Annotated in this window: 93 protein-coding genes, 2 rRNA genes and 4 pseudogenes; 30 read left to right on the plus strand and 69 right to left on the minus strand. The window is 73.9% G+C overall.

The features are described from left to right. Positions 1–122: 122 nt before the first annotated feature. The gene (locus tag RM844_RS26265) at positions 123–944 is read right to left on the minus strand and encodes an SGNH/GDSL hydrolase family protein (protein ID WP_311669879.1); all 822 of its coding nucleotides are present in this window, start codon (positions 942–944) and stop codon (positions 123–125) included. 422 nt (positions 945–1,366) lie between these two features. On the opposite strand from RM844_RS26265, the gene RM844_RS26270 reads away from it, so the two are divergent. After that, entirely contained in the window at positions 1,367–3,160 is a 1,794-nt protein-coding gene (locus tag RM844_RS26270; protein WP_311669880.1) for a BCCT family transporter, read from the plus strand. 72 nt (positions 3,161–3,232) lie between these two features. Here the strand turns inward: RM844_RS26270 and RM844_RS26275 are convergent, their stop codons facing one another. Further along, positions 3,233–4,885, minus strand: a complete 1,653-nt coding sequence (locus RM844_RS26275) for an FAD-binding dehydrogenase (protein ID WP_311669881.1) — start codon at positions 4,883–4,885, stop codon at positions 3,233–3,235. 147 nt (positions 4,886–5,032) lie between these two features. On the opposite strand from RM844_RS26275, the gene RM844_RS26280 reads away from it, so the two are divergent. From RM844_RS26280 to RM844_RS26305, 6 genes are all read left to right on the plus strand, one after another. Beyond that, a complete protein-coding gene (locus RM844_RS26280) occupies positions 5,033–5,419 on the plus strand; it encodes a YidH family protein (RefSeq protein WP_311669966.1) in 387 nt (128 codons plus the stop codon). Further along, the gene (locus RM844_RS26285; RefSeq protein ID WP_311669882.1) at positions 5,407–5,748 is read left to right on the plus strand and encodes a DUF202 domain-containing protein; all 342 of its coding nucleotides are present in this window, start codon (positions 5,407–5,409) and stop codon (positions 5,746–5,748) included. The genes RM844_RS26280 and RM844_RS26285 overlap by 13 nt, the downstream gene beginning before the upstream one ends. Positions 5,749–5,793: 45 nt before the next feature. Beyond that, a complete protein-coding gene (locus tag RM844_RS26290; protein WP_311669883.1) occupies positions 5,794–6,255 on the plus strand; it encodes a MaoC family dehydratase in 462 nt (153 codons plus the stop codon). Between the two features lie 299 nt (positions 6,256–6,554). Next, entirely contained in the window at positions 6,555–7,862 is a 1,308-nt protein-coding gene (locus RM844_RS26295; protein ID WP_311669884.1) for a tetratricopeptide repeat protein, read from the plus strand. Positions 7,863–7,930: 68 nt separating this feature from the next. After that, a complete protein-coding gene (hmgA, locus tag RM844_RS26300; RefSeq protein ID WP_311669885.1) occupies positions 7,931–9,262 on the plus strand; it encodes a homogentisate 1,2-dioxygenase in 1,332 nt (443 codons plus the stop codon). Between the two features lie 47 nt (positions 9,263–9,309). Continuing rightward, positions 9,310–10,158 (plus strand): GntR family transcriptional regulator, encoded by an 849-nt coding sequence (locus RM844_RS26305; protein WP_311669886.1) that lies wholly within the window; start codon positions 9,310–9,312, stop codon positions 10,156–10,158. Between the two features lie 265 nt (positions 10,159–10,423). Here RM844_RS26305 and RM844_RS26310 read toward each other — a convergent pair whose 3' ends face one another. Then, the gene (locus tag RM844_RS26310) at positions 10,424–10,693 is read right to left on the minus strand and encodes a hypothetical protein (RefSeq protein WP_311669887.1); all 270 of its coding nucleotides are present in this window, start codon (positions 10,691–10,693) and stop codon (positions 10,424–10,426) included. 462 nt (positions 10,694–11,155) lie between these two features. Further along, positions 11,156–11,434: a cupin domain-containing protein gene (locus RM844_RS26315; RefSeq protein WP_311669888.1), complete on the minus strand. Its 279-nt coding sequence runs from the start codon at positions 11,432–11,434 to the stop codon at positions 11,156–11,158. Positions 11,435–12,326: 892 nt separating this feature from the next. On the opposite strand from RM844_RS26315, the gene RM844_RS26320 reads away from it, so the two are divergent. Together RM844_RS26320 and RM844_RS26325 are read left to right on the plus strand one after the other, a co-directional pair. Beyond that, a complete protein-coding gene (locus RM844_RS26320) occupies positions 12,327–17,420 on the plus strand; it encodes a hypothetical protein (RefSeq protein ID WP_311669889.1) in 5,094 nt (1,697 codons plus the stop codon). A gap of 101 nt (positions 17,421–17,521) precedes the next feature. Further along, positions 17,522–18,841, plus strand: coding sequence for a hypothetical protein (locus RM844_RS26325; protein ID WP_311669890.1), 1,320 nt, complete (start codon positions 17,522–17,524; stop codon positions 18,839–18,841). 64 nt (positions 18,842–18,905) lie between these two features. On the opposite strand, the gene RM844_RS26330 is transcribed toward RM844_RS26325, so the two are convergent. Further along, positions 18,906–19,814: a hypothetical protein gene (locus RM844_RS26330; RefSeq protein ID WP_311669891.1), complete on the minus strand. Its 909-nt coding sequence runs from the start codon at positions 19,812–19,814 to the stop codon at positions 18,906–18,908. 265 nt (positions 19,815–20,079) lie between these two features. Here RM844_RS26330 and RM844_RS26335 point away from each other — a divergent pair, with 265 nt between their 5' ends. Then, positions 20,080–22,950: an ABC transporter substrate-binding protein gene (locus tag RM844_RS26335; RefSeq protein ID WP_311669892.1), complete on the plus strand. Its 2,871-nt coding sequence runs from the start codon at positions 20,080–20,082 to the stop codon at positions 22,948–22,950. A gap of 33 nt (positions 22,951–22,983) precedes the next feature. Here the strand turns inward: RM844_RS26335 and RM844_RS26340 are convergent, their stop codons facing one another. The 3 genes from RM844_RS26340 to RM844_RS26350 all read right to left on the minus strand — a co-directional run bounded on the left by RM844_RS26340 (position 22,984) and on the right by RM844_RS26350 (position 25,891). Further along, positions 22,984–24,030, minus strand: coding sequence for an NAD(P)-dependent alcohol dehydrogenase (locus RM844_RS26340; RefSeq protein ID WP_311669893.1), 1,047 nt, complete (start codon positions 24,028–24,030; stop codon positions 22,984–22,986). A 106-nt stretch (positions 24,031–24,136) separates the two neighbouring features. Beyond that, positions 24,137–25,063: a helix-turn-helix domain-containing protein gene (locus tag RM844_RS26345; RefSeq protein ID WP_311669894.1), complete on the minus strand. Its 927-nt coding sequence runs from the start codon at positions 25,061–25,063 to the stop codon at positions 24,137–24,139. A 228-nt stretch (positions 25,064–25,291) separates the two neighbouring features. Then, on the minus strand, positions 25,292–25,891 hold the full coding sequence (locus RM844_RS26350) for a hypothetical protein (protein WP_311669895.1): 600 nt from the start codon (positions 25,889–25,891) through the stop codon (positions 25,292–25,294). A gap of 619 nt (positions 25,892–26,510) precedes the next feature. Between RM844_RS26350 and RM844_RS26355 the strand changes: the two genes are divergently transcribed. Continuing rightward, a complete protein-coding gene (locus RM844_RS26355) occupies positions 26,511–28,070 on the plus strand; it encodes a pectate lyase family protein (RefSeq protein WP_311669896.1) in 1,560 nt (519 codons plus the stop codon). Here RM844_RS26355 and RM844_RS26360 read toward each other — a convergent pair. The 3 genes and pseudogenes from RM844_RS26360 to RM844_RS26370 form a co-directional block, all read right to left on the minus strand. Beyond that, a complete protein-coding gene (locus RM844_RS26360) occupies positions 28,067–28,240 on the minus strand; it encodes a DUF6191 domain-containing protein (protein ID WP_311669897.1) in 174 nt (57 codons plus the stop codon). The genes RM844_RS26355 and RM844_RS26360 overlap by 4 nt on opposite strands. A 135-nt stretch (positions 28,241–28,375) precedes the next feature. Continuing rightward, a complete protein-coding gene (locus tag RM844_RS26365; protein ID WP_311669898.1) occupies positions 28,376–29,158 on the minus strand; it encodes an SDR family NAD(P)-dependent oxidoreductase in 783 nt (260 codons plus the stop codon). 346 nt (positions 29,159–29,504) lie between these two features. Beyond that, a pseudogene (locus RM844_RS26370) lies at positions 29,505–29,669 on the minus strand (pirin family protein); the annotation flags it as partial. A gap of 106 nt (positions 29,670–29,775) precedes the next feature. On the opposite strand from RM844_RS26370, the gene RM844_RS26375 reads away from it, so the two are divergent. Both RM844_RS26375 and RM844_RS26380 read left to right on the plus strand, forming a co-directional pair. Then, positions 29,776–30,354, plus strand: coding sequence for a TetR/AcrR family transcriptional regulator (locus RM844_RS26375; protein ID WP_311669899.1), 579 nt, complete (start codon positions 29,776–29,778; stop codon positions 30,352–30,354). A gap of 133 nt (positions 30,355–30,487) precedes the next feature. Next, positions 30,488–31,369: an alpha/beta fold hydrolase gene (locus tag RM844_RS26380; RefSeq protein WP_311669900.1), complete on the plus strand. Its 882-nt coding sequence runs from the start codon at positions 30,488–30,490 to the stop codon at positions 31,367–31,369. Between the two features lie 229 nt (positions 31,370–31,598). Here the strand turns inward: RM844_RS26380 and RM844_RS26385 are convergent. The 3 genes and pseudogenes from RM844_RS26385 to RM844_RS26395 all read right to left on the minus strand — a co-directional run. After that, positions 31,599–31,892: pseudogene (locus tag RM844_RS26385) on the minus strand (ISAzo13 family transposase); the annotation flags it as partial. A gap of 102 nt (positions 31,893–31,994) precedes the next feature. Next, positions 31,995–32,963, minus strand: coding sequence for a pirin family protein (locus RM844_RS26390; protein WP_311669901.1), 969 nt, complete (start codon positions 32,961–32,963; stop codon positions 31,995–31,997). Between the two features lie 37 nt (positions 32,964–33,000). Next, positions 33,001–34,302 (minus strand): helix-turn-helix domain-containing protein, encoded by a 1,302-nt coding sequence (locus RM844_RS26395; protein ID WP_311669902.1) that lies wholly within the window; start codon positions 34,300–34,302, stop codon positions 33,001–33,003. 367 nt (positions 34,303–34,669) lie between these two features. Between RM844_RS26395 and RM844_RS26400 the strand changes: the two genes are divergently transcribed. From RM844_RS26400 to RM844_RS26410, 3 genes are all read left to right on the plus strand, one after another. Continuing rightward, on the plus strand, positions 34,670–35,332 hold the full coding sequence (locus RM844_RS26400; RefSeq protein WP_311669903.1) for a hypothetical protein: 663 nt from the start codon (positions 34,670–34,672) through the stop codon (positions 35,330–35,332). Between the two features lie 275 nt (positions 35,333–35,607). Then, on the plus strand, positions 35,608–36,687 hold the full coding sequence (locus tag RM844_RS26405; protein WP_311669904.1) for a LacI family DNA-binding transcriptional regulator: 1,080 nt from the start codon (positions 35,608–35,610) through the stop codon (positions 36,685–36,687). Between the two features lie 55 nt (positions 36,688–36,742). Then, positions 36,743–38,422 (plus strand): glycoside hydrolase family 13 protein, encoded by a 1,680-nt coding sequence (locus tag RM844_RS26410; RefSeq protein ID WP_311669905.1) that lies wholly within the window; start codon positions 36,743–36,745, stop codon positions 38,420–38,422. Positions 38,423–38,611: 189 nt separating this feature from the next. On the opposite strand, the gene RM844_RS26415 is transcribed toward RM844_RS26410, so the two are convergent. The 3 genes from RM844_RS26415 to RM844_RS26425 all read right to left on the minus strand — a co-directional run bounded on the left by RM844_RS26415 (position 38,612) and on the right by RM844_RS26425 (position 41,957). Continuing rightward, positions 38,612–38,983: a GntR family transcriptional regulator gene (locus tag RM844_RS26415; protein ID WP_311669967.1), complete on the minus strand. Its 372-nt coding sequence runs from the start codon at positions 38,981–38,983 to the stop codon at positions 38,612–38,614. A 113-nt stretch (positions 38,984–39,096) separates the two neighbouring features. Further along, positions 39,097–40,413, minus strand: a complete 1,317-nt coding sequence (locus tag RM844_RS26420; RefSeq protein ID WP_311669906.1) for a lysine N(6)-hydroxylase/L-ornithine N(5)-oxygenase family protein — start codon at positions 40,411–40,413, stop codon at positions 39,097–39,099. After that, positions 40,410–41,957: a pyridoxal phosphate-dependent decarboxylase family protein gene (locus tag RM844_RS26425; RefSeq protein ID WP_311669907.1), complete on the minus strand. Its 1,548-nt coding sequence runs from the start codon at positions 41,955–41,957 to the stop codon at positions 40,410–40,412. Before RM844_RS26425 ends, RM844_RS26420 begins: the two co-directional genes overlap by 4 nt. 280 nt (positions 41,958–42,237) lie before the next feature. Here RM844_RS26425 and RM844_RS26430 point away from each other — a divergent pair, with 280 nt between their 5' ends. Then, positions 42,238–42,870, plus strand: a complete 633-nt coding sequence (locus tag RM844_RS26430) for a pyridoxamine 5'-phosphate oxidase family protein (protein WP_311669908.1) — start codon at positions 42,238–42,240, stop codon at positions 42,868–42,870. A 48-nt stretch (positions 42,871–42,918) separates the two neighbouring features. On the opposite strand, the gene RM844_RS26435 is transcribed toward RM844_RS26430, so the two are convergent. From RM844_RS26435 to RM844_RS26445, 3 genes are all read right to left on the minus strand, one after another. Continuing rightward, complete coding sequence (locus RM844_RS26435) at positions 42,919–43,794, minus strand: esterase/lipase family protein (RefSeq protein WP_311669909.1); 876 nt, start codon at positions 43,792–43,794, stop codon at positions 42,919–42,921. Between the two features lie 114 nt (positions 43,795–43,908). Then, a complete protein-coding gene (locus RM844_RS26440) occupies positions 43,909–44,916 on the minus strand; it encodes a DNA polymerase Y family protein (protein ID WP_311669910.1) in 1,008 nt (335 codons plus the stop codon). Beyond that, on the minus strand, positions 44,913–48,395 hold the full coding sequence (locus tag RM844_RS26445) for a DNA polymerase III subunit alpha (protein WP_311669911.1): 3,483 nt from the start codon (positions 48,393–48,395) through the stop codon (positions 44,913–44,915). The genes RM844_RS26440 and RM844_RS26445 overlap by 4 nt, the downstream gene beginning before the upstream one ends. Before the next feature lie 271 nt (positions 48,396–48,666). Here RM844_RS26445 and RM844_RS26450 point away from each other — a divergent pair, with 271 nt between their 5' ends. Next, on the plus strand, positions 48,667–49,329 hold the full coding sequence (locus tag RM844_RS26450; protein WP_311669912.1) for an HAD family hydrolase: 663 nt from the start codon (positions 48,667–48,669) through the stop codon (positions 49,327–49,329). A 33-nt stretch (positions 49,330–49,362) separates the two neighbouring features. On the opposite strand, the gene RM844_RS26455 is transcribed toward RM844_RS26450, so the two are convergent. The 11 genes from RM844_RS26455 to RM844_RS26505 form a co-directional block, all read right to left on the minus strand. Then, positions 49,363–50,277, minus strand: coding sequence for a pentapeptide repeat-containing protein (locus RM844_RS26455; RefSeq protein ID WP_311669968.1), 915 nt, complete (start codon positions 50,275–50,277; stop codon positions 49,363–49,365). A gap of 113 nt (positions 50,278–50,390) precedes the next feature. Then, positions 50,391–51,230 (minus strand): alpha/beta fold hydrolase, encoded by an 840-nt coding sequence (locus RM844_RS26460; RefSeq protein WP_311669913.1) that lies wholly within the window; start codon positions 51,228–51,230, stop codon positions 50,391–50,393. Then, positions 51,227–51,895, minus strand: a complete 669-nt coding sequence (locus tag RM844_RS26465; protein ID WP_311669914.1) for an isochorismatase family protein — start codon at positions 51,893–51,895, stop codon at positions 51,227–51,229. Before RM844_RS26465 ends, RM844_RS26460 begins: the two co-directional genes overlap by 4 nt. After that, complete coding sequence (locus tag RM844_RS26470) at positions 51,892–52,647, minus strand: maleate cis-trans isomerase family protein (protein WP_311669915.1); 756 nt, start codon at positions 52,645–52,647, stop codon at positions 51,892–51,894. The genes RM844_RS26465 and RM844_RS26470 overlap by 4 nt, the downstream gene beginning before the upstream one ends. Next, positions 52,644–53,690, minus strand: coding sequence for a M29 family metallopeptidase (locus RM844_RS26475; protein ID WP_311669916.1), 1,047 nt, complete (start codon positions 53,688–53,690; stop codon positions 52,644–52,646). Before RM844_RS26475 ends, RM844_RS26470 begins: the two co-directional genes overlap by 4 nt. Positions 53,691–53,737: 47 nt before the next feature. Continuing rightward, the gene (locus tag RM844_RS26480; protein ID WP_311669917.1) at positions 53,738–54,547 is read right to left on the minus strand and encodes an ABC transporter permease; all 810 of its coding nucleotides are present in this window, start codon (positions 54,545–54,547) and stop codon (positions 53,738–53,740) included. Then, entirely contained in the window at positions 54,544–55,368 is an 825-nt protein-coding gene (locus tag RM844_RS26485) for an ABC transporter ATP-binding protein (RefSeq protein WP_311669918.1), read from the minus strand. Before RM844_RS26485 ends, RM844_RS26480 begins: the two co-directional genes overlap by 4 nt. Before the next feature lie 2 nt (positions 55,369–55,370). After that, complete coding sequence (locus RM844_RS26490) at positions 55,371–56,165, minus strand: ABC transporter permease (protein ID WP_311669919.1); 795 nt, start codon at positions 56,163–56,165, stop codon at positions 55,371–55,373. A 39-nt stretch (positions 56,166–56,204) separates the two neighbouring features. Continuing rightward, positions 56,205–57,233, minus strand: coding sequence for an ABC transporter substrate-binding protein (locus RM844_RS26495; protein ID WP_311669920.1), 1,029 nt, complete (start codon positions 57,231–57,233; stop codon positions 56,205–56,207). Positions 57,234–57,352: 119 nt separating this feature from the next. After that, on the minus strand, positions 57,353–58,543 hold the full coding sequence (locus RM844_RS26500) for a 4-hydroxybenzoate 3-monooxygenase (RefSeq protein ID WP_311669921.1): 1,191 nt from the start codon (positions 58,541–58,543) through the stop codon (positions 57,353–57,355). A 103-nt stretch (positions 58,544–58,646) separates the two neighbouring features. Further along, a complete protein-coding gene (locus RM844_RS26505; RefSeq protein ID WP_311669922.1) occupies positions 58,647–59,426 on the minus strand; it encodes a FadR/GntR family transcriptional regulator in 780 nt (259 codons plus the stop codon). Between the two features lie 321 nt (positions 59,427–59,747). Between RM844_RS26505 and RM844_RS26510 the strand changes: the two genes are divergently transcribed. After that, the gene (locus RM844_RS26510) at positions 59,748–61,058 is read left to right on the plus strand and encodes a serine/threonine-protein kinase (RefSeq protein WP_311669923.1); all 1,311 of its coding nucleotides are present in this window, start codon (positions 59,748–59,750) and stop codon (positions 61,056–61,058) included. Between the two features lie 27 nt (positions 61,059–61,085). Here the strand turns inward: RM844_RS26510 and RM844_RS26515 are convergent, their stop codons facing one another. Next, positions 61,086–61,985 (minus strand): LysR family transcriptional regulator, encoded by a 900-nt coding sequence (locus tag RM844_RS26515; protein WP_311669924.1) that lies wholly within the window; start codon positions 61,983–61,985, stop codon positions 61,086–61,088. Positions 61,986–62,169: 184 nt separating this feature from the next. Between RM844_RS26515 and RM844_RS26520 the strand changes: the two genes are divergently transcribed. After that, positions 62,170–63,456 (plus strand): pyridoxal phosphate-dependent aminotransferase, encoded by a 1,287-nt coding sequence (locus RM844_RS26520; protein ID WP_311669925.1) that lies wholly within the window; start codon positions 62,170–62,172, stop codon positions 63,454–63,456. Positions 63,457–63,830: 374 nt separating this feature from the next. Here RM844_RS26520 and RM844_RS26525 read toward each other — a convergent pair whose 3' ends face one another. The 6 genes from RM844_RS26525 to RM844_RS26550 form a co-directional block, all read right to left on the minus strand. Next, a complete protein-coding gene (locus tag RM844_RS26525) occupies positions 63,831–64,583 on the minus strand; it encodes an urease accessory protein UreD (RefSeq protein WP_311669926.1) in 753 nt (250 codons plus the stop codon). Continuing rightward, complete coding sequence (gene ureG, locus RM844_RS26530; protein WP_311669927.1) at positions 64,580–65,302, minus strand: urease accessory protein UreG; 723 nt, start codon at positions 65,300–65,302, stop codon at positions 64,580–64,582. The genes RM844_RS26525 and ureG overlap by 4 nt, the downstream gene beginning before the upstream one ends. 83 nt (positions 65,303–65,385) lie before the next feature. Beyond that, positions 65,386–66,081, minus strand: a complete 696-nt coding sequence (locus RM844_RS26535; protein WP_311669928.1) for an urease accessory protein UreF — start codon at positions 66,079–66,081, stop codon at positions 65,386–65,388. Between the two features lie 53 nt (positions 66,082–66,134). Next, on the minus strand, positions 66,135–67,868 hold the full coding sequence (locus tag RM844_RS26540) for an urease subunit alpha (RefSeq protein ID WP_311669929.1): 1,734 nt from the start codon (positions 67,866–67,868) through the stop codon (positions 66,135–66,137). Then, on the minus strand, positions 67,861–68,196 hold the full coding sequence (locus RM844_RS26545; RefSeq protein WP_311669930.1) for an urease subunit beta: 336 nt from the start codon (positions 68,194–68,196) through the stop codon (positions 67,861–67,863). Before RM844_RS26545 ends, RM844_RS26540 begins: the two co-directional genes overlap by 8 nt. Positions 68,197–68,359: 163 nt before the next feature. After that, positions 68,360–68,662: an urease subunit gamma gene (locus tag RM844_RS26550; RefSeq protein ID WP_311669931.1), complete on the minus strand. Its 303-nt coding sequence runs from the start codon at positions 68,660–68,662 to the stop codon at positions 68,360–68,362. A gap of 211 nt (positions 68,663–68,873) precedes the next feature. On the opposite strand from RM844_RS26550, the gene RM844_RS26555 reads away from it, so the two are divergent. Beyond that, complete coding sequence (locus tag RM844_RS26555) at positions 68,874–69,902, plus strand: aspartate-semialdehyde dehydrogenase (RefSeq protein ID WP_311669932.1); 1,029 nt, start codon at positions 68,874–68,876, stop codon at positions 69,900–69,902. A gap of 66 nt (positions 69,903–69,968) precedes the next feature. Here RM844_RS26555 and RM844_RS26560 read toward each other — a convergent pair whose 3' ends face one another. The 4 genes and pseudogenes from RM844_RS26560 to RM844_RS26575 all read right to left on the minus strand — a co-directional run bounded on the left by RM844_RS26560 (position 69,969) and on the right by RM844_RS26575 (position 74,143). Beyond that, positions 69,969–70,313: a chaplin gene (locus RM844_RS26560; protein ID WP_311669933.1), complete on the minus strand. Its 345-nt coding sequence runs from the start codon at positions 70,311–70,313 to the stop codon at positions 69,969–69,971. Between the two features lie 115 nt (positions 70,314–70,428). Then, positions 70,429–71,518, minus strand: a pseudogene (locus RM844_RS26565) (DUF5685 family protein). A gap of 160 nt (positions 71,519–71,678) precedes the next feature. After that, the gene (locus tag RM844_RS26570) at positions 71,679–72,761 is read right to left on the minus strand and encodes a S1 family peptidase (RefSeq protein WP_394814598.1); all 1,083 of its coding nucleotides are present in this window, start codon (positions 72,759–72,761) and stop codon (positions 71,679–71,681) included. Positions 72,762–73,231: 470 nt separating this feature from the next. Beyond that, entirely contained in the window at positions 73,232–74,143 is a 912-nt protein-coding gene (locus tag RM844_RS26575; protein WP_311669935.1) for a S1 family peptidase, read from the minus strand. Positions 74,144–74,507: 364 nt separating this feature from the next. Here RM844_RS26575 and RM844_RS26580 point away from each other — a divergent pair, with 364 nt between their 5' ends. Further along, positions 74,508–74,951 (plus strand): cell division protein SepF, encoded by a 444-nt coding sequence (locus tag RM844_RS26580; RefSeq protein WP_311669936.1) that lies wholly within the window; start codon positions 74,508–74,510, stop codon positions 74,949–74,951. A 67-nt stretch (positions 74,952–75,018) separates the two neighbouring features. Here the strand turns inward: RM844_RS26580 and RM844_RS26585 are convergent, their stop codons facing one another. Both RM844_RS26585 and RM844_RS26590 read right to left on the minus strand, forming a co-directional pair. Beyond that, positions 75,019–76,203, minus strand: coding sequence for an acyl-CoA dehydrogenase family protein (locus RM844_RS26585; RefSeq protein WP_311669937.1), 1,185 nt, complete (start codon positions 76,201–76,203; stop codon positions 75,019–75,021). A gap of 42 nt (positions 76,204–76,245) precedes the next feature. Next, the gene (locus RM844_RS26590) at positions 76,246–77,829 is read right to left on the minus strand and encodes an MFS transporter (RefSeq protein WP_311669938.1); all 1,584 of its coding nucleotides are present in this window, start codon (positions 77,827–77,829) and stop codon (positions 76,246–76,248) included. 338 nt (positions 77,830–78,167) lie between these two features. Between RM844_RS26590 and RM844_RS26595 the strand changes: the two genes are divergently transcribed. Then, positions 78,168–79,121 carry a phosphatase PAP2 family protein gene (locus RM844_RS26595; RefSeq protein ID WP_311669939.1) on the plus strand — a complete coding sequence of 318 codons (954 nt, stop codon included), beginning with the start codon at positions 78,168–78,170 and terminating at the stop codon, positions 79,119–79,121. Between the two features lie 21 nt (positions 79,122–79,142). Here RM844_RS26595 and RM844_RS26600 read toward each other — a convergent pair whose 3' ends face one another. Next, on the minus strand, positions 79,143–79,358 hold the full coding sequence (locus RM844_RS26600; protein ID WP_311669940.1) for an I78 family peptidase inhibitor: 216 nt from the start codon (positions 79,356–79,358) through the stop codon (positions 79,143–79,145). Between the two features lie 430 nt (positions 79,359–79,788). On the opposite strand from RM844_RS26600, the gene RM844_RS26605 reads away from it, so the two are divergent. Continuing rightward, entirely contained in the window at positions 79,789–80,574 is a 786-nt protein-coding gene (locus RM844_RS26605) for a hypothetical protein (RefSeq protein WP_311669941.1), read from the plus strand. Positions 80,575–80,771: 197 nt separating this feature from the next. Then, positions 80,772–81,026, plus strand: a complete 255-nt coding sequence (locus RM844_RS26610) for a hypothetical protein (RefSeq protein ID WP_311669942.1) — start codon at positions 80,772–80,774, stop codon at positions 81,024–81,026. A 33-nt stretch (positions 81,027–81,059) separates the two neighbouring features. On the opposite strand, the gene der is transcribed toward RM844_RS26610, so the two are convergent. From der to RM844_RS26675, 13 genes are all read right to left on the minus strand, one after another. Continuing rightward, positions 81,060–82,550, minus strand: a complete 1,491-nt coding sequence (der, locus tag RM844_RS26615) for a ribosome biogenesis GTPase Der (protein ID WP_311669943.1) — start codon at positions 82,548–82,550, stop codon at positions 81,060–81,062. 73 nt (positions 82,551–82,623) lie between these two features. After that, positions 82,624–83,268: a lysophospholipid acyltransferase family protein gene (locus tag RM844_RS26620; protein WP_311669944.1), complete on the minus strand. Its 645-nt coding sequence runs from the start codon at positions 83,266–83,268 to the stop codon at positions 82,624–82,626. Further along, on the minus strand, positions 83,265–83,972 hold the full coding sequence (gene cmk, locus RM844_RS26625) for a (d)CMP kinase (protein WP_311669945.1): 708 nt from the start codon (positions 83,970–83,972) through the stop codon (positions 83,265–83,267). The genes RM844_RS26620 and cmk overlap by 4 nt, the downstream gene beginning before the upstream one ends. A gap of 161 nt (positions 83,973–84,133) precedes the next feature. Continuing rightward, positions 84,134–85,219 carry a prephenate dehydrogenase gene (locus tag RM844_RS26630; RefSeq protein WP_311669946.1) on the minus strand — a complete coding sequence of 362 codons (1,086 nt, stop codon included), beginning with the start codon at positions 85,217–85,219 and terminating at the stop codon, positions 84,134–84,136. 95 nt (positions 85,220–85,314) lie between these two features. Beyond that, complete coding sequence (locus RM844_RS26635) at positions 85,315–86,496, minus strand: pseudouridine synthase (protein WP_311669947.1); 1,182 nt, start codon at positions 86,494–86,496, stop codon at positions 85,315–85,317. After that, positions 86,496–87,179, minus strand: a complete 684-nt coding sequence (gene scpB / locus RM844_RS26640) for an SMC-Scp complex subunit ScpB (protein ID WP_311669948.1) — start codon at positions 87,177–87,179, stop codon at positions 86,496–86,498. The genes RM844_RS26635 and scpB overlap by 1 nt, the downstream gene beginning before the upstream one ends. After that, a complete protein-coding gene (locus RM844_RS33635) occupies positions 87,176–88,453 on the minus strand; it encodes a segregation and condensation protein A (RefSeq protein WP_394814599.1) in 1,278 nt (425 codons plus the stop codon). The genes scpB and RM844_RS33635 overlap by 4 nt, the downstream gene beginning before the upstream one ends. Before the next feature lie 160 nt (positions 88,454–88,613). Continuing rightward, entirely contained in the window at positions 88,614–89,192 is a 579-nt protein-coding gene (locus tag RM844_RS26650) for a single stranded DNA-binding domain-containing protein (RefSeq protein WP_311669949.1), read from the minus strand. Continuing rightward, a complete protein-coding gene (locus tag RM844_RS26655) occupies positions 89,177–90,211 on the minus strand; it encodes a ParA family protein (protein ID WP_311669950.1) in 1,035 nt (344 codons plus the stop codon). The genes RM844_RS26650 and RM844_RS26655 overlap by 16 nt, the downstream gene beginning before the upstream one ends. Before the next feature lie 491 nt (positions 90,212–90,702). Beyond that, the gene (gene ald, locus RM844_RS26660) at positions 90,703–91,815 is read right to left on the minus strand and encodes an alanine dehydrogenase (protein WP_311669951.1); all 1,113 of its coding nucleotides are present in this window, start codon (positions 91,813–91,815) and stop codon (positions 90,703–90,705) included. Positions 91,816–91,898: 83 nt separating this feature from the next. Next, on the minus strand, positions 91,899–94,061 hold the full coding sequence (locus RM844_RS26665) for a tetratricopeptide repeat protein (RefSeq protein ID WP_449657334.1): 2,163 nt from the start codon (positions 94,059–94,061) through the stop codon (positions 91,899–91,901). Between the two features lie 55 nt (positions 94,062–94,116). Beyond that, positions 94,117–94,761 (minus strand): NUDIX hydrolase, encoded by a 645-nt coding sequence (locus RM844_RS26670; protein ID WP_311669953.1) that lies wholly within the window; start codon positions 94,759–94,761, stop codon positions 94,117–94,119. A 5-nt stretch (positions 94,762–94,766) separates the two neighbouring features. Continuing rightward, positions 94,767–96,458 carry a CTP synthase gene (locus RM844_RS26675; protein ID WP_311669954.1) on the minus strand — a complete coding sequence of 564 codons (1,692 nt, stop codon included), beginning with the start codon at positions 96,456–96,458 and terminating at the stop codon, positions 94,767–94,769. Between the two features lie 341 nt (positions 96,459–96,799). Here RM844_RS26675 and RM844_RS26680 point away from each other — a divergent pair, with 341 nt between their 5' ends. Beyond that, a complete protein-coding gene (locus tag RM844_RS26680; RefSeq protein WP_311669955.1) occupies positions 96,800–98,605 on the plus strand; it encodes a glycoside hydrolase family 15 protein in 1,806 nt (601 codons plus the stop codon). 46 nt (positions 98,606–98,651) lie between these two features. On the opposite strand, the gene RM844_RS26685 is transcribed toward RM844_RS26680, so the two are convergent. Beyond that, the gene (locus tag RM844_RS26685; RefSeq protein WP_311669956.1) at positions 98,652–99,587 is read right to left on the minus strand and encodes a glycoside hydrolase family 16 protein; all 936 of its coding nucleotides are present in this window, start codon (positions 99,585–99,587) and stop codon (positions 98,652–98,654) included. Positions 99,588–99,778: 191 nt separating this feature from the next. Here RM844_RS26685 and RM844_RS26690 point away from each other — a divergent pair, with 191 nt between their 5' ends. Beyond that, entirely contained in the window at positions 99,779–100,801 is a 1,023-nt protein-coding gene (locus RM844_RS26690) for a LacI family DNA-binding transcriptional regulator (protein WP_394814600.1), read from the plus strand. Positions 100,802–100,897: 96 nt separating this feature from the next. On the opposite strand, the gene RM844_RS26695 is transcribed toward RM844_RS26690, so the two are convergent. The 6 genes from RM844_RS26695 to RM844_RS26720 form a co-directional block, all read right to left on the minus strand. Further along, positions 100,898–102,034 (minus strand): glycosyltransferase family 4 protein, encoded by a 1,137-nt coding sequence (locus RM844_RS26695; RefSeq protein WP_311669958.1) that lies wholly within the window; start codon positions 102,032–102,034, stop codon positions 100,898–100,900. Between the two features lie 226 nt (positions 102,035–102,260). After that, entirely contained in the window at positions 102,261–104,048 is a 1,788-nt protein-coding gene (gene recN, locus RM844_RS26700; RefSeq protein ID WP_311669959.1) for a DNA repair protein RecN, read from the minus strand. Positions 104,049–104,089: 41 nt separating this feature from the next. Beyond that, entirely contained in the window at positions 104,090–105,004 is a 915-nt protein-coding gene (locus RM844_RS26705) for an NAD kinase (RefSeq protein WP_311669960.1), read from the minus strand. Then, the gene (locus RM844_RS26710; protein WP_311669961.1) at positions 105,001–105,822 is read right to left on the minus strand and encodes a TlyA family RNA methyltransferase; all 822 of its coding nucleotides are present in this window, start codon (positions 105,820–105,822) and stop codon (positions 105,001–105,003) included. The genes RM844_RS26705 and RM844_RS26710 overlap by 4 nt, the downstream gene beginning before the upstream one ends. A gap of 8 nt (positions 105,823–105,830) precedes the next feature. Beyond that, complete coding sequence (locus tag RM844_RS26715) at positions 105,831–106,151, minus strand: hypothetical protein (protein ID WP_311669962.1); 321 nt, start codon at positions 106,149–106,151, stop codon at positions 105,831–105,833. Between the two features lie 348 nt (positions 106,152–106,499). Continuing rightward, positions 106,500–107,552, minus strand: coding sequence for an HAD hydrolase-like protein (locus RM844_RS26720; protein ID WP_311669963.1), 1,053 nt, complete (start codon positions 107,550–107,552; stop codon positions 106,500–106,502). A gap of 43 nt (positions 107,553–107,595) precedes the next feature. On the opposite strand from RM844_RS26720, the gene RM844_RS26725 reads away from it, so the two are divergent. The 3 genes from RM844_RS26725 to RM844_RS26735 are packed head-to-tail and all read left to right on the plus strand — an operon-like array spanning position 107,596 to position 111,340. Then, positions 107,596–108,906 carry a DUF1015 domain-containing protein gene (locus RM844_RS26725; RefSeq protein WP_311669964.1) on the plus strand — a complete coding sequence of 437 codons (1,311 nt, stop codon included), beginning with the start codon at positions 107,596–107,598 and terminating at the stop codon, positions 108,904–108,906. 44 nt (positions 108,907–108,950) lie between these two features. Beyond that, positions 108,951–109,535, plus strand: coding sequence for a GNAT family N-acetyltransferase (locus RM844_RS26730; RefSeq protein WP_311669969.1), 585 nt, complete (start codon positions 108,951–108,953; stop codon positions 109,533–109,535). Beyond that, positions 109,532–111,340 (plus strand): IucA/IucC family protein, encoded by a 1,809-nt coding sequence (locus tag RM844_RS26735; RefSeq protein WP_311669965.1) that lies wholly within the window; start codon positions 109,532–109,534, stop codon positions 111,338–111,340. The genes RM844_RS26730 and RM844_RS26735 overlap by 4 nt, the downstream gene beginning before the upstream one ends. Here RM844_RS26735 and RM844_RS33770 read toward each other — a convergent pair. From RM844_RS33770 to RM844_RS26755, 4 genes and pseudogenes are all read right to left on the minus strand, one after another. Beyond that, complete coding sequence (locus tag RM844_RS33770; protein ID WP_311669970.1) at positions 111,322–112,023, minus strand: hypothetical protein; 702 nt, start codon at positions 112,021–112,023, stop codon at positions 111,322–111,324. The genes RM844_RS26735 and RM844_RS33770 overlap by 19 nt on opposite strands. Before the next feature lie 126 nt (positions 112,024–112,149). Beyond that, positions 112,150–112,707, minus strand: a pseudogene (locus RM844_RS33775) (DEAD/DEAH box helicase); the annotation flags it as partial. Positions 112,708–113,264: 557 nt separating this feature from the next. Next, positions 113,265–113,381, minus strand: a 5S ribosomal RNA gene (rrf, locus tag RM844_RS26750). Between the two features lie 103 nt (positions 113,382–113,484). Next, positions 113,485–113,589 (minus strand): 23S ribosomal RNA (locus RM844_RS26755); the annotation flags it as partial.

A 113,589-nucleotide genomic window follows, 5' to 3' on the forward strand; every position in this document is an offset into this window, starting at 1 on the left:
CCCCCCGGGGCCGGCGGGGGGGGGGGGGTCCGCCGGCCGACGCCTCGCCCGCGGGCCGCGCGGCCCGGGTCAGGCGCTGGCGCGCGGCCCGGGGGGCCGCCCGCCAGCGGGGAGTTGGGCGGTCAGGCGGCCCCGGCCCGCGCGCTGGTCAGCGCGTTGGCGGAGAGCACGGGGTAGTAGCCGCCCGAGTGGCCCAGGGCGGTCGGGTGGTACGCCGCCCAGACCGGCAGTGCCAGGTCGTGCAGCCAGTTGTCGCCCGAGCACAGCTCGTGCCCGTCGAAGGCGGCGGCCACGTCGCCGTAGGTGAAGCCGTGCGCCGCGGCCCGGGCCCTGATCACGGAGTTGAGCTGGTCGGCCGCCTGGTTGATGGCGGTCCGCTTGGTCTGGCTCAGCCCGAGGCAGATGCCGGACGGCTCGGTGTAGAAGCGCGGGTAGCCCAGCACCACGACGTCCGCGTTGGGGGCCCGGCTCTTGATGGCGTTGTACACGCTGTCCAGCCGGGCCGGCAGGGTGCTGCTGACGAACGAGCGGGCCGTGGCGACCCGGTTCAGGCAGGTGGTGTCGGAGCCGAGCACACAGGTCGTCATGACGTTGGCGAACCCGGCGTCGTTGCCACCGATGGTGATGCTCACCAGGCCGGTCGACGAGCTGAGCGAGTTGACCTGAGAGCCGGTCACGTCGCTGGTCACCGCGCCGGAACAGGCCACGAAGGTGAAGGAGGAGGGGTTGTTGGCCTCGGCCCAGAGGGAGGGGTAGGCGTTGTTGCTCCGGTGGCAGTCACCACTGGAGTCGATGTAGTCGCCCGCTCCGTTCCCCGAGGAGTACGAGTCCCCGAGGGCCACGTAGGCGGGCGCGGCGGCCTGGGCCGAGCCGGCGTTCATCAGGGCCAGTACGCAGCCGAGGACGAGCGCGACGACGAGGGACAGGCGTCTGGTCAATCTCACGGAACCTCCATGGGGGGTCGCTGTGGCACTGTTTGTACCAAGCAACGCGCGTTGATGGAAGTGCCCATGTCAAAAAGACCCGACATCGGTCAGGCTCTTCACCCGGGCGACCACCCCGGGCCGACGCTCGATCAACTCCGCTTCACCCCCGCCCTTCACGCCCCGTCAACCGCCGACCGGCGTCCGCGCCGCCGCGACGCCCGGCAGCCTCGTGTCGCGCCCCTCAGGGGCTTTGTCAGACCCAGCGGCTACCGTTTGCGTCCATGGAGTCACCTACCGTCACCCGCCGCAGGTATCGGGTCGGTAACCATCGCGCATGCCGACGGCGAGCCCGGGTAGCCGCCCCCGCGTACCCGACCGCTCCCCTCGGCCAGGGCCATCTCTGACCAGGGAAAACAACGAACACAGATAGGTGGAATCGCGTGCCAGGCGATAAGAACTCACCGACAGGGGCAGCGCCCCCGCGGGCGGCGTTCGCGAAGCCACGGACCGACACCGTGGTCTTCGGCGTGTCCGCGGCGGCCACTCTCGCCTTTGTCATCTGGGGCGCCGTCGCCACCGACTCACTGGCCGACGTGTCCAGTGACGCGTTGAACAGCATCATCGAGAACGCCGGTTGGGGCTTCGTCCTCGCCGCCTCCGGGTTCGTGGTCTTCGCCCTCTGGCTGGCGGCCAGCCGCTACGGCCGGATCACCCTCGGCAAGGAGGGTGAGGGGCCGGAGTTCAGGACCGTGTCCTGGGTCGCCATGATGTTCAGCGCCGGCATGGGCATCGGGCTGATGTTCTGGGGCGTCGCCGAGCCGGTGAGCCACTACCAGACGCCGCCCCCCGGCACCTCCCCCGACGACTCCGGGGAGGCCATGGCGACCTCGCTCGCCACCACGCTCTTCCACTGGACGCTGCACCCCTGGGCGATCTACGCGGTCGTCGGCCTCGCCATCGCCTACAGCTCCTACCGCCGCGGCCGGCGCCAGACCATCAGCGCCGTCTTCACGCCGCTGATCGGCGAGCGCCGGGCCAACGGCGGTGTCGGCAAGGTCATCGACATCCTCGCCATCGTGGCCACCCTCTTCGGCTCGGCCGCCTCGCTCGGCCTCGGCGCGCTCCAGATCGGCAGCGGCATAGAGGAACTGGAGTGGATGACGGACGTCGGCACCGGTCTGCTGGTGGCGATCATCGCCTTCCTGACCGCGGCCTTCGTGCTCTCCGCCGTCTCCGGCGTGGCCAAGGGCATCCAGTGGCTGTCCAACATCAACATGGTGCTGGCCGGCGTGCTGGCGCTGTTCGTCTTCCTGGCCGGCCCGACCGTCCTGATCCTGGACCTGCTGCCGACCTCGGTCGGCTCCTTCATCGACCAGCTGCCGCAGATGGCGGCCAGGACCGAGGCCAGCGGCGGGGAGGGCGTCGACAGCTGGCTCTCCGGCTGGACGATCTTCTACTGGGCCTGGTGGATCTCCTGGACGCCGTTCGTCGGCATGTTCATCGCCCGGATCAGCCGGGGCCGCACCATCCGCCAGTTCGTCGGCGGCGTGATCCTGGTGCCCAGCGCGGTCAGCCTCGCCTGGTTCGCCATCTTCGGCGGCACCGGCATGCGGCAACAGGAGGGCGGCGTCGACGTGGCCGGCGAGGCCACCACCGAGGGCCAGCTGTTCACGGTGCTCGCCGAGTACCCGATGGCCACCGTCACCTCGCTGCTGGTGATGATCCTGGTCGGCATCTTCTTCGTCTCAGGCGCCGACGCGGCCTCCATCGTGATGGGCACGCTCTCGCAGCGGGGCTCGCAGGAGCCGCACCGGCTGGTGGTCATCTTCTGGGGCGCGCTCACCGGTGCGGTGGCCGCCGTCATGCTGCTGGTGGGCAGCGGGGACGACGACGGCCAGAGCGCCGCGCTCGACGGCCTGCAGAACCTCACGATCCTCGCCGCGGTGCCCTTCGCCCTGGTGATGGTGGGGCTCTGCTTCGCGCTGATGAAGGACCTGCGGCGGGACTCCCTGGTGCTGCGGGAGCGCAAGGGCGAGGAGGTCGTGGAGATGGCCGTGATCGCCGGCAGCGAGAAGTACGCCGGTGACTTCGAGATCCGGATCGGCCCCGGCACGGCGGAGAACGGCGGGGTGGTCACCGCCGGCGTGCCGGTCACGCCGGCCAACGCCGAGGGGGACACGGCCGATCCGGGCGAGCCCGGGTCCGCGGGGGACACCGGTACGCCCAGGACGTAGCCCGCGCCCGCGCGGCACGACCTGACATGGTCGCGGGCCCGGCGCACCCACCGGTGCGCCGGGCCCGGCCGGTCAGAGCGCCCGGGCCGCCGCCCGGCCGGCGGTCCGCCCGGAGAAGAGGCAGCCGCCGAGGAAGGTCCCCTCAAGCGAGCGGTAGCCGTGCATCCCGCCGCCGCCGAAGCCGGCGGCCTCGCCCGCCGCGTAGACCCCCGGCAGCGGCTCGCCGCCCTCGGTGAGCACCCGCCCCGCGAGGTCCGTCTCCAGCCCGCCGAGCGTCTTGCGGGTGAGGATGTTCAGCCGCACCGCGATCAGCGGCCCGGCCTTGGGGTCCAGCAGCCGGTGTGGGGAGGCGATCCGGATCAGCCGGTCCCCCAGGTAGCCACGCGCCCCCCGGATCGCGGTGATCTGCAGGTCCTTGGTGAAGCGGTTGCCGATCTCCCTATCCCGGGCCTCCAACTGCCGCCGGAGCACCGCCTCCTCGATCAGCTTCTCGCCGGTGATCGCGTTCATCCCCCGGACCAGCGCGCCCAGTTCGTGCTCGACCACGAAGTCGGGGCCACGTTCCAGGAAGGCCCGCACCGGGGCCGGCGCGCCCGGGCGGGCCCGGCCGACGACCTGCCGCACGCTCTTCCCGGTGAGGTCGGGGTTCTGCTCCGAGCCGGAGAGGGCGAACTCCTTCTCCACGATCTTCTGGGTGAGCACGAACCAGCTGTGGTCGTGCCCGGTGCCCCGCAGGTGCTCCAAGGTGCCCAGGGTGTCGAAGCCGGGGAAGAGCGGCACCGGCAGGCGGCGGCCGGTCGCGTCCAGCCAGAGCGAGGAGGGTCCGGGGAGGATGCGGATGCCGTGCCGGTCCCAGATCGGGTCCCAGTTGGCGATGCCCTCGGTGTAGTGCCACATCCGGTCGCGGTTGATCAGCCGGGCGCCGGCCCGCTCGGCGATGCCGAGCAGCAGCCCGTCCACGTGCGCCGGCACCCCGCTGAGCAGCCGCTCGGGCGGGGTGCCCAGCCGCTGGGGCCAGGCCGCCCGGACCAGCTCCGGGTTACCGCCGATGCCGCCCGAGGTGATGAGCACGGCCTGGGCGCGCAGCTCGAAGGCGCCGACCACCTCCCGGTTGCTGGCCACCCCCCGGCGTGCGGTGTCCTCGGCGAGCACCTCACCGGTCACGGTGTCCACGGTGCCGCCGGTGCGGGCCAGTCCGCTGACCCGGTGCCGGAACCTCAGCTCCACCAGGCCCCGTTCGACGGCGGCGCGGACCCGGCGGGAGAACGGCGCCACCACGCCGGGGCCGGTCCCCCAGGTGATGTGGAAGCGGGGCACCGAGTTGCCGTGGCCGGCCGCGTCGTAGCCGCCGCGCTCGGCCCAGCCCACCGCGGGGAAGAACCTGATCCCCTGGTCGCGCAGCCAGGAGCGCTTCTCCCCCGCGGCGAAGTCCACGTACGCCTCGGCCCAGCGGCGCGGCCAGTGGTCCTCACGCCGGTCGAAGCCGGCGGTGCCCAGCCAGTCCTGCCAGGCCAGTTCGTGGCTGTCGCGGACCCGCAGCCGGCGCTGCTCGGGGGAGTTCACCAGGAAGAGACCGCCGAAGGACCAGTGCGCCTGACCGCCCAGCGAGGTCTCGGGTTCCTGGTCCAGCAGGATCACCTTGCGGCCGGCGTCGGCCAGTTCCGCGGTGGCCACCAGGCCGGCGAGCCCGGCGCCGATCACGATCACGTCGGCGTCATATGCCATGCCCAGGTTCCTCCCGATCGACCGATAGCGATCCTCAACGGGTCCGCGACGGTCGTCAACCGCGCTGACCACACCAACCCGGCCGCGGCGCCGACCGGCTCCGGGTCACCGCCCCGCCCGAACAACTCCCCTAGGGTCGCTCCCATGATGGGACGAGTGCGAGAGGCCGTGCGCTGGTGGTTCTCCCCGCGGCTGATGCGGAACGAGGGGCCGACCCCCGACTACCGGTACTCGCTCGCCAACGAGCGCACCTTCCTGGCCTGGCTGCGCACCTCGCTGGCGCTGCTGGCCGGCGGCATCGCGGTGCAGCAGTTCCTCACCGAACTGCCCTGGGCGCCGCGCATGGTGCTGGCCCTGCTGCTGGTCCTGGGCGGGGCGTTCTGCGCGGTCCGGGCGATCCACCACTGGGTGCGCACCGAGCGGGCGATACGGCGCGGCGAGGACCTGCCGCTGAGCCGCTTCCCCGCCGCGCTCTCGGTGGGCACGGTGCTGCTGGCGCTGCTGCTGGTCGGAGCGCTGCTGTGGCCGCGGTAGGCCGGGCCGGGCCGGTCGAGCCCGGCGGGCAGGCGGAACGCACCCAGCTGGCGTGGCGGCGGACCACGCTGGCCTTCGCGCTGGCCCTGGCGCTGGCCGCGCGCGGGTTGCTGTGGGCGGACTCCGGGGTGGCGGTCGCGGGGGGCGCGGTGGCGGCCGGCGCGCTGCTGGGGGGCGGCTTCCTGGCGCTGGCCCAGCGGCGGATGGCGGCGCTGGCCGCCGACCCCCGGGCGGAGTTGGGCGCCGGGACGGCACTGCTGGCCGCCGCCGTGGTGGCGCTGCTGGCGGTGGCGGCCGGAGTGTCGCTGGTGGGGGCGTCAACCGGCTGACGTTCCGCCCTCCCGCCGTAGGCTACCCGCGAGTATCCTGGTCCGATGGCTGAACCACGGATCTTTGGCTCGCCCGCCGCGTTGGCCGGCGCGGTGGGTGAACGGCTGGGCCCGGGCGACTGGCTGGTGGTCGACCAGCGCCGGGTCGACCAGTTCGCCGAGGCGACCGGCGACCACCAGTGGATCCACATCGATCCGGAGCGGGCGGCGGCCGGCCCGTTCGGCGGCACGATCGCGCACGGCTACCTGACCCTGGCCCTGCTGCCGGTGCTGGTCCCCCGGCTGCTGCGGGTGGACGGGGTGCGGATGGCGCTCAACTACGGGCTGAACCGGGTCAGGTTCCCCGCGCCGCTGCTGGTGGACTCCCGGGTCAGGGCCACGGGCGAGATCCGCGACGTGGCGTCGGTGCCGGACGGTTGGCAGCTGACGCTGGCGATCACGGTCGAGCGGGAGGGCGGCGCGAAGCCGGCCTGCGTCGCGGAGACCGTCACCCGCTATCTCGGCTGAGCGGCACGGCGGTGGCCGGGGGACGGCGGGCCGGTCCGCCGCACGGCCGGGACACCGGACGGGCGGGGAGCGGCCGGCGGGTTCGGGCCGCCGGGCGGCTGAGGCGGACGGACGACGGTGGCATAGGCGTTCGGGTCATTCATGCCCATACGGTCAACCACACCGTCGCCATACGCCACTTGAGCCTGACCAAATGCCCCAAAAGCAACTCGATAGTGTGATCAGGGTGCAAGGTGTCCGCGCGTCATGCCTCCATGCGCCCTGGCAACCCGCGCCCCCGGCGTGAGACCACTGGAGGCATGAAGAAGCGGCAGGTGCCGAACCACCGACTGCGTGCCCTGCTGACCGAGGCGGGCTGGACCCAGGAGGCGCTGGCGCGGTCCGTGAACATCCTCGGAGCCGAGATCGGTGCCACCCTCCGCTACGACCGGACGGCCGTGGCGCACTGGCTGTCCGGGACGCAGCCGCGCCATCCGGTGCCCCAACTCGCCGCCGAGGCACTGTCCCGGCGGATCGGCCGGGCCGTCACCCCCGAGGCCGCCGGGTTCGTGGACACCGCCAGCGAGGGCCCGCCGATCGACCCGGTCACCGGCTTCACCGCGCTCTGCCGCTCGGACGCCGACGCCACCCGCCGGGTGCCGCTGCACCAGCGCCCCTACCGGGTGGCGGACGCCGTGGTGCCGAGCCCACCGCCGGGCCCGGCCAGGTACCGCGCGTTGGGGCAGCGCGCCGAGGAGACCAAGGCCCTGCACGACGCGGTGGAGTTCTTCGCCAGCTCCATCGACGCGCACGGCGGGCGCCACGCCCGCAGCGCGCTCTCCGCCTACCTCGCGGACGACGTGGCACCGCTGCTCAGCGCCCGGCGGTCGCCCCGGATGCGGGCCGAACTACTGGTGTTGGCCAGCCGGTTGGCGTTCCTGCTGGCCCGGATGTACGAGGACGGGCTGCTGCACGGCGTGGCCCAGCGGTACTACAACTACGCCCAGCGGCTGGCCGGCGAGTCCGGCGACCGCACCGCCTGGAGCGTGGTGCTGCGGGCGATGAGCGCCCAGGCCGAGCGGCTGGGCCACCTGCCGTCGGCGCTGCAGCTCGCCGAGGCGGCACAGCAGGGCGCCCGGGTCGCGCCGCCGGCCCACCAGGTCTACGTCCAGGCGCAGTTGGCGGTGGTGTTGGCGCGCAGCGGGGAGCGCAGGGAGTCCCTGGCGGTGCTTGTCCGGGCGGAGCGGTCCGCGGAGCAGGCCGCGGCGGCCGGTTCGCCGTTCGACAGTTACCCGCAGGCGGCGCTGCACTTCCAGACGGCGGCGGTGCTGGAGGCGTTGGGCGACCTGCCGGGCGCGCTGGGGGCGCTGCGCAGGTCGGCGGTCGAGCGCGCGCCAGCGGATCTGCGGGGCCGGGCGCTCACCCAGGCCCGGTTCGGTCAACTGCTGTTGCGGGCCGGCCGGTTGGACGAGGCGTGCGCGGCCTGGAGCGGATTCCTCGACAGCCGGGAGCGGCTGCGCTCGGGCGACGCCGAGCAGGCCGTCCGCGACATGCGGCAGGCCCTGCACCCGCACCGACACCGGCGGCAGACGGCTGAGTTGTTAGGCCGCACTCCGCAGGGTCGTTGACTTGCGGGAGCGGCGTTCCTACCGTCAATTCCTAAGCATCAGCAGAGGAATGGCGGCGGGAGAGTGTGATGAACACCGAAGAGGTGACCGGGGCGGCCGGGGCCACGCCGCGCGAGCTGTCCGGGTTCGGGAACGAGCACAGCAGCGAGGCGGTGCCGGGCGCGCTGCCCGTGGGGCGCAACTCCCCCCAGCGCGCGCCCCTGGGACTGTACGCGGAGCAGCTCAGCGGCACCGCGTTCACCGAGCCACGCGCCCAGAACCGACGGTCCTGGCTGTACCGGCTGCGCCCCTCGGCGGCGCACCCCGCCTTCCACCGGATCGGCAACGGCTCCCTGCGCGGCGCCCCGTTCGAGGAGACCGAGCCGGACCCGAACCGGATGCGCTGGGACCCGCTGCCCGAGCCGCCGCCCGGCACCGACTTCGTCGCCGGCCTGTGGACCCTGGGCGGCAACGGCGACGCCCGCCTGCGCAGCGGGCTGGCCATCCACCTCTTCCACGCCAACTCCCCCATGATCGACCGGGTGTTCGGCGACTCGGACGGCGAGCTGCTGCTGGTGCCCGAGCGCGGGGTGCTCCGGCTGTGCACCGAGTTCGGCGTGCTGGAGGCCGGGCCGGGGCAGGTGGCGCTGATCCCGCGGGGGGTGCGGTTCCGGGTGGAGCTGCCGGCCGGACCGGCCCGGGGGTACGTCTGCGAGAACCACGGGCAGCCGTTCACCCTCCCCGAGCTGGGGCCGATCGGCGCCAACGGGCTCGCCAACGCGCGGGACTTCGTGGCCCCGCACGCCGCGTTCGAGGAGTCCGGCGGGCCGGTCGAGGTGGTCAACAAGTTTTGCGGCCGGCTGTGGGCCGCCGAGTACGACCACTCCCCGCTGGACGTCGTGGCCTGGCACGGCACCCACGTGCCGTACCTGTACGACCTGCGGCGGTTCAACGTGCTCGGGTCGATCAGCTACGACCACCCGGACCCGTCGATCTTCACCGTGCTCACCTCGCCGTCCGAGGTGCCGGGACAGGCCGGCGTGGACTTCGTGGTGTTCGCGCCGCGCTGGCTGGTCGGCGAGGACACCTTCCGGCCGCCGTACTTCCACCGCAACGTGATGACCGAGTACATGGGGCTGATCGAGGGCGCCTACGACGCCAAGGCCGAGGGCTTCCGTCCGGGGGGCGGCTCGCTGCACAACATGATGTCCGCGCACGGCCCGGACCGGGTCACCTTCGACCGGGCCAGCTCGGCCGAGCTGCGCCCGCAACGGGTGGCCGACGGGCTGGCGTTCATGTTCGAGACCAGGTGGCCGGTGACCCTCACCGCGCAGGCCGCCGACGCGCCGCACCGACAGGCCGGGTACGACGCGGTGTGGCATGGTCTTGAGCAGAACTATCCCGCGCCGCGACCGTCGTGACCGCCGGCTGGCCCGCGTCGGACGCGCCCCGACCCGGAGCCAGCGCCGTGACCGTCTTCGCCCCCGACTCCCTCGACCTCAACCGCAAGCTGCCGCTGTGGTACCAGGTGTCGCAGTCGCTGCGCGCCTCGATACTGGGGCGCCCACCGCAGGCGCCGCTGCGGCTGCCGACCGAGGAGCAGCTCGCCGAGCACTACGGGGTGAGCGTGCTGACCATGCGGCAGGCCCTGAAGGAGCTGGCCGCCGAGGGCCTGATCAGCCGGCACCGACGGCGCGGCACCTTCATCGAGCCGGCCGCCAGGACCGGCGCGCCGGTGCGGCTGCTGGGCTCCCTGGACGCCTTCGTGGCCCAGCAGTCCGGGGAGCACACCACCCTGCTCGACCCGGCGCCGGCCACGGTGCCGGTGCCGCCGGAGCTGGCCGAGCACTTCCCCGGCGTCGCCGAGGTGGTGCGGTTCCGGCGGCTGCGCCGGCAGGGCCGGGACGGCCCGGCGGTCAACTGGGTGGAGAACCTGATCCATCCGGAGGTCGCCGACCGGATCGAGCCGGCCGCGCTGGCCCACTGGCCGATGACCCGGGTGTTGCGGGACGTGGCCGGCGTGCGGGTGCGCCGGATCGACAACACCGCCCAGGCCCGGCTGGCCGACCCGGTCACCGCCCGGCTGTTGGACGTGCCGCTGCTCAGCCCGATCCTGCACATCACGGGCGTGGAGTACGACCTCGCGGACCGGGTGGTCGACGTGGCGCTGATGCGCTACCGGGGGGACCGGTTCTCCTTCTCCGTGACGGTGGAGGCGGAGCCGGCCGAGGCGGCGGACCGCCCGGCCGGGGAGCAGGGCGCGGCGGGCGCCGGCGGGGAACGGGGCGGCTCGGTGGCGGAGTTGGCCGGCGACTGAGCGCGCGACGGCCCGTGTTCTGAAGCGGCGCCGCCCGTGCCCTGGGGGGGGCGGCCGGTGGGCTCGCGGGGCGCGGCGGGTGGGCGCGGAGACCGGCGGAGCCGTGGGGGGGAGCAGCGATGCGGCAGCGGGCCGGCGCCGGAGACCGGGAGCAGCGACGCGTGGGAGACGTCGCCCGGCGCCCTCGCCCGTACGGACCGGTCGTCACCGCCGGAACACCGGGCCGGGCCCGGCGGCGACGAACGGACGGAACGTCAGCGAAGGCTCAGCCGCGCCCGCCGAAGAGCGTGCGACGCAGCCGACGCAGCGGGGCGAACAGCAGCACCCGGGCGGTGCGATTGGCCCTCGTGGGGCTCTTGTGATCGCGCCGGGTCAGCTCACGCATCAGCGTGGTGGCCTCCTCGGCCTCCCTCGCCGGCACCGCGGGGCCGGAGAGCACGCTGAGGTGGCGGTCGAGCCGCGCGCTGTTGGCGCTGCTCCCGCAGTTGATGGCAGGCACTCGCGGCGGCCTGCCGTGCGCTGTTATCTGCTTCATGACTCTCCCACCCGTACAGGCACCCGGTCCGGGCAGGGTAACCCTAACGCCCCACAAGGACACGTGGGTATCCCGGTCCCACGAATCAGCCTTCCCGTAACGGGGTTGACGAACACGGCGCGGGCCCGGGCAACTGCGGGAACCACCGGTTCACCGGCGTCCCCGGCGCCCCGGGGACCCCAGGGCGACCATCTGTACCACCATCATGGCATCCACCCGCAAGGACTAATATCCTGATCGTCCGACTCCACCGCAAGCAGCCGTAATGCGGCGATATGACGATCGGGAGACCCGCCGCGCCGGCGGGCCGGCCCGCCACAGCCCGGAGGGCACCATCCCGAACTCCCGGGCGAAAGCGGCGGAGAACAGCCGGCAAGGCGTCCCCAGCCGCGCCGCCACCGCCGTCACCGGCTCCGCGCGCAGCAGCGGGGCCACCGCGCCCACCTGGCAGGCCGCCGGCCACTACGGCACGGCCGCCGGCTCGATGTACACGCTGGAGGTGCAGACGTCCAGCATGCGCACCCGGTGCCGGGTAGGCAGCGGGATCAGCACCCCGCGCTCGCCGGGCACCGTCCAGCCACCGGCGTCAGTCTCCATCAGTATCGTCCCGGTGGCGACATAGGGGAACCGCGCCCCGCGGTGCTGGTGCCAGCCCGGCACGATGCCGAGCGGGTACTCGGTGGCGATCGGGAGGATGTCGAGCGGGAGGTGGTCTACCTCGGCGACGGGCACGTCGCGCACCCCGGCGAGCGTACCGGGGCTCGAAGGGATCGGACCGCCCGTCGATTGCCGGCCCCCGGACGGGCTCGCTGAACTGGCCAGGTGACCGACCACGCTTCTCGTGCTCCTGGCAGACGGTCTCTTCTCCGGCCTGACCACCGTCCTCCTCGGCTTCGGCGGCGGCGATGCTCGCGTTCCCGGTCACCCGGTAGCGGCCGGAGCGGGGCGGCAGCGTCCACATGCGGCCTCTTTGGCTGCGACGCGGGCTGTCTGGAAGAATCCGGACATGACGTTGGCAGGCGATGAACTAAGAGCCTGGTTAGTCGGACTCGATGACGCACAGCTCCGTGCGCTCCTCCTCATACCAGGTCCGTTGCCGTACTGGGCACGGGTACCGAAGGGGGATAACGGGCTACCCCGGCTTCGACGGCGAGAGCTCCTCGCGGTGCGGGCTTGGATACTTCGTGCGAACAGTCGGGAACTGCGGGGTATCGCCGCCGAAGCCGCCCAGTTCGCCGTGGATACGCTCGTCGAACAAGGTGTTCTGAACCAGGCGTCGCTCGTCGACCCGAGCTTCCGAACTCTCGAGACGATACTGGCCTCGCTGGACCCCGTACTGGCGCGGTTGACCCTCCATGGGCTGGCCGCACGACCGGAGGGACTAGACGTTGTCACTGAGGACCGATGGGAACAACTGCTGGCCACGGCGGCGGAGCCGGGGAACGCTGGTCACGTCCCGGGAGGCGCGGAGGTTGCTTCCCCGGCACCGGACGTCGGCTCCGCGGGGTGCCGAGACCATGAAGGGGGCGGCATGACGGATGACGGGTCGACGGATACTGAGACTGTCGAGCCCGAGGAATCGACGAGGTTGTTGAGGGCCCGGGCGGAGGTCGTGGCCGGCTCCCTACGACAGGTGGCGCAGCAGGTGTCGGCAGGGTTCGCGGTGTCCGGCGAAGCATGGGATAGCGCCGCCGCCTGGTTGGTGGAGCGCACCCTGTTGACCGAGAGGCTGCGCTCACTGGGGCTCACGTGGGCGGACGACGAGGGCTTCGCCGAGTTGGATGAGCGGGTCACGCGATGGCGCGCCCAACGAAAGGTTGAGGAGGTAGCGGCGCGAGTCGCCGAGTTGGAAGCGCAGCGAGACGACCTTGAGCAATTGCTGGAGCGGGCGGACCAGAACGGAGGCGCCCACCGGGACCTGTTGCGGTCCTCGCTTACCGCACTCAACAAAGAGATCGCAACCCTGCGCCCCGACCTACCCGCTCCCAGCCCCGAGCGCACCCCCGTACCAGACACGGGGGCCGAGACCACGGGAGAGGCCAGGGACGATACGCCCCAGGCCGTGGTGATGCCCGGGCCACGGGTGACGGAGGACGCGCAACCGGAGGTGGAGACTCTCCTCGCCCAAGCTTCCTCACAGTCGGCCTCGACGACTCTCGACGAGACGACTCCCGGACTGGACTCCAGGCCGACCGAGCCCGACGAACCCGCCACCAGGGAGGTGGCGACGGACGCGTCCCGTGAGCGAGACGTGTCGACCCGGCCGGCGGACCCCGGGGAACCGGCGACACAGATCCAGCTGGCGGATGGAAACCTCACGGCCGGGGCGCTGGCCTCACGCTCCACCATCGAGACGGAACGTTACCTACCCTGGGAACCCGCCGCAGGAGAACACGACGGTGCTCAAGGCGTCTCGGTGGTGGCGCAACTGGTCGATGCCGGCCGGTTGCAGGAGGCGTACTGGTTGACCGTCGCCTCCGCAGAGCCCGCGCATCGAGCGGAATGCCTGGCCTTCGCCCAGGCGGCCTTCGCCTGCGAGGCGCCGGAGGAGGCAACGTCCGTGATGCGACGGTTCACGCCGGACCTCGACACCCTCCGTGGGGACCGGGCGGCCTTGGTGCTTGCGGGGGTGTCATCCCTTCGCGCCAGCCTCGTCGTGGGCTGGTCCAACGATCTGCTCTTGCAGTCCGAACTCAGTTCGGCTACACCGGGAGCCTGGGGCCGGCTGCTCGCCTCCGCTGGCGACGTACTGCGGCGCCATCAGCCGGTCACGCCCGCCGCTCTGCGACTGTCCGGAAACACCGGGCCTGCGCTCGACCGCGCGGACATCGCCGCTAGGGCGTCTGAGCTGGCCGCTGACCTACCGCGTCGGAGAATCGGCTACGCCCGGGCCACCCAGGTACAGAACAGGCTGATGGGTGCCGACCAGCCACTGGGGCGCACCCTGAAGGCGATCCAGGACTGGGCGGCGGGCCGTGACGACCAGTCAGTTCTCGACGACGTGTGGGACCTGTTTCGCAAGCGCGACTCCGCAGAGCGCATGATCGAGGAGGCGGACGCCGCGATCCGCACGCCCAAGCAGGCTCGTGAGCCGATCGAGGCGAAAGCGAAGCGGACGCTACTCAACCGCGTAGAACATGTCGCGACCCTCCTCTCACAGGCCCGGGCGCTAGCAGCGCCCGGCCTTGAGGAACGCGGTGACAGCGTGACCACTCTCACGCAGGCACTCGCTCAGGTTCGGGATCTGCCCGTCCCGCCCGGGGTTCCCGGTGCCGCACTGGGGAGGCTTCGTGCCTGGCTGTTGGGTGACAAGCAGGGACAGATACCACACGAGTTGATCGACCTGGGGGATGGCGCGACTGGTACGGACGCCGCCCCTGCCCCCCGTCCCGGCGCGGAGGCGCTGCTGGCTGCGCCGGACCTGCCCCGCTCGCCCGACGGCGAGCCGTTGGCCGACCAGCCGGGATTCGCTCAGGCCGTCGCAGCCCTCCTCGAACCGGTGGACATCCGAGCCGTGGTGACTACCTATGCAGAACGGGGCGATCTGCACCTGGTGGACGCCCTGGCCGAGGCACTGGCGCATGGCCTGGTGCCAGCCGCCCCCGAGGGTACGGATGAGCTGCCGAGTGACTGGCGGACACTGCGCGATGACGAGTGGTCCCGGTGGTCACGTCTTCGCAGCGCCCGCCACCGAAAGGCCTCTGATCTCCTTGCCGAACTGCGGACACAACAGAGCCTCGGAGCGCTGACCGAGCGTGAGCTGGTAGCCCGTCTGGCGCGGCTTGAACAGCCGACGCCTGAGGGGGCGTTCCGCTCCTGTGTGGCGGAGATCGACGAGCTCCAGCGGGAACTGCGCGTGCGCATCCAGTCACACATCACCCACCTGCGTGAGCAGTTGGCGGCCCTCGACCTCTCGGACCAGGACAAGCGACGGCTCACCGGGCTGCTCCGGGCGGGCGACACGGTTACGGCGGAGGAATGCTTGTCCCTGCTCCGCAAGGGGGAGTCGCTGCCGGACTGGAGTGGCGCGAATCGCGCTGACGATCTAGCCGAGTTCATGGCCGGTTTGGAGAACACGGCGGCACGGAAGGCCGGTCAGCAGGGCTACTCCGCACGCCCCTGGGCGGACCGGTATGCCAACGGGCAGCCGCTCACCGAGGGGGCCAGGGTCGGTCTTGAGTCCTGGGACGCGCTGAGCAAGCCCACCACCCGCGGCTCCGAGTGGCAGAAGCACGTGCCCGTGGTGCTCCGTCTGCTGGGGTTGGAGGGGCGCACCCCCACCCGAGACGATCACCGACAGGTCCGGGGCATCCTGCGTCTGAGTGCGCGGCTGAGCGTAAGCGAGAGCGCTCCGGGCTACGTCGCCGCGCTCGGCTCGGCCGCGACCACCTTCACCGTGCTCGTCGTCTCCGAAGAGCTTCGGGGACGCAGTCCGCTGGAGTTGCTGGACCGGAGCGACACCGGCGCCTGCGTCATCCTTTACCTGTATCCGCTGGGGCTGTCCGGTCGCCGCGGCATGGCCGCCCGGGCCCGGACCTCGGCGCAGCAGGCCCTTGTGGTCGACCCAGCCACTCTCGGGTGGATCGCGGCCCGTTCCCCGCGTTCCTTCCGCGCGGTGCAGCGGGTGACGTTGCCGTGGACGACGTTCAACCCGTACACCCCGTTCGTCGCCGGGCTGGTGCCTCCCGAGGTGTTCTACGGTCGGACGAAGGAAATGGCGGCCGTGACCGATCCTTTGGGAGCGCTGTTTCTCTACGGCGGACGGCAGTTGGGCAAGTCGGCCCTGCTCCGCAAGGTGGAAGCGGATTTTCCGACGACACCCGACCACAAGGCGGTCTATCTGGATCTGAAGGCCCGCGGTGTGGGTGAGGCCGAGCCGGCCGAGCGAATCTGGTCGGTACTGGCCGGTGAGTTGAAGCGCGTCGGGGTGATCCGACCGGAGGTGTCCTCCGAGGTGGGACAGAAGGCGCTGCTCGACGAGGTGGAGCAGTGGCTGTTGGAGAAACGCGAGCGTCGCGTCCTGGTCCTGGCCGACGAAGCGGACGCGTTTCTGACCGCCGACTCCAAGGCAGTACGGGGCCAGGGCGGTGAGGGCACCTTCGCCAACGTGGTCCAGCTGAAGGGGTTGATGGACAACACCGACCGCCGGTTCAAGGTCGTCTTCGCAGGTCTCCACCAGGTCCAGCGTTTCAGCCAACTGTCAAACGTCCCGACCGCGCACGGTGGGCCGGACGTGCTGATCGGCCCACTCAAGCCGGCGGAGGCGCAGCGCCTGGTGGTTGAACCGATGGCCGCCTTCGGCTACCGGTTCGAGCGGCCGGAGCTGGTATGGCGGGTGCTGGCGGCCACCAACTACCAGGCTTGCCTGGTGCAAATCTTCTGCGAGCAGTTGGTCTCGGCGCTGCGTGAGAAGCCGCTCGGTTCGGCGCAGTGGCCGATCACCGTCACGGAGGAGGACGTCCGGTCAGTGGCCGGGTCGGCGCAGGTTCACCGCAACATCGCCGAGCGGCTTCGGCTCACGATCAACCTGGAAGACCGCTACCGGGTCTTGGCCCTGGTCATCGCGCTACGCAGCCAGGCGGACCGGTTCCAGCAGGGGTACGACGCGGACGAGTTGCTGAACGAGGCCAAGCGAAACTGGCCCGAGGGCTTCCGCCGGCTCACTGCCAGCGACGTCGAGATCTACCTGGACGAGATGGTAGGCCTGGGACTACTCATCCAACAGGCGGACCGACGCAACTACGCGGTCCGCAGCCCCAACGTGGTGCACATGCTCGGCACCCGTGAGGATCTGGAACTGGAACTGCGGCAGACCGAGTTCAGCTTGCCGTACGACTACAACCCGCGATTCTCACGACGCCTGGTCGGCCAGGACCAGGAGGGCGTGACCCGCTACAGTCCGCTAACCGAGCAGCAGCTCAGCGAGGCGGTCACAAGCTCCGGCGTATCGGTCGTGTGCATGACCAAAGCGCACGGGCCGGAGCTGGTCGCGGCAGCCATCACCTCCTATGCGAGCGCTCGTGAGGTGGAGGTACGCACTGCTGACCAGAGCTCCCTGATGAGCGTCCTTGCCAAGGACGCACGTGGGCGCCGGCCAAGCGTGATCGTGTCGGATCTGCGGTACTGCGGGCTGACCACACTCGCTACGTCGATCGAGCACATGGTCGCGCACACCTCCCGCGACTCCGGCCCCCATCGGGCGGCGGTCCTTCTGGTCGATCCGCGAGCCTTGGGCCGACTACCGGACGAGCGCGTCACCCGGGTGCTACGCCCCGAGCGTTGGAGCGCGGACAGCCTGCGCGCCTGGCCCGAGTGCCCGTTCGACACGCCTGACAAGCGACGGCGTCTGGTCGAGGCGACAGGCGGCTGGCCGAGCCTCGTGGAACGCACCGTCCATCTCGCCACCCGTGGCGGTGCGACGCTGGAAACGGCCCTGGAGCAGATCCGAGAGTTCTGCGCGCAGCCGGAGCGGGCACGGCAACACCTCGAACGGGTCGAACTCGACCAGGAGATGCTCAAACCGCTATCCACCTGGGTCCAGTACCTTGACCCAGGAGAACCCTGTGACCAGGGCGACATCGCGGCGGTTACCGAGATACCTCTCGACCAGATCCACCGCCTCACCACCCGACTGACCGACCACGGCGTTCTGGACGATGGCGAGGACGGCTTCGCTCTCGACCTGGCCACCTTCAGGGCACTCAGTGTCGCCGGGTCAAACCAGTGACCGAGTCCCCTGTCCGAAGTCTCGTTCAGCTGCCCGGCGTTCAGCTCTGGCTGAGGCGCCTGTACGCCGACCTGCGGTCTGGGCACAGTTGTCTGTGGCTGGTGCCGCGTGTCGCGATCGAACGCGGGATCGTCGACGCCCTGATCAACGAGGTCCTTGAAGAATTGGGGGACTTCGTGCTGCTCCCGCCGGCCGAACCGGGGCTGTTGGAGACCACGGCAGCTCCGGTCCCCGTCGCGGCATGGTCCGGACTGGCACCGCTCCTCGACTACGACGACGGGCTTTCCGGCTTCGGTCTGCCAACCGGAGGTGGCGTGGCCGACTTCAAGGGCCCGACTCCAGCTCTCCCGGCGGGTGCCCGCACAGCTCTTCTGGAGCGGCTGGCCAAGGAACTTCCCCCTACGGCTGGTGCGTCTCCGACAGGGTGGAGGGCGGGAGACGCGGTGGGGAGCACCCTGGGGCGGCTCATCGACGGTGCGGAGGGGCGCCCGGAGACACGTCCCATCGTGATTCGGGCCTGGTATGAACCTGATCCAACGGCTCCTATTGAGTTGCTGCAGCGGTTGGTCGCCATGATCAAGGAGGCAGGGCTCACGCCCGACCGGCGGCCTCGCGGGTTGGTCATAGCCTGTCCCGAGGACCTGCCTCCCGACCTGCCGGATCGGATGGCCCGAGAGGACATCGCCGCGCACTGGTGGTGGGGGGTCCTGGGGCATCTGGACACGGCCACCGTTGTCGCCACAGCGCGCCCACCGGTCGAAAGTACCGCTGATCAGCACCTACTGCTGGAAACCGTCACGCAAGCCACCGTAACGGAGGTCTGCGGACCGTTCCTCGATGTCGCCGCCGAACTGGCCACAGTATGGGACGGTGTCCCGGAGACACTGCCGGACAGCCTAAGCCGGGTCGTCCGCTCACCACCGTCAACCGAGTCGACGGTGCTGGAAGGACGCCGCGGCCTCGGTCGCCGCCCTCACGAGACGCTGATTCCCGAGTGGAACACCGGCCTGGTGGATGGCTGGGCCGGTCGGGTGCGTCAGCACCCCGCGCTCGAACTCTGCTCCTCCCACGTACTGTTGACGCGGACCTGGCTGGCCCAGAACCACGCGCTGCTGCCCCTGTTGGACAATGCGCGTGAGGCCTTCACCTCGCTGGTCCGGGAACGAGCCCGCGTACCGCTGACCGTACTCACCGAGCGGTACGGCCCTCGGGCCAAGGCACCGGGCGAATCTCGCACAGACACACTGGCATCCATGGAGATCGGAGCCCTGTGGGGTGCTCACTTGCATGGCGACATCGCGCTCCGCAGAACGGAGCGCGAACGGTTGCACACCCTCTGGACGGCCCGCAACCGGCTCGCCCATCGCACGCCCCTGTCCGGGTCGGACCTCCGACGGCTCGCGGCGGTACTCAGCGGCTGACCGGCCGCGCGGCGACGGCCGACGCCCGCGCCCCCAACCGGCCAGCGACGTGCTCGGGCGGCGGTCAGCTCCGGGTGAAGCGGTAGGTCACGCTGTCCACCAGCACGCACACGCTCGGGGACATGACGATCACCCGCAGCGTCCCGGAGCGGCGGTCGTAGTCGATGCCCTGCGCCTCGAACTCGCCGGCGCAGCCGCTGCGCAGCGGGAGCTGCCGCAGCGCCGTGACCGCGCCCGAGACGTCCTCGGCGCCGCTGGGCGGTGCGGAGAGGTCGATCCGCAGCAGCGGCTTGGTGATGCCGAAGAGCGCGCCCTCCGGGTCGTCCGACGAGCACAACAGGGTGGTGGCGTCGGCGAAGTCGCAGCCCTGGACGTCCCGTACCGGGCGATCGAGGCGCACGGTGGCGACCTGCGGCAGGTCCGCGTCCGGCGCGGTGGCCGGGTTGACACCGGGCGTCGGGAAGACCAGCAGCCGGTTCATCGTGCCGTACTCGCCGGACAGCATCCACTGGCCGTCGGGCGAGATGGCGACCCAGGAGTTGTTGAGCGCCTCGTCCGGGCCGAGCGCGTGGGTGTACTCGGCCCACTCACCGTTCGGGGCCTGCACCCGGAACATCTTGCTGTCGCCGGAGTCCCGTTGGTAGGGCTCTATGTAATGGCCGTCGTAGGAGGCGTCCGGGTCGCCGACGTGGTTCCAGCCGCGGGCTCGGACCTCGACGGGGATGGTGCCGATCCCGGTGTAGCGGTTGGCGCTGTTCGCGGGGACCTCGATCGAGGCCAGCCCCTGACTCTCGGTCAGCGGGTCGGCCCGGTCCGAGCCGACCTCGGTCCAGGTGTCGGCGGTGGCGGCCGGCGGAGTGGCGGCCCGCGGGGAGCCGGCGGCCGGCGGCGCGGCGGTCAGGGTGGTGGCGGCGACCAGGGCGGACAGGCCGGCCGTGACCACGGGGGAACGGTGACGGGTGCGCAGGGGCATGGGGGTCTGCTCCTCGGTGGGGGTGGGGACGCACGCGGCGATCAGTCTGTCACCCCTGACAGACATGTACAGACCAATGAGCGAACGGGAGTTGGCGATCCGGTGCGGAACCGCGACCCGCCGCCGCGCGCCCGCCGCCCACGTCCGCCCGTCCGGTGTCCGGGTGCCGAGCTGTCAGTGTCGGCTGGCACACTGGCGCGAGGAGTCGGGGCGTGGATGACGGGGCGCCGGGCCGACGACGGGGGACGGGGGCGCGAAGGAGATCATGTCGGGGTTCGAGGAGCTGGACGCGTCCGATCCGCCGCGCATCGGTCGCTACCACCTGCTGGCGCGGCTGGGCGCCGGCGGCATGGGGCGGGTCTACCTGGCGCGTTCGCCCGGCGGCCGGGCCGTCGCGGTGAAGGTGGTGCGGCCGGAGCTGGCCGGGGACCCGGGGTTCCGGGCCCGGTTCGCCCGGGAGGTGGCCGCGGCCCGCCGGGTCAACAGCTTCTTCACGGCCGGCGTGGTGGACTCCGACACCGACGGCGATCCGGCGTGGCTGGCCACCGCCTACGTGCCCGGGCTGTCGCTGGCCGATGCGCTGGGGCGGCACGGCCCCTGGCCGCGCGGTTCGGTGTCGGCGCTGGGTGCCGCGCTCGGCGAGGCGCTGGAGGCGATCCACGCGGCGGGCGTGGTGCACCGGGACCTGAAGCCGTCCAACGTGCTGATCGCGGCGGACGGACCGCGGCTGATCGACTTCGGCATCTCGGTCGCGGTGGAGTCGGCCAGCGCGCTGACCCAGACCGGGACGGTGGTGGGGACGCCGGGGTTCATGGCTCCCGAGCAGGTACGCGGCGAGCGGGTCGGGCCGGCGGCCGACGTCTTCGCGCTGGGCGCGGTGCTGGCCTACGCCGCGAGCGGGCAGGGCCCGTTCGGCTCCGGCCCGTCGCACGTGGTGAACTTCCGCGCGGTCTACGAGGCGCCACGGCTGGACGGACTCCCCGTCGAGCTGCGGGAGTTGGTCGCGTCGTGCCTGGCCAAGGAGGCGGAGGACCGGCCGTCGGTGCCGGTCCTGATGGAGCGGCTGGCGGGCGCGGCGGGCGCGGAGTCGGCCAGCTGGCAGGGCATCGCGGAGCCGGCGTGGCTGCCGGCGCCGCTGGCCGAGACGGTGCGCTCCCACGGGCGGCGGCCGCTGCCGGCGAAGCCGCCCACCCCACCCCCGCCGGCCGGCCCGGCAGCCACCGAGGCCGGGCCCGAGCCGCCCGCCGGCCCGACGTCCCCACCGGCCGGCGACCCCCCGGACCCGCGGGGCGCGCACCTGCCGACCGCGCCAGCGCGCCCCCTCGCGCCGCCGGTGGCCGGCCTCGGCGCGCCGCCGGCCCCGGCGGGGCCCGGCCGGCGCCGCCCGGCGCCGCTGGTCCCGCTCGGTGCGGCGCTGCTGGCCGCCCTCGTCGGCCTGGTGTACTTCCTGCTCCCCACCGACGGGGACGGGGAGAACGACCGGGCGGGCGGCGCCGGCCAGGCCGACGGCGGCGACGGGGCGAAGGGCGACGGCGGCGACGGGTCCGGCGGGAGCCAACCGGCGGACGCGGACGGCACGTTCGTCTTCGGCGCCGCCGGCCCCCCGGTCTCGCTCGATCCGTCGCTGGCCAGCGACGGCGAGTCCTTCCGGGTGGGGCGGCAGGTCTTCGAGACGCTGCTGACCCACGAGCCCGGCGGGACGGAGCTGGTCGGCGGCCTCGCCGAGACGTGGGAGGTGAACGAGGCCGGCACGGAGTGGACGTTCCACCTGCGGGACGGCGTCGTCTTCCACGACGGCACCGCGCTCACCGGCGAGGCGGTCTGCCGGAACTTCGACCGCTGGTACCACTGGTCGGGCGGCTACCAGGAGACCACGCTGTCCTACTACTGGCAGAGCGTCTTCGGCGGCTTCGCCGAGAACGAGGACACGGGCGTCCCCAACTCCACCTACGCGGGCTGCGCCGCCCCCGACGAGCTCACCGCCGTCATCGCGGTCTCCCGCCCCACGGCCGACCTGCCCGGCGGCTTCTCCCTCGCCGCGTTCGGCATCCACTCCCCCGCCTCGCTGGAGCGGATCGCCTCCCAGCGGGTCACCGGCTCGGGGGCGGACCTCACCTATCCCGAGTACAGCCAGGAACCGGGGCTGCTCGCCGGCACCGGCCCGTTCTACCCCACCGCCTGGGACCACGACGCCGGCGAGGTCGTCCTGGAGCGGTTCGACGCCTACTGGGGCGAGCCGGCCGGGGTGCGGGAGCTGGTCTTCCGCTCGATCCCCGACGAGGAGGGCCGCCGCCTGGCGCTGCTGGCCGGCGATGTCCACGGCTACGACCTGGTGGCGCCGGACGACGCGCGGACGCTGCGCGAGGACGGCTTCCAGCTGCCCACCCGCGACGTGTTCAACATCTTCTACCTCGGCTTCACCCAGGGGCGGAACCCGGCGCTGGCGGAGCCGGCGGTCCGCCGGGCCATCGCCCACGCCGTGGACCGGGAGGGCCTGGTCGAGGCCGAGCTGCCGGCGGGCAGCGTGGCCGCCACCCAGTTCGTGCCGGAGACCGTCGACGGGTACTCCCTCGACGTCCCCACCTACGGGCACGACCCGGTGACGGCTCGCGCGCTGCTCGCGGAGGCCGGCCAGGAGGACCTCACGCTGGAGTTCTGCTACCCGACCGACGTGAGCCGCCCGTACATGCCGGACCCGGAGGCGATCCACCAGCGGCTGAGCGCCGACCTCGAAGCGGTCGGCATCCGGGTCGAGTCCGTGCCCCTGGTCTGGAACCCGAGCTACCTGGAGACCGTGCTGGCCGGCGACTGCGACCTGCGGCTGATGGGCTGGACCGGCGACTACAACGACGGCTACCACTACCTCGGCCCCCTGTTCCACGGCTACTCGGCCGAGTGGGGCCTGCGGAACGAGGAGCTGTTCGCGCTGCTGGACCGGGCGGCGGCCGAGCCGGACCCGGCCGCCCGCGCCGGCCTCGCCCGGGAGATCAACGAGCTGGTCATGGAGCTGCTGCCGGGCGTGCCGATATCCAGCTCGCCGCCGACCATCGCGTTCTCCCCGGACGTCACGCCGCCGACGGTCTCCCCGCTGTCCCAGGAGCACTTCGCCGAGGTCTCCCTCACCCGGGAGGGCTGACCGCCGGCCGCGCGCCGGGGTGGCCCCCGCCGGTCAGGCGCCCAGGGTGGCGGCGTCGATGACGAAGCGGTAGCGGACGTCGGAGGCCAGGACCCGGTCCCAGGCGTCGTTGATCTGGTCGGCGCTGATGGTCTCCACCTCGGGGGCGATGCCGTGCTCGGCGCAGAAGTCGAGCATCTCCTGGGTCTCGGCGATGCCGCCGATCTTCGAGCCGGCGAACGACCGCTGGTTCTCGAAGAGCGTGAAGAGCGTGACCGGCACCGGCTCCGGCGGGGCGCCGACGTTGACGAGGGTGCCGTGCAGGGTGAGCAGCCGCAGGTAGGCGTCCAGGTCGAGCGGGGCGCTGACGGTGTTCACGATGAGGTCGAAGGTGTTCGCCAGGTCCTGGAAGGTGGCCGGGTCGCTGGTCGCGCGGTAGTCGTCGGCGCCCAGCCGCAGCCCGTCGTCGCGCTTGCGAAGGCTCTGCGAGAGGACGGTCACCTCGGCGCCCATGGCGTGGGCGAGCTGGACGGCCATGTGGCCGAGGCCGCCGAGGCCCACGACGGCGACCCGCTTGCCCGGGCCGGCCTGCCAGCGGCGCAGCGGCGAGTAGGTGGTGATCCCGGCGCACAGCAGCGGCGCCGCCTTCTCGAACGGGATGGCCTCGGGGACGCGCAGCACGAAGTGCTCGTCCACCACGATGTGCGTGGCATACCCGCCCTGGGTGACGGAGCCGTCCCGGTCGGTGCCGTTGTAGGTGTCGGTGAAGCCGGCCAGGCAGTACTGCTCGTAGCCGGCGCGGCAGTTGGCGCAGGTGCGGCAGGAGTCGACCATGCAGCCGACGCCGACCCGGTCGCCCACCCGGTGGCGGGTGACCTCGGCGCCGACCCGGGTGACGACGCCGGCGATCTCGTGGCCGACGGTGAGCGGGTACGGCACCGCGCCCCAGTCGCCGCGGACGGTGTGGATGTCGGAGTGGCAGATCCCGGCCCAGGCGATCTCGATCAGCACGTCCTTCGGGCCGACGTCCCGGCGGGTGATCACGCCGGGGGTGAGCGGGGCGGTCGCTGAGGTCGCGGTGTACGCGGGGACGAGGGTCATCAGGGTCCTTCTGGTGACGCGGGGACGACATGGCATCCCGCGCCCGCCGGCGCGCAGACGGCGCGGCGGGTGCGGAGACGTCCCCACGAAACCACCGGCCCCGAGGTCAGTGGGAGGCCCTGTCAGTGCCTCCCACCGGGCCTCCCACCGGACCTCGGTCGGCCGGCGCCCCGGCGGCGGGGTCGGCCGCGCGCTCGGCCTCCCGGGTCGCCGCCCAGCTGGCGAGCAGCGCGAACCGGTCCGCCGACTCGGTGCCGGGCGCGACGCTGTAGGTCACGATCTGCAGGCCGGGCTCGCCCGGCATCTCGAACACGTCGAACGAGACCTCGACGACACCGACCCCGGGATGCCGGAAGGACTTCACCCCGGTGCGGTGCGAGTGCACCTCATGGCCGGCCCAGTCGGCCCGGAACTGCGGGCTGCGGTCGGTGAGTTCGCCGATGAGCGCGGCGAGTTCGGCGTTCCGCGGATCGCGCCCGGCGGCCAGCCGCATGATCGCCGCCGTGGTGCGCCGAGCGAGGGGCCAGTCCACGTAGTAGTCCCGGGCGCGCGGGTCGAGGAAGACGAACCGGGCGACGTTCGGCCGCCCCCCGGTGTCGAAGTGCGGCGCGTACAGGGCGCGGCCCAGCGGGTTCGCGGCGACGATGTCCTGGGTCGCGTTGTGCACCAAGGCCGGCACGGCCAGGTGGTCGAGCACCCGCTGCACCGAGGTGCGCACCGAGCTGCCCGCGCCCTCCCTCCGGACGGGCGCCGGCGCCGTCCGGGCCAGGTCGAAGAGGTACTCGCGCTCGACGTCGTTCAGCCGCAGGGCCCGGGCGATCGCGTTGAGCACGCTCTCCGACGCGCCGCGGATGTTCCCCCGCTCCAGCCGGGTGTAGTAGTCCACGCTGACCCCGGCCAGCATCGCGACCTCCTCGCGCCGCAGGCCCGGCACCCGCCGCTCCCCGCCGAGGTCGGGCAGCCCGACCTGGCGGGGCGAGACGTGCGCGCGCCGGGCGATCAGGAACTCGCGGACCTGGTCCTTCGTGCTCATGTGATCCAGGGTAGGTCCGGGGCACGAACGCCGGCCCGCCCCCCGGGACGCACACCAGGGCGGCGGGGCGGAAGGCCCCCGAGCCCGGTGCCCTCCGCGGGCCGGGCGGCGACCTGGACGTGGTGGACGCGGCACTCGGCCCGGCCTGGGAGAAGCTGCTGGCCGGCGGCCGGGGCTGACCCCCGGCGGCCGACGTCGGGGCAGCTGGCCCGCTCCCCCGGCCCGCCGTCAGAGCCGGAACTCCCGGTCCCGGCGGCGCGGCGACCAGGCGAGCACGTAGGGGGACTCAGCGCCGGGCTCCCGGGCGCCGACGACATGGAGCTGGCTGAGCCCGAACTCGCGGGCGAAGCCGCGCACCACCCGCACGCCCAGGGCCGTGTCGACCACCGGGCAGAACAGGTTCAGCACCGTCCCGGCCAGGTCGTACCCCGTGGGCGGGCGACCGCCGACGTCGTTGCCGTCGCAGTGGCCCACGCCGCGCCAGCCGAGGTACTCGTCGAGGGCGTCCTGCCCCTCCGCGAAGAGCCGGTCGTCGTCCGGGTGCGAGAGGTCGGCCGAGTGGGTCCAGCACTGGAGCACCACCCAGCCGTGCCGGTCGGCGGGGACCCGCTGGTAGCCGTCGGCCACCGCCGCCTCGGTGAAGGTGCGGAGGAACTCGGTCGCGGTGGGGCGGTCCGGCCGGGTCCGGCTCCGCGTGGCGTGGTGGCGGTGCCGCCCCTTGGTGCCGGCCTTGCCCTCGTGCGTCCGGACGCCGCCGCGTTCGCTCCACGCCTCGCGGTAGTGGAGCACCCCGTCGTCGTCCCGGCGGTAGGTCTTGATCACGGCCATGCGGATCATCATTCCGCAGGCCCCGGTGGCCCGGCCGGGCCGGTCCGGGCCGGGAGCGCGGTATTGTCCACGCCCGGCGCTGGATTGTCGGCGGCTCGCCCTTACGCTGTGTCAGAGAAAGTCCTGATGGGGCGGAGGGATGCCGCCCCTGACGGCAAGCGCTTACTCGTTCGAGGCGCCCCCACGAGAGCCGCTCCGCCTCGCGATGCTCCACCCGCGACACCCCCGAGTCGTATCCCGGGTGAGGACGTCCACCACCGGCGTCCCCGCCCGGTCGCGACGGACCGACCGCGGACGCGGCGGGCCGTCGCCCGCCACCTCCCACCTTCTTCCGCCCCACCCGCCGCCGGCGTGCGTCGCGACCGTCGCCGGCCCGTGGGTCGGATCGCGCGCGCCCGATCAGCTCCGCCCGCACGCCACGCCACACCCCGGGGAGCGGACGCCCCGCTCCCCCATCCCGCGCATCCCGCGTCGCCCATCCCCTGATCCCGTTCCCCGCCGGACCCCCACGCCCGCTCCCGCCCGGCCCGGTCAGCGCACCGGCCGGAGGGGCGCGGCGCGGGGCCCGGGCGCCGGAACGTCCCACCCCCCGCTGTTCGAAGACGAAAGGCGAACCAAGATGAGACAACCAGTCGCCCTGCGACTCAGACTCTTCGCGGTGCTGGCCCTGATGGCCATGGTTGCCGCTTCCGCGGTGGTGTTCTCGACCTCGACGGCCTCGGCGGCGACGGGAGGTGTCACCGGCTACGCGACGCAGAACGGGGGCACCACCGGCGGCGCCGGCGGCCAGACGGTCCGCGCCACGACGGGTACTGCCATCCACGCGGCCCTCTGCGGCCGGGCCAGCAGCAGCACCCCGATCATCATCCAGGTCGAGGGCACCATCAACCACGGGAACACCAGCAAGGTGTCCGGCGGCAGCTGCAACACCGCCGACGGCGTGATCGAGCTGAAGCAGATCAGCAACGTCACCATCGTGGGCGTCGGGAACGGCGCCGTCTTCGACCAGCTGGGCATCCACATCCGTGAGTCCCGCAACATCATCATTCAGAACGTCACCGTCCGGAACGTGAAGAAGTCCGGCTCGCCCACGTCCAACGGCGGCGACGCGATCGGCATGGAGAACAACGTCCGCAACGTCTGGGTCGACCACGTCACCCTGGAGGCCTCGGGCGGCGAGTCGGAGGGCTACGACGGGCTCTTCGACCTGAAGAACAACACCCAGTACGTGACGCTCTCCTACAGCATCCTGCGCAACTCGGGCCGGGGCGGCCTGGTCGGCTCCAGCGAGTCCGACACCTCCAACGGCTACATCACGTACCACCACAACCTGTACGAGAACATCGACTCCCGCGCGCCCCTGCTGCGCGGCGGCATCGGCCACATGTACAACAACCACTACCTGAGCGTGAACGACTCGGGCATCAACTCCCGGGCCGGCGCCCGCGCCAGGGTGGACAACAACTACTTCGAGGACTCCAAGGACGTCCTGGGGACCTTCTACACCGACCAGGCCGGCTACTGGCAGGTCAACGGCAACATCTTCGACAACGTGCGCTGGTCGAGCCCGGGCGGCGACAACAACCCGGCCGGCCCGAACCCGCAGTCCAACACCTCGGTCAGCATCCCCTATTCCTTCAGCCCCGACGCCGCCAACTGCGTGCCCAGCGTGGTGCGCGACACGGCCGGCGCCAACAAGGGCAACCGGGTCTCGGACGGCAACTGCACGCCGCAGAACCCGGACCCGACCGACCCGACCGACCCCACGGACCCGACCGACCCGACGGACCCGCCGGACCCGACCGACCCGCCCACCGGCACCAACCTCAGCCTCGGGGCCGACGCCGACGGCAGCAGCAAGGCCAGCGGCACCTCCTACGGCAACGTGCGGGACGGCAACCTGAACACCTACTGGTCGCCCACCGGTTCGACCGGCGCCATCTCCATCAAGTGGTCCTCGCCGACCAACGTCTCCGCCGTCACCATCCGTGAGGCGGCCGGCGCGACCGGCGTCATCGGCAACTGGCGGCTGTTGAACGCCGACACCGGCGCCGTCCTGGCCACCGGCAACGGCGCGGGCACCATCACCTTCGCCAGCACCTCGGCCCGCAAGATCACCTTCGAGATCACCAGCGCCAGCGGCACGCCCAGGGTCGCCGAGTACGAGACCTACGCCTAGCCACCGAGCGGCCCGAACCCTTCTCCACCGGCCCGCGGGTAGCCCGCGGCGGCCACCCGCCCCCGCGAGGCCGGCGGCGCGCCGTCGCCCGCCTCCTCCCGCGACAGCTCCATGGTCCGCCGCCGCGCCAACTCGTGCTCCCTGCCCGGCAGCTGGCCGACGTGCGACATCGCGCACCCCGGGTCGCCGCGACCCGGCCCCGCGCGGCGTTCAACCGCGCGGGGCCTTGAGACGCCTCCGCTACCTCAGGGACGGGAGGTGCTCGACCGCGGAGCGAACCTCGCCGGCTCGGGCGACCGGGACGGTCACAGCGCGTGCCCGCCGGCGACCTGGAGGACCTGTCCGGTGATCCACCGTGCCTGGTGGGAGGCCAGGAACACCACCGCGTCAGCGATGTCCGCCGGCTCACCGACCCGGCCCATCGGCACGATCTCCGCCGCCTGGGCCAGCAGTCCCTCGCCTATCCAGCCGGTCTGGACAGGCCCCGGGGCGACGGCGTTCACCCGGATACCGCGGGCCGCCAGATCCAGGGCGGTGGACCTGGTGAGCGCCTCCAGCGCCCCCTTGGACGTCCCGTAGCCGGTCTGGCCGGGGAAGGCCCGTGCGGCGTCGGTGGTGATGTTGATGACGCACAGCGGGTCGTCGCCACGGCGTAGCCGTGCCACCTCGGCGGTGAGGAGCGCGGGGGCGATGGCGTTCACCCGGTAGTGCCGGTCCAACGAGCCGGGGGTCAACGTGTCGACGGTGTCCGGCGTCTCGCAGTGGGCGGCGTTGTTGACCAGGACGTTGATCGCGCCGACCCGGGCCGCCACGTCGCGCACCAGGAGGGACGGGGCCTCCGCTTCGGAGAGGTCGGCGCTGACGGCGAAGGAGCCGTTGCCGAGTTCCGCCGCGAGCCGCTCCCCCTCCTGGGCGGCGGGCGTGATGTGCGCCCACGCGGCGTCGGTCGGAGCGGGGGGATCCTGGGCGAGGTAGTGGATCGCGACGCGTGCCCCCTGGGCCGCGAAAGCGCGGCTGATCGCCGCGCCGATGTTGCCGGCACCGCCCGTTACCAGAACGTTCTGGCCGGCAAGTCGAGTATCGATCATCGTTCGTGTCTCCTCGGTGGTGGTCATGTCGTCCGGCCGCGTGCACGACGACGGTGCGCGCGCGTCCCGGGGGCGGCGGCCCACGGGCCGGAGCGGGGAAGGCGCACCACGGCCGAGACGACGGTGGCCGCGCGCGAGGAGTGCGGAGGTGGGGAAGGAACACAGGCGTCCTGGTCCGAGGCGGGGTTCATCCCACGGGGCTGCACGCCGCGCACGTGGGGACCGGCACTCTCAGGAACGCATGTGGGAAGAGTACCCAAGCCGCCGCTCCTGATCGAGTCGCTTGCCCGGGACCGGTCGCTCCGCTCGGGATCACGCGGCAGCCGGTGTGGCGCGCGAGCGCGGGTCAGCACGTCCTGCCGCGGGGCTTCAGCGGGTTGGGCGGCAGCGCCGGCGCCGCCAGGCGGGGGCCGTCGTAGCCCTCGACGGTGCCGAACCGGTCGCCGGCCAGCCAGTCCGCCCGGGCCCGGGCGATGTCCTCCCGCGTCCGCCCGACGAAGTTCCACCACATACCCCACCGTGCGGGTGTTGAGGAGGCCGACCTGCGGCTCGGCGCACCGCCGGGCCACCGTTCCCACTTTCTTGATCGAGCGATCCAGATACGTTACGGTGGAGCCATGGCGAGGACCAGGGAGTTCGACACCGAGGCGGCGGTGAGCCGCGCGATGGAGCTGTTCTGGACGCGCGGCTACGAGGCGACCTCGGTACGCGATCTGACCCAGCACCTGGGGATCGGACAGGGTTCCCTGTATGCGGCGTTCGGCGACAAGGACGGCCTGTACAGGGCCGCGCTGGAGCACTACCGCACCACCCTCGCCGCGGCCGCCCTGCGCGGCCTGGAGGAGGGGGCCGACGTCCGCGCGGCGATCCGTGCGCTCCTGACGGAGCGGATCCGCATCGCCGTCGGGCGCGGCGGCCAAGGCTGCCTGGCCGTCAACGCCGTCTGCGAGCGACTGCCTCAGGACACGGCGACCCGCCGCACCGTGCGCGACATGCAGGACGCGATCCGGGAGGCGTTGACCGAGGTGCTGCGGACCGCGATGGAGCGAGGCGAGACCGCGGCGCGGCACGCCCCGCACACGCTCGCCGCGTTCCTGGTCACCTTCCTCAACGGGCTGCTGGTCTCCTCGAAGATCACACCGGACGCCTCCGCACTCGAACCCCTCGTGGACGTCGCGCTGACCGCTCTCGACTGAGAGGTCCGCGGCCTCGGCCAGGGGTTTCCCGTACCCCGAATCCGTAACGACCGATCAAGAAAGTGGGGCGCGGCCCGCCACGAGGGCGGCGTCCCCCAGCACCGACCCGCCCAGGACAGGAAGCACCCACGTCATGATGTACGACCACACCACAACACCCCTGCGCACCGGCCGTGCCGCCGTCAACGGAACGAGTCTGCACTACCGGACGGCCGGATCCGGCCCTGGCGTGGTGCTGCTGCACGGCGTGCCCAAGACCGGCTACCACTGGCGCCACGTGGTCCCGAAGCTGACGCCCCATTACACCGTCGTCGTACCGGACCTCCGCGGCCTCGGCGACTCCGCCCGCCCCGCGGACGGCTACGACTCCGCGACGATGAGCGACGACATCGCCGAGCTGATGACCCACCTCGGACACGAGATGTACGCCGTGATCGGCGAGGACTGGGGAGCGGTGATCGGTTACCAGCTCGCCGCCCGCCACCGCGACCACGTCAACGCTCTCGTGTTCGCCGAGGCCCTGTTCCCCGGCTTCGGCTTCGAGGACCACACCGCACTCACCCCCGAGAACGTCGCGAGCGGCCTGCATCTGTGGCATCTGGGCTTCTACTTCCAGCCGGACGTACCCGAGATGCTCATCGCCGGGCACGAACGTGAGCTGATCACCTACATGATCAAGTCCGAGCGCAGCCGCCCCGACACCGCCACCCCCGACGCGCTCGACGAATACGTGCGCTGCTACTCCATGCCCGGCGGCATCCGCGCGATGCTCTCGATATACCGGGCGATGCTCGTCGACGCCGAGCAGAACCGGCGGGCCGCACGGAAGAAGCTGGACATCCCGGTGCTGGCGCTCGGTGGTTCGGCCTTCATCGGCGACCGCAACGAGTCCCAGATGCGGCTCATGGCCCACGACGTCACCGGGCACGTCTTCGACGCCGGACACGACCTCGCCGAGGAAGTACCCGACGAGATGGCCGACGTCCTCCTGCCGTTCCTGGCTGCCAACGCGTAGACGGCTCAGGTCGCGCTGCCGGCCGTCCGACGCGGACGGGCCGAGTCGGCCCGGTCCCCAGAAGGCCGGCGGCTGCGGCCCCCGCCGCAACCGCGCACGGAGTCGGGGGCGAGAGCAGCCCCGTGAAGACCTCGACCAGCTCACGACGCTGACGGCGACCCCCTGCAGAATTCACCCGACGCGCCACCACGCCGAGGGTCACGAGACAGCCTCCAGGGCTCGCAGATCATCAACATGTCGTCCTGCTCTTGCTGTCGCGGTCGTTACTCAGGGCGGTGACCCGGGCTCGGAGCGTGGCCGGGACGGGGCGTTGGCTGGTCACCGGTGAGACGCTGATGCCGTGCACGTCGAGCAGTCTCCTGATCTTCGGCGGGGTGCGGTGCATGGCTGTGCGACTGCTGTCGAAGAGCACGGCGCGGGGTTCCGCGGCCAGGTTGACGCGCGGGGGCACCACGGTGGCCAGGACCTGGTCGGGGAACGCGAGCCGGGGTGGGCGACCGCGTCCGGTATCCCCGTCCGGCGCCGGGACCGCTCGCGGACGGTCTGGGCCACCGGGCGCGCAGAGGCCCCGAAGGCCGGCGGAGCGGCGGGCGGCCGCCCTCAGGCCGGCAGGAGAATGCGCGGGTCAGCGCGCTCGCCCTCGTGGTTTCAAGGGAGTCGGGGGCATAGCGGGGGCGGCCAGGCGCGCCCCGTCGTAGCCCGTCACCTCACCGAACCGGGAGCCCGTCATCCAGTCCTCACGCGCCCGCTCGATATCTTCCGTGGTTCGCCCGACGAAGTTCCACCACATGACGAGCTGTTCCTCGAAGGGCAGGCCGCCCAGGAGGAGGACGGCGGCGGCGTGGTCGGCGCGGACCGGGAGTCCGGTGCGGCCCTCGCCGAGGTAGAGGAGGGCGCCGGGGGTGAGGCGGACGCCGGCCACCTCGGACTCGCCGGAGATGGTCAACACCGCGTACTCGAAGTCCGGTTCGAGCGGCAGCCGGGCGTCGGTGCCGGCGGCCAGGGTGAGGTCGGCGCCGACCAGCGGGGTGTAGGTGGTGCCCGGCGAGGTGGCGCCGTCCAGGGTGCCCAGGATCACCGTGGCGGAGAGCCCCCCGCCGCCGGTCACCCGGGGCAGTTCGGCGTGGTACTCGAAGGCCGGGGCGATCTGGCGGTGTGCGTCCGGCAGCGCGACCCAGAGCTGGGCGCCGTGCAGGATCGGGGCGTTCCGGTGCGGGCGCGGCGACTCCTCGGAGTGCGCGATGGCCCGGCCCGCGGTCATCAGGCCAAGCTCGCGCGGCCGGACCGTGCGCAGCGAGCCGAGGCTGTCCCGGTGCAGCACCTCGCCGGCGTGCAGCCAGCTGACCGTCTGGAGCCCGATGTGCGGGTGCGGCGGGACCCGCATCCCCGGCTCGTCGGCGATGTCGTCCGGTCCGTAGTGGTCGACGAAGCACCAGGCGCCGACCATCCGGCGGCCCAGGGTGGGCAGCAGCCGGCGCACCAGGGTGGACTCACCGAGGGGGACCTCGCGCCCCCGCTGGAGTTCCCGCACCGGCCCGGTGTGGTGGGCCGCGCCGCAGAGGGTCGGGGCGGGCCGCTGGTCGAGGTTGCTCATGGGGCGATCCTGCCGCAGGCCGACCGATCATTTTCGGTCAGCCGCGCGCCCATTCGCCTTGCTCCTCGCGGTACACCAGCGCCTCGGCCGAGCCCCCGCCGCTGGTGCGGAACGGCGCGCCGTGGTCGTCCACCCGGAGGGTGCCGCGCTCGGTGCCGCTGCTCCACTCCAGCTCCAGGTACCAGTCGCAGTCGCAGGCGGCGGCGGTCGCCTCGATCCGCAGCGCCAGCGGCTCGTCCGCGGTGACCGCGAACGGCGTGCGGGGCGCGACCAGTTCGCGTTCGCTCATGGCGTCGTAGCCGTCCACCGGGCGGAGCTGGGGCCGCTCCGCGTCGAGCCCGACCTGGTAGGCGGCCGGGGTGAGCGCGCCGCCGCAGCCCACCGACATGTCGAAGGCGTCCCAGGTCAGCGGCGCGCGCCGGGCCACGACGCGGACGTGCAGCGCCTCGACCACCACGGACTCGGCGCCGGTCGCCCGCACGGTCGCCTCCACGATGGTGGAGTCGCCGTGCACCGCGTCGAGCGCGGCCGACCACTCCTCGGCGTCCTGGGCCACCGGCGGGGGCGGCACCGTCGCCGGGTCCGCGTCGACCAGGTAGCGGTGGTCGCAACCACCGGCCCAGACGTGCGAGCGTGCGGTGAACTCCAGCGGGGTCGGCACCGTGGCTGGCGCCACCTCCCCGCCGGCCGCCGGGTCCCCGGGCGGCCGGTGGTCACCGGCCGCGGCGGGGCGGTCGCCGGCCGACGGCTCCGCCCGGTCGAACCAGTCGGCACGGGCCACGCCGTAGCCGCCCGCGCCGAGCGCCAGCAGCAGCGCGGCCACCAGCGGCAACCGGCGCCGCCACCGGCGCCGGCCAGCCGGGACGGGGCCGGGCCCGGCCGGGGCGGGTCCGGGCTCGGGGGCGGGCGTGGCGGATGCTGTCGCCGGGACGGGCTCCGCCGGGGCAGCGGGGGCAGCGGAGGCAACGGGCTCGGCAGGGGCAGCGGGCGATGTCGCCGGGACGGGCTCCGCCGGGGCGGCGGAGGCGAGCGCGGCCAGGTCCTGGGCCCCGTCCGGCGCCGGGCGGGGCTCGCCCCGGCCGGCCGCGCGGCCCCTGGCGCTGTCCGCCAACAGCCAGAGCCGGTGCAGCTCCAGCAGCTCCGCCGGCTCCGCGCCGCACGCCCGGGCCAGCCGTTCGACCGCCGGGTAGTCGGCCGGGACGACCGCGCCCGAGCAGTAGCGGTGCAGCGTGGAGGTGCTGGTGTGCAGCCGTCTGGCCAGGCTGCCGAAGCTCTGCCCGGAGCGTTCCTTGAGCGCGCGCAGGCGCGCGGCCAGGGCGTCCGCCGGCTGGTTCTCCATGTCTCAAGCTCCCCGTTCACCCCGTGGGCCCCGCCGACCGCGGTTGCCCGCCCGGCGCCGGCCCGCGGCGCCGGGCGCGCCGGAACAGCCCGGCGCCGGCGTCCCGTTCGGCGTCCCGGCCGGCGTTCCAGGGTGTCACGTTCTTCGACGTCAGAGCGGCCGTGGGCGTTCCACCGTCCCAGATGGCGGCGCCGCGCTTGCCGGGCCGGCCGGGCGGCTCCCAGGCTTCCGGTGGGGGCACCGACCGGGCCGGCGTGCCGACCGGTCCCACCACCGCGGGACGCCGGCCCGCCGCTGCCCCTGGCACACCCGTACGAGCACACCCATGACACACACCCATGACAGAGAACGGATGAGGGGGATGACGATGCGGCACACCCGAAGCACCACGCGTGGTCTGGCGGTCGCCCTGGGGGCGGCGCTCGGCGCCGGCACGCTGTTGACGTCCACGCTGGCCGGCGCGGCCACCGCCCAGCAGCCGGCCGCCGCCGACCGGGGAGCGCCGGCGGCGGCCGCCGCCGAGGACTTCGTCACCGGCGACGAGCTGCCGGCGCACCCGGACGGCTGGTACAGCCAGGGGCCGGTCGACGGGCTGCCCGAGGTGCCGGTGTTCTGTTACGACACACTGCTGCCGGCGGCCGGCGCGAGCCATGTGGCGCACTGGACGGAGCTGGACGCCACCGCCACCCAGGTGGTGCTGGAGCTGGACTCGGAGAGCGCGGCGGCCGACCTGGCGGCGGTGCTGGACGAGGCCAGCACCCGCTGCGCCGGCGACTGGCTGGCGGCGAACCCGGGGGCCACCGCTTCCTGGGACGAGCTGGGCGAGGTGCCCGGCGCGGACTACAGCCGGGTCTTCGGCGTGTACACCGCGCCCGAGGAGGCCGGGCACGACGTGAACCTGTTCGCCGTCCTGCGGGACGGCAGTACGGTCACGGTGGTTCGGTGGGGTCAGATGGGCACACTGTCACAGGCACCCGTGACGGAGTTCCTCGACACCGCGGAGGCGGCGTTCGCCCGGATCAGCGACTGACGGACGGCTGGCCGGGGCGACCCGGCGTCCGCCGCCGCGGCACGGCTGGCCCGGCTCCCGACGTTCGGCGTCGGGAGCCGGGCCCAGCCATGCCGTGGCGGTGTTCTCATGCACACGTTTACAACTGCCGATTGTGACGTTTCATCAGGGCAGCACCCGGCAATCGCACCCCTGCCGAAGCGAGTTGGCTGAAAGCGCAAGATCCTTCCATGCAAGCGATTGCATTACCTCCCCCGTCGGCAGTACGTTCGGCTCATCGCCGTGATCGGAGGGTTATGGCCGCGAGCATCATGGATGTCGCCCGGCGCGCGGAGGTCTCGACGGCCACCGTCTCCCGCGCCCTGCGTGGACTGCCGAACGTGTCGGCGGCGACCCGGGAGCGGGTGCTGCGCGCCGCCGAGGAGCTGTCGTACTCGGTCTCCCCGCACGCCTCCTCGCTGGCCTCGGGCCGGACGGGGACGGTCGGCGTGGTGGTGCCGTTCGTCAACCGCTGGTTCTACAGCCAGGTGCTGGCCGGCATCGACTCCGTGCTCCGCGCCCACGACCTCGATCTGCTGCTCTACAACCTCGGCGACGAGCGCGTGCACGAGCGGTTCTTCAGCCGGATGCCGCTGCGCCGCAGGGTGGACGCCCTGATCGTGCTCAACCTTCCGCTGTCCGGCGCCGAGAGCGAGGCGCTGGTGTCGTTGGAGGTGCCGATCGCCGTGCTCGGCACCCGCGTTCCGGGCTGTTGGCACGTCTCCATCGACAACGCGGAGAGCGCGAGCACCGCCGTCCGCCACCTGATCAACCTGGGGCACCGGAGGATCGGTATGATCACCGCCGCCCCCGGAGATCCCCGGGGCTTCACCACCCCGATCGTCCGCCAGCACGCCTACCGCACGGTGCTGGCGCAGGCCGGGATTCCCTACGACCCGGATCTCGAAGTGCCGGGCCATCTGAGTATCGACAAGGGCGCGTCAGCGATGGCACAGCTGCTGAGCCTGCCGCGGCCACCGACGGCGGTCTTCGCGGAGTCGGACCAGATGGCCTTCGGGGCCCTGCGCACGCTGGGCCGCATGGGGCTGCGCGCCCCCCAAGATGTCTCGGTCATCGGGTTTGACGACCACGAGACGGCCGAGCTGCTCGATCTCACCACGATCGCGCAACCCGTGACGCACCAGGGGGAGTTGCTCGCCCGCCAGATACTGGACGCACTGTCCGGCGGCAGCGAGGAGCCCTCCCAGGTGGTGGTACCGACCCGGCTGGTCGTCCGGGGCACCACCGGCGCGGCCCGGGAACATCCGTCCAGATATCACTCCACACCTCGGCCGGGACCTGAACCGGACCAGCACAGCCGCACAACCGCGCGGTGAGCCGCCGCCGACCGCGCATCTCCCAGGGTCAACTCGCAAGAGGAATGGAAGATACGTGCCCCGCACCCGCATTGACCAGAAGTCGGCCGCGCCCTGGTGGCGAGACGCCGTCATCTATCAGGTCTACATCAGAAGCTTCGCCGACGGGAACGGCGACGGGATCGGCGACCTCGCCGGTCTCCGGGCCCGTCTGCCCTACCTCAAGGAACTGGGGGTGGACGCGCTGTGGATCAACCCCTGGTATCCGTCCCCGATGGCCGACGGCGGCTATGACGTCGCCGACTACCGGAACATCGACCCGGTCTTCGGCACCCTCGCCGAGGGCGAGGAGCTGATCGCCGAGGCGCACACCTTCGGGATGCGCGTGGTGCTCGACCTCGTCCCCAACCACACCTCCGACCAGCATCGTTGGTTCACCGAGGCGGTGGCGGCGGCGGCCGGCTCGCCCGAGCGGGACCGCTATGTCTTCCGGGACGGCCGGGGCGAGGACGGCGGCGAGCCGCCCAACGACTGGCGCAGCCGGTTCGGCGGCCCGGCCTGGACCCGGGTCACCGAGCCGGACGGCACCCCTGGCCAGTGGTACCTGCACCTGTTCGCCGCGTCCCAGCCCGACCTGAACTGGTCAAGCCGGGAGGTGCGGGACGAGTTCGAGTCGATCCTGCGCTTCTGGTTCGACCGGGGCGTGGACGGCTTCCGGATCGACGTGGCGCACGGCCTGGCCAAGGACCCGGCGCTGCCCGACCTCGGCATCCCGGCCGACGCGCTCTTCGAGCACGAGCGGCACCGCGCGGAGCACCCGCACTGGGACCAGGACGAGGTGCACGAGATCTACCAGTCCTGGCGCAAGATCGCCGACTCCTACGCGGGCGACCGGCTCTTCGTCGCCGAGGCGCACGTCCGGGACGACCGGCTGGTCAACTACCTGCGCCAGGACGAGCTGCACACGGCGTTCAACTTCGGCTACCTGAAGGCCGCCTGGGAGCCGACCGCGATGCGGGAGGTGATCGAGCGCGCGGTGACCACGCTGGCCACCGTGGACGCGCCGCCGACCTGGGTGCTCTCCAACCACGACGTGCCCCGGCACGTCACCCGCTACGGCCGGGAGGACACCCAGACCCACGAGCACGACGCGGCGGCCGGCCCCGCCGACCTGGCGCTCGGCACCCGCCGGGCCCGGGCCGCGGCCCTGCTGACGCTGGCCCTGCCGGGCAGCGCCTACCTGTACCAGGGCGAGGAGTTGGGCCTGTGGGAGGTGGAGGACCTGCCGGTCGAGGTGCTGGCCGACCCCACCTGGGAGCGTTCGGCGCACACGGTGCGCGGCCGGGACGGCTGCCGGGTGCCGCTGCCCTGGTCGGGGCTCGACGAGCCGTTCGGCTTCGGGCCCCGGGGCACCGAGCCGTGGCTGCCGCAGCCGGCCGAGTGGAAGAGCCTGACGGCGCAGTCGCAGTCGGGGATTCCCTGGTCGATGCTGGAGCTGTACCGCTCGGCGCTGCGGCTGCGGCGGGAGCAGCCGGGCTTCGACAGCGGCACGCTGCGGTGGTTGGAGACCACCCAGAAGGGGGTGCTGGCCTTCGAGCGGTCGCCGGTGCTGCGGTGCGCGGTGAACTTCTCCGGCGAGCCGTTCCCGCTGCCGAAGAACTGGGGCGTGCTGCTGGCCAGTGAGCGGATCACCGGGGGGCAGTTGCCGCCGGACACCACGGTCTGGCTCTGGGGCGGCGGCTCGGGCCGGTTCTGACCGGGGCCGTGACCCGGGTTGTTCGAGGCCGGTCGCGTGCGATCGGCCCCGACCGGAGAACGCCGAGAAAGCCGGCCGGATCTCAGCGGTGGTGCCACTGGATCTGGCCGGTTCCGATCAGTGGAACCGCCCCGTCCGTTCGGGGCGGACCGCCGGGCCAGCGCCCCGGCGGCCGGCCCCCGGCCGGGGTCAGTCGGTGGCGTAGGCCGCGCGGACCGCGTCCCGGGCCGCGGCGACGGCCGCCTCCTGGTCGAGCCCCAGCCTCTTCACCCGGCGGGCGAAGGCCTCGGCCGCCGCCGCCGCTTCCCGGGCGGCGGCGGCCCTGGCCGGGGCGACGAAGGTGCCCTGCCGGCCCCTGGTCTCCACCACGCCGTCCGCCTCCAGGGTGCGGTAGGCCTTGGCCACGGTGTTGACGGCGACCCCCAACTCGGCGGCCAGCGCCCGCACGGTGGGCAGCCGGTACCCGACCGGCAGCGTGCCGCCTCTGGCCTGCTCGGCCACCTGGAGGCACAGCTGCTCGTAGGGCGGCACGGAGGAGTCGGGGTCGATACGCGCTGTCATCCCGTTCATCGGCCCGATTCTGCCGCACCGCGCCCCGCTCCGGCCGAAGCGGGGCGGAGCGGGGCGGGGCGGAGCGGGGCGGGGACGCCGGAACCGCGGGGCGGGTGGGCCGGTCAGCTTCCGGGGACGGGCCCGAAGGTCTGGAAGGCGGTGGCACGCGGGACGCGGAACACCTCCCGGTCGGCCACCGCGTTCAGGATCAGGGCGCTGCGGTAGGCGCCGATGCCCAGGTCGGGCGCGGCGGCCCCGTGCGTGTGCAGTTCGGCGTTCTGCACGAAGAGCCCGCCGGTCACCTCGGGCACGGTGGCCACCCGGTGCCCCTCGGACACGTCGTACCGGCCCTGCTCGTCCCAGGCGATGAGCTTCTCCACCGGGGCCAGGCAGTCCGGGCGGCGGGCGGCGTAGCCGGTGGCGGCGATCACCGCGCCGGTCTCCCTGGCGCCCTCCTGCTCCGTGTCCGCGTGCCAGGTGGTGAGCCGGACCCCGCCGTCCGCGGTGGCCGCGGCGTCGCGCACGCCGGTCGCCGGCAGCAGCGTCACCGGTGGTCGGTCGCCGTCCAGCAGGTGGTCGTACAGCTCCTGGTGGATCAGGTCGATGGTCTCGGTGTCGATGCCCTTGTAGAGCTGCCACTGGGAGGCGATCAGCCGGTCCCTGGTGGCCGGCGGCAGGGCGTTGAAGTACCGCATGTAGGCGGGGGTGGTGTACTCCAGGACCAGCTTGGAGTAGTCCAGCGGGGCGAAGCCCCAGGACCGGGTGAGCCAGCTGACCGCCCAACCGGCCTGCCGCTGCCGGCGCAGCAGGTCGAGGAAGACCTCGCCGCCGGACTGTCCTGAGCCGACCACGGTGACCTCCCGGACGCCCGCCTCGGCGAGGGCGTCGATCCGGCGCAGGTAGTCGCCGGAGTGGAGGACCCGGTCGCCGGCCAGCCGGCGCAGCGGCTCGGGGAGCACCGGCTCGGTGCCCACGCCCAGCACCAGGTGCCGGGCCGTCCGGTGCCGGACGGCTCCGGTGGCCACCTCGACGAGGGTCAGCCGCCAGCGCTCGGCGTCCGCGTCCCAGGCCACCTCGGTCACGTCGGTGCCGAAGTGGCAGCCGGGCAGCCGGGCGGCGGCCCAGGCGCAGTAGTCGGTGTACTCGCGGCGCGGCACGTGGAAGCGCTCGGCGATGTAGAACGGGTACATCCGGTCGTGCTCGGCCAGGTAGTTGAGGAACGACCAGCGGCTGGTGGGGCGGACCAGCGAGACCAGGTCGGCCAGGAAGCTCACCTGGAGCGAGGCCCAGTCGAACATCAGGCCGGGGTGCCAGTCGTAGGCCGGCCGGCGGTCGAAGGCGGCGAAGCGCAGCTCGGGCACCTCGTCGGCGAGCGCCGCGAGGGCGAGGTTGAACGGGCCGATGCCCACCGCCGCCAGGTCGAGTTCCGGCTCGGTCACGGTTGTTCCTCCGTTTCCACGGCGCGGCCGGCCGCCTCGACGGCGGTCAGCAGCTCCTGGATGTCGTCCCGCGTGGCCCGCGGGTTGAGCAGGGTGAGTTTGAGCCGGACGCGGCCGGTCGCCCGGTCGCCGGCCGGGTCGTCGGTGCGGCCTATCAGCGCGCGGCCCTGCCGGAGCAGCCGGCGGCGCAGGGCGCCGTTGACGGCGTCGGCGCGGTCCCGGTTGGCCTCGTCCGGCAGGTACCGGAAGACGACGGTGGTGAGCACCGGGTCGGCGGCCAGCTCCAGCCGGGGGTTGGCCCCGATCACCTCGGCGGCGTGCCGGGCCAGGTCGTGGCAGCTCTCCAGCAGGGCGCCGACGCCGCGTTGGCCGAGCGCCAGGAAGGTGGCGACCACCTTGAGAGCGTCGGCCCTGCGGGTGGTGGCCAGCGAGTGCCCGAGCAGTCCGTCGTAGCCTTCGGCGCCGTCGTCGTCGGGGTTGAGGTAGGCGACCCGCAGCCCGGTGCTGGCGGTGAGGTCGGTGCCCTCCCGGACCAGCAGCACGGAGGCGGCGGCCGGCTGCCAGGCGGTCTTGTGCAGGTCGAGGGTGATGGAGTCGGCGACCTCGATGCCGGCCAGCAGGGGGCGCAGCCGGTCGGAGAAGAGCGCGCCGCCGCCGTAGGCCGCGTCCACGTGCAGCCGCACGCCGTGCCGGCGGGTCACGGCGGCCAGCTCGGGCAGCGGGTCGACGGAGCCGTAGTCGGTGGTGCCGGCGGTGGCGACCACCGCGATCGGCAGCTCGTCGGCCGCCCGTTCGGCGAGCGCCACCTCCAGCGCCTCGGCGGTCATCCGGCGGCTCGCGTCGGCCGGCACCGGGCGCACCGCGTGCTCGCCCAGGCCCAGCACCGCGCACGCCCTGGCCACCGAGAAGTGCGCCAACTCGGAGCAGTAGACGACGGGTTGGACGGGTGCTCCGACCAGCCCGGCAGCCCTGACGTCGCGACGGGCGCGCAGCGCGGCGTCCCGGGCAATCAGCAGCGCCTGGAGGTTGGAGGCGGTGCCGCCGGGGGTGAGGACCCCGTCGGCGCGCGGTCCGTAGCCGGCCCGCGCGGTGAGCGCGCGCACCAGCCGGCTCTCCAGCTCGACCGCGTAGGGGCCGCTGTCCCAGGTGTCGACCGAGGCGTTGAAGGCGGCGGCGAGCACCTCGGCGGCGGCGGCCACGCCCAGCGCGGGCGGCTGGAGGTGGGCGGCGGCCCTGGGGTCGGCGAGGTCGACGGTGTGGGTGGCGTAGGCCCGGGCCAGGGCGAGGACCGCGTCCTGGCCGGCGCCCTCCCTGGGCAACGGGCCCTCGGGGAGCTGGGCGTCCACCACGTGGGACAGCTCACCCGGGGTCAACGGCGGCAGCGGACCGTTTCTGCGGCGCAGGGCCTTGGCGGCCTCGCTGGTCAACTCGCCTACCAGGCGGCCGACCTCGACGATCCCCTCGGGGTCGGCGGCCAACGGGCCGGCCGTCGGGAGTGGGTGGGTGGGTGCGGGCGCGGGGGGCGCGTGGCCGGACATGCTCATGGGTCGGTGACGTCCCTTGGTCTCAGGTGCCGCGACGGTCGGGTGTGGGGTGCTGGTCGGCTGAGCAACCACCCGGCGGGGTGGCATAGAACGGCGGTGCCTAGGGCCGCCGTTGGGGAATGACCCCGGCTGGACGACGACCCCGGACAACTTAAGTTAGGCACACCTAAGTTTTCAACTGAGCCTCGACCGTGCACGCTCCGTGAACCCTCCCGCGGCCGTGCGGCGTAGGCTCGACGGCGGGGCTGACCACGGGGTGAGAAGTGGAGAGGAACGGGCGATGGACCGCGACGCGATACACGAGGTCACCACGGAGGCGGAGCTGACCGAGCTGGTCGGCGTGCCGCTGCCGCACACCAGGGACAAGGTGCGCCGGTCGCTGCACCAGCTGGACCGGGAGTGGCTGGCGCACTCGCCGCTCTGCCTGGTCGCCACCGCGGACGCCGAGGGCAACTGCGACGTCTCCCCCAAGGGCGACCCGGCCGGGCTGGCCCTGGTGTTGGACGACCACACCATCGCCATCCCCGAGCGGCCGGGCAACCGGCGGATGGACGGCTTCCACAACATCCTGCGCAACCCCCGGGTGGGGCTGCTCTTCCTGCTGCCGGGCCGGGGCGACACGCTGCGGATCAACGGGCGCGCCCGGATCGTCCGTCAGGCCCCGTTCCTGGACCGGATGGTGGTGCGCGGCAACCGGCCGAGGCTGGCGCTGCTGGTGGAGATCGAGGAGGTCTTCCACCACTGCCCCAAGGCGTTCATGCGCTCCCGCGCCTGGGAGCCGGAGAGCTGGCGGCCGGACGCGGTGCCGACCAAGGCCCGGCTCGCCCAGGCGCTGGAGCGGCCGAACGATTCGCTTGAGGTGCTGGAGGAGTACTACGGCCCGAGCTATGCCGAGCGGCTCTACCAGGGCTGACCTTCGGCCGCCCCCGGCCGGTCGGGGACGGCCGACGGTGCGCCGGGGTCAGGAGACCAGGTGGCGGCAGTCGGTGGGCTCCGCGTTGGCCGGGTCGAGCGCGTTGAGGGTCTCGTGGAAGGCCATCCGGTCGGTGAGGCCGATGGTCGCGTGCTCCGAGACGTTCAGCGGGCAGAGGTCCTGGAGCAGCACGTTGGTGACGCCCGGCTCGTCGATGAACTGACTCCGGTACGGGGTGACCACCTGGTCGTAGCGGGTGGCGATCACGGTGTAGTCGACGCCGGGGACGGTGTAGCCGTCCGCGTTCAGCTCGGTGAGGAAGTCGGAGCCGACCACCTGCTGGAGCAGGGCGGGCGCGAGGCCGTCGATGGCGTCGGCCAGACCGGGGACGAGGTCGAGCAGCCGGGTCAGCCCGAGCAGGGTGGTGCCGTTGGTGCTGGGCGCGATGGCGATCAGGGCGTTGACCCGGTCGGCCGCGTCCGGGTGGTGCTTGAGGTAGTGGCGGGGCAACAGGCCGCCCTGCGAGTGGCCGACGATGTCCACCTCGGCGGCGCCGGTCTCGGCGAGCACCTCGTCGACGAAGACCGCCAGCTGGTCGGCGGACTCCTCGATGGGGCCGAGCCCGTGCAGGAACGGGACGCCGGGCAGCTGGCCGTGGTCGAGCGAGTAGACGCAGTACCCGCGGTCCACCAGGTAGGGCGCCAGGCCCAGCCAGTTCACCGTGGCGTTGGCGCCGGTGCCGTGCACCAGCACCACCGGGCGGGGGTGCGCGGAGACGCAGTCGGTCTCGTTCCAGCCGCCGCCGGCGGCGGTCGGGGTGGCGGGGGCGGCCGCGGCGGCGGCCGGCAGGGCGAGCAGGGGCACGGCCAACAGGCCGGCCAGCAGGGCGGACAGGGTGCGGCGCGGGGGGTTCCGGAACGGCATGCGGGTCTCCTCACCCGAGGACCTCGGTGTGGCTCGCGTCACAACGGGCGAGCCCTGCCGCCAAGTTACGGGCGGGTAACCGGACCGCCCACACCGCCGACGGTGAAGAAACGTTCACATCCCCGCCACTCCGCCGCCCCGGCCGCCGGGGCGGGCGAGCGTCGCCGGCACCACGGAGCCCGGCCAGCGCGCGGCGATCCGGTCGATGACCGGTTCGAGGCGGCGGGCGCTCTCGGTCCGCCGGTCGAAGGTGAGCTGCTGGCTGGCGCGCTCCGCGGGCCGCAGCCCGTCGACCCGCAGGGCGAGCGCCGCCACCCGCGCGCGCTGCAGCCCCAACGCGTCGTGCAGCGCCCGCGCGCTGCCGGCCAGCGCCGGGGTGTGGGCCGTGGGCTCCGGAAGGGTCCTGGTCCTGGTCGTGGTGGACCGGTCCGCGTACCGGACGGTGAGCGTGATCGCGCGCGCCACCTGGCCGGCCGCCCGCAGGTGCCGGCCGATGTCGACGGCCAGCCCGAGCAGCGCGCGGCGGCGCCAGCCGGCGTCGAGCTCCCCCCGGTCGAAGCGGTGCTCGACGGCCAGCGACGGCTCGGGGGCGCCGGGCACGATCGGCGTCGGGTCCTCGCCCCTGGCCAGCGCGTGCAACTGCCGGGCCGGGCCGGCGCCGAGCACCCGCTGCAGGGTGGCCGGCGGGGCGGCGGCCAGCCGGCCCACCGTGTCCAGGCCGTAGCCGGCCAGGGTCCGAGCGGTCGCGGCGCCGACCCCGGGCAGCGCGCCGACCGGGACCTCGGCGAGGAAGTCCGCGATCCCGGCGGGGTCGTCCGGCACCACCCACACCCCGGGGCCCGCCCGGTCCAGCACCGCCAGCCGGGCCAGCAGCGGGTTGCCGGCCACGCCGACCGCGCAGTCCACGCCGCGCAGCGCGAGGGTCCGCACCCGGAGCAGGCCGGCCAGCCGCTCCGCGTCGGCGCCGAAGTAGCGCAGCGCGCCCCGCACGTCGGCGAGCGCGGTGTCCGGCGGGACGGCCCGCACCACGGGGGTGAGATCGTGCAGCAGCCGCACCAGCTCCGGGTGGTCGGCGGGCCGGTGGCCGAGGAAGCGGACGTGGAGCACCGCCCGGCCGGTCACCCGGCGCTCCCCGGGCTGGCGTGCCAGAGCCGGCGGGGCGCCTTCGCGGACTCGCCGGCGGGCCGCAGGTCGGCCCAGGGGTGCAGGGCGTGGCCACCGGGCTGCTCGATCCGCCGGGCCACCGGGGCCGGGCCGGGCGTCCGGCCGGCCGCCGCGTCGGGCGCCTGGTCGGCCGCCGCGTCGGGCGCCTGGTCGGCTGTCGGCTCGGGCGTCGGCTCGGGTTGGGCGAGGCGCTCGGCGACCGCCGGCAGGCCGCCGGCCCGCCGCAGCTCGGCGAGCTCGGCCAGGTCCCAGGCGACCTGGCCGACCACGCTCAGGGTGCGCGGGCCGCGGCGCTGCACCGTGCCGCGCACCAGCAGCAGCCAGGAGTGGAAGACGGTGTGCGCGCTGGCCTCGTGGCTGTCCTCGAAGAAGGCCAGGTCGACCAGGCCGCTGGTGTCGTCCAGGGTCACGAAGATGACCCGCTTCCCGGACCGGATCGGCGGGGTCTGGGTGGCGACCTTGGCACCGGCCACCAGCACCGTCTCGCCGTGCTCGGCCACCCGCAGCCGGCGCGCGTCGACCACCCCCAGCTCGGCCAGGAAGCCGCGGTGGTCGGCGAGCAGGTGGCGTTGGGTCTCCATGCCGAGCACCCCCAGCTCGGCGTCCAGCCGCTCCTGCCGGCCCAGGTCGGGCAGGCCGGCGGGGGGCGTGCGGGCGGCGTCGGCCAGCGGCAGCTGGTGGGTGCCAGGCGCCCGCCCCCGGCGCTGCCGGTACAGCTCGGCCAGGTGCAGCAGCAGGTCGCGGCGGTTCTCCCCGAACGCGTCCAACGCGCCGACCTTGGCCAGCCGTTCGGCCACCGGGCGGCTGGGCGCGGCCCGGTTCACCAGGTCGGTCAGCGAGGCGTAGGGGCGGCCGGCGGCGATCCGTCGCGCCTCGTCCTCGGCGATGCCGCGTACCTCGCCCAGCGCCAACCGGACGCCCCAACGCCCGGATTCGGACTCCAGTTCGATTCGATAGGCCGCGTCGGAGTGGTTGACGTCCAGCGGCAGCACCGGCACCCCCCGCCGCCTGGCGTCGGCCAGCAGCGACCGCTTGGGATACATCCCGGGGTCGTGGGTGAGCAGCCCGGCGTAGAAGGCGGCCGGGTGGTGCGCCTTGAGCCAGGCCGACTGGTAGGTCGGCACCGCGAAGGCCACCGCGTGCGCCTTGCAGAAGCCGTAGGCGCCGAACGCCTCCACGCTCTCCCAGGCGCGGGCCACCACCTCCGGCGGGTAGCCGCGCCGCTCGGCCGACTCGGCGAACCACACCCGCACCCGCCCCTGCCGCTCCGGGTCCGACAGCGCCCGCCTGGCCTCGTCGGCCAGACCACGGTCACAGCCGGTCAGCACCGAGATCACCCCCATGATCTGCTCGTGGAAGACCACCACGCCATGGGTCTCCCGCAGCACCGGCTCCAGGTCCCGGTGCACGTGACGGACCGCCCGCCGGCCGTGCTTGGCCTCGATGAACGGGTGCACCATGTCGGCCGAGACCGGCCCGGGGCGGAAGAGCGAGATGTCCACCACCAGGTCGTGGAAGTCGGTGGGTTGCAGCCGCCCCAGCAGGTCGCGCTGGCCGGGGGACTCGATCTGGAAGCAGCCCAGGGTCTCGGTGGAGCGGATCAGCCGGTAGGTCTCCGGGTCGCCGGGCGGCACCCCGTCCAGGTCGATCCGCTCCCCGGTGGCCCGCTCGGTCTCGGCCACCGCGTGCGCCATCGCGGACTGCATCCGCACCCCCAGCACGTCGAGCTTGAGCAGCCCCAGGTCCTCCACGTCCTCCTTGTCGAACTGCGCCATGGCGAAGCCCTCACCGCTGGTGGGCACCACCGGGGTGCGGGCCCGCAGCGAGGTGTCCGAGAGCAGCACCCCGCACGGGTGCATGGCGACCCCGCGCGGCAGCCCGTCCAGCGCCTCCACCAGCTCCCACATCCGGGGCGCGTGCCGCTCGGCGGCCACCCCGCGCAGCTCCGGCAGCTCGGCCAGGGCGGCCCGCGCGTCCCCGGCCCTGATGTGCGGGAACGCCTTCGCCAGCCGGTCCACCTCGGCCGGCTCGATGTTCAGCGCCAGGCCCACGTCCCGCACCGCGTGCCGCACCCGGTAGGTCTCCGGCATGGCCACGGTCGCCACCCGATCCGCGCCGAACCGGTCGAAGATCGCCCGGTACACCTCCAGCCGGCGGGCGGACTCCACGTCGATGTCGATGTCCGGCAGCACCGGGCGGCGGGCGGAGAGGAAGCGCTCCATCAGCAGCCCGTGCTCCACCGGGTCGGCGGCGGCGATCCCCAGCAGGTGGTTGACCAGCGAGCCGGCCCCCGAGCCCCGGGCGGCGACCCGGATGCCCAGCCCCCTGACGTCCGTCACCACCTGGGCCACGGTCAGGAAGTACGAGGCGAAGCCCAGCTGTTCGATGACGGCCAGCTCCGCGTCCAGCCGCGCCCAGCGGCCCCGGTCCCGGTCCAGGCCACGGGCCACCATCCCGGCGGCGCAGCGGGAGCGCAGCACCCGGGGCGCGGTGCGCCGGTCGGCGCCGACCAGCCCCGGCTCGGGGAAGTGCACGCTGCCCAGCCCCAGGTCGTCCTCGGGGTCGACACGGCAGGAGAGCGCGGTCCCGGTGGTGTGCTCCAGCAGCCGCCGCGCGGTGGCCTGGTCGTAGCCGGCGGCCCGGGTGATCCGCTCGGCGGCCCGGACCATCGCGGCCGGGTCCTTCAGCCAGCGCTCGCCGTTGTCCAGCCGGCCGCGCGGGTCGATGGGCACCAGCCGGCGGGCGGAGTCCAGCACGTCGGCCACCGGGCCCTGCCCCGGGTCGGCGTAGCGGACGGCGTTGCCGAGCACCGGGGTGACCCCGGTCTCGGTGGCCAGCCCGACGGTGCGGGCGGCGGTCCGCTCCGGGCCGCTGGCGACCACCTCAAGGCGCAGCGCCGGGCCGAACAGCTCCCGCCAGGGCGCCAGCAGCCGCACCGCCCGGTCCGGCCGCCCGGCGGTCAGCGCCCGGCCGGGCTCGGACTCGGGGCCGAGCAGCGCGACGATCCCACGACCGCCGCCGGCGACCAACTCCGACCAGGGCAGCAGCGGGCGTTCCCCGCCGGTCGCGTGGGCCGCGCTGACCAGCCGGCACAGCTCGGCCCAGCCGGCGGCGCCGTCCCTGGCCAGCAGTACCACCCGGGGCGCGGTCTCGTCGACGAACGCGCCCCCGCGCACCGGGGTGCGGCGGCGCTGGGTGGCGCTGCGCTCCCGCTCCTCGGGCGGGCCGACGGCCAGCTCGACGCCGTAGACCGGGCGCACCCCGGCCCGGGCGCAGCCCTTGGCGAACCGGACGGCGCCGGCCAGGGTGTCGCGGTCGGTGAGCGCCACGGCGTCCATGCCGCGCTCCGCGGCGCGCTGGGCCAGCCGCTCGGGGTGCGAGGCGCCGTACCGCATGGAGAACCCGGAGGCCACATGGAGATGGGTGAACCCCGCCATCGCACCGCACCTCCTTCGCGCACCCGACCCCCCGTCCCGCCGCCGTTCCGGTCCACCATAAACCAGCCATCGAACACTCGTACGATTGGCGCTCGCCGCAGGTCACCCGGGGTTTCCCGCGATCTTCCCTGGCCGAAAACCACCCGTTGGCAACGGCCTTGGCCGGGCCCGGAGTTCGGGTCCGTGGACGACCGGTGTGGGGGCGGCGCGGGGGCGCGCGTCACGCTCCCCCACGCCCCGCGGCGTGCGCCGGGCGGGTTAGGCTGCCCGGGTGGCGACTCCCCCCTTCGACCTGGTGATCTTCGACTGCGACGGCGTGCTGGTGGACAGCGAGCCGCTCGCCCTGCGGGTCTGTCTGGAGCTGGGCGCCGAGCTGGGCTGGCCGTTGACCGAGGACGAGGTGGTCGACCGCTTCCTCGGCCGCTCCGAACGCGCCGTCCAGAGCCAGATCGCCGAGCGGCTCGGCGCCGGGCTGGCCGCCCGCTGGGGCACGGAGTACCGCACCCGGCTGGCCGCCGTGATCGACACCGAACTCACCGTGGTACACGGCATAGTCGAGGCGCTGGACGCGCTGCCCGTCCCGCTGAGCTGCGTCGCCTCCAGTGGCAGCCACGAGAAGATGCGCCGCACCCTGGGCCGCACCGGGCTGCACGACCGGTTCGCCGGCCGGATCTTCAGCGCCAGCGAGGTGGCCAGGGGCAAGCCGGAGCCCGACCTCTTCCTGCACGCGGCCGACCGGATGGGCGTGGCACCGGACCGCTGCGCGGTGGTCGAGGACAGCCAGTACGGGGTCCGCGCCGCCCGGGCGGCCGGCATGCGGGCCTTCGGCTACGCCGGCGGCCTCACCCCGGCCGCATGGCTCACCGGCCCGGACACCACGGTCTTCGACGACATGCGCACCCTGCCGACCCTGCTGGCCCGGGCGCCGGCCTGACCGGACCGGTCATCGGCCGGCGCCGGCCGCGGCTCAGCGGCGGCGCTGGCGGCGGCCCGCGCCGGCGGGCCGGGCGCGGGGGCGCGCGGCGGGCGGCGCGGCCCGCTCCGCCGACCAGTGGCCCGGGCGGCTGAGGCCGGCCGGCACGGTGGTCGCCCGGTCCCCCCGCGCCGCGTTCAGCTGGGCCTGGGTGACGAAGAGCGCGCCGGCCAGCCGGGCGCCGGCCAGCTCGGCGCCCCGCAGGTCGGCCCCGATCAGATCGGCCCCCCGCAGGTCGGCGCCGCCCAACTCGGCGCCGAGCAGCAGCGCCCCCCGCAGGTTGGCGCCCCGCAGGTCGGCCCCGCGCAGCCGGGCGCCGACCAGGTCGGCGCCCCTGCGGTAGCGGCCCACGGCCGGCAGCCCGGCCCTGGCCCGCTCGCTCACCGCGAGCAGCAGCTCGTTGACGGTGGCCCGGTGCGCGGCGACGTCGAGCGCCAGCAGTTCCTCGGCCTCGGCGTCGACCAGCCGCTCCGTCTCGGCCAGCGCCCGGTCCAGCCCCTCGCGGTGCCGGTCGGCGGCGGGCAGCCCGACGGCCTGGACCAGGTACCACAGCAGCTCGTGGAGCTGCCGCTGGACGGGGAAGACCGCGAACATCCGCCGGGCGGTCTCCGGGTCGTCCCGCCAGTCCCGGCCGGGGAAGGTCTGTCGGGTGATCCGCTGGCCGGCGCCGAAGCAGTCGAAGACGGCGCAGCCCGGGTAGCCGCGCTCCCGGAGCTCGGTGTGGATGCCGCAGCGGGAGTCGGCGCCCAGCTGGGCGCAGGGCGTGCCGGCCGGCTTGTCCCGCGCGAAATCGGCGGATGCGCTGAAGGGCAGCGCCACGCAGCACAGCCCGTGGCAGTCGGCGCAGTCCCCCACCAGCGCGAGCCGCCGTCGCGCGCCGGCCGTGACCGGCGCGTTCCTTCCCGACACCGCGTCCCGCCCCCGCTCCGCCCGACCCGTACCCACGGCCCCATCCTCGCAGCCGCCCCGACCGGCCGGCCGGCTGGGGCGGCGCGGCTCGGTGCGGGCCGCGCCGCCCCGGCTCAGGCCAGGACCCGGGCGAGGGCGGTGCGCACCGTGGCCAGCGCGGCCTCCGGCGCGTCCCAGAAGACCATGTGGCCGGCCCCCGGCACCGGAACCACGGCGGCGCCCGGGTGGGCCCTGGCCACCTCGGCGGCCCCGGCGGCGGTGACGACCGGGCTGTCGGCCCCGTGCACGAACACCGTCGGCGCGGGCACGGCGGGCCACACGTCGAAGAAGTCCTCGCTCTCGAACCCGGCGTGCGTGGCGCGGACGGCGGCCTCCGAACAGCTGGCCAACCAACCGGCGCGCAGCCGGAGTTCCCGCTCCGGCCAGCCCGGCCAGGAACGGGCCACCTCGGCGGCGGTGGTGCCGCGCCGCGCCTGCCCGAGCTGGTCGAGGAAGACCGCCAACGGGGTGGGGTACGGGCCGCGTCCCGGGCCGCTGAGCGGCGGGTCGACCAGCACGGTGCCGCTGATCGGGCTGTCCGGCCGCGCCGCGGCGGTCGCCGCGACGCGGGCCCCCATGGAGTGCCCGAGCAGCACCGGCCGGTCCAGGCGCAGGCCGGCCACCACGGCCAGCACGTCGTCGGCGAGGGTGTCGGGGCCGGTCGGGCCGTAGTCCGACAGGCCCCGGCCCCGGACGTCCAGCACCAGGGGGCGGCACAGGTCGGTCAACCGGCGGGCGACGAAGTCCAGGCCGACGGCCGGCGTGGTGATCCCCGGCAGGATCAGCACCGGCCGGCCGGGGCCCCCGTAGTCGAGGACGTGCAGGCGGACGCTCCCGGACCGTGCCCACCGGCTGGTGGCCGGCAGGTCGGCGAGTTCGGCGAGGGCCCGCTGGGTCAGGAGACGGGCGGTCATGAGGGGCTCCCGGCGGGTAGTGTCGCGAGGTGGTCCAGGGCCTCCCGCAGCGTGACGACATCGGCGTACTTGGCCTGGATGTCGTACAGCGCGGCGTCGTGCGGGCCCCGCGCCCGGTCGCCGACGCAGTCGGCGACGACGAGGGTGTCGTAGCCGGCCTGGACGGCGTCGACGGCGGTGGCGCGGACGCAGCCGCTGGTGGTGGCGCCGCAGACGATGACGCCGTCGCAGCCGGTACCGGCCAGCAGGGTGGCCAGGGTGGTGCCGGCGAAGGCCGAGGCGCCCTTCTTCACCACGAGATGGTCGTCCGGGCGGACCGGCAACCTCGGGTCGAGGGCGACGGTGTCGTCGCCCTCGACCAGGGCCCGCATCCCGGGGGCCTTGCGCAGCCAGGCGACGCCGTCGCCGTCGGCCTCGGCCCGGGTGTAGGCGATGGCGGTGAACACGATCGGCAGGCCGGCCCGACGGCCGGCCGCCAGCAGCCGGGCCGTCGCGGCGACGACCTCGGTGAGGTCGGAACCGGTCGGGTACCGCGCCTCGGTGAAGCCGCGGGTCAGGTCGACGACGACGATCGCCGGTCGGTCGCCGCGCGGGACGGGGGCGCCGAAGCCGGCCGCCGCGTAGCGGCGGTCGACGGCGGCACCGTGCGGGCCGGGCGCGGTCACGGCGCCTCCCCCGCCAGCAGGCGGCCGGCGCCTGGCACCACCGGGGGCAGGCCCAGCTCGGTGAGGATCCGGTGGACCGTGGCGGTGGCCGCCGACAGGACCGGGATGCCCACCCGGTCCTCCACCGGCTGGACGGCCGGCAGGGACGGCATCTGCACGCAGGCGGACAGCACCAGCGCGTCCGCGCGGGAGAGGTCGAGCCGGGCCACGTGGTCGGGCAGCCCGGCCGGGTCGAGCGCGGCCACCGCCAGGTTGTCCGGCACCTCGAGGGAGAGCGCGTCGACGACCTCGACGCCGGCGTCCTCCAGGTAGTGGACGACCGCCGCGGTGAGCGGTTTCAGGTAGGGGGTGATGAGCGCGACCCGGCGGGCGCCGAGCGCGGCGATGCCGCTGAGCAGCGCGCCGGCGCTGGAGACCACCGGCGCCGGGGCGCCCTCGGCGTCGAGCACCTCGGCGATGTCGGCCTCGGCGGCGCAGTGGTGGCCCGGGCCCTGGGCCATGATCGCGACCAGGCAGGCGGTGGCCACGACGTCCGGCCGGGCGTCGGCCAGTTCGGCCGCGGCCCGCCGGGCCTGGCCGTTCATGGCGGCCAGCTGTTCCGGGGTCACCTGGCGCATCCGGGCCCGGGCGGAGTGGTGGACGAACCGGTCCGCCGGCAGGACGGCCTCCCTGGCGCGGAACATCCGCGGCAGTTCGGTCTCCATGGTCAGGTTGGAACTCGGCACGATCAGGCCGATCCGGTGCTCGTTCATCGCCGACCCGCCGGCTTCATCTCGGGCACGGTCAGCTCACCGGCGTCGACGATGAGTTCGTCGTCGAGGTAGAGGCTGTTGCCGCGCATGGGGATGTCGAAGTGGCAGGCGGTGTCGTTGGGGCCGCCGAGTTCGTTGTTGGGTCCGATGGAGAACATGACGTTGCCGTAGAAGCTGCGCAGTTCCATGCCCATGCCGCCGCCGAACTGGGTGAGGCCGTGCCAGTGGGCGCGTTCGTCCAGTCCCCATCCCACGTGGCTCATGCCGTAGCCGCGGGGGTCGTCGAAGCTGCGGATGTAGGAGGACAGCAGCTCGGCGTCGAGGCTGGGGTGGCCGTCCAGTCCGCGGATGTCCCGGATGAAGCCCTCCTCGATGACCAGCTCGACCGGGCTTCGGACGTAGGTGTTGAAGGGCAGCAGGACGTCCCCGGGGGCGAGCACGATCCGGCCGTCGACGCCGTCGTCGGCGCCACCGGTGAAGACGAAGGCGGCCGGCCAGTGGTCCCAGCGGCCGGGGGTGTCGGTGTAGCCGTACTCGCTGAGGGTGGGGTAGACGCCGAGCCGGTAGGTGACGTCGGTGCCGTGCGGGCTGGTGATCCGCATGGTCCGGGCCTTGGCCAGCAACTCCGCGCCGATCTCGACGCGTTCGCGCAGCTCCGTGGTGGGCATCAGGCGGGCGAGCAGCGGTGCCGGCTCGACGGCGGTGAGGATCCGGGTGCCCGCGTGCTGGATCTCGAACTGTTCGGGCGAGAAGAGCAGGAAGGTGCAGTCGACCACCATGTCGACGCTCTTGAGCGCCTCCACGGCGTGCCGGTTGCCCGCCAGCCCCGAGTCGCCGACGGCCCAGGCGCCGCCGGCCTCGGCGGGGGCGGGCAGCCGCAGGTGGAAGGCCTGGGCGCCCAGTTTCTGAGCAGCCCACAGGAACGCGTCCGCGTACGCGGCGCGTTCGCCGCCCCGGGTCAGGACGGCGACGGTCTCGCCCTCGTGGACGGCGGAAAGGGTCAGTTGGCGAAGGCAGATGTCGTTGAACAGGTTCTGGTCCATGGTGGGTTCCTCTCTCGGGAGCCGCAGGGTGGTGCGGGGACCCGGGGTCAGAAGGGACGGGGGCGGTCCAGGCGGCGGAGGGCGAGCACCTCGATCAGCCGCATCACGACCGTGAAGACCAGCGCGCAGGCGATCATGTTCTCCGGCCGCAGGAAGCGGAACTCCTCGTAGATCCGGGCCCCCACCCCGTCGGGTTGGGTCATCGTCTCCATGAGGACGACGAGCTTCCAGGAGAAGGCGAACGAGGTGCGCAGGGCCCCGACCACGGCCGGCCGGATCTGCGCGGCCAGCACGTGCCGGGCGTAGTCACGCCGGCCGAGCCGGTAGGTGCGGGCCATCTCGTCCAGGGCGTGGTCACGGGCCCGCACGGAGCCGCTCACCACGTTGGCCACCAGCGGGGTGATGGCGATGACGAGCGCGACCAGCCCCGAGGTCTCGGAGATCCCCATGATGAGGATGGTCAGGATGATGTAGACGGGGTCGGGGATGGCCAGCCCGATGACGAGGACCGGGCGCAGGAACGCCTCGGCGCGGTCGCTGACGCCGGTGGCGACACCGACGAGCAGCCCCAGCAACACGGCGCAGGTCAGGACGAGCAGGACGCGGCGCAGGGAGAGCAGCGCGTCGCCGTAGAAGCCGGCGTCCGTCAGCACCTCGCCGGTGGCCGTCAGGACCTCGCCGACCCCGGGCATCCAGCCGTCGGAGAGCACGCTGACGACCTGCCAGCCGGCGACGCCCAGCGCGACCGCGGTGAGGCCGGAGGCGAGCCGGCCGCGCCAGGCGCCCCGGGGGTTCGGGGCGGTCTCGGCGGTGGGCCGGGTGGGGTCCTCGACCTGGGTGGGGAGCACGGCCGTCATGAGGCGGGCCCCTCGGTCGGCTCCCACTCGCGCAGCACGTCGGCGACCACCTCGTCGGCGAGGCGGGTCAGGGCGCTGTCCTCGTGGCGTCGGGGCCGGACCAGCGGGACGTCCAGCGTCTTGAGGACCCGGGCCGGGCCCTGACTGAGGATGACGACCCGGTCGGCGAGGAAGAGCGCCTCCCGGATGGAGTGGGTGACGAAGAGCGTGGGCACCGCGGTGGTCTCGTGCAGCCGGGTCAGCTCCTGGCGCATGGCCCGGGCGGTGACCTCGTCGAGCCCACTGAACGGCTCGTCCATCAGGACGATGTCGGGATCGACGGCGAGCGCCCTGGCGATCGACACCCGCTGCCGCTGGCCGCCGGAGAGCCGCATGGGCCAGGCGGTGCGGTGCTCGGCGACCCGGAGCATGCTGAGGAAGCGGTCGATCCGCTCGTCCCACTCCGCCTTGGGAACGCCGGCCGCCTTCATGGCGATCTCGATGTTCTGCCCGACGGTTCGCCAGGGCAGCAGCCGGTGGTCCTGGAAGACGTAGCCGACCCGGACCCGCTGCCCCAGCCCCTCGGTGGCGTCGGCGCCGTCGAGGCGCAGGCTGCCGCCGGCCACCCGGGCGAGGCCGGCCAGCACCTGCAGCAGGCTGGACTTGCCGCAGCCGCTCGGGCCGAGGAGGGCCAGGAACTCGCCCGGGCGCAGGGTCAGGTCGATGCCGGAGACCACGGTCCGCTCCCCGTGCCTGACCGTGACACCCCGCAGTTCGAGGTAGGGCTCGTCGGTCGTCGCGGCTTTGTCGGCGACGGCTGGACCGCGCGTCGTTTCGTTCATGTTCACAACACCCGCCAGGAGAGGACGTACCGTTCGATGGTTCGGAAGACGAGGTACTCGCCCACCAGAAGGACCGCGACGAAGAGCACCAGCCACAGCAGGACCTCGGTGAGTTGGAAGCGGTCGAAGGCGTGGGAGAACTCGTATCCCATGCCGCTGTTGACGATGAACAGCTCGGCGAGCACCACGACCTTCCAGGCGTGCGCGTACTCGTTGCGTGTGGCCGACAGGACGTAGGGCACCAGCTGGGGGAGGACGACGTGCCGGGCCCTGGCCAGGCCGTTCACCCGGTAGACGTCGCCCATCTCGGCGACCCGCTGGTCGAGTTCCCGCATGCCCTGGCGCAGCACGGTGGCGACGAAGGGGAAGCAGATGAACGTCACCACCGCGTAGACCCCGAGGGGGTCACGGCGGAAGAGGTAGAGGGCGAGCAGGGCGGCGACCGTGCTGGGGACGGCGATCGCGAAGCCGGTCAGGGAGGCGACCACCCGCCCCCAGAACCGGTCGTCGCGCATCACCCAGGCCGCCGCGGCCCCCAGCACCAGGGCGGCGGCGAGGGACCAGCACACCCGCTGGGTGGTGGCGGCCACCGCCAGCCAGGTGTCGGACCTGGCGAGGAAGTCGGGGAGTTCGGCGAGCACCTCGCCGATCGGCGGCACGTACCTGGTGGCGGAGCCGCCGACCCACCACAGGACGAGCACGCTGGCCACACCGAGGCTGGAGAGGGCCCACCGGCCCCCGGCGGCGCGCCACCTGGCGCGGGCGGCGGGACGGCCGCCCACCGTCAGACTGGTCATCTCAGGTCTCCTTGTCCGTCAGACCGAGGCCGCGGCGGGTCAGTCGGCCGAGACGAGCTGGTCGAGGACGGCCACCGGGGCGGAGTCCGGCAGCCCTTCCAGTCCGCCCTGCTCCACCAGCAGGTTCAGGTAGGCCAGTTGCTGGTCGGTGTCGCTGGTGGTCCAGTCCTCGGCATAACAGGGAAGTTGGGCGCAGTAGTCGGCGAGTGCCTGGAGTTCGGCCTCGCTCTCCCGGTCCAGGAAGGTGGCGTAGGGCTCTTCGAGGAAGAGCTGGTAGTCGGTCTCCCTGACCTCCTGGACCGCCTCCCGCCACGCGGTCTGGACGGCCTGGACCAGCTCGCCGTGCTCGGCCAGCCATTCCCTGCGGACGGTGAGCATGGCCAGCGGCGGTGACCAGTCGGCGGTCTCCTGCCAGTAGTCGGCCACCTGGAACAGGTAGCGTCCCGGGGTCTGTTCGACGGCCCGCAGTCCGTAGGGCTCGTAGTCGAAGATGGCCTCCACCTCGCCGCTGGCCAGCAGTTCGGGGAGCGCCGCTGGTGAGGACTGCACCAGGTCGTAGTCCTCGACGGGGTCGATCCCCCACTCCTGGTTGAGGGAGACGGAGATGGCCTGGGTGGTGCCGGAGTCGTTGCCGAAGTGGCCGACCCGCTTGCCCACCAGGTCTTCCGGGGTCTGGTAGGGGCTGTCCTCGGCGACCACGATGGCGGCCGTGTTGGTGAGCGCCGGGTAGAAGGAGACGACGTCGCCGCCCTCGTTGTTGGCGATGGCCGAGCTGGTGGCGTCCTGGTCGACGGCTATGTCGCTCTCGCCCAGCAGGAAGGTGCTGGTCGAGGCGTCGGGGTCGACTTCGAGGAACTCGGCCTGGAAGCCGTGTCGTTCGTCGATGCCCAGCTCCTGCATGACCAGGACGGGCAGGGGCGCCGGGTCGGGCAGGCCGGAGAACCGCACGAGGGGCAGCCCACCGTCCGCTTCGGTGCTCTGGGCACCGATGTCTCCGCAGGCGGTGAGGGGCAGGGCGGTTGCGAGGGCGGCGGCGGCCAGGCGCGCGCCGCGGGTGGTCAGTGCCACGGCAGGGGTCCTCTCGGAGGCGGGGAACGTGGAGTCGGCATGATGAGGAAGGGCGAAGCCTTGGGTAGAACGGGTGCGGGTGCGGGTGCGGCGGGGTGCGTCGGGGTTATGTCGGAGGGTCAGCCGCCGACGGGCAGGGGGCCGATGTAGCTGGCCGCGAAGCTCCTGGCGTAGGCGTCCGAGGTCGCGAGCTGCCACAGCCGGGACTGTTGGAGCCGCTGCCGGAAGGCGGCTTCCGGGGCCTCGTCCTCGTAGGTGTGCATCATGTGGAGCAGCGCGTGGCTGAACTCCTGCGCCTTCCACACGTCCGGGACGCGCCGCTCGCTGTAGGCGTCGAGCGCGGCGGGGTCGCCGCCGGCCAGGTCGGCCTCCGCCAGGACGCGGTCCAGCTCCACCGCGTCGGCGACGGCGAGGTTCAGTCCCTTGCCGCCGGACGGGCTGATGATGTGGGCGGCGTCGCCCACCAGGAAGACCCGCCCGTACTGCATGGGTTCGGCCACCCGGCTGCGCATGTCGAGCATGTTCTTGGTGAGGACCGGCCCCTCGTTGAGCGTCCAGCCGGGATGGGCGAGCCGGGCCCGCAGCTCGTCCCAGATCCGGTCGTCCGACCAGCTCTCGACCGTGTCACCCACCGGTACCTGGAGGTGGAAGCGCGTGACGGTGTCGCTGCGCAGCAGGTGCCCGGCGAAGCCGCGCTCGTGCTGGGCGTAGATGGTCCACTCGGCGGACGGGGCCGCCGCGGCGGTCAGCGTCAGCCACTGGAACTCGTGCCGCATCTCGTACTCGGTGGTGGCGCCCGCCGGGGTGCTGGCGCGGGCGATGCCGTGCTGGCCGTCCGCGCCGGCGAGGTAGTCACCGTGGATGACGGAGCCGTCGGCCAGGTGCACCGTCACCCCGTCCGCGGTCTGTTCGAGCCGCTCGGCCGCCACCCCGAGCCGGACGTCGCCACCGGCCTTGACCAGCCCGTCGAGCAGGTCGGCGACGACCTCCTGCTGGGGGTAGACGTGGTGTGCGCGACCGTCGTAGAGCTCGGAGAAGTCGGTGTAGGTGCGCTGGTCGGTGAAGCGGAACTCACAGCCGGTGTGCCGGTGTCCCTCGGCTAGCAGCCGGTCGGCCAGTCCCAGCCGCCGGATGGTCTCGACCGTGCGGTACTCCAGCAGGCCCGCCCGGGTCCGGCCGACCAGCTGTTCCCGGTCGAACTTGTCGATGACGACGCACGGGACCTGACGGGCGTGCAGCAGGTTGCCCAGGGTCAGCCCGGCCGGCCCGGCGCCCAGGATCACCACACGGGTGGTGGCTTCGTACGGCATTTTCACGCTCCTCTGCGGAACTGCGAACCGCCTCGCGCGGCTCAGATGGTTCAAAGGTCCTACCACTACGGGTGTCGGCCGGCCCGGAACGGCCGGCGCCCCGTTACTCGGCGGCCGTTCCGGCGCCGGAAGGTGGTGGTGCCCCGTCCCCGTCCGGGGCTGGATCGCGCAGGTCACCGGCCACGTCGACCAGGTGCGCGCGCATCACCCGGCCGGCCAGCTCCGGGTCCCTGGCGACGACGGCGTCGTAGACGGCCCGATGGCCGGCGACGGTCTTGTCGTGCGGGTGGTAGCTGGACCGGTCGAGCCGGGTCCGCATGTCCCGCAGCAGTTCGTACACGGCGGTGTGCACGGCGAGCACCGTGGTGTTCCTGGTGGCCCGGGCCACCGCCAGATGGAAGTCCGAGTCGACGGTCTCGACCGGCCCGCCTTCCTCGACCGCCCGCTCGAAGGCCAACAGCGCGGCCGTGAGGTGCTCCTGACCCTCGACCGTCAGATTGGCGGCGGCGAGCGAGGCCACCCCGGGCTCGAACGCCATCCGGAACTCCATGACGGAGTCGACCGCCGGGGACGACAGCTCGATCACCGCCTGGAAGGGGGCCATCAGCTGGGACGCCGTGGGCTGCCTGACGAACGTGCCCTCCCCGTGCCGGCTCTCCACCAGCCCGAGGAGATCCAGCTGACGCAACGCCTCGCGGACCGAGTTCCGGCTGACGCTGAACTGCTCGGCGAGTTCGCGCTCCGCCGGCAGCTTGTCGCCGTGCCGCAGCTCCCCCTCCCGCATCATCTGCTGGAACTGCTGGACCACACGCCGGGAGATCCGCTCCGAGCTGACCTGCCGAAACCCGCGCGCGGTCCGCACGGTTCCGTCGTTCGACGCCACGTCTCACCACCTTCCGCCGCGGAACACCGACCTGTTCGACCGCCGCGTGCCGCACAGCCAACCGGCCGGACGTTTCCGCGGCGCTTCCCGTCGTTTCCTGGCGGTAAAAAGATTCTACCTTTGGACCATTGCGTCAAGGGTTCGCGCGCGCCCCGTTCGCCCTCGCCCTCCCGCCCCGTTCGCCCCCGCCCTCCCGCCCCGTTCGCCCCCGCCCTCCCGCGGGGTCCGGCGCGGCACCGGATACGCTCCCCCGTTTCTCTCCAACTACATTGGGACGCGGCCTGGTTGAGGCCGCGTGCGGGGTCGGCGACGGGGGGACGGATGCGCGAGGGCATGACGGTCGGTGGCCGCTACCGGGTGCGGCGGCCGCTGGGTGCGGGCGGGCTCGGCGAGGTCTGGGAAGCGGTGGACCCGCATCTCGACCGGAGCGTCGCCGTCAAGTTCGTGACCGGGGTGACCCGGCACCCGGAGGCGGCCAGCCGGTTCGCCCGCGAGGCCAGGACCCTCGCCGCGCTCAGCCACCCGGGGATCGTCACCGTGCACGACGCCGGGACGGTCCCCCACGAGGGCGGCACCCTGCCCTACCTGGTGATGGAGCTGCTGGACGGCGCGACCTGGGAGACGGCGCCGGTGGACTCGGTCGTCGAGGCCGGGGCCGCGGTGGCGGAGGCGCTGGCCCATGTGCACGCCGCGAAGGTGGTGCACCGGGACGTCAAGCCGGCCAACATCATGGTCCGCACGGACGGCCGGGTGGTGCTGACCGACTTCGGCATCGCCCGGGACGACGACTCCCTCACCCGGGCCCTCACCACCACGGGGAAGTTCTACGGCACCCCCGCCTACATGGCCCCGGAGCAGTTCCAGGGCCACCCGGCCACGCCGGCCTCGGACGTGTACGCGCTGGGGCTGGTGCTGTTGGAGAAGCTCACCGGGCACCGGCTGCCGGCCGCCCAACTGGTCGCCCAGGAGCGGGAGAAGCTGCCGGCCCCGCTGCTCGCCCTGCTCACCCGGATGACCTCGGGCCAGCCCGAGGCGCGGCCCACCGCGGCCGAGTGCGCCCGGGCGCTGCGCGCGCCGGCGCGCACCGAGCAGCGGACCCGGCGGCTGACCGTCCCACAGCCCTGGACCCGACCGCCCCGGCGCGAGGGGTCGACGCCCGGCCCCGCGTGGCCACGGCGGACGAAACCGCAGGCGGTGCTGCTCGGGCTGCTGACGCTGGTGATGTTCCTGCCCGGGTACTCCTACGACGAGGACCACGAGCCCTGGAACGTCGTCAAGTCCTACGGCCGGGCGGTCTACTTCGTCGAGTCGGAGAACTTCGACACCTGGGACACCCAGGCCTGGGCGGCGGTCAGCAGCGTCGCCGTCTTCGTCGGGCTGGCGGTGACGCTGGTGGCCTCGGCCCTGCTGCGGCCCGGCGCCCCGCGGACGCCGCGGCTGGCCGGCTACGCGGGCGCGGTGGTCACCGTCTACAGCCTGCTGTGGCAGTACGCCTCCGACGCGCCCTTCTACTACGAGGACGACGAGCACACGCTCCGCTTCGGCGCCCTGCTGTTCTACGCCCTGGTGGCGGCGGTCATCGCGCTGCACGTCCGCCGGGACGTCAACACCCGGGGACCGGCCGGCTCCTGAGCCCGCCGGGCGGGACCCGGGCCGGCTTCAGGCCCGCTGGGCGGCGCGGAGGCAGGCGGCGATGGCCGGGTCCTGGCGGGTGGTGGTCCTGGTGAGCGCCAGGATGTCGCGCCCCATCCGGGGCGCCAGCCGCAGCCCGGTGACGCCCGGCTGGTCCCGGGCGATGCCGGCGGGCAGCAGGGCCACCCCGGCCCCGGTGGCGACGAGCGTCGCCAGGATGTGCAGCCCCTGGAACTCCCAGCGTCGCGGCGGGTCGGCCTGGGCGGCGGCCAGCCGCTGGTCGCCGGCGGCCCGGGAGAGCTGACCGGCGGGGGCGCACAGCCACGTCCACCGCTGGACGGTCTCCCGCAACCGCGCCGCGCTGACCGGGCGTTGTGGACGCTCGGCGAGCGGGTGGTCCGCGGGCACCCCCAGGACGACCTCCTCCCGGCGCAGTCGGTGGACGGCGAGCCCGGCCACCTCGTCCGGCGGCCGGCCCGACCAGTCGTCGATGACCGCCAGGTCGTGGCGGCGGTCCAGCACGGCCGCCGCCGCCGTGGTCGCGACGGTCTCGTGGGCGACGACGGTCAGCTCGGGGTTCTCCCTTTGCAGGATGGCCAGTTGGGGGGCGAGCGCGGGGGCCAGGGCCGGGACGCAGCCGACCGCCACCCGGCCACCGACCACGCCGACCCGGGCCCGCATCCGGCTCTGGGCCGCCTCGGTGGCGGCCAGGATGCGGGCCGCGTGCTCGGCCAGCTCGCGGCCCGCGTCGGTCAGGCTGGCCCGCTGGGCCGTGCGTTCGAGCAGCGCGACGCCGGCCTCCCGCTCCAGGGCGGCCAGCTGCTGGGAGACCGCCGACGGCGAGTAGCCCAGGTCGGCGGCCGTGGCGGTGATGGTGCCGCGGGCGGCGAACCGGTGCAGGATCTCCAGCCGCCGCAGGTCCAGCATCAGTTCTCCTTAAGCCAGCCACCAGCTTTCCGCGCTGTTGCTGATGCTATCCCTCGGGCACGCTGAACGTGGTTCCGGCGCCTCGGCACGGCACCATGGACACCGAGGGCGGTCCTCGTCTGACCCTCCGTGCCCGCCCCGACCGGCCCCACCCGTTCCCCCGCACCGAACAGGACGGTTCGCCATGACCAAGCACTCCGCGACGCTCGCCCTCGACGAGGCCGTCCAGGCCCGCCGCGCGGCCGGCCAGGACGTGCTGCACCTGGGCTTCGGGGAGGCCGGTCTGCCGGTCTCCGCCGGCCTGGCCGAAGCGCTCGCCGACGCCCACCTGCGCAACGGTTACGGCCCGGTCGCCGGCTCCGCGCGGGCCCGGGCCGCGGCGGCCGGCTGGTTCGGCCGCCGGGGCCTGGCCACCGAGCCGGAGCAGGTGCTGTTCGCCCCCGGCAGCAAGCCGCTGCTCTTCGCGCTGCTGGCGGCGATCGGCGGCGACGTGGTGCTGCCCACCCCCTCCTGGGTCTCCTACGCGGCGCAGGCCGCGCTGCTCGGCCGCCGGGTCGTCGCCGTGCCGGTGCCGGCCGAGGCCGGCGGCGTCCCCGACCCCGAGCTGCTGGAGCCGGCCCTGTGCCGGGCCCGGGCGGCGGGCGCCCGACCCGCCGTGCTGGTGCTCACCGTGCCGGACAACCCGACCGGCACCGTCGCGCCCGCCGCACGGGTCGCCGCGGTCTGCGCGATCGCCGAACGCCACGGCCTCGCCGTCATCAGCGACGAGATCTACGCCGAGCTGAGCCACCACGGCACCGCCCCGAGCCCGGCCCGCTACCTGCCGGAACGCACCGTGATCACCACCGGGTTGAGCAAGTCGCTGGCCCTGGGCGGCTGGCGGATCGGCTTCGCCCGCACCCCGGCCGGCCGCTGGGGACAGTGGCTGCGGCGGGAGCTGACCGGGATCGCCAGCGAGATCTGGTCCAGCCTGGCCGCGCCCATGCAGGCGGTGGCCGCGCACGCGCTGGACGACCCGCCGGCGGTCACCGCGCACATCGCCGCCGCCCGCCGGCTGCACGCCCGGGTCGCCACCGCGACGCACGCCCGGCTGCTGGCCGCCGGGGCCGACTGCCGCCCGCCACAGGCCGGTTTCTACCTCTACCCCGACCTGGCGCCGGCCCGGGAGGCGCTGCGCGCCCGGGGCGTCACCACCGGCCCCGAGCTGGCCACCGCCCTGCTCGACCGGCACGGCGTCGCCACCCTGCCGGGCAGCGCGTTCGGCGAACCGACCACCGCCCTGACCCTCCGGCTGGCCACCAGCCTGCTGTACGGCTCCACCCCCCGGCAGCGGCACGCGGCGCTGACGGCGGCGGAGCCGGAGGCGCTGCCGTGGATCGGACCCGCCCTCGACCGCCTCGGCGCGGCGCTGGCCGATCTCACCGACCACCGGGCGCCGACGCCCCAGAACGCGGGCGCCACCCTCGGCTGACCGGCCCCCGGGCCAGTCACCGATCCGCGACACCGGGCCACGGCGCCACCGGTTCCCGACCGCCGCCCCACAGGGCCACCAGGCGACCGGGGCACCGCCCTCGGGGCCACCGGCTCCGCGCCCACCACCCCACACCCGCCGAACTCCCACCCACCGGGCCACGGCCGCCGGCTCCCGCCGCCTCCGACCGGCCAGGGGCCACGTCCGTCAGCCACCGGCCACCGGCGCGCGGTCACCAACTCACGTCCGCCCGCCCAGACACCGACCCACACCGGCCGCAGGTCCACCGCCACCGGTTCCACGACCGCCGACCCGCACCAAGCGACTCCCGGCTCCCGCCACCCCCCGCCGCACCGCCGGCGGTCAGCCGGCGGTCAACCGGCGGCCGTGGCCGGCACCGGGGTCAGGGCACGGGCGAGGGCGAGGGCGTCGGGGGCGACGGCGCTGGTCAGGGTGGCCGGGCCGGCCAGCCTGACCCGGACGGCGCCCTCCCCCAGCACTTCGGTCTCGGCCGGCTGGTCGGCCAACTCCGGGTCGACCACCAGCAGCTGGCCCACCGCCCGGTGGCCGTCCAACACCGCGCCGCCGTCCCAGCCAGGCGCCCAGGAGCCGACGCACAACTCCTGGTCGAGCAGCGGCCGGCCGGCGCGGCGCACCGTCAGCCGGCTGGCGAGCCGGCCGGGCGCCTCGCCGGCGCGGCCCAGCACCAGGCTCTCCCGCAGCCACAGCCGGGCGGTCGGTGCCAGCTCCACCCGGGTGTGCTGGCGCAGCGCGCTGCCCGCCGCCGAGATCAGCGGCTCGGGGGCCCACCGCAGCGTGGCGCCCTCGGCGACCCGCAGGGTCACCAGGTACTCGGCCGGCTCCTCGTCGCGGCCGGACAGTGCCAGGGTGGCGGCGGCCGAGGTGACCCGCAGCGCGGCGCCCGGCCGCACCTCGACGGTCAGCGCGAGCCGGTCGCCGGCCAGCGGCGCGCTCATCGCGCCGACCAGGGTGACCTGGCTGAACGCGGGGTCGGGCGAGCGGGTGCGGCGCACCGCCAGCGGCCCGTCACCGCGCAGCACCGGCAGCGCGCCGCCGCGCTCGGCGACCACCGCGGCCCGCGCGCTGACCGCGGCCCTGGCCGTCACCCCGGGACCCCGGTGGGCGCGGCGGCGGCCGGCGCCGCCCGCCAGGCGGCGAGCCTGGCCAACACCCACTCCGCCACCGGGGCGACCCCGTCCGCGCTCCGCAACGAGGTGAGCACCACGGGCAGTTCGCCGCGTTGGACGTGCGCGTCCCGGGCCATCCCGGCCAGGTCGGAGCCGACGTGCGGCGCCAGGTCCGTCTTGTTGATGACCAGCAGGTCGGCGGTGGTGATGCCGGGGCCGCCCTTGCGCGGAATGTCGTCCCCGGCGGCCACGTCGATCACGAAGACCTGCGCGTCCACCAGGCCGCGGGAGAAGGTCGCGGTGAGGTTGTCGCCGCCGGACTCCACCAGGACCAGGTCCAGTGGTCCGGTGCGGTCCTCCAGCTCCTCGACCGCCTCCAGGTTGGCCGAGATGTCGTCCCGGATCGCGGTGTGCGGGCAGGCGCCGGTCTCCACCGCGGCGATCCGCTCGGCCGGCAGCACCGCGTTCCGCAGCAGGAAGTCGGCGTCCTCCCTGGTGTAGATGTCGTTGGTGACCACGGCGATGGCCAGCCGGTCGCGGAGCGCCCGGCAGAGCGCGGCCACGGTGGCGGTCTTGCCGGAGCCGACCGGGCCGCCGAGCCCGATCCGCAGCGCGCGCCGGCTGCCGTCGGGGCGGTGCGGGCCGGCGGCTGAGTAGCTGTGGCGCTGCGGGTAGCGCTCGGGGTGGTCCAGGTGCATGGCGGCCTCCGGGGGCACGGGCGGGTACGGGTCTCGGCGGGGGCTTCGGCGGACGGGGGCGAGCGGCGGGCGCGGTCGGGCGGTCAGGAGGCGAAGAGGCGGACCGGCCAGGCCGCGTGCTGCTCGGCGGCGATCTCCAGCAGCGGCGCGGCGCCGGCCGGCAGCGCCTCGGGGCCGGCCGCCGGGTAGGCCAGGGCCGCCGCGACGGCCAGGTCGGCGACCCGGTCGGTCTCGGGGGCCAGCTCGGCGAGCACGGCGGTGGCGGCGAACGGGTCCAGACCGAGCAGCCGCACCACGGCGGTGGCCGGCCCGCTGACCGCGTCGTAGCCGGCGGCCAGCGCGACCTCGCGCGGGCCCAGTCCGGCGGCGCGGCCGACCAGCCCGAGCACCACCGGCTGGTGCAGGCCGCCGGGGTGGGCGGCGGCCAGCGCCGCCAGTTCGGGCCCGGGCCAGGTGGCCCGCCCGGCGCGCAGCAGCTGCCGGCCGAGCCGGCGGGCCACCGCCCGCAGCGCCGGGGACGGGGTGCGCGCGTCGGCCGCCGTGTCCAGCTCGGCCGGGTCGGCGCCGGTCGCGGCGGTGGCCGCCAGCGCGGCGGCGATCAGCCCGGCGGTGGCGAGCCGGCCCCGGCAGAACGCGGCCAGCGACGCGGCGTCGGTGATCCGCCCGGCGCGCACCGCCGCCTCCGCGCCGCCCGAGTGGGCGTGCGCGCCAGCGGGGAACCGGCCGTCCGCCAACAGCAGCAGCGCCGCCGACGGGACCCCGCCGTTCCGCTCGTCCATCACCCGTTCCTCTCGCCGCGCCGACCGAACCGCGTTCCGCTACCGGATCGCCCTCAGAACAGGAAGTACCGCTGCGCCATGGGCAGTTCGGTCGCCGGTTCGGGGACCACCGGCTCGCCGTCGATGGTGACGGTGAAGCTGTCCGGGTCGACCGTCACGGCGGGCCTGGCGTCGTTGAGCCGCATGTCCGCCTTGGTGAGGGAGCGGGTGTCCCGGATGGCTACCAGCGGCTTGGCCACCCCGAGCCGCTCCGCCAGCCGCCGGTCGAGCCCGTCGGCCAGGGCGAGCGGGGTGACGAAGTTGACGGAGTTGGCGGCCGGGGCGCGGCCGAGCGCGCCGAACATCGGGCGGGCCAGCTGCGGCTGGGGGGTCGGGATGGAGGCGTTGGCGTCCCCCATCTGCGCGTAGGCGAGCTGGCCGCCCTTGAGCACCAGCAGCGGCTTGACGCCGAAGAACGCCGGCTCCCAGAGCACCAGGTCGGCCAGCTTGCCGGGCTCGACCGAGCCGATCTCCCGGTCCATGCCCTGGGCGATCGCCGGGTTGATCGTGTACTTGGCGACATAGCGACGGGCCCGCTGGTTGTCGGCCGGCCCGTCGCCGGGCAGCGGCCCGCGGCGCCGCTTCATCACGTGCGCGGTCTGCCAGGTGCGGAGCACCACCTCGCCGACCCGGCCCATCGCCTGCGAGTCGGAGGAGATGATGGAGATCGCCCCCAGGTCGTGCAGCACGTCCTCGGCGGCGATGGTGGACGGCCGGATGCGGGACTCGGCGAAGGCCAGGTCCTCCGGCACCGCCGGGTTGAGGTGGTGGCAGACCATCAGCATGTCGAGGTGTTCCTCGACGGTGTTCACGGTGTGCGGCCTGGTGGGGTTGGTGGAGCTGGGCAGCACGTGCGGCTCGGCGACCACGGTGATGATGTCCGGCGCGTGCCCACCGCCGGCGCCCTCGGTGTGGTAGGCGTGGATGGTCCGCCCGGCGATGGCGGCGAGCGTGTCGCCGACGAAGCCGGCCTCGTTGAGGGTGTCGGTGTGGATGGCCAGCTGGGCGCCGGTCTCCGCGCAGACGGTGAGGCAGGCGTCGATCACCGCCGGCGTCGCGCCCCAGTCCTCGTGGATCTTGAACCCGACGGCCCCGCCGCGCAGTTGGGCCCGCATCGCGTCGGCGGAGACGGTGTTCCCCTTGCCCAGCAGGCCGATGTTGAGCGGCAGGTCGTCGAGCGCGGCCAGCATCCGTTCCAGGTGCCAGGAGCCGGGGGTGACGGTGGTGGCCTTGCTGCCCTCGGCCGGCCCGGTGCCGCCGCCGACCAGCGTGGTGACGCCGGAGGCCAGCGCCTCGTGGGCGATGCCGGGGGCGATGAAGTGCACGTGGGCGTCGACGCCGCCGGCGGTGAGGATCCGCCCGTTGCCGGCGATCACCTCGGTCTCGGGCCCGATGACCAGCTCGGGGTGGACACCGTCCATGGTGTCCGGGTTGCCGGCCTTGCCGAGGGCGGTGATCCGGCCGTCCCTGATCCCGACGTCGGCCTTGAAGATCCCGGTGTGGTCCAGCACCACGGCGCCGGTGATCACGGTGTCCGGGGTGCCTTCGGCGCGGGTGGCGCGGGACTGCCCCATGGACTCGCGGATCACCTTGCCGCCGCCGAAGACCGCCTCGTCACCGGCCCGGCCGGGGCCGCCGCTGAGGTCGCGCTCGATCTCGACCAGCAGGTCGGTGTCGGCCAGCCGGACCCGGTCGCCGGTGGTCGGCCCGTAGAGGTCGGCGTACTCCCGCCGGCTCAGCTCAACCACGGTCCGCCCCCGGCCCGGCCTGGTCCAGCGGCCCGCCGGCCAGCCCGCGCAGCCCGGGCACCACCCGGCGGCCGGCCAGCGGTACCAGCGCCACCTCGACCGGGATGCCGGGCTCGAACCGCACCGCGGTGCCGGCGGCCACGGCCAGCCGCTGCCCCCAGGCCGCGTCCCGGTCGAACTCCAGCCCGGGGTTGGCCTCGGCGAAGTGGTAGTGGGAGCCGACCTGGACGGGTCGGTCCGCGACGTTGCGCACGGTGAGCCGGGTGACCGGGGCGCCCTCGTGCAGCGGCACCGGTGGCTCGGCGAACAGGATCTCGCCCGGAATCACGGCGGTCGGCCTCCTCGGGCCCCACGGGCCTGGTCGGATACGAAACCCCGGCCCGGTCGGCGGAGCCCGGCCGGGGAGACGGGGTCGGGAAACGGGTCAGGGAAACGGGGTCAGGGACACAGATGGGGAGAGTCGCTCGGGGAAAACGGGTCGGGCCGGCCGGTCAGGAGATCGGCTCGTGGACGGTGACCAGCTTGGTGCCGTCCGGGAAGGTCGCCTCGACCTGCACGTCGTGGATCATCTCGGGGACGCCGTCCAGCACCTCGGCCCGGCCGAGCACCCGGCGGCCCGAGTCCATCAACTCGGCGACCGTCCGGCCGTCCCTGGCCCCCTCCAGCAGGTGCGCGGTGATCAGCGCCACCGCCTCCGGGTGGTTGAGCCGCAGCCCGCGGGCCCGGCGACGGGCCGCGACGTCGGCCGCCACATGGATCAGCAGCCGCTCCTGCTCGTGCGGGGTCAGTTGCACGTCTCCACCTCGTCTCCGCGGGCCCGGGCGGCCTGGCTGTTGGAGGTTAGTTCGGGCGCGTTACGGCGGCGTTACTTCCATCAGGAAGTACTCCGCGGCCGGCGCCGAGTGTGACCAGCGTCAAAGAACTGGCTGGCGGACATCGGAACGGGCAGGGTAGAAGGCGTAAGACGGGACACAAGCACCACCAGGCACCGAGGTAAGGAGCCCCATGAAGATCGGGATCGTTGGCGCGACCGGGCAGGTCGGCGGAGTGATGCGCGGCATTCTGGCCGAACGGAAGTTCCCGGTGGACGAGCTGCGGCTCTTCGCCTCGGCCCGCTCCGCCGGCCGGGTCCTGCCGTGGGCCGACGGCGAGGTCACCGTGGAGGACTCGGCCACCGCGGACTTCGGCGGCCTGGACGTGGTGCTCTTCTCCGCCGGCAAGACCACGTCGAAGGCGCTGGCCGAGAAGGTCGCCGCCGCCGGCGCCGTGGTGATCGACAACTCCTCCGCCTGGCGCCTGGACCCGGAGGTGCCGCTGGTGGTCTCCGAGGTCAACCCGCACGCGGTGGCCGACCGCCCCAAGGGCATCATCGCCAACCCCAACTGCACCACCATGGCGGCCATGCCGGTGCTCAAGCCGCTGCACCGGGAGGCGGAGCTGGTCGGGCTGGTGGCCAGCACCTACCAGGCGGTCTCCGGCAGCGGCCTGGCCGGCGTCGCCGAGCTGGCCGACCAGGCGAAGGCCGCGCTGGCCCAGGACGCGACGGCGCTGACCTTCGACGGCACCGCGGTGGACTTCCCCGCCCCCCAGCAGTACGTGCGGCCGATCGCCTTCAACGTGCTGCCGATGGCCGGCTCGATCGTGGACGACGGCCTCGACGAGACCGACGAGGAGCAGAAGCTCCGCAACGAGACCCGGAAGATCCTGGAGATCCCCGGGCTGCCGGTCTCCGGCACCTGCGTCCGGGTCCCCGTCTTCACCGGCCACTCGCTCCAGCTCAACGCCCGCTTCGCCCGGCCGATCTCGCCCCGCACGGCGCGCGAGCTGCTGGCGGAGGCCGAGGGCGTGGCGCTCTCCGACGTGCCGACCCCGCTCCAGGCCGCCGGCCGGGACGTCTCCTACGTGGGCCGGGTGCGGCGGGACGAGACGGTGGAGAACGGCCTCTCGCTCTTCGTCTCGGGTGACAACCTGCGCAAGGGCGCGGCGCTGAACGCGGTGCAGATCGCCGAGCTGGTGGCCGCCGAGCGCGGCTGACCGGCGCCGGACACGACGGTGGCCCGCCCCCGGTCGGGGGCGGGCCACTCGGCGCTCGGACCGTCGTCAGTCGATGACGCAGACGTTGCCGATGGCCGGGTTGAGCAGACCGATGATGTTGATGGTGTTGCCGCAGAGGTTGATCGGGATCTCGATCGGGATCTGGATGTTGTTGCCGGACAGCACACCGGGCGAGCCGGCGGCGAAGCCGACGGCGCCGGCGTCGACGTCCCCGTGCTTGCCCTTGCCGTGCTTGCCCTTCTTGTCGTGCTTGTCGCCCTTGTCGCCGTGGTCGCCACGCTCGGTCGCCGGGCGGTGCTGGGGGTGTTCGGCGGCGGCAGCGGCGGAGCCGGCGCCAAGGACGACGGTGCAGGCGACGGCCGTCACAGCCGCGGCGGTGCGAAGACGCATGGGTTTTACCCCTCAGTGAGGAAGAACTGAACGGGACGATCACACCCCGAGTGCCCCCGCAGGCCGGCCGATTGGGCCGGTCGGGGGCGTGTCACGGGGCGCGCCGGCGTCGGGTTCAGCAGTCGCAGCCGCAGCAGTCGCAGTCACAGCAGCTGCCGCAGTCACAGCAGTCGCAGTTCCGGCACCAGCCCTTGCGCCGCTTGCCGTTCCAGGGGTCCCGGTAGCTGTCCTTGCAGCAGATCTGGCAGGTGCAGCACATCCCGAGCCAGACCGCGCAGCCGGCGAACAGGCCGCGGTGGATGGGGGGCTCGCCGGCCATCGGCGGCCCCGCCGTGGTCGTGGGCACAGTCGGTGCCGAAGCTCCGGTCAACCGCCCGTTCCAGCTCGTGCACCAGCAGCGTGTGGGCCAGCCGGCCGTCGGTGAACTCGCAGTCCCGCAGGGCCAGTCGGACGCCGCGCACCGCGTCGTCGCAGAGCCGGCGGACCTCGGCCGCCGGGGTGCCGGTGATGTCGATCGGGTTCCACAGGCCGGCCGCCCGGTCGGCGGCGAGGTCCTCGACGGCGTCCAGCAGGTGGGCGAGCCGGCCGAAGAGCCGGCCCGCCTCCGCCAGCGGGGCGGCGTTCCCCGGGCGCCCGGCCAGCCGGGCGGTGTGCGCGAAGACCGCGGCGGTCGCGGTCTCCGTCGGCTCCGTCACGGCGAGCAGCGGGCTGCCCAGCGCCGTGCGCGCCTCGATCGCCTGCTGCCGCTCCACCACGGACACCAGCAGCCCGGTGTCGAAGCCCACCCCGGCGGCGCCCCGGGCGCCGGCCGCGTCCCAGCCGCCGGCCAGCCGGGTGGCCGCGGCGGCCAGCGAACGGCGACGCAGCGGGCCGTCCCCGTCCAGCACGTGGTCCCTGATCTTGGCCGAGGCGAGCACCAGCGAGACGGCGGCCGCCAGTTGGGCGCCGGGGCCGACGGCCACCCGGGCGGTGCGCAGCCCGCGCAGCGGGCAGGGCCCCGCGGTGCGCCGGCGCTCCGGGGCCGGGGCCGGGGCCTGCGCGTCGTGCAGCACGGAGATCAGCAGTCCGTCGTAGTTGGTGGCGACCCGGGCCGCTTGGCCGTGGGTCCCGCGCAGTGCCAGGCAGAGCCCGCAGAGGTGGGCCAGCCACTCCCGGTGCTGCCCCTCGGTCAGCCGGTGCTGACAGGGCCTGATGATGCCGAACACGTCCGCTCCCCCACCTTCCCGGGACCCGCTGGCCCCGCTCCCCACCGTCGGCCGGTCTCCCCGCGGCCGTCACCGGTGACGCGTCAGCCCCCGGCCGCGGTTGCGGCCGGGGGCTGACGGATCATCTCACTGTCACACCGGTGGTTGTGGGGGGCCGGTGTCAGGGAATGCTGGCCCCCACCGCGGCGAGCGCGTCGGTGACCGGGTAGAAGAAGGTGGTGCCGCCGAAGCTGCAGTTGCCGCTGCCGCCCGAGGTCAGGCCCACCGCGTCACTGCCGGCGAAGAGCGCGCCGCCACTGTCGCCCGGCTCGGCGCAGACGTTGGTCTCGATGGTGCCGTAGACCGTGCCCTGCGGGTAGCTGACCGCGACATCGACGCCGGTCACCTCGCCGCCGTGCAGCCCGGTGGTGCTGCCGGAGCGCTCCACCGACTGGCCGACGACCGCCTCGGCGGCGCCGGTGATCTCCTGGGCGGTGCCGTCGTAGCGGTTCACCTCGCTCGGGTTGTCCGTGGCGCCGGTGTACTCGACCAGCGCGTAGTCCCCGCCGGGGAACTCGCCCTGGGTCATGGTGCCGATCGGCGAGCCGCCGGAGCTCTCGGCCCAGCCGCTGCCCACCGAGCCGCAGTGACCGGCGGTCAGGAAGCCGGCGGTGCCACCCGCCGTGACGTTGAAGCCGAGCGAGCAGCGGGCACCCGAGCTGTAGATGGCGTCACCGCCGGCGATGAACGGCTGGAACTCGCCCTCCACCGTGTTCAGGCTGGCGAGCCCGCCCAGCTCCTCGACCCCCGCCTGGATGGCGGCCAGGTCGGCGTCGGCGACCGTGGAGTCCACCTTGACCCGCACCTGGTTGCTCAGCGGGTCGACGGACCAGGAGGTGCCGGGCACGGCGAACGCCTCGACCTCGGTCATCACGCCGTCGAGGGTCTCCTGGCTGTGCTCGACCAGCCGCGCCTCGGCGCCGGCCGCCTCGACGGAGGCCACCGCCGCCTCGTCGACGACGTTGACCACCAGGGTCTGGGACCCGGCGTCGTAGTAGGTACCGGCGGTGGTGCTCGCACCCAGGTCGGCGACCAGGGTGCTGGCGAGGGTGCCGGCCTCGGCCGAGGACAGCACGCTCGGGGTGGTGGCCGGGTCCGCCGGGCTGGCGCTCGCTTGAGCGACGGCGAACGAGCCGGCGAGCAGGGCCGCGGCACTGGTGGCGGCGACGGTGATGCGCCGGGTTGACTTGCGTCGGTGTGTCACGCTCTTCCTCCTGTGGGGGTTGGAGCCTTCGCTCCGGAGTGAGCACGGACCTGGCCGGACCGATGGTCGATCCGTCACGTCCATGCCAAGCGGTACTGGCGAGTATTCCCATCACATCGGGGGCCACACAAGGACAAGTTCTTGCCCCGACCAGATCATCACACCAGTGCAGGTAATGCGGGTAAACCGTCCAGAACACTCCCGATTTTCCTACCGAGAGACGCACAGTCAGGGCCAAGGGGGGCGACCATACGGGCGCGCATGGTTCCGCGCGCCCCTGCCCGCACCACCGCGAGCTGTCCGAAAGTCACCCACCGAGGCGGCGGGCCACGCCCCAGCCGCCACTTCTCCGCGACCGAGCCTCGAAGACGCCTTCACACGCGCCCCCCGAACGCACCACTGCCCCCACCCGGTTCGGGTGAGGGCAGCGACGGAGGAGACCCGGGCGCCGGGTAGGCGCCGGGCGCCCGCTACAGGATGGTCGCCCCGTAGGCGTTGAGCGCCTCGACGACCGGCTGGAAGTACGTCGTGCCGCCGACGGTGCAGTTGCCGTTGCCGCCGGAGGTCAGGCCGATGGCGGTGTTGCCGGAGAACAGCGGGCCGCCGCTGTCGCCGGGCTCGGCGCAGACGTTGGTCCGGATCAGACCGGAGACGATGTCCCCGCCGCCGTAGTTCACCGTGGCGTTGAGGCCGGTCACGGTGCCGCCGGAGAGGCCGGTGGTGCTACCGCTGCGCTGCACGGACAGGCCGACCGTGGCGTTGGCCGCGCCGGTGATGTCGCGGGTCGTGCCGTTGTACAGGTTGACCACGCCGGGGCGCGCGACGGAGGAGTCGTAGCGCACCAGCCCGTAGTCGTTACCGGGGAAGCTGGAGCCAGCCGTCGGGCCGATGTAGGTGCTCAGCCCGGAGTTGGTGTACCAGCTGGGGAAACCCTCGGTGCAGTGGCCGGCGGTCAGGAAGTAGTCCGCGCTGCCGATCCGGACGTTGAACCCGGCGGAGCAGCGCCAGCCGGCGGAGGCGTAGATGGCGTCGCCACCCGCCAGGTAGCGCTCGAACGTGCCCTCGGTGCGCTCGATGGTGAGCGCGCCGGCCAGGTCACCGGCCTCCTCGGTGATCCGGTCGATCTCCGCCTCGGTCACCGTCTCGTCGACGGTCACGACCAGGGTGTTGGTCTCCGTGTTCACCTCCCAGGCGGTACCGCCGACGTCTGCGGCGAGCACCGCGTCGCTGGCGGTGGAGAGCTCGGTGGCGCTGAAGGCCCGGACCTCGTCGGCCTGGGCGGTGGCCGGCAGGGCGAAGGCGGCGGTGGCCAGCAGCCCGGTGGCGGCGGCGATCAGCCCGAGCCGGGAGCTGCGTCTGTGGGGACTGCGCTTCAAACTCACGAAACTTCCTCCAGTCGAGGATTCGGTGGCCCGTTGGGTAGCGAGCCGTGAGGCGTGGTCAGGAATCGGTGTGCATGCCATGACCCTGACAAGCGCTGGATGAATCTTCTTCACCGTCAACTCACTTGCCAAGAACGCCTTTCAGCCAGCCCCGCCACCCCCCTCACCCGGATGGCGGCATCCGCCCCACTTACTCTCCGTCAGCCGGCCGCTACCACATCCGCGCTGATGGGGAGGTACGTCGAATGCACCAGAACCGTCACGAAACTCGTAACAGCCAGGTATCCACATGGCACAACATCCGCATCATGGACGACCATAGACAGGCGGACAGCTGGATGCCGCGTCAGGAGAGGAGGCGACCATGGGATCGGTACGGAAGGCCAGCGCCTGGCTGGGCCTCGTCGACGACAGCGAGATGCGTTACTACGACGACGAGTACGCCGAGGGGCCCGAGCCCGGGGACAGCGCCACGCCCTGGACCACCGACCCGCGGCTGCGGGTCGCGGCCCGGGCGGCCGAGGAGCAGGGCAGCCGGATCGCGATGGTCACCCCCGAGAACTTCCGGGACGCCCGCCGGATCGGCGAGCTGTTCCGGGACGGCATCCCCGTGGTGATCAACCTGACCTCGCTGGAGACGGCGGACGCCAAACGCGTGGTGGACTTCGCCGCCGGCCTCAACTTCGGTCTGCGCGGCACCATCAAGCGGGTCGCCCACCGCGTCTTCCTGCTCACCCCGGCCACCTACCAGGTGGTCTCGGGCGGCCCCCGGCCGGAGGACAACGACGGCTTCTTCAACCAGAGCTGACCGGGGCCCGGCCCCACTCCCGAAGGCGCCGGCCGGCGGACCCCCGCCGGCCGGCGCCTTCGCCTGCTCAGCCCCGGAAGGCGTCCAGGCCGGTCAGCGCCTTCCCCAACACCAGCTGGTGCATCTCGCTGGTGCCCTCGTAGGTGAGCACCGACTCCAGGTTGGCCATGTGCCGCAGCACCGGGTACTCGTACGAGATCCCGTTGGCGCCCAGCACCGTCCTGGCGGTCCGGCAGACCGTCAGCGCCTCCCGGACGTTGTTCAGCTTGCCGAAGCTGACCTGTTCGGGCAGCAGTGTCCCGGCGTCCATCCGGCGGCCCAGGTGGTGCGCCAGCAGCAGCCCCTTGTGCAGTTCGAGCGCCATGTCCGCGAGCTTGGCCTGGGTGAGCTGGAAGCCCCCGATCGGCCGGCCGAACTGCTCCCGGGTCCCTGCGTACCCGAGGGCCGCCTCCAGGCAACTGCGGGCGGCGCCCAGCGCCCCCCAGACGATGCCGTAACGGGCGTGCGCCAGGCAGCTCAGCGGACCACGCAGGCCGCGCGCCTCGGGCAGCACGGCGGCGGCCGGCAGCCGCACCCCGTCCAGCACCAGCTCGCTGGTCACCGAGGCGCGCAACGAGCCCTTGTGGCGGATGTCGGTGGCCGCGAAACCGGGCACGTCGGTCGGCACCAGGAAGCCCCGCACGCCGTCCTCGGCCCGCGCCCAGACCACCGCCACATCGGCCAGCGAGCCGTTGGTGATCCACGTCTTGCGTCCGGTCAGCAGCCAGCCGTCGCCGTCCCGTTCGGCCCGGGTGGTCATCCCGGCCGGGTCGGAGCCGTGGTCCGGCTCGGTCAACGCGAAGCAGCCGATCAGCTCGCCGGCCGCCATCCCGGGCAGCCAGCGGCGGCGCTGCTCCTCGGCGCCGAAGCGGCGGATCGCGTACATGGCCAGCGAGCCCTGCACCGAGACCAGCGAGCGGATGCCCGAGTCGGCGGCCTCCAACTCCAGGCAGACCAGCCCGTACTGGACCGCCGAGGCGCCGGCGCACCCGTAGCCGTCCAGCGACATGCCCAGCGCCCCGAGGCCGCCCAGCTCCCGCGCCAGGCCGCGCGGGTCGTCCACCGAACCGCGCTCGTACCAGTCGGCGATCCGCGGCAGCACCCGGCTGGCCGCCCAGCGTCGGACCGTGTCCCGCACCGCCAGGTCCTCGGGGGTCAGCAACTCGTCCAGACCCAACGGGTCGGCGGGGTCGAAGGACGCGGCAGGGGTCATGGCGGGGCGGCCTTTCGCGAGGTGGACGCGGCGCCGCAGACGTTACGGGCGGGTAACCCGGTGGGGCAAGGCCGGGCCGTCCGGCGGGGCGTCCGGCGTCGGCACGGCGCGCACCAGGCCGCGCGGCAGCCGGAGCGCCACGAGCGCGCCCAGCGCCAGCAACCCGGCGCTGACCAGCAACGTCATCCGCAGTCCGTGCACGAACGCGTCCCGGGCCGCGGCGCGCAACGCCTCCGCCGCCGGCGGGGCCAGCCGGTCGGCCACGGTGAACGCCTCGCCCAACGAGTGCGCCGCGGCCCGCGCGTCCGCCGCCTGGACCCCGTCCACGTCGCGCACCGCCGGCCCGTAGAGCGCGTTCATCACGCTGCCCAGCAGCGCTATCCCCAGGCCGGCGCCGAACTGGTAGGCGGTCTCCCCCACCGCCGCCGCCTCACCCGCCTGATCCGCCGGCGAGTCACTGAGCAGCGACTCGTAGGCGCCGAACAGGGTGGTCTCAAGTCCGAAGCCCAGCAGCACGAAGCCGGCGCCCAACAGCAGCGGCCGGTCGGTGTCGTCCAGCCCGGTGAGCAGCAGCACCGCCAGCGCGGTCAGCACGAACCCGCCGGCCACCATGGTGCGCGGCCCCAGCCACAGCAGCATCCGGGAGCCGAGCAGCCCGGCGCCGACGGCCGCCACGCTCAGCGGCAGCAGCCGCAGACCGGTCTCCAACGGTGAGAGCCCCAGCACCAGTTGCAGGTACTGGGCGGCCACCAGCGCCAGGCCGACCAGCGCCAGCACGGTCAGCACCACACAGCCGGCCGAGGCCCCGAACGCCGGCCTGGCGAAGGCCGACAGGTCGAGCAACGGCCGCTCGGCGGCCCGCTGCCGGCGGACGAACGCCCACAGCAGCAGCGCCCCACAGCCGGCGGCCAACAGCGTGCCAGGGGTCGCCAGATCGCCGCCGCCGGTCCGCTTGACCGCCAGGATCACGGAGAACAGGCCGCCGGCGGCACACAGCGCGCCGGTGACGTCGAACGGCCGGTCGTCCACCCCGCCCGACTCCGGCACCAGCAGCCGGGCGACCGGCAGGCACAGCGCCATCAGCGGCACGTTGACCAGGAAGACCGAGCCCCACCAGAAGAACTCCAACAGCAGCCCGCCGAGCAGCGGGCCGATCGCCGCGCCCACCGCGGCGACCGCGCTCCAGATCCCGATGGCCAGCGCCCGCTCCCGCCGGTCGGGGAAGACCTGCCGCAGGATGGAGAGGGTGGCCGGCATGATCATCGCGCCGCCCACGCCGAGCAGCGCGCGGGCCAGGATCAGCGTCAGCGGCCCGCCGGCCAGCGCCGCCAACGCGGAGGCAGCTCCGAAGCAGGCGTAGCCCAGCAGCAGCACCCGGCGACGGCCGAACCGGTCGCCCAGGGTGCCGAAGAGGATCAGCAGGGAGGCGCAGACCAGCGGATAGGCGTCCACGATCCACAGCAGCTCGACCCCGCTCGGCCGCAGGTCCTCGCTGACCGCGGGGACCGCGACGTGGAGCACCGTGGCATCGACGGCGACCAGGAACAGGCTGACGCACAGCACCACCAGGACCGTCCAACGGGTCCGTTCCGTGGTGCCGGCACCGGGGTGGGTGGGCCCGGGCATCCGTGCACCTCTCCCGCCTACGCGCCGCAATCCCTCGCCGCCCCGGGGGAACCCCGGCTGCGCGGGCGCGGGCGGAGGCGGGGAGGGCAGACGGGGAGACAGACTACGGCAGCCTCCCGCCGGCCACCGGCCACACCCGTTCCGTTCACCCTCCGGCGCCCACGGAAAAAGCAGATGAACGGGCCTGGGAAATGTCGTCGGACGTCTTATCCACGGCGCCGGAATTCGTAAAGCCCGTCGAAACTCCAATGCCGATTCGGCACCGGGCACATCACATCGCCATTACGAACGCGGGCCACGGGAGGAAGCGCCGTAACACGGGCGGTAATCTTGCGAGAGTGCGCATCGACCGATTCTTCGCCCGCCTGGAACAGGAGCCGCGTCCACCCGACGTGCCGACTCCTGTTATGAGCCGCACCCGCCTGGGGCTGCTGTGGCTCACCGCCGGCATCTACGCCGCCATCGTGGCGGCGGTCTGCGTCACGTCCTGGCTGGTCCGGCTGGACTGGCAGGTCATGCTCTTCCGCCCCTACAAGCAGTGGCCCGAGCTGCACGCCTTCCTGGACTACTTCGTGGTCCTGGGCCAGCGCGGGCCGACCGCGGTGCTGATCGCCGCCTGGCTCGGCTGGCGCTGCTGGCGGCAGCGGACGCTGCGCCCGCTGCTGGTGCTGGCGAGCGCGCTGCTGCTGCTCAACCTCTCGGTCGGCGCGGCCAAGTTCGGCATGGCCCGTGAGGGCCCGCACTACGCGACCACCATCGGCTCGAACGAGATGTGGCTGACCGGGGATATATTTCCCTCGGGTCACACCGCCAACGCCGTTGTGACCTGGGGCATCCTGGCCTATCTGGCCACCACCCCGACCGCCCGCCGGACGCTCTCGGTGATCGCCTCGGTCTTCGCCCTCGGCGTCGGCACCACCACCGTCTACCTCGGCACCCACTGGGTGAGCGACGTGCTGCTCGGCTGGGCGGCCGGCCTGCTGATCCTGCTGGCGCTGCCCTGGTGCGAGCCGTTGATCACCAAGACCAACACCACCGTGCTGCGCTACTGGGACCGCGCCCGCCGGACGCGGGTGGCCCCACCCGAGGAACGGCCGGCGGCCGGCACGCGCCCGAAGCCGCTGCCGGTCACGCCCCTGGACGACGAGCCGCGGCCGCACCCGCAGCCCGCGGTGGCCGGCGGCCGGGCCGGCGCTGGCCGGCTGGCCAAGGCCGCGGGGCGGTCGGCCGGCGCGTCCCGGCCCTACCCGAGCCACCCGGAGCAGCCGGTCGGCCCGGCCGGCCGGCGCTGAGCCCGGCCGGGCCGGGCGGGGTCAGCCCCGCCAGCAGCGCACCACCGCGCCGTCCCGGACCGCGAAGTTCAGCCGTCCCGGCATGAACTCCATGGTGACGATCGCGTCCGGGGCCAGCTGGCGGACGGTGCGCCAGCCCCGGCCCCTGGCCAGCTCGGCGGCCTGTTCGGCGACCATGCCGACATAGGCCTCTGGCTCGTCGTCCGGTGACTTCGGTGGCGGGGGCAGGGATGGCATGGCCACACCGTACGGCCTCCCCCCGGCCGCCCGGAAGTCCCGTCCGGCCCCGCGAACTGTCACGCTTGTGTCACAACCGGGGCCGCCCTACGGCCATTAGGGAAAAGTGCGCGTTCTGTGATGACGGCCCCCGGAATAGCGCCGGCGACGTCACCCCCAGGCGTTCTCAGTCGGTTTTTCCGACCACCCTAACGACACCATTCCGCACACCGGACATTCACGTTTTAGGTGAACCTCGGTGAACGGCTGGTTTATGCCGGCTGTCCGGATCGCGACGGCCGGGGGGCGGCCGGGCGGCGGCCGGTTTCCCCCACGTTCGGGACGGCTTCGGCCACCCTCCCGCCCGCAGCGTGACCCGGGCGCGCCCCGCGCCGTTGAGCACGGGGCACCCGCCGCGGAAGGCGGGCAGAACCCGAACCGAGGAGCGACCGTGTCCCCCTTGCTCGACGTCAGCGACGACGTACGCGCCGAGATCGGCGACGAAGAAGCCGAACGGCTGCTCGCTGGCGAGAACGCCCCCGGCGCCTACGACTGCACGTCCTGCCGCACCCCCGGCAACACCACGCAGGAGCGCACCAGCACGGTGCTGTTCGTCGGGGGCGAGACGGCCGTGCTCGCCTTCGCGCACGCCTCCTGCATTCCCTCCCAGGTGGTCGCCGTCTCCGAGGAGCAGCTCCAGGGAGCGGTGCGGTCCATCACCAGCCAGGGACAGTCGGCCCCCGGCGGCGAACAGCCCGCCCCGAACCAGGCCGTGCTCGGCGTCACCTGCGGCCAGATCCTGATCGAGGACGAGGTCTACCCGGCGATCGTGGTGGAGCCCACCGCCCCCATCGTGCGGCCCGGCTCCCAGGGCCCGGGTGACGACTTCCTGCCGCTGCTGATCGAGGCCGGCTTCATGCCGGTCACCGCCGTCTCCACCGCGCCCTCCCGGCTGGCCGGCTGGTCGGTGCTGCTGGCCATGGGCAAGCTGCACGCGGTGCTCCAGAGCGACCCGGCCGGCGGCGACGCCAGCGCCTGGTGGCAGGCGCACGAGCCGCTGTCGGTGACCGAGGGCTGGCGGGCCAGCGCCAACCAGCGGCAGACCGTCCTGGTCTACGCGGCGCCGGCCGGCACCATCGGCCAGCAGCCGCGGGAGGACCTGCTGCGGGAGGCGCTGGAGAAGGCCGCCGCCGGCGGGCTGCTGGTGGCCGCGGCCATGCCGCTGGCCGGCACCTGAGCCGCCCCGGCCCGCCCGCCGGCCGGGCCCGCGCGGGCGGGCGCCGGCCGGCGGGCGGGCCGGCGACCGGCTGGGGCGAACGAGTACACCGCCGGTCACAAGCCGCATCCGGGGCGGATTCCGGTCGTTGGTTGGGCGTGCACCCTTACGAACCCCAGCGAACCGCGCAGTCCCTCCGGCCCACCCCCATCCCCGGCATGCGGGCCTCCTACGAACGGACGGCCGGCGGCTCGGCCACCCCGATCTACGACTCGCTGTGCGCCGAGTACCGCCGGCTGTTCCGGGCGCTGCCCGGGGACCGCGCCGGCGAGGAGGAGCTGCGCTTCGTCGGGTTCAACACCATCCGCGGTGTGGGGGTGGGCAGTTGGCCCCACCTGGAGTACCGGCCCGGGATGGTGGCGGCCCGGGCGGAGCTGCCTCCCGGGCGGTCCGACACCGCCCGGGATGGCTGACCTGGCGGCCGGGGTCGCCCCCGGCGGCCGGGCCTACTTCTTCCGGCCGCGCTTCTCCCGCACCCGCACCGACAGCTGGATCGGGGTGCCCTCGAAGCCGAACTCCTCCCGCAGCCGCCGCTCCACGTACCGGCGGTAGCTGGCCTCCAGGAAGCCGGAGGCGAAGAGCACGAACCGCGGCGGCCGGGTGCCGGCCTGGGTGCCGAACAGGATGCGCGGCTGCTTGCCGCCGCGCACCGGGTGCGGGTTGGCGGCCACCAGCTCGCCGAGGAAGCTGTTGAGCCGCCCGGTGGGCACCCGGTACTCCCAGCTGGCCAGGGCGGTCTCGATGGCCGGCACGAGCTTCTCCAGGTGCCGCCCGGTGCGCGCCGAGACGTTGACCCGGGGCGCCCAGCGCACCCGGACCAGCTCCTGCTCGATCTCCCGCTCCAGGTAGTAGCGGCGCTCCTCGTCCAGCGTGTCCCACTTGTTGTAGGCGATCACCAGCGCCCGGCCGGCCTCCACCGCCATGGTGATGATCCGGGTGTCCTGCACGCTGATCGGCTCGTTGACGTCGATCAGCACGACCGCCGCCTCCGCCTTCTCCAGGGCCGCCGCGGTGCGCAGCGAGGCGTAGTAGTCGGCCCCGCCCTGGAGGTGGGTCCGGCGCCTGATGCCGGCCGTGTCCACGAACCGCCAGGTCCGGCCGCCCAGTTCGATCAGCTCGTCCACCGGGTCCCGGGTGGTGCCGGCGGTGGCGTCCACCACCACCCGGTCCTCGTTGGCGACCTTGTTCAGCATCGAGGACTTGCCCACGTTGGGCCGGCCGATCAGGGCGATCCTGCGGGGGCCGCCGACGATGTCGCCGAAGGTCTGGGCCGGCGCCTCGGGCAGCGCCGCCAGCACCGCGTCCAGCATGTCGCCGGTGCCCCGGCCGTGCAGCGCGGAGACCGGGTGCGGCTCGCCCAGGCCGAGCGACCACAGGTAGGCCGCCTCGGCCTCCATGGTGGGGCCGTCCACCTTGTTGGCGCAGAGCACCACCGGCTTGCCGGCCTTGCGCAGCAGCTTGACCACGGCGACATCGGTGTCGGTGGCGCCCACCGTGGCGTCCACCACCAGCACCACCGCGTCGGACGCCTCGATGGCGAACTCGGCCTGCGCGGCCACGGACGCCTGGATGCCCAGCACGTCCTGCTCCCAGCCGCCGGTGTCCACCAACTTGAAGCGGCGGCCGGCCCACTCGGCCTCGTACGTCACCCGGTCCCTGGTCACCCCGGGGCGGTCCTCCACGACCGCCTCGCGGCGGCCCAGGATCCGGTTCACCAGGGTCGACTTGCCGACGTTCGGCCGGCCGACGACGGCCAGCGTGGGGAGCGGCCCGGAGGCCGCGTCGGCCAGCTCGCTCTCGACCTCGTCGGCGTCGAAGCCCTCCTCGGCGGCGATCCGCAGGAACTCCGCGTAGTCCCCGTCGCCGAGCGCGCCATGACCCGCCAGCTGGCCGTCGTGCGGCCCGGGCTCGGCGCCCGGGTGGTTCTGGTCGTTCATGGCGTTACGTCTACCTCGTCCGTCGTCGGTGAATGGTGCCGCGGCGCGCGCGGGGCGCGCCGTCAAGTGTGGCCTACCGGCCGGTGGCCCGCCGGGCCGACCGCAGGTGGGCGGCCAGCCGGGCCCGGATGTCGGCCGTCGCCTCGTCCAACGCCGCGCGGCCCCGGCGGCTTCCCCTGGACCGGCGCACCGCGAACGGCTCCCCGAAGACCACGTCCACCCGCCCGCGCAGCGGCGGCAGCGGCCGCAGCAGCCGGCCGGGGCGGTCGCTGCCCAGCACGGCCACCGGCTGGACGGGCGCCCCTGACCGCAGCGCGAAGTACGCCAGCCCGCCACGGACCTCGGCGAAGTCGCCACGCCCCCGGGTGCCCTCGGGGAAGACACCCAGCACCTGCCCGGCGTCGAGCACCGCCAGCGCCGCCCGGACCGCCGCCAGATCGGTCACCGCCCGGTCCACCCGGATCTGCCCGGTGCCCCGCAGCACGGCGCCGAGCGGGCCGACGAAGGCCTCACGCTTGACCAGGAACCGTACCGGACGCGGCGCGGTGCCCAGCAGCAGCGGCCCGTCCACGTTGTGCGCGTGGTTGACGGCGAGGATCAGCGGGCCGGCCGACGGCACCCGCCAGGCGCCCAGCGTCCGCGGCCGCCACGCGGTGTGGACCACGCCGCGGGCCAGCCGGCGGCCGGCCGCGGCGCCCCGGGCGCCCGGTGGGGTCATCGTGGCCGCCGCCCCCGCTCCTCGATGAGGGTCACCACGCACTCGATGACCTGCTCCAGGGTCAGCTCGCTGGTGTCCACCTCGGTGGCGTCCGCCGCCTTGGCCAGCGGCGAGGTCTTGCGGCCCGAGTCGGCCGCGTCCCGGCGGAGCAGCGCCTCCCGGGTGGCGACGACATCGGCGCCGGCCGCGGCCGGCCCGCCGGAGCGGCCGGTCAGCTCCGCGCTGCGCCGGGCGGCCCGCACCTCGGGGGAGGCGGTCAGGAAGATCTTCAGGTCCGCGTCCGGCAGAACGGTGGTGCCGATGTCCCGGCCCTCCACCACGATCCCCTCCGCGGCCTCGGCCGCGATCGACCGCTGGAGCTCGGTGATCCGGGTCCTGACCTCGGGCACCGCGCTGACCGCGCTGACCGCGCCGGTCACCTGCTGCCCCCGGATCGGGGCGGCCACGTCGGTGCCGTCCACCGTGATGGTCGGCGCCAGCGGATCGGTGCCGGAGACGATGCTCGGCTTGTCGGCGGCGGCGGCGACCGCCGCGGCGTCCTCGACGTCGATTCCGGCGTGCAGCATCCACCAGGTGATGGCCCGGTACTGGGCGCCGGTGTCCAGGTAGCGCAGGCCCATCCGCGCGGCCACCGCCTTGGAGGTGCTCGACTTGCCGGTGCCGGATGGGCCATCGATGGCGACGACGACGGGAGTTGCAGCCACGGCGGTGGACACCTTTCGCAGAACGGGACGGGAACGGGGCACCAGCACCCGGAGCACGGGCTCCCGCCAAGCGCACGCACCACGGCGGTATCGGGCGGCCGGCCCACCCCGAAAGCCTACCGGCCCCACGGCGGCACCCGACCAGCCCCCGGGGCCGCCGGCTACCCCCGGACGCCCCAGCCCCGCTCGCGGAGCGCGGCGGCGAGCACCGGCGCCGCGGCCGGCTCCACCATCAGCTGCACCAGCCCGGACCGCTGGCCGGTGGCGTGCTCGATCCGGACGTCCTCCACGTTGACCCCGGCCCGGCCCGCGTCGGCGAAGATCCTGGCCAGCTCGCCCGGCCGGTCGCTGATCGAGACGACGACCGTCTCGTAGCTGGCCGGCGCCGCGCCGTGCTTGCCCGGCACCCTGGCCCGCCCGGCGTTGCCGCGCCGCAGCACCGCCTCGATGCCGGCGGCGCCGTCGGCGCGCTTGGCCTCGTCGGCGGACTCCAGGGCGCGCAGCGCGCCCACCGTCCGCTCCAGGTCGGCCGCGACCTCGGCCAGCACGTCGGCGACCGGGCCCGGGTTGGCCGACAGGATCTCGATCCACATCCGCGGGTCGGAGGCGGCGATCCTGGTGACGTCCCTGATGCCCTGCCCGCACAGCCGCACCGCGGCCTCGTCGGCCGGCGCCAGGCGGGCCGCGACCAGGCTGGAGACCAGCTGCGGGGTGTGCGAGACCAGGGCGACCGCCCGGTCGTGCGCGGCGGCGTCCATCAGCACGGGCACCGCGCGGCAGAGCGCGGCCAGCTCCAGGCCCAGGTTGAGCACCTCGGTCTCGGTGTCCGCGGTCGGCGTGAGCACCCAGGGCCGGCCCTCGAAGAGGTCGGCCGAGGCGGCCAGCGGCCCGGACCGCTCCCGGCCGGCCATCGGGTGGGTACCCAGGTAGCCGCGCGGGTCCCCGCCGAGCGCCACCAGCTCCCGCGCCGGCCCCGCCTTGACACTGCCCACGTCCAGGTAGCCGCGGGCCACCCCGCGCCGCTGCGACTCGGCGACGGTGGCGGCCAGCACCGTGGGCGGCACCGCGACCAGGGCCAGCTCCACCGGCCCGTCCGGCGCCTCCTCGGTGCCGGCACCGAGCGCGGCGGCCGTCCGGCGCTGGTCCGGGTCCCGGTCCTCCAGGTGGACCCGGACCCCGCGGGCGGAGAGCGCGAGGGCGACGGAGGTGCCGATCAGGCCGCAGCCGATGACGAGGGCGGTGCGCATCCCTCCAGCCTAGCCGCCGGCCACCGACCCGCCGGCCGGGTCCCGGCAGCCGGTCAACGGCCGGGGTCAGCGGCCGGCCAGGGGGCAACGGCCGGTCAGAGGCCGACCTCCCGCATCAGACGCCCCACCTCGGTGTTGGTCATCCGCCGCAGCCAACCGGACTTCTGGTCGCCCAGCACGATCGGCCCGAAGCCGGTGCGGACCAGGCGCTCCACCGGGAAGCCGACCTCGGCGAGCATCCGCCGCACGATGTGCTTGCGCCCCTCGTGCAGGACCACCTCCACCAGGTAGTTCTTGCCGATGTTCTCCACCACCCGGAACTGGTCGGCCCGGACGTGCCCGTCCTCCAGCTGGATGCCCTCCTTCAGGCGCTTGCCCAGGTCCCGCGGGATCGGGCCCTGGATGGCCGCGAGGTAGGTCTTGGTCACCCCGTACCTCGGGTGGGTCAGCCGGTGGGCCAGCTCACCGTGGTTGGTGAGCAGGATCAGCCCCTCGGTCTCGGTGTCCAGCCGCCCCACGTGGAAGAGCCGGGTCTCCCGGTTCTGCACGTAGTCGCCCAGGCACTGGCGGCCCTCCGGGTCCTCCATCGCGGAGACCACGCCGGCCGGCTTGTTGAGCGCGAAGAACAGGTGCGACTGGCTGGCGATGGTCAGCCCGTCCACCTTGATCTCGTCCTGGTCCGGGTCGACCCGGCGGCCCTGCGAGGTCACGATCCGGCCGTTCACCTCGACCCTGGCCTGGTCGATCAGCTCTTCGCAGGCCCGCCGCGAGCCGAGCCCGGCCCGGGCCAGCACCTTCTGGAGCCGCTCGCCCTCGGGCTCGGCGAAGGTCTTCGGCAGCCGGCTGGCCGGCTTGTCCGCGTGCCGCTCCCGGTTCCGCTCCTCGATCTGCGCCTCGTACTCGCGCGACCTGGCGGGCGCCGCCGGCCGCCGCCGGGCGCCACCGGCCCGGCCCCGGCCGCCGCCCTGGCCGCCACGGCCGTCGGAACGGCCGCCACCGCCCTGGCCACCACGACCGTCGGGCCGACCGCCGCCCTGGCCACCACGACCGTCGGGCCGACCGCCGCCCTGGCCGCCGCGACCGTCGGAGCGGCCGCCACCGCCCTGGCCGCCGCGGCCCGCGGACTCGCCCTGGTTGTAGCGGCGCTCCTCCGGGCGAGGCCGACCGGCGCGCTGCTGCCGCTCGTCGCGGTTGTTGCCCGCGCCCCGGTTGTTCCGGTTGGTGTTCCGGTCGGTCCGGTTGTTCCGGCTGCTGTTGTTCCTGCCGCTGCTTCGCATCAATGATCCGTTGGGGAGTCGCCGCTGTCGTCTGCATCTACGTCGAACGACGGCACCCCTTCCTGGCTCTCCCCCTCGACCTGGTCCGCCTCGGGAAGGAAGGGCGCCAGCTCGGGAAGCTCGTCCAAGCCGCGCAGGCCCATCCGCTCCAGGAAGTAGTGCGTCGTCACGTACAGGATCGCACCTGTTTCGGGTTCGGTGCCCGCCTCGGCCAACAGACCCCGCTGGAGCAGGGTGCGCATCACGCCGTCACAGTTCACGCCACGGATCGCGGAGACCCGCGAGCGGCTGACCGGCTGGCGGTAGGCGACCACCGCCAGGGTCTCCAGCGCGGCCTGGGTGAGCCGGGCGTGCTGGCCGTCCAGCACGAAGCCGTCCACCACCGAGGCGTAGGCGGCGCGGGTGTAGAACCGCCAGCCGCCGGCGACCAGCCGCAGCTCGAAGCCGCGGCCGTCCGCCGTGTACTCGTCGGCCAGCTCACGCAGCGCGTCGGCGACCGCCCGCCGGGGGTGGCCCAGCACCTTCGCCAGGTGCTCCTCGGTCGCCGGCTCGTCCACCACCATGAGCACCGCCTCCAGGGCCGGCTTCAGCGCCACCGGCTCGGGGGCCTCGGGCTCCGCCGGCCGGGGACCCGTCGCGGGAGGTGGCGGCCCCGTGCGCTCCGGCGTCTCGTGCGTGGTCATCCCGCTCCCTCCTCGTCCCCGGCGGCGCCGGCCGCCTGGTCGAACTCGTCACTGACCAGCGCGCGCCCCGGCGCCGCACCGCTCCATCGCACCAGCAACGGGCCCAGCGCCTCGTCCTGTTCGAGCGCCACGGCCCGCTCCCGGTACAGCTCGAGCAGCGCCAGGAACCGGGCCACCACGGTGAGCGTGTCCGGGGCGTCCCCGGTCAGCTCGGCGAAGGTGAGGGCGCCGGCCGCGCGCAGCCGGTCCACCACCACCGCGGCCTGCTCCCGCACGCTGACCAGTGGCGCGTGGATGTGGTCGACATAGACCTCGGGCTTCGGCTTCGGCCGCATCGCCTTCACGGCGAGCCGCGCGAAGCCCTCCGGGCCGATGCTGATCACCACGTCCGGCAGCAGTTCGGCGTGGTGCGGCTCCAGGCCGACCGTCCTCGGGTGCCGGGCGGCCTCGGCGGCCAGCCGGTCGGCGAAGATCTCCGCGACCCGCTTGAAGGCGCGGTACTGCAACAGCCGGGCGAAGAGCAGGTCCCTGGCCTCCAGCAGCGCGAGGTCGGCCTCGTCCTCCACCTCGGCGGTGGGCAGCAGCCGCGCCGCCTTGAGGTCCAGCAGGGTGGCCGCCACCACGAGGAACTCGGTGGTCTGGTCGAGGTCCCCGTCCGGCCCCATGGCCCGCAGGTGGGCGAGGAAGTCGTCGGTGACCCGGGAGAGCGCGACCTCGGTGACGTCCAGCTTGTGCCGGGAGATCAGCTGGAGGAGCAGGTCGAACGGCCCCTCGAAGTTCGCCAGCACCACCCGGAAACGACCGTCGTCGGCCTCCGCCGGCTCCGCCCCTGCCTCCGGCGGAGCGGGAGCCTCCGGCGGAGCGGGCGGTCCGACATCCGCCGGCGCCGGCCGCGCCGGCGGAACGCCGTCGCCCGGCGCCGGCTCCGCCGGTACGGCGCCCGCTGACGGCTCGGGGCGCCCCGCCGGCGCCGGGACAGGCGCGGCCAGCTCGGCCGCCGCGTGCGGCTCCGCGGGGCCCGCATCGGCGGCCGGCCCGGCGGCCGGCTCGGCCGCCCGCCGCGCGGGGGACGTCGCCGGCCCTCCTTCCCGCTCCGGGCCCCGTTCCGGATCCGGCGTACCAACGCCCGCCGGCCGGTCGGCCGGGGCGGCGTCCGGCACCGCTGCCGGGTCGGCTTCCGTCGGTGCGGGGTGGGCATGCTGGGGAGCCGCCTCGGCGGGCGGCGGGGTGGGGCCTTGGCCCAGGGGGCGGCGGCGGGGGGTGGGCGGGGTCATCGCCGGGCAGGTTACTCCGCACCGACTCGGGCCAGAGCGCGCGCCGCGCGGTCAACCACGGTCGGCAGGGGTCAGCCTCGGTCACCCACGGCCGGCCGGCACCGCGCGCGGCGCGCACCACCGACCGCCCCCGCGGACAGCGGTCCGGCGGCCCGGCCGCTCAGCGACCGCGCAGGCGGCGGACCAGGATGCTGGCGTCGCCCCGGGACTCAAGGTCGGCGAGGACCACGGCGACCGCCTCGCGCACGATGCGGCCCCGGTCCACCGCGAGCCCGTGCTCGCCGCGCAGGACCAGCCGGGCGTGCTCCAGGTCCATCAACTCCTCGGCGGAGACGTAGACGGTGATCTTCTCGTCGTGCCGCTCCCGGCCGCTGGGCCGGCGCCCCGCGCCCCGGGCCTTTCTGGGGGTGGCGGGCGCCCCGGCCCGGGCGCCGGGGCCCTTGGCCGGCGGCCCGCCGCCGGTCCTGGCCTGGCCGTCCCGCTGGGGCTGGCTGGGCACCGGGGCCTCGCGCCCCGAGCGCTCGCGCTCCGGCTTGGCGCGCGGCGCCCGCGCCGCGCGCCCGTCCCGCGCGCCGCCGTCCGCGCCCTCCTCGGGCGCGTCGGGCCCACCCGGCTCGCCCGACTGCTCGGCGGACGGCGCCGGTTGGGGCTCCGCCGCGGGGGTGGACGACTGGACCGCCGCCCCACCGGTACTACGGAACAGTTCGTCGGCCGCCGGCAGGCTCACTCGGCGTGGCACCGGGCGAGCACCTCCCTGGCGAGCTGTCGATAGGCCGCCGCTCCCACCGAGTTGGACGCGTAGGTGGTGATCGGCTCCCCGGCGACGGTGGTCTCGGGGAAGCGGACGGTGCGGCCGATGACCGTGTGGTACACGTTGTCGTCGAACGCCTCGACCACCCGGGCGAGCACCTCACGGCTGTGCACCGTGCGCGAGTCGTACATGGTGGCCAGGATGCCGTCGAGCCGCAGCTGCGGGTTGAGCCGCTCCTGCACCTTCTCGATGGTCTCGGTCAGCAGGGCCACCCCGCGCAGCGCGAAGAACTCGCACTCCAGCGGCACGATCACCTTGTGGGCCGCGGTGAGCGCGTTCACGGTGAGCAGGCCGAGCGAGGGCTGGCAGTCGATGATGATGTAGTCGTAGTCGCTGAGCAGCGGCTGGAGGGCGCGCTGGAGGGTGGACTCCCGGGCGACCTCGCTCACCAGCTGCACCTCGGCGGCCGACAGGTCGATGTTGCTCGGCAGCAGGTCCATGCCGGCGACCGCGGTCTTGAGCAGCACCTCGTCCGGGGCCATGCCCCGTTCCATCAGCAGGTTGTAGACGGTGAGGTCCAGCTCCATCGGGTTGACCCCGAGGCCGACCGAGAGGGCGCCCTGGGGGTCGAAGTCCACCAGGAGCACCCGGCGGCCGTACTCGGCCAGCGCCGCGCCCAGGTTGATGGCGGAGGTCGTCTTGCCCACGCCGCCCTTCTGGTTGCACATGGCGATGACCTTCGCCGGGCCGCGCTCGGTGAGCGGTCCGGGGATGGGGAAGTACGGCAGCGGCCGGCCGGTCGGGCCGATCCGCTCCCGGCGCTGCCTGGCCGCGTCCGGCGCGATGGTGGCCGCGTACTCGGGGTCTGGCTCGTACTCCGCGTCCGGGTCGTAGAACTGCCCGTCCGGGAGGTCTTCGTAGTCGGGGTAACGGTCGGACTCGCCGGCCGTTCGGTTCGCTGTTACGGCACCGGCCTGGCGGCCGTCCGTGCTCTGATGCGCTGTCATGACGGTTGGCTCTGGTGGGTTGCGAAGGTATGAACAGCGACGGAGCCGTTGCCCGTCGAATCCGAGGCGTTCGGACGCCGCTCCGGGACATCTGGCTGTGTCCCACCGGGAGTAATTATCGACTCATTCACAAGTCGGCTTACCTCCTTGGGGACCAGGGAACTTCTAGACAGAGTCAGCGTTGCACCATGCCGACGTTTGGCGACTCTATGGCGTGTCGGCCGTCCACAGCAACACAATCCACCGGACCGGCACGGATGTGTCGGCCATCGAACAATCGCTTGTCAAGGGCTCATGCTTCGCGAGCCGGGGCATTGCGCCCCCGCGAAACCGGCTAAATGACGACGTGAGCGCCGAGTTGGGGGCACGGGGGGCGCTGCCACGAAGCGCCCGAGTGGCTGAATCGACACGGTCACCGCACCCGTCGGTGTGACATTCCCGATGTTGACGCCGGGAGTTGACTCCGATGCCGCGCCGGCGCTCCGGCGACGTCAGGCAAGCGCCTCGGACGGTGCGGTGAAGGGCAGTTGGTGAGCCTCCGCGACCGGCCGGTAGCAGATCTGGCCCTCGTGCGTGTTGAGCCCGGCGGCCAGCCCGGGGCTGGCCCGGAGGGCGGAACGCCAACCCGCGGCGGCGAGTTGCGTGATGTACGGCAGAGTCGCGTTGGTGAGCGCGTGAGTTGACGTACTGGGCACCGCGCCGGGCATGTTGGCCACGCAGTAGAAGAGCGTGTCGTGCACCGGGAAGGTCGGCTCGGCGTGGGTCGTCGGCCGGGAGTCGGCGAAGCAGCCGCCCTGGTCGATCGCGATGTCGACAAGGACACTTCCCGACCGCATCCGGGCCACCAGGTCGTTGCTGACCAGCTTGGGTGCCCTGGCGCCCGGGACCAGCACCGCGCCGATCACCAGGTCGGCCGCGAGCACCTCACGCTCCAGCGCCAGGGCGGTGGAGGTGACCGTGCGCACCCGGGTGCCGAACGTCCGGTCCAGCTCGCGCAGTTTGGTGGTGTCCTTGTCCAGGACGGTGACCTCGAAGCCCATGCCGACCGCGATCTGGGTGGCGTTCCAGCCGGAGACGCCGGCGCCGATCACCACCGCCCGGCCCGCCGGGCTGCCGGGCACGCCGCCGGGCAGCACGCCCCGGCCGCCGGCCGGGCGCATCAGGTGGTAGGCGCCGACCTGGGTGGCCAGCCGGCCGGCCACCTCCGACATCGGCGCCAGCAGCGGCAGCGTCCGGCCGGCCTCGACCGTCTCGTAGGCGATGGCGGTGGTGCCGGCGGCCAGCAGCGCCTCGGTGCAGGCACGGGAGGCGGCCAGGTGCAGGTAGGTGAAGAGGGTCAGGTCCTTGCGCAGCCGGTGGTACTCCTCGGCCACCGGCTCCTTGACCTTCAGCAGGAGTTCGGCCTCGGCCCAGACCTGGTCGGCGTCGGCCAGCACGGTGGCGCCGGCGGCGACGTACTCCTCGTCGGGGATGGCGGAGCCGAGGCCGGCCCCACGCTCCAGATAGACCTGATGACCACCGCTGACGAGCTCGTGCGCACCGGCCGGGGTGATGGCCACGCGGAACTCGTTGTTCTTGACCTCGCGGGGGATACCAACCTTCATGTCGATCACGGTCCTTGCGTCGCGAAGGGGCACTACCTGGCCATTCTAATGAAGGGGGTAGCGCTGTCCAGCCTTGCTTTCAGTTAATCGATCGGACGCTTCGGCTGTGTTTCACAAGTGCTTCGCTCGGGGATCACACCGGGTTCCGCGCCCGGGCCGCCCTCCGGCGTGGGCTCCGGCGCGGGCCGCCGACCGCCCTCCGGCGTGGGCTCCGGCGGCTGCTCGGCCGCCGGCTCCGGGCCGCTGACGGCCAGCAGCTGCTCGGCCACCGCCCGGTGCACCGCGGCCGTCTCGACCCGGCCCAGCCGGTCGGCCGCGTCGGCCAGCCGCAGCCGCAGCGCGGCCTGCAACCGCTGGTCCCCGGTGCCGGCCGCCAGCCGAAGCGCCTCCCGGCCGGTCCGCTCCGCCTCGGTGAACTCCCCGGCGTACTCCAGCACCCGGGCCGCCTCGGTGAGCGAACGGGCGTAGGCGTGCGCGTCACCACGCCTGCGGTGCCCGACAGCCGCCGCCCGCCAGGCGCGCAGCGACGCGTCCAGCTGGCCGTCGTAGGAGAGCACCGCGCCGATCCGGCCCTGCAGCCTGGCCTCGGCGGCCAGGTCGTCCCTGGACTGGGCGAGCGCCACGGCCCGCCCGTACCAGTCGGCCGCCCGCTGCCAGTCGGCCAGCTCGGCGTAGGTGCCGCCGATCGACTCCAGCGTCCGGCCCACCGCCAGCGGGTCGGCCGCGTCGCCCTCGGCGCGGCTGACCTCCAGGGCGGCCCGGTAGCGGGCCAGCGCCTCGGTCAGCCGCCCGGTGCGCGCGTCCAGGTCGCCCAGGTTCAGCAGGGCGGCGGCCCGCTCCCTGGTCAGGCCGAGCCGCTCGGCCACGCCGAGCACCAGCTCGTGCAGCCGGTACAGCTCGGGCGCCGCCGCGTCGGCGCCGCGGTGCGCGATCAGCGCCCGGGTGAGCGCCGCCACCAGCCGCCGGGCGAGGGTGTCCAGCTCGCCGTCGGCGACGACCAGCCGGGCGGCGGCCAGCAGCCCGGGCAGCCGGCTGGTCAGCCAGTCGGCGGCGGCCGCCGGCTGCTCGAAGCGCAGCGCGCGCGGCAGCTCGGCCAGCCATCTGGCGGCCGGCGAGCCGGCCGGCTCGGTGCTGGCGTGGCAGGCCCGCAGCTGTCGCACGGTGCGCTCCAGCATCCGGGCCCTGGCCAACAGCACCTCGGCCGGTCGCTCGTGGGCGCGCAGCAGCGCGGCCAGCAGCGGCCCCAGGCAGTCCGGCACCCGGTACTGGGAGCCGGGCCCGGGCAGCGGGCGCAGCAGCCCGAACGCGGCGAAGTCGGCGAGCAGGGTGCGGGCCAGCCCGATGGGCGAGCCGGCCAGGGCGGCGGCGACATGGTCGTCGACCAGCCCGCCGGGGGCCAGCGCCAGCAGCCGCAACAGCCGGGCGGCCGGCCCCGGCAGCGCGCCGTGCACCAGGCCGAAGGCCCGGCGCAGCGGCAGGTCGGCCGGGTCGGCCGGCCGGCCATCGTCGGGCGGCGGCAGCTCGTCCGCGGCCACCGCGATCCGGCGGACCGCCTCGGCCAGGGTGTGGTCCGGGTGCAGGGTGAGCCAGCCGGCGGTCAGCACCAGCGCCGCCGGCAGGTCGGCGCACAGCTCGGCGAGCCGGTCGGCGGCGCCCGGGTCGACGGTGCCCCGCACCGGCCCGGCGCCGCGCTCCAGCAGCCGGACCGCGTCGGGCCGGTCCAGGCCGCCCAGCACGCAGGGGCGGACGTCCGGCACGCCGGTCAACGGCCCGCCGGCGACGGCGAGCACCACGCAGTCGCGGTTGTCGGGGACCAGCTCGGCCAGCTGCTCGGCGCTGGCCACGTCGTCCAGCAACAGCACGGCCGCCCGCTCGTCGAGCCGCTCCCGCAGCAGGTCGGCCAGCTCGGCGTCGCCGCCGCCGGCCGGCGCCGTGGCGCCGAGCTGGCCGAGCAGCTCGCGGGCGACCCGCTCGACGGCGACCGGCTCGCCGCCCGGCTCGGTGAGCCGGGCGGCGAGCAGGCCGGCCGGGTAGGCGCCGCGCGCGACCAGCTCGGCGGCGAACGCGCCGGCCAGCGCCGACCTGCCGGTGCCCGGCCGGCCGGCGACCAGCAGGACCCGGCCGCGCGGCGCGGGACGACCGGCGAGGGTGTCGAGGCCGGCCCGCCGCAGCTCGGCCCGCAGGCTCACCAGCTCCCGGCGACGGCCGAGGAACTCCCCGCCGTCAGTGACCGTCTGTTCCGTCACATCCGTCACGGGGTGAGCGTATGCCAAGGCCCCGGGACGGCTCGGTCAGGACACGTCAGCTCGGGAACGGGCGGGCCGGCCAGGGCGACTCGGCCGGCCGGAGCGCGGCCAGGCCGGCCCCCGCGACCGCCGCCTGATAGGCGAGCACGCCGGCGACCAGGCAGCTGTTGTGCAGCTCGCCGGCGAGCACCCCGCGGGCCAGCTCGGCCACCGGCACCCGGGCGTGCCGCATGTCGGCCTCCTCGTCGGAGACCTCGAACCGCTCCCCCTCGGCCGCGGACAGCTCCCGCGCCAGGAAGATCCGCACCGCCTCGTCGCTGCCGCCGGGCGAGGTGTAGATGTCGGCCAGCACCCGCCAGTCCTCGGCCTTGACGTGCGCCTCCTCGTACAGCTCGCGCTGCGCGGCGTGCAGCGGGTTCTCACCGGGGACGTCCAGCAGGCCGGCCGGGATCTCCCAGAGCCGGTGCCGCACCGGGTGCCGGTACTGCTCGATCACCACGGCGTGCTCCCGGTCGTCCAGCGCGAGCACCGCGACCGAGCCGGGGTGGACCTGGTAGTCGCGGTGCACCAGGCTGCCGTCGGGGAGGCGCACCTCGTCGGAGCGGACACTGGTCTTCTTGCCGGTGAACGGGGTGGCGGTGGCGGTGACGGGCCAGGCCACCGGGGAGTCGACAAGCGGCGTCGTGGGCTGTTCGGTCATGCCCCTCAGTCTTCCGCACCCGCCGCGCCGCCCGCGCCGCCCGCCGCGACCCGGGCGCGCACCGCGGCGCCGACCAGGCCGGCGAAGAGCGGGTGCGGCCGGGTCGGCCGGGAGCGCAGCTCGGGGTGCGCCTGGGTGGCGACGAGGTAGGGGTGGACCTCGCGCGGGTACTCCACGAACTCGACCAGCTTGTCGTCGGGCGAGGTGCCGGAGAAGACCAGGCCGGCCTTCTGCTCCAGCTCCGTGCGGTAGGCGTTGTTCACCTCGTAGCGGTGCCGGTGCCGCTCCTCGACCAGGGCGGCGCCGTCGTAGGTCTCGCGGACCACGGAACCCTCGGCCAGCTTGGCCGGGTAGAGCCCGAGCCGCATGGTGCCGCCCAGGTCGCCCTCGCCGGCCACGATGTCCAGCTGCTCCTCCATGGTGGAGACCACCGGGTGGGCGACGGCCTTGTCGAACTCGGTGGAGTTCGCCTCGGGGAGGCCGAGCAGGTTCCTGGCCGCCTCGATGACCACGCACTGGAGGCCCAGGCAGAGGCCGAGCAGCGGCACCCGGCGCTCCCTGGCGAACCGGATGGCGGCGATCTTGCCCTCGACGCCGCGCTCGCCGAAGCCGCCTGGGACGCAGATCGCGTCGCAGTCCCCGAGCTGCCGCTCGGCGCCGCCCGGCGCCAGGCAGTCCTCGGAGGTCACCCACTTGATGGTGACCCGCGCGTTGTTGGCGAAGCCGCCGGCCCTGATCGCCTCGGTGACCGAGAGGTAGGCGTCCGGCAGGTCGATGTACTTGCCGACCAGGGCCACGGTGACCTCGTGCTCGGGGCGGTGCACCCGGCGCAGCAGGTCGTTCCACTGGGTCCAGTCCACGTCCCGGAACGGCAGGTCGAGGCGGCGCACCACGTAGGCGTCCAGGCCGCCGGCGTGCAGCACGGGCGGGATGTCGTAGATCGACTTGGCGTCGATCGCGGCCACCACGGCGGCCTCCTCCACGTCGCACATCAGCGAGATCTTGCGCTTGATGGCGGTGGGCACCTCGCGGTCGGCGCGCAGCACGATGGCGTCCGGCTGGATGCCGATGTTGCGCAGCGCGGCCACCGAGTGCTGGGTGGGCTTGGTCTTCAGCTCGCCGGACGGGCCGATGTAGGGCAGCAGCGAGATGTGCGTGACGAAGACGTTGTCCCGGCCGACCTCGTGCCGCACCTGGCGGACCGCCTCCAGGAAGGGCAGCGACTCGATGTCGCCGACGGTGCCGCCGACCTCGGTGATGACGACGTCCACGTCGTCGGTGGCCATCCGCTGGATGCGGTGCTTGATCTCGTTGGTGATGTGCGGGATCACCTGCACCGTGTCGCCGAGGTACTCGCCGCGCCGCTCCTTGGCGATCACGGTGGAGTAGATCTGGCCGGTGGTGACGTTGGCGCTGCCGTCCAGGTCGACGTCGAGGAAGCGCTCGTAGTGCCCGATGTCCAGGTCGGTCTCGGCGCCGTCGTTGGTGACGAACACCTCGCCGTGCTGGAACGGGTTCATCGTGCCGGGGTCGACGTTCAGGTAGGGGTCCAGCTTCTGCATGGTGACGCGCAGGCCGCGGGCCTTGAGCAGGGCACCGAGGCTGGAGGCGGTGAGCCCCTTGCCGAGCGACGAGGCGACCCCGCCGGTGACGAAGATGAACTTGGTCGTCTTGGTCGTCGAAGAACTGGGCGGCATGGCCAACGCGGGGCTCCCGTGGTCGCGAGGTCGGATGCTCGACGGACCCGCTCGGGCTGCTGCCGGGGGTGCCATCGGTCAGTGTTCGAAGGTTTCGTTTGCCTCCGGTCCACGGGCTACCAGGGTAACAGCGAAGGTGCGACACAAAGCGCCCAAGGGGTCCGCAGCGAAGCCATTCGACATTTGCCGACTAATGCGAACAAGGGCACCCGGGCCCCCGGACGGGTTCGCCAGGTGTCCAGCGGAAGGCCGAAGCACGTCGTATCCTGCCTGGACGCCGGAATGGGCGAGGAAATTCCGCACGTCCCACGGGGGGCGGCGCTGTTCGACTGGAGTGGCAAGTGGCCGGGCGCATCGAGGACTACGCACTGGTCGGCGACATGCAGACCGCCGCGCTCATCTGCCGGGACGGATCGGCCGACTGGCTGTGTCTGCCCCGCTTCGACTCCCACGCTGTCTTCGCCGGACTCCTCGGTACCGAGGAGCACGGTTTCTGGCGGATCGGCCCGGCGCACGGCCGGGACATGCCGGCGCCGCCGGCCAACCGCCGGCGGTACGTGGGGGACTCGCTGATCCTTGAATCGGAGTGGGACACCCCAAGAGGCACCGTGCGGGTGACGGACTTCATGCCGCCGCGCGGCGAGGACCCGCCGCAGCTGGTGCGCATCGTGGAGGGGGTCAGCGGTCGGGTGCCGATGCGCTCCGCGCTGCGGATGCGTTTCTCCTACGGCTGGGTGGTCCCCTGGGTGCACAAGGTGGACGACCGGACGGTCGCGGTCTCCGGGCCGGACTCCGTCTGGCTGGACACCTCGGTCGACACCTACGGCAAGGATCTCACCACCTACGCGGACTTCACCGTCGCCGCCGGCGACCGGGTCGCGTTCACCATCACCTGGCAGCCCTCGCACAAGGAGGCGCCGCCGGTCGCGCACCCCGAGGAGGCGCTGGCCGCCACCCGGACGTTCTGGGACGACTGGGTCGCCCAGTGCACCTACCACGGCCCCTACCGGGAGGCGGTGGTCCGCTCGCTGATCACGCTGAAGGCGCTGACCTACGCGCCGACCGGCGCCGTGGTGGCCGCGCCGACCACCTCGCTGCCGGAGGAGATCGGCGGCTCGCGGAACTGGGACTACCGCTTCACCTGGCTGCGGGACGCGGCCATAACGCTTTCCTCGCTGCTGCGCACCGGCTACCACGAGGAAGCCAGGGCGTGGCGCGAGTGGCTGCTGCGCGCGGTCGCCGGCGACCCGCAGAACCTCCAGATCATGTACGGCATCGCCGGCGAGCGTGAGCTGGCCGAGGCCGAGCTGAGCTGGCTGCCCGGCTACGAGAACTCCCAGCCGGTCCGGGTCGGCAACGGCGCCGCCGGCCAGCTCCAGCTGGACGTCTACGGCGAGGTCACCGAGGCGCTGCACCTGGCGCACATGACGGGCCTGGCCCGCAACGACCACGCCAACCTGCTCCAGCTGAAGCTGATCAGCTACCTGGAGGAGCACTGGGACGAGCCGGACGAGGGGATCTGGGAGGTGCGCGGCCCGCGCCGGCACTTCGTCCACTCCAAGGTGATGGCCTGGGTCGCGGTGGACCGCACCGTCAAGCTGATCGAGTCGGGCGAGGTGGACGGCCCGCTGGAGCGCTGGCGGGAGCTGCGGGACGAGATCCACCGCGCGGTCTGCGAGCACGGCTACGACGCGGAGCGCAACACCTTCACCCAGTCCTACGGCTCCAAGGAGCTGGACGCCTCGCTGCTGCTGATCCCGCAGATGGGCTTCCTGCCGCCGGACGACAAGCGGGTGATCGGCACCATCGAGGCGATCCAGCGGGAGCTGTCCACGTTGGACGGCTTCATACTGCGCTACCCGACGGCCGGCGAAGAGGCCGGCGTGGACGGCCTCGAGGGCGACGAGGGCGCGTTCCTGGCCTGCTCGTTCTGGATGGCCGACGACCTGGCGATGATCGGCCGGGTGGACGAGGCCAGGAAGCTCTTCGAGAAGCTGCTGGCGCTCCGCAACGACCTGGGCCTGCTGGCCGAGGAGTGGGACCCGCGCCGGATGCGGCAGGTCGGGAACTTCCCGCAGGCCTTCAGCCATGTGCCGCTGATCGACACCGCGCTGCGGCTGACCGCCTCCGGCGCCTACGGCGGCTGACGCGCGGGCGCGGTGGCCGGCCGGGCCGGTCACCGCGCCCGGCCGGTCAGCCGGTCTGCTGCACGGAGACGTAGTCGATCAGGTAGGAGTGGCCCGGTTGGGTGGCCGCCGTGGGGGTGGCGTGCCCGGCGACCCCGTCCGGGAAGGCGCCGCCCATGGCCAGGTTCAGCAGCACGAAGTGGCCGTGATCGGTGGCCGCCGCCCAGGTGGCGGCGTCCATGTCGGCGGAGCTGACCTGGTGGTACTGCGTGCCGTCGAGGTACCAGCGCAGGTACTCGGTCTCCCCGGTGCGGTCCAGCTCGATGGCGTAGGTGTGGAAGCCGGTGCCGCAGGAGTCGCAGGGGGTGGAGGCGCCCAGGCCCTGGGTCTCGTTGCAGGGGCCGCCCGGGTTCACCCCGCAGTGCAGCACGCCCCAGACCTGGCCGAGGCCGTTGACGTTCTCCATGATGTCGAACTCGCCGATGCCCGGCCAGTTCCAGTAGTCACCGCGGAACTCGGCGCCCAGCGTCCAGAACGCCGGCCAGTAGCCGAGCGCCGCCTCGCCCGAGACGTTGGGGAGTTGGAGGCTGGCCTCGATGCGCAGCGTCCCGCCGTCGGGGGCCGCGAAGTCGCTGCGCTGGGTCTCGATCCGGCCGGAGGTCCAGGTGTCGCCGTCGCGCAGCGCGGTGATCTTCAGGTGGCCGGCGCCGTCCAGGCTGAGGTTCTCCGGCCGGTCGGTGTAGGTCTGACGCTCGCCGGTGCCCCAGTTGGGCGGCCCACCCGGGTAGCCGGTGCCGGTGTCGATGATCCAGTCGGCGCCGGGCGGGCTGCCGGCCGGGCCGTCGAAGTCGGCCCGGAAGACCTCGACCAGCGGCTGCGGGCCGGCCTCCGGGCTGGCCTGGCCGGCGCTGGCGGGCGCGCCGGTGGCCAGCGCCACCAAGGTGGCGCCCACCGCGGCCAGGGCGGCCAGCGTCCCACGCCGGCCGGTAGGGATTCTGCTCATGACATTTCACTCTTCCGTGTGGGGGATGGAAGTGCCGTGTAGGGCTTGGCTGTTCGGTACTTCTCCGGAGCGAGTGAACGCCCGCACCGCGCGTTCCGGCCGGTGTGAGAGCGCTCTCATGCCGTGCCTCTGCACAGTGCCGCCGGTCGCCTGTACCGTCAAGGGGCCGTACGAGACAAGAGGATGTGAAGGTGCCCGCTCCCCACCCCACCCTGGAGGCCGTGGCGGCGCACGCCGGGGTCTCCCGGGCCACCGTGTCCCGGGTCGTCAACGGCACCCCTGGGGTGCGTCCGGAGTTGCGGGAGAAGGTCAAGCGCTCGGTGGCCGAGCTGGGTTACGTGCCCAACAGCGCGGCCCGCAGCCTGGTGACCCGGCGGACCGGCGCGGTGGCCGTGGTGATCGCCGAGCCGGAGACCCGGGTCTTCGCCGACCCGTTCTTCGCCCGCCAACTGCGCGGGATCAGCCGCGAGTTGTCCGCCAACGACCTGCAACTGCTGTTGCTGCTGGTGGAGGACGAGGCGGACTACCAGCGGGTGGGGCGCTATCTGGCCGGCGGCCACGTGGACGGCACGCTGATGTTCTCGCTGCACGCCAACGACCCGCTGCGCGGCATCGCCGCGGCCTCCGGGCTGCCCACGGTCTTCGGCGGCCGGCCCTGGTGGCCGGAGTGGGAGCGGGACGCCTCGCTGGTCTATGTGGACACCGACAACCGGGACGGCGCCCGGCAGGCGGTCGGCCATCTGCTGGACACCGGCCGCCGCCGGATAGCGGTGATCACCGGCCCGCTGGACCAGACCTCGGCGGTGGACCGACTCGCCGGCTACTGCGACGCGTTGGGCGTCACCGAGCCGGAGCCCGCGCTGCACGCGCACGGCGACTTCACGGTGGACGGCGGCGCCGCGGCGATGGCCAGACTGCTGGCCCACTCCCCCGCCCCGGACGCCGTCTTCGCCGGCAACGACCTGATGGCCACCGGCGCGCTGCGGGCGCTGCGGGCGCACGGCCTGTCGGTGCCGGCGGACGTCGCGGTGGTCGGCTACGACGACCTGGAGCCGGCCGCCTGGGCCGATCCGCCGCTGACCACCGTCCGGCAGGACATCGCGCGGATGGGCGAGATCATGGCGTCGCTGCTGCTGCGCAGCCTCAACGCGCCGGAAAGTCCGCCCGCTTCGGTGATCATCCCGACCGAGCTGGTGGTCCGCGCCTCGGCCTGAGCCGGCCCGCCCCGGCGGTCGCACACCTCAGCCGGCGGCGCCTCGGGCGCGGGTGGGTCGCGGAGCGGCCTGGCGGGCCGTACCGGTCAGCCTCCCCTAGCGAACGGCGGTCAGCTCGTCGTAGACGCTCAACACCTGTGCCACCGTGGTGTCCTCGGTCGGCCAGGTGCGCGCCTGGGTGGGGCCGGCGATCGCCAGGGCGGCCCGCCGGTCCGGGTCGTCCAGCAGCGCGTTGACCGCGGCGCCCAGCGCGGCCGGCTTGCCGTAGGGCACCAACACCCCGGCGTCGCCCACCACTTCGGGGATGCCGCCGACGGCGGTCGCGACCAGCGGCACGCCACGCCGCAGCGCCTCGTCGACCAGCGGCGGGCGGCCGGCCCAGCGGGCGGCGAGCAGCGCCAGGTCGGCGATGGGCAGCAGCTCGGCGGGCGCCTCGCCGGGCGCCAGCAGCCGCACCGGGAGGCGCTGCCGCTCGATCCGGCTGAGCAGCGCGCGGTCCTGCCCGCCACCGGCGAGCGCCAGCAGCGGCTGCGGCAGCCGGTCCCGCCAGTAGCGGCTGGCGTTGAGCAGCAGGTCCAGGCCCGGGTCCCGGCCCGGGTCATGGCTCGGGCGGGTGGCGGCGACCAGCAGCGGGCGGTCCAGCGCGCCGAGGTCCGCGCGGAGCTTGGCCCGGTGCGCCTCGGCCATCCGGTCGGCGTGTGGGGAGCGGCGCGCGGAGGTGAGTGCGACCGGCGCGAGCCGCGCGTCGCGCGCGCCCCGCTGGCGCGCCCGATGCACCAGGTCGGAGGTCGCGCCGAGCACCACCGTGGCGGCCCGGGCCACCAACCGTTCGGTGATCGCCCGCAGTTGGGCGGCGGGGCCGACCTGCGTCGAGCGCGCGTGCCAGGTCACCACCAGCGGCACGGAACGGCCGCGCAGGGCCAACGTGGCCAGCATCCCGGCGCGTATGCCGTGCGCGTGCACCAGGTCGGCGTCGGCGCAGGCCATCCGCAGCAGCCGGACGGCGGCCAACGTCGCCCCGCTGGGCAGCGGCACGAAGCGGGCGCCGGCGGCGGCGAAGCCGTAGCGGCGCTCCGCCGAACCGGCCGCGCCGACCGTGACCGCGAGCCCCCTGGCGGCCAACCCGGCGGAGAGCGAACGGACATGGCTGCCGGTCCCGACGCTGCCACTGCCCAGGAGCTGCACCACGTGCAACGGCGCGCCTCGGCGCGGCGGTTGGGGCGTGCTGCTCACGGCCACCTCTCGTTCGCTGGAGTGCGCTGACCACGCCGCTCGGCCTGGTCGCTGCCGCCGGCGGCCGGCCGCCGACACCCCAGCCTACGTCGTCGCGCACAGCGATCTCGCGTTCGCGGGGAGTGGCAACGGGCTTTAGGATGCCAGCCCGCACCGGATCGCGGTAGCACCGGCCACCCGCACGGGCTAGGAACGGGCCGGCCGGCGTGGCGGGCCGGCCCGCCGGTCAGCGCCCCCGCTCGCGCAGTTGCGCCGCGGCGGTCGCCAACAGCTCCTCGGCGTGCGCCCGCGCCAGCTCGGAGTCCTCCTGCCCGGCGAGCATCCGGGACAGCTCCCGCACCCGCCCCTCGCCGTGCACCGAGCGCACGCCCGAGCTGGTGACCGTGCCGTCGTTGGTCTTCTCCACCACCAGGTGCCGGTCGGCGAAGGCGGCGACCTGCGGCAGGTGGGTGACGACCACCACCTGGGCGGCGTCGGCCAGCCTGGCCAGCCGCCGGCCGACCTCGACGGCGGCCTTGCCGCCGACGCCGGCGTCCACCTCGTCGAAGAGGTAGGTGGGCACCGGCGCGGCCTCGGCGAAGACCACCTCGACGGCGAGCATCACCCGGGACAGCTCGCCGCCGGACGCGCCCTTGGCGATCGGCCGGGGCGGGGCGCCGGGGTGCGGGGCCAGCAACAGCTCCACCTCGTCGGCGCCGTGCGGCCCGAAGTGCACCGGCCGGCCGTGCAGTTCGATCAGGTCGTCGGCCGCGTCCGCGGCGCCGCCCTCGGTCTGCCGCACCGCGACGCCCACCTGGGCGTGCGGCATGGCCAGCTGGGTCAGCTCCTCGGTGACGGCGTCGGCGAACCGCTTGGCGGCCTGGCCGCGCGCCTCGCTCAGGGCGAGCGCCAACTCGGTCAACTCGCGGCGCAGGCCGTCACGTTCCGCGGTCAGCTCGTCGATCCGCTCGTCGTCGCCGTCCAGCTCGGCGAGCCGGGCGGCGCCCCGCTCGGCCCAGGCCAGCACGGCACCGGCGCCGTCCGGCGAGCCGTCGCCGTACTTGCGGACCAGTCCGGCCAGCACCGAGCGGCGCTCCTCGACGGCCGCCAGCCGGCGCGGGTCGGCCTCCAGGCCGTCCGCGTAGCCGGCCAACTCACCGGCCGCGTCACCCAGCAGGATGCCGACCTCGCCCAGCCGGTCGGCCAACTCGGCGAGCGCCCGGTCGTGTTGCCTGACCCCCTCCAGCGCCCGGTGGGCGCCGGCGACCAGGGTGACGGCGTCCATCCCCTCCGGGTCGGCCGGATCGCCGGTCAGCGCGCCGTGCGCCTGGGCCGCGGCCGAGGCGAGGGCCTCGACGTGGCCGAGCCGCTCGGCCTCGGCCGCCAGCTCGGCGTCCTCGCCCGGCCGCGGCTCGACGGCGGCGATCTCGTCCAGGCCGAACCGCAGCAGGTCGGCCTCCTGGGCGCGTTCCCTCGCCCGGGTGGTGATCTCGGCCAGCTGACCGGCGACCTCGCGCAGCCGCCGGTAGGTCTCCTGGTAGGCGGCGAGCGGCCGGGCGACGGCGTCCCCCGCGTACCGGTCCAGCGCCTCCCGCTGCCGGGCCGGGCGCAGCAGCCCCTGCTGGTCGGTCTGGCCGTGCACCGCGACCAGCTCCTCACCGATCTCGGCGAGCAGCCCGTTGGGCACGGATCTCCCCCCGACGTGGGCCCGGGAGCGGCCCTCGGCGGAGACGGTGCGGCTGACCAGCAGCGCCCCGTCGTCGAGTTCGGCGCCGGCCTCCGCGGCCCGGAGCGCCGCCGGGGCGTCCGCCGCCAGCGCCAGCCGGCCCTCGACCACGGCGGCCGGGGCGCCGACGCGTACGTAGCCAGCGTCGGCCCGGCCACCGAGCAGCAGCCCGAGGCTGGTGACCACCATGGTCTTGCCCGCTCCGGTCTCACCCGTCACAGCGGTGAAGCCGGAGGACAGCTCGACCACGGCGTCATCGATCACGCCCAGGCTCTTGATCCGCATTTCCTCCAACACGGATACGACCATACGAGGTTAACCGGGCCCGTGGCGACGACGGGGCCCGAACATCAGTGCGGAGCCCCACGCCAGCCGGCGACCGGCAGCGCGAACTTCGCCACCAACCGGTCGGTGAACGGCGCCCGGTGCAACCGCGCCAACCGCACCGGCACGGCACCGCGCCGCACCTCGATCCTGGCCCCCGCCGGCAGATCCACGCTGCGCCGCCCGTCACACCACAGCACCCCCGTCCCGGTGTGCTGGCCCACCTCCACGGCCAGTATCGAGTCCGGCGCGGTGACCAGCGGCTTGGCGAACAGGGCGTGCGCCGAGATCGGCACCATCAACAGCGCCTCCACCTCCGGCCAGACCACCGGCCCACCCGCCGAGAACGCGTAGGCCGTCGACCCCGTGGGAGTGGCACAGACCACCCCGTCCCCGCCGAAACCGGACACCGGTCGGCCGTCCACCTCGATCACCAGCTCAAGGAGGCGTTCCCTGGCCGCCTTCTCGACGGCCGCCTCGTTGAGCGCCCAGTCGGTGTGCCGCAGCTCGCCGTCCGCCAGTACCGTGACGTCCAGCGTCATCCGCTCCTCGACCTCGTACCGGCGGGCCACCACCCGGTCCACCAGGTGCTCCAGGTCGTCCCGCTCCGCCTCGGCGAGGAACCCCACCCGGCCCAGGTTGACGCCGAGCATCGGCACCCCGGAGGCGCGGGAGAACTCGGCGCCGCGCAGCAGCGTGCCGTCGCCGCCCAGCACCACCAGCAGCTCGCAGCCGTCCAGCGCCGGCCCCTCGCGCTCGGCCCGGGCGACCCGCTCCACCTCGTCCGGCAGCGACAGGTCGGCCGCCTCGTCCGCCAGCACCCGCACCCCGATGCCGTGCGCCAACAGCCCGGCCACCACCCGTTCGGCGCTGCGCACCGCGGCCGGCCGCCCCGTGTGGGTGAGCAGGAACACGGTGCGCTGGCTGGCTTCGCTGGTCACTGTGGGCCCTCCGTCACGGCATGGTGCACCTGTGCCGGGTCCACCTCGGGAGCCCCGGCGCGCAGCCAAAGGAAGTATTCAACATTGCCGGACGGGCCCGGCAGCGGGCTCGCGGTCACGCCCAGCGTGCCGAGCCCCAGCTCGGCGGCGCGCCGCCCGACCGCGAGCACCGCCTCCTCGCGCAGCCGCGCCGACCGCACCACCCCACCGCTGCCCAGCCGCTCCCGCCCCACCTCGAACTGGGGCTTGACCATCAACACCAGGTCCGCGTCCGGCGCCGCGCAGGCCAGCAACGCCGGCAGCACCAGCCCCAGCGGGATGAACGACAGATCGCCCACCACCACGTCCACCGGCCGGCCACCGATCTGGTCGAGCGTCAACTCCCGCACGTTGGTCCGGTCCTTGACGATGACCCGGTCATCGGCCTGGAGCGACCAGGCGAGCTGGCCGTAGCCGACGTCCACCGCGATCACCCCGGCCGCGCCGGCCCGCAGCAGCACGTCGGTGAAGCCGCCGGTGGACGCCCCGGCGTCCAGCGCCAGCCGCCCCGCCACCCGCAGCCCGAGCGGCGTGAACGCGGCCAGCGCGCCGGCCAGTTTGTGGCCGCCACGGGAGACGTAGTCCGGGTCCCGCGCGTCCTCCCGGACGACCAGCGCGGCGCTGGTGGCCACCTGGGTGGCGGGCTTGCTGGCCGGGTTGCCGTTGACCGTGACCCGCCCGGCCTCGATGAGGCCGCGCGCGTGGTCGCGGGACCGAGCCAGCTTGCGGCGCACCAGCTCCGCGTCAAGCCGGCTGAGCCGGCGCTGTGTCGCTGCCACGGGGGCGTTCAGCTCCTGGTGGGGTGAGGGCCCGCCCCTGGGGTGGGCGGACCGGCGGGCTGGTCGAGGGCGGCCAGCGTCCGCCGCAGGCCGTCGTGCACATCCTCGTACACCGCCAGATGACCGCCGACACCGAGTTGGTCCACGTCGGGCAGCCGGGCCAGCGCGGCGTCCACCGGGCCGTGCCCGGTGGGCCGCGTCCCGACCCCCAACGGCCGCGGCCCGTCCGCCTCTTCGGCCGGCGGCGCGGCCACCGCGCCCCCAGGAGGTCCCGGGGACGCCGGCCCCGCGCCGGCCTCGTCCCCCGAGTCCACGGCACCGGGCGCCACGGTCGCCGCCTGGTCTTCGGACGCGGCAGTCCCAGCGGACGCCGCGGTCCCCGAAGTCCCCGACGTCTCGGCGGTGGGCGCCACGACCCCGGCCCGCTCCGGGTGCTCCCCCGGCGCGGGGGACCCGACGCCCGGCGCCGCGGTCCCAGCGGACGGCGCGGACCCGTCAGCCGCCGCGCCGCCGGCGCGGCGCGGCGGACTGGGCGCCGCCGGCGCCGCGGTCGCTGGGGGCGCCGCAGGCACCGCGGCCGACTCTCGTGGATGCGCGGGACACATGCCCCCGACGCTACCGGGTCGCCCCCCGCCAGCCACGCGGCGCCGCCGCACACCCGGCCCACCGACCGGCCGTCACCACCCCAGCGCGGCCAACGCCGGCGCCAGCGCCGCCCGGTCGGCCGACCCGGCCGGCCCCGCCGACCACACGGCCGCGCACAACGCCCGCAGGCCGTCCAGCGGATCGCCCCCCTCGGCCGGCCGCACCACCGGCCGGCCGCCGGCCGCGGACGCCCACCAGCCGCCGCAGCCGAAACCTTCCCCCTCCACGGTCACCTCCGGGTGCGGAACCAGCAGCCCGCGCAGGTCGGCCGCGAGATAGGTCGGCCGGTGCCGCGGCTCGGCCGCCAACAGCAGCGCCGGGTCGGTCACCCCGGTGAAGACCAGCAGCGAGTCCACGCCACCCGCCCAGGCCCCCTCGATGTCCGTGTCCAGCCGGTCCCCCACCACCAACGGCCGCCGCGCCCCGGTGCGCAGCACCGTCTCCCGGTGCATCGGCGGCTGCGGCTTCCCCGCCACCACCGGCTCCCTGGTGTGCCCGCTGGCGATCCGCACCACCTCGACGGCGGCGCCGTTGCCCGGCGCGATGCCCCGGCCGCTGGGAATGGTCAGATCCGTGTTGGAGGCGAACCACGGCACCCCCCGGTTGACGGCGAGCGCCGCCTCGGTGAGCACCCCCCACGGCAGCTCCGGCCCGCCGTAGCCCTGCACCACCGCCGCCGGGTCGTCGTCGGCCGAGTCCACCGGGGTCAGGCCACGCTCGGTCAACGCCACCCGCAGCCCCTCCCCGCCGGCACACAGCACCCGCGCCCCGGCCGGCACCCGCTCGGCGATCAGCCGAGCCACCGCCTGCGCCGAGGTCACCACCTCGGCCGGCTCGGCCGGCACCCCCAGCTCGGTGAGGTGCCCGGCCACCGTCCGCGGCGTACGGGCGGCGTTGTTGGTGACGTAGGCGAGCCGCATGCCCGCCGCCCGCGCCGTCGCCAACGAGGCGACCGCGTGCGGCACGGCGGCCCCGCCCGCGTAGACCACCCCGTCCAGATCGAGCAGCGCGGTGTCGTAGGCCCGGTGCAGCGGCTCCGGAGAACCGGCCGGGCGCGTCCTGGGATCGTTCGTTGAGTGAGCCATCACGCCGATGATCGCGCACCCGCTTCGGGCTTACGATGCCAGGATGCATGTAGCGGGCCTCACCCTCGCCCCGTTCCACGCCGTGCGCTACCAACCCCAGCGCGTGCGCGACCTGGCCGCCGTCACCTCACCCCCCTACGACGTGGTCGTCAAACCCGACGGCCTGCACCGCCTCGAAGGCGCCGAGCCGCACAACGTGGTCCGGCTCATCCTGCCGCAGGGCGCCGACCACGCCGCCGCCGGCGCCCGCCTCCGGCACTGGCGCGCCTCCGGCGTGCTCACCGCCGACCCGCGGCCCGGCCTCTACGTCTACGAACAGCGCCTCGCCGGCCGACCAGGCGACACCGGCGTCCTGCAACGCGGCCTGCTCGGCAGCCTCGCGCTGTCCCCACCCGAGGCCGGGGTGGTGCTGCCCCACGAGGACGTGCTGGCCCAGGTCGTCGAGGAACGCACCGCGCTGACCCGCAGCACCGGGGCCAACCTCGAACCCCTGCTGCTCTCCTACCGCGGCCGGCCGGCGGGACCGGCCGCCACCGCCGTCGAACGCGCCACCCGGGGCCGTCCGTTGCTCGCCGCCACCACCGCCGGCGGCATCGAGCACCGCGTCTGGCCACTCCACGACCCGGCGGAACAGGCCGCCATCAACACCGAGTTGGCGCAGCACCGGGCGCTGATCGCGGACGGCCACCACCGGTGGGCCACCGCCCTGCGACTCTGCCGCGAACACGGAGGCCAAGCCCCCTGGGACCGCACCCTGGTGCTGCTCGTGGACACGGCCCGCTACCCGCTGCGGGTGCAGGCCATCCACCGGGTGCTGCCCTGGCTGCCGCCGGCCGCCGCGCTCGCCCGACTGGCCGGCGCCTTCCGCGCCCGGCCGGTGCCGGGACCGCTGGCACCCGCCCTCGACCAGCTGGCCAACACCCCCGGCAACGCCTTCCTGTTGGCCGGCCCCGACGCCTCCGGCAGGACCACCCACCACCTCATCGACCGCCCGGCGCCCGACCTGCTGGCCCGCACCGTCCCGCGCGACCGGCCAGCCCGCTGGCGGGAGTTGGACGCCACGGTGCTGCACGCCACGCTGCTCGACGCCCTCTGGCGCCCCCGCCCCGAGGACCCGGGCAGCCACACCGTCCGCTACCTGCACGACGCGCCCAGCGCCCTCCAGCAGGCCGAAACGCTGGGCGGCAGCGCCGTGTTGCTCCGCCCGGTCGCCGAGGAGACGGTGCGCTCCCTCGCCGAGGCCGGCGTGCTGATGCCACAGAAATCCACCTCCTTCGGCCCCAAACCGGCCAGCGGACTCGTGCTGCGCGACCTCGCCGACGAGACGCCAGGCACGATTGCCGAGCCAACTTAGGGCAGGCTAACCTCCCTCCAGTCCCCACAGTGACTTGGAGTTCCATGCGCGGCCACCCGTACACCCGACACCACCCGCAGCTGGGCGAGTTCACCCTCTGGCCGGTCGAACCCAGCGTCGACACCCCCCTGTTGCACCGCTGGCTCACCCATCCCAAGGCCGTCTACTGGATGATGACCGAGGCCAGCGTCGAGGACGTGCGGCAGGAGTACGAGACCATCGACGCCGACCCGGCGCGCGCCGCCTACCTCGGCCACCACCGGGGCGAACCGGCCTTCCTCGTCGAACGCTACGACCCGGCACGGGACCCGGTCGGCGAGACCTACCAGGTCCGCGAAGGCGACGTCGGCATGCACTTCCTGGTCGCCCCGACCGACACCCCGCTGCGCGGCTTCACCCTCGCCGTGATCGACACCGTGATGGAGCTGCTCTTCGCCGACCCCGCCACCCACCGCGTGGTCGTCGAACCCGACACCGGCAACCACGCCGTGCACCGCCTCAACGAGGCGGTCGGCTTCGTCCCCCACGGGGACGTGCGACTCCCCGACAAGACGGGCCTGCTGAGCTTCTGCACCCGCGACCAGTACCTCGCCACCACCAGCCAGCGACTCCCCGGAGCAGCCCGATGACCCTCCCCCACGACCCCGTCGCCCACCTCGCGGCCGAGCCCTGGGCGCGGGCCAACCGGCTGCTCGTCCGCAAGGCCCTCGCCGAGTTCTCCCACGAACGGCTGCTCACCCCCGAGCTTCGGCCCGACGGCCACTACGCGGTGCGCAGCGACGACGACACCGTCACCTACCGGTTCGCCGCCCGCCCCCTCAAGCTGGACCACCTGCTGATCGACCCGGCCACCATCACCCGGCAACGCGGCGACGAGTCCCTTCCGCTGGACGCCCTGGACCTGATCCTGGAGTTCCGCACCTCGCTCGGCATCAGCGACGACATCCTCCCCGTCTACCTTGAGGAGATCACCTCCACCCTGGCCAGCTCCGCCTACCGGCTGACCCACCGCCAGCACGACCCGGCCGCGCTGGCCCGCCAGGACTTCCAGACCATCGAGGCCGGGATGTTCGAGGGCCACCCCTGCTTCGTCGCCAACAACGGCCGACTCGGCTTCACCTCCACCGAGTTCCACGCCTACGCCCCCGAGGCCGGCGCCCCGCTGCACCTCGTCTGGCTGGCCGCCCACCGCGACCACGCGACCTTCACCGCCGCCGCCGACCTGGACTACGAGCAGCTGATCGCCGGCGAGCTGTCCGCCGAGGAACGCGCCACCCTCGCCGCCCGGATGACCGAACGCGGCCTCGACCTCGACGACTACTACCTGCTCCCCGCCCACCCGTGGCAGTGGCGACACAAGATCTCCGTCACCTTCGCCGCCGAGGTCGCCCAACGCCGGCTGGTCTACCTGGGCACCAGCCAGGACCGGTACCGCGCCCAGCAGTCGATCCGCACCTTCTTCAACCTCGACCACCAGGAGAAGCACTATGTGAAGACCGCCATCTCGGTCCTCAACATGGGCTTCGTCCGCGGCCTCTCCGCCCGCTACATGCGGGTCACCCCCGCCATCAACGACTGGCTGGCCGACCTGGTCGACGGCGACAAGACGCTGGCCCGCTACGGCTTCGGCATCATCAGGGAACGCGCCGCGATCGGCTACCACCACCCCTACTTCGAGGCCGCCGCCAAGAAGAACTCCTCCTACCTCAAGATGCTCGCCGCCCTGTGGCGCGAGAGCCCGCTGCCCCAGCTCCGCCCCGGCCAGCGCCTGGCCACCATGGCGTCCCTGCTGCACGCCGACCCGGAGGGCCCCTCCCTCGTCGGCGGCCTCATCGAGGAGTCCGGCCTGCCCCCGGCACAGTGGCTACGCCGCTACGTCGACGCCTACCTGGTCCCGCTGGTCCACTGCGCCTACGCCCACGACCTGATGTTCATGCCGCACGGCGAGAACGTGATCCTGGTCCTGGAGAACGGCGTCCCCGAACGCATCCTGATGAAGGACCTCGCCGAGGAGATAGCCGTCCTCAACGAGACCGCCGAACTCCCCGAGGACGTTCAGCGCATCCGCTTCCCGGCGCCCCGCGAGGACATCTGGCCGCTGACGGTCTTCACCGACGTCTTCGACTGCGTCTTCCGCTTCCTCAGCGCCATCATGGTCAACGACGACCTGCTGGACGAGGAGACGTTCTGGCGGACGGTGGCCGAGGCCGTCACCGACTACCAGCGCTCGGTCCCCGAACTGGCCGAGAAGTTCCAGCGGTACGACCTCTTCGCCGAGGGCTTCCACCGGGTCTGCCTCAACCGCCTCCAGCTGCGGAACAACCAGCAGATGGTCAACCTGGACGACCCAGACGAGGACGAGTCCCATCTGGTCGGCACGCTCGACAATCCGCTGGCCGCCCACCGCCCGCGGGGTCAGTCCTCGTCCGCCTGATCCGGGTCCAGCGCGTCGACGAACTCGATGCCGTCCAACTCCGCCAGCCGGTCGGAGGCGTTGGTGGTCCCGCCCTGGTCCGCTTCGAGGGCCTTGGCGAACCAGTCCCGCGCCTCCGACTCCCGGCCGACGGCCAACAGCGCGTCGGCGTAGGCGTAGCGCAGCCGCGCGGTCCACGGGTGCACCGCCGTGGAGCCCAGCTCCGAACTCTGGAGCGTCACCACGGCGGCCTCCGGCTGCCCGAGGTCACGCCTGGCCCCGGCGGCCACCAGTCGCATCTCGACCTGGCCGGCCCGGTCCAGCTGCTTCACCTCGGGCTCGCCGGCCATCGCCAGCGCCCGCTCCGGCCGGCCGATGCCGCGCTCGCAGTCGGCCATGATCGGCCACAGGTGCGTGCTGCCGGTCATCCGCTTGGCCGCCCGGAAGTCGTTCAGCGCCTCGCCGTACTTGGCGACCCCGTAGGCGGCGAACCCGGCCGCCTCCCGCACCGCGCCGACCCGCGAGGCCAGCCGCAGCGCGGTCCTGGAGTACGCGTAGGCCCGCTCCGGATCCTCGTCCAACAACTTCGCCACCATCACCAGGTTCTTGGCGACGTCCTCGGCGAGCGTCTTGGGCAGGCTCATCAGCTCCTGCCGCACCGAACGGTCGATCTCCTGGCCCGTCACATCGTCCGGAATCGGCAACCGCCGATGGGCCGGCCGATCCGACCGGTCCCGGTCGTCCCGCCGGAACCCGCCACCGCGGTCATCGCGCCGCGGCCCACGGCCCCGGTCCCGGTCCCGGTCCCGGTCATCACGCCGGTAGCCGCCGGGCCGGTCGTCGCGGCGGAAGCCGCCACCGGGCCGGTCGTCGCGCCGGGGACGATCATCCCTGCGGAAGCCACCACCGGACCGGTCATCGCGCCTCGGCCGGTCGTCACGCCTCGGCCGATCGTCCCTACGGAACCCACCGTCGCGGTCATCCCGCCGGGGACGGTCGTCCCGACGGAAGCCACCACCCGACCGGTCATCCCGCGCGGGACGGTCATCACGGCGGAACCCACCACCGGACCGATCGTCACGCCTCGGCCAATCATCCCTACGGAACCCACCATCGCGCCCCTGATCGTCACGGCGGAAGCCACCACCACGATCGTCGCGCACGGGCCGGTCATCACGCCGGTAGCCGCCGGCCCTGTCGTCGCGGCGGAAGCCGCCACCGGGCCGGTCGTCCCGCCTCGGCCGATCGTCCCTACGGAACCCACCGTCGCGGTCGTCCCGCCGAGGGCGGTCGTCCCGACGGAAGCCACCACCCGACCGGTCATCCCGCGCGGGACGGTCATCACGGCGGAACCCACCACCGGACCGATCGTCACGCCTCGGCCGATCGTCCCTACGGAACCCACCGTCCCGGCCCCGGTCGTCACGCCGGAAACCACCGTCCCGGTCATTCCGCTGGGGACGGTCATCCCGCCTCGGGCCGTCGTCCCTGCGGTAGCCGCCGGGCCTGTCGTCGCGGCGGAAGCCGCCACCGGGCCGGTCGTCACGCCTCGGCCGATCGTCCCTACGGAACCCACCGTCGCGGTCATCCCGCCGGGGACGGTCGTCCCGACGGAAGCCACCACCCGACCGGTCATCCCGCGCGGGACGGTCATCGCGCCGGAACCCACCACCGCGCCCGCCCGTGCCGTGCCTCGGCCCGGATCGGTCGTCATCACGCCGGAATCCCGAACGTGAACGGTCGTCACGACGTCCACCGGTATCGCCGCGCCCGCGCGAATCGCGATCCGGCCTTTCCGAGGAACGGTCGTCGGAAGAGTCAGACATCGCCGTGACCCCTACCTTTCCCAAACCACTGCATTACTGCTGCTAACTCTACGGACAACAAAAAAGGACCTCTGGCCCCCAGCCAGTACGCTGGGGAACCAGAGGTCCCATCAATGATTGTTCGGCGGCGTCCTACTCTCCCACACGGTCCCCCATGCAGTACCATCGGCGCTGAAGAGCTTAGCTTCCGGGTTCGGAATGTAACCGGGCGTTTCCTCTCCGCCATGACCACCGAAACACTAGTGAAGTGCTCCAACGAACAAGCGCACTGTTCAGTTAGAAGGCACAACAAGTATGGTGATTGAAATTCATTTGAATTCACAGTGGACGCGAGCATCTATGGACAAGCCCTCGGCCTATTAGTACCGGTCAACTCCACCCATTACTAGGCTTCCATCTCCGGCCTATCAACCCTGTGGTCTACAGGGAGCCTTACCCCATCAA

Source organism: Streptomyces chisholmiae (assembly GCF_031845445.1).
GTDB classification, from domain to species: Bacteria; Actinomycetota; Actinomycetes; order Streptomycetales; family Streptomycetaceae; genus Streptomyces; species Streptomyces chisholmiae.

Excerpts from the sequence above, each read along its gene's own strand:
- RM844_RS26275 (WP_311669881.1), bottom strand. The coding sequence starts at position 4,885 with ATGGCATATGACGCCGACGTGATCGTGATCGGCGCCGGGCTCGCCGGC.
- RM844_RS26280 (WP_311669966.1), top strand. The coding sequence starts at position 5,033 with ATGGGACGAGTGCGAGAGGCCGTGCGCTGGTGGTTCTCCCCGCGGCTG.
- RM844_RS26290 (WP_311669883.1), top strand. The coding sequence starts at position 5,794 with ATGGCTGAACCACGGATCTTTGGCTCGCCCGCCGCGTTGGCCGGCGCG.
- RM844_RS26295 (WP_311669884.1), top strand. The coding sequence starts at position 6,555 with ATGAAGAAGCGGCAGGTGCCGAACCACCGACTGCGTGCCCTGCTGACC.
- hmgA (WP_311669885.1), top strand. The coding sequence starts at position 7,931 with ATGAACACCGAAGAGGTGACCGGGGCGGCCGGGGCCACGCCGCGCGAG.
- RM844_RS26310 (WP_311669887.1), bottom strand. The coding sequence starts at position 10,693 with ATGAAGCAGATAACAGCGCACGGCAGGCCGCCGCGAGTGCCTGCCATC.
- RM844_RS26330 (WP_311669891.1), bottom strand. The coding sequence starts at position 19,814 with ATGCCCCTGCGCACCCGTCACCGTTCCCCCGTGGTCACGGCCGGCCTG.
- RM844_RS26335 (WP_311669892.1), top strand. The coding sequence starts at position 20,080 with ATGTCGGGGTTCGAGGAGCTGGACGCGTCCGATCCGCCGCGCATCGGT.
- RM844_RS26340 (WP_311669893.1), bottom strand. The coding sequence starts at position 24,030 with ATGACCCTCGTCCCCGCGTACACCGCGACCTCAGCGACCGCCCCGCTC.
- RM844_RS26345 (WP_311669894.1), bottom strand. The coding sequence starts at position 25,063 with ATGAGCACGAAGGACCAGGTCCGCGAGTTCCTGATCGCCCGGCGCGCG.
- RM844_RS26350 (WP_311669895.1), bottom strand. The coding sequence starts at position 25,891 with ATGGCCGTGATCAAGACCTACCGCCGGGACGACGACGGGGTGCTCCAC.
- RM844_RS26355 (WP_311669896.1), top strand. The coding sequence starts at position 26,511 with ATGAGACAACCAGTCGCCCTGCGACTCAGACTCTTCGCGGTGCTGGCC.
- RM844_RS26360 (WP_311669897.1), bottom strand. The coding sequence starts at position 28,240 with ATGTCGCACGTCGGCCAGCTGCCGGGCAGGGAGCACGAGTTGGCGCGG.
- RM844_RS26365 (WP_311669898.1), bottom strand. The coding sequence starts at position 29,158 with ATGATCGATACTCGACTTGCCGGCCAGAACGTTCTGGTAACGGGCGGT.
- RM844_RS26375 (WP_311669899.1), top strand. The coding sequence starts at position 29,776 with ATGGCGAGGACCAGGGAGTTCGACACCGAGGCGGCGGTGAGCCGCGCG.
- RM844_RS26380 (WP_311669900.1), top strand. The coding sequence starts at position 30,488 with ATGATGTACGACCACACCACAACACCCCTGCGCACCGGCCGTGCCGCC.
- RM844_RS26390 (WP_311669901.1), bottom strand. The coding sequence starts at position 32,963 with ATGAGCAACCTCGACCAGCGGCCCGCCCCGACCCTCTGCGGCGCGGCC.
- RM844_RS26395 (WP_311669902.1), bottom strand. The coding sequence starts at position 34,302 with ATGGAGAACCAGCCGGCGGACGCCCTGGCCGCGCGCCTGCGCGCGCTC.
- RM844_RS26400 (WP_311669903.1), top strand. The coding sequence starts at position 34,670 with ATGCGGCACACCCGAAGCACCACGCGTGGTCTGGCGGTCGCCCTGGGG.
- RM844_RS26405 (WP_311669904.1), top strand. The coding sequence starts at position 35,608 with ATGGCCGCGAGCATCATGGATGTCGCCCGGCGCGCGGAGGTCTCGACG.
- RM844_RS26415 (WP_311669967.1), bottom strand. The coding sequence starts at position 38,983 with ATGACAGCGCGTATCGACCCCGACTCCTCCGTGCCGCCCTACGAGCAG.
- RM844_RS26425 (WP_311669907.1), bottom strand. The coding sequence starts at position 41,957 with ATGAGCATGTCCGGCCACGCGCCCCCCGCGCCCGCACCCACCCACCCA.
- RM844_RS26430 (WP_311669908.1), top strand. The coding sequence starts at position 42,238 with ATGGACCGCGACGCGATACACGAGGTCACCACGGAGGCGGAGCTGACC.
- RM844_RS26435 (WP_311669909.1), bottom strand. The coding sequence starts at position 43,794 with ATGCCGTTCCGGAACCCCCCGCGCCGCACCCTGTCCGCCCTGCTGGCC.
- RM844_RS26445 (WP_311669911.1), bottom strand. The coding sequence starts at position 48,395 with ATGGCGGGGTTCACCCATCTCCATGTGGCCTCCGGGTTCTCCATGCGG.
- RM844_RS26460 (WP_311669913.1), bottom strand. The coding sequence starts at position 51,230 with ATGACCGCCCGTCTCCTGACCCAGCGGGCCCTCGCCGAACTCGCCGAC.
- RM844_RS26470 (WP_311669915.1), bottom strand. The coding sequence starts at position 52,647 with ATGAACGAGCACCGGATCGGCCTGATCGTGCCGAGTTCCAACCTGACC.
- RM844_RS26475 (WP_311669916.1), bottom strand. The coding sequence starts at position 53,690 with ATGGACCAGAACCTGTTCAACGACATCTGCCTTCGCCAACTGACCCTT.
- RM844_RS26480 (WP_311669917.1), bottom strand. The coding sequence starts at position 54,547 with ATGACGGCCGTGCTCCCCACCCAGGTCGAGGACCCCACCCGGCCCACC.
- RM844_RS26485 (WP_311669918.1), bottom strand. The coding sequence starts at position 55,368 with ATGAACGAAACGACGCGCGGTCCAGCCGTCGCCGACAAAGCCGCGACG.
- RM844_RS26490 (WP_311669919.1), bottom strand. The coding sequence starts at position 56,165 with ATGACCAGTCTGACGGTGGGCGGCCGTCCCGCCGCCCGCGCCAGGTGG.
- RM844_RS26500 (WP_311669921.1), bottom strand. The coding sequence starts at position 58,543 with ATGCCGTACGAAGCCACCACCCGTGTGGTGATCCTGGGCGCCGGGCCG.
- RM844_RS26510 (WP_311669923.1), top strand. The coding sequence starts at position 59,748 with ATGCGCGAGGGCATGACGGTCGGTGGCCGCTACCGGGTGCGGCGGCCG.
- RM844_RS26515 (WP_311669924.1), bottom strand. The coding sequence starts at position 61,985 with ATGCTGGACCTGCGGCGGCTGGAGATCCTGCACCGGTTCGCCGCCCGC.
- RM844_RS26520 (WP_311669925.1), top strand. The coding sequence starts at position 62,170 with ATGACCAAGCACTCCGCGACGCTCGCCCTCGACGAGGCCGTCCAGGCC.
- ureG (WP_311669927.1), bottom strand. The coding sequence starts at position 65,302 with ATGCACCTGGACCACCCCGAGCGCTACCCGCAGCGCCACAGCTACTCA.
- RM844_RS26535 (WP_311669928.1), bottom strand. The coding sequence starts at position 66,081 with ATGGACGAGCGGAACGGCGGGGTCCCGTCGGCGGCGCTGCTGCTGTTG.
- RM844_RS26555 (WP_311669932.1), top strand. The coding sequence starts at position 68,874 with ATGAAGATCGGGATCGTTGGCGCGACCGGGCAGGTCGGCGGAGTGATG.
- RM844_RS26560 (WP_311669933.1), bottom strand. The coding sequence starts at position 70,313 with ATGCGTCTTCGCACCGCCGCGGCTGTGACGGCCGTCGCCTGCACCGTC.
- RM844_RS26580 (WP_311669936.1), top strand. The coding sequence starts at position 74,508 with ATGGGATCGGTACGGAAGGCCAGCGCCTGGCTGGGCCTCGTCGACGAC.
- RM844_RS26585 (WP_311669937.1), bottom strand. The coding sequence starts at position 76,203 with ATGACCCCTGCCGCGTCCTTCGACCCCGCCGACCCGTTGGGTCTGGAC.
- RM844_RS26590 (WP_311669938.1), bottom strand. The coding sequence starts at position 77,829 with ATGCCCGGGCCCACCCACCCCGGTGCCGGCACCACGGAACGGACCCGT.
- RM844_RS26600 (WP_311669940.1), bottom strand. The coding sequence starts at position 79,358 with ATGCCATCCCTGCCCCCGCCACCGAAGTCACCGGACGACGAGCCAGAG.
- RM844_RS26610 (WP_311669942.1), top strand. The coding sequence starts at position 80,772 with ATGCGGGCCTCCTACGAACGGACGGCCGGCGGCTCGGCCACCCCGATC.
- der (WP_311669943.1), bottom strand. The coding sequence starts at position 82,550 with ATGAACGACCAGAACCACCCGGGCGCCGAGCCCGGGCCGCACGACGGC.
- RM844_RS26620 (WP_311669944.1), bottom strand. The coding sequence starts at position 83,268 with ATGACCCCACCGGGCGCCCGGGGCGCCGCGGCCGGCCGCCGGCTGGCC.
- RM844_RS26630 (WP_311669946.1), bottom strand. The coding sequence starts at position 85,219 with ATGCGCACCGCCCTCGTCATCGGCTGCGGCCTGATCGGCACCTCCGTC.
- RM844_RS26635 (WP_311669947.1), bottom strand. The coding sequence starts at position 86,496 with ATGCGAAGCAGCGGCAGGAACAACAGCAGCCGGAACAACCGGACCGAC.
- scpB (WP_311669948.1), bottom strand. The coding sequence starts at position 87,179 with ATGACCACGCACGAGACGCCGGAGCGCACGGGGCCGCCACCTCCCGCG.
- RM844_RS33635 (WP_394814599.1), bottom strand. The coding sequence starts at position 88,453 with ATGACCCCGCCCACCCCCCGCCGCCGCCCCCTGGGCCAAGGCCCCACC.
- RM844_RS26655 (WP_311669950.1), bottom strand. The coding sequence starts at position 90,211 with ATGACAGCGCATCAGAGCACGGACGGCCGCCAGGCCGGTGCCGTAACA.
- ald (WP_311669951.1), bottom strand. The coding sequence starts at position 91,815 with ATGAAGGTTGGTATCCCCCGCGAGGTCAAGAACAACGAGTTCCGCGTG.
- RM844_RS26670 (WP_311669953.1), bottom strand. The coding sequence starts at position 94,761 with ATGACCGAACAGCCCACGACGCCGCTTGTCGACTCCCCGGTGGCCTGG.
- RM844_RS26675 (WP_311669954.1), bottom strand. The coding sequence starts at position 96,458 with ATGCCGCCCAGTTCTTCGACGACCAAGACGACCAAGTTCATCTTCGTC.
- RM844_RS26685 (WP_311669956.1), bottom strand. The coding sequence starts at position 99,587 with ATGAGCAGAATCCCTACCGGCCGGCGTGGGACGCTGGCCGCCCTGGCC.
- recN (WP_311669959.1), bottom strand. The coding sequence starts at position 104,048 with ATGGTCGTATCCGTGTTGGAGGAAATGCGGATCAAGAGCCTGGGCGTG.
- RM844_RS26720 (WP_311669963.1), bottom strand. The coding sequence starts at position 107,552 with ATGGCTCACTCAACGAACGATCCCAGGACGCGCCCGGCCGGTTCTCCG.
- RM844_RS26725 (WP_311669964.1), top strand. The coding sequence starts at position 107,596 with ATGCATGTAGCGGGCCTCACCCTCGCCCCGTTCCACGCCGTGCGCTAC.
- RM844_RS26730 (WP_311669969.1), top strand. The coding sequence starts at position 108,951 with ATGCGCGGCCACCCGTACACCCGACACCACCCGCAGCTGGGCGAGTTC.
- RM844_RS26735 (WP_311669965.1), top strand. The coding sequence starts at position 109,532 with ATGACCCTCCCCCACGACCCCGTCGCCCACCTCGCGGCCGAGCCCTGG.